We start from the raw sequence: 87414 nt of genomic DNA on the forward strand, positions 1-87414 counted from the left end.
TGTTCAGTTTTCAAAGAGCATTTGTTTCGCTCACCGCCCGAAGGCGACTTCTCCATCTTACCACATCGCCCATCGTGATGCAAGAGGTTTTTTTCACCATTTCGCTTCACTCAGTAGCGACAAGATCTAATATAACAAATTAGCCTTTATAAAGTCAACCGTTTCTTTCACTTTTTTTAAAGCGTTTTTTCAATCGAATTGACTTCTCAATAGCAGAATTTAAATATACATAAAAACAAACGAGCCGTCAACTAAAAATCGAATAGTACATTCCTTTTTATTTCACACTATACGTGTAACGGCTGACGCCCCCGCATAGCTGTCTTCACACAGAACGCAATGACAAAAGGTGGTGCGAAAATGACTCCGAAACCAACAAGTGTAGAACACACCCACGAGCACTACAATGAATTATCCACGGTCGAATCACAGCGCAACGAAATTCTCCAGGAGGAATTTCCGGAAGGTCCGTACGGTGCTTCCACCAATGAAGCGCGCCTCGGAAAAGCAACTGGCTGGGAACCTGGACAGCATTCGACGACCACCCGCTTTACTTATGAAACAAGAGAGATGCATCAAGATTTGCCTCGTCAGGACCCATCGGCTCATCCCATCCACGACGATCCGAACGAAAAAGAATAAACGCCTCGCTCCAGCCAAACGACATGGACGCCCCTCTATCACAAAGCAACTAAACAAGCCCCTCTTTTCCATAAAAGAAAGAGGGGCTTCACCTTTTCGGCAGGCAATCTTATTCCTCGCCAACGACATGCGTTGTCAACGTTCCAATTCCTTCAATAGTAACCGAGATTTCGTCTCCGACTTTCAGTTCGCCTACTCCAGAAGGGGTTCCGGTCAAAATAACATCTCCCGGACGAAGAGTCATGACAGCCGATACCGCCTCCACCAGTTGAGGGATGGTAAAAATCAGCTGCTCTGTGCTGGCATCCTGGCGCACTTCGCCGTTCACCCGGGTTACGATACGCAAGTTTGAATAATCAAGCTTGGCGGCAATCGCAGGTCCGAGCGGGCAAAACGTATCAAAGCCTTTGGCGCGCGTCCATTGCCCGTCGCTCCATTGCAAATCGCGGGCAGTCACATCAATGGCGCACGTAAAACCGAGGATGTACTCATCCGCATCGGCAGCCTTCACCTTTTTTGCTTCCTTTTTGATGACAATGGCCAGTTCGCCTTCGTAATGCAGATTTTCGGTCAGCTTCGGATAAACAATCGGCTCGCCCGGACCCACGACAGCAGACGAAGGCTTCAGGAACATCAACGGCTCTTTTGGCAGATCGATCCCCATCTCTGCCGCGTGGTCGCGATAATTCAAGCCGATGCACACCACTTTGCTCGGATCGCACGGCGCTTTCAGGCTGATTTCGTCCAGCGGCAGCTCCAGTCCCGTCATGATCGGTTTGGCTGTTTGGATTTTATAAATATCCCCTTCGATCACCCGAACCTTCTGATCTTCTGCTACCATCCACCCATGCTTGATTTTGCCGTTTCGCTCATAGCGGATAATCATGACTCTTCTCCCCCGTCACGCATTTTTCTCTATCGGCTAAAACAAATCCGTCGTCGTTTCTTTCGGCTTGGTTGTGATTTCTTCGATGACAGTGCCTGCTACTGCCTTTTCCACTAGAGCGTCCACATCCAGCACTTCTTCAAATTTGGCAGCCAGATACGGTTTCGGTCTGGTTACCGGATTTTTCGGGGTAAACACCGTGCAGCAGTCTTCATACGGCAAAATGGACAGCTCATACGTATCGATTTTACGCGAGAGATCGGTAATGTCGACCTTGTCCATCCCGATGAGCGGACGAAGCATGGGAATGGAAATCACCTTGTTGATCGTGTCCATGCTCTCCAATGTTTGCGAAGCTACCTGTCCGAGACTTTCGCCTGTCGCCAGAGCCTTTGCTTTCGTGTTTTCCGCCACACGCTCGGAAATGCGCATCATGAAGCGGCGCATGATCGTGATCAAATAATCTTCCGGACACTTTTCGCGGATCGCGGTTTGAATCTCGGTAAAAGGAACAACGTGCAGCTTGACGGTTCCGCCCCACTTGGTCAGTTTTTGGGCCAAGTCACGCACCTTTTGCAAAGCGCGCTCGCTGGTGAACGGATAGCTGTGGAAGTGGATCGCTTCCAGCGTAACTCCGCGCTTCAGCATCATCCAGCCAGCTACAGGGCTGTCGATTCCCCCCGACAAAAGCAGCAGCACTTTTCCGCTCACGCCTACTGGCAAGCCGCCTGGCCCCGGAATCGTTTCACAGCTTAAATACGTACCTTCTGCGCGAATTTCCACATTGACGATCGTTTCAGGCTCGTGCACATCTACCTTGATCGCAGGCAGCGCCCGCAAAATGTGGGTACCGACGATTCGGTTCACTTCCATGGAAGGAATCGGGTAGCGCTTGTCCGCACGACGGGTGACCACGCGGAACGTACGCGGTTCCGGCTGCAATTGACGGACCATTTCCAGCGCTTTTTCCTTGATCGTCTCGATATCCGGGTCCACTTGAACGGTCGGACTAAAGGAAGAGATGCCGAAAACGCGCTTCAACCGTTCCATGACCGCATAAGCATCCTCGCCATGCAGCTCGACATACATGCGCCCGTAGTTGCGTCTCACCTTTACTTTGAAAAAGGAGCGCAGCACGCTTTTCACACTTCTGACCAGCGCTTCTTCAAACTGGTCGCGGTTTTTGCCTTTAAGAGCAAGCTCGCCGTAGCGAATCAAAATAACATCGTAGTTCATGATAATCTCCTTTGAATGGGTTCTCTTCTCTTATTTTCTGCGATCCGGGACCGTTTGCGGCTTGATAAACGAGCGCAAGGTTTCTACGCACGCTTCCAGCGCGGTCAGGAACTGCTCGATCTCCTCACGCGTATTTTCCCTGCCCAGGCTGATGCGCAAAGATGACAGGGCACAATCCCGTTCAATCCCGACAGCCGTCAACACCCTGCTTGGCTCATTCGCTTTAGACGAGCAGGCTGACTTGGTCGAGACGAGAAAGCCTCTCTCTTCCAAAGCGTGCAGCAACACTTCCGCTTTTACTCCCGGTACGGACAAGTTCATAATGTGCGGAGCTGCCCCTTGCTGCGGCGTGTTGACGATACAGCCCTCGATTCGCTCAATGCCTTCGCGCAGCCGTTGGTTCAGGCTTTGCAGTCTCCCGGCTTCGTCCTTGCCCAGCTCCTCCAAAACCCGAATGGCTTTGGCCATGCCAGCGATCGCCGGAAGGTTTTCCGTTCCCGAGCGCACCCCAGCTTCTTGTCCGCCGCCCATCATCAACGGGTGGATAATCAATCCTTCGCGTTTATACAGGATGCCCACTCCCCGCGGGCCATAGAACTTGTGGGCGGACACACTCAACAGATCGATGCCGGAGTCGTGCAGAGACAGCGGCACTTTGCCGATCCCCTGGACGGCATCCACATGGAACAAAACCTTCGGATACTGCTTTAGCCACTGTCCGATTTCTTCCACGGGCTGAATCGTCCCCAGTTCATTGTTCACATGCATGACAGACACGAGAATCGTGTCCGGACGGAGCGCACGCTTTACATCCTCGACAGACACGCGCCCTTCGCGATCCACAGGCAGATAAGTCACGGCAAACCCGATCCCCTCCAGCTGCTTGCACACATCGTAGACAGCCGGATGCTCGACTTGTGTGGTAACAATATGCTTCCCTCTGTTCTGATATTGAAAGGCAATGCCCTTGATTGCCGTATTATTGCTTTCTGTGCCTCCGGAGGTAAAAATGATTTCCCCTTCTTTGCAGCCCAGGTACTGTGCGGCAACCTTCCGCGCCTGCTTGAGTACGTTTTCGGCTTCCACCCCTTTTTGATGCAAAGAGGACGGATTTCCATAATAGTTTTCCATCGCCCGTTTTACTGTCTCAATGACCCCTGGATGAGGCCGGGTTGTCGCACTGTTGTCTAAGTAAATCACCAGTCCACACCTTCCTGAGGGCGAGCTGCCCTAAGTCTACCCTTCATCATAACACGACTGTCCATGTGGAACATACTACTCGAGTGTACTTCCTGATTATTTTCCCCTGCTTTTTGCAGGCAACCAGTCGTTTTTAGCCAAGCCTGAGCAAGCGTTCACATTCTTTTCACAACTAAAGCGCTTACATCCAAATTTAAGCTATTTACAATGCGATAGCCTTTCGTTAGAATTGTCAATAAATTTAGAAAAAAGATACCTACACGGGAACAAGGAGAGAGCAGCGATGACAACACAAGCGATGCAAGAAAAAATCAACAAGATGGAAGCAGAACTGAAAAGATTGCAGGCTGAACTGGCCAAAATGAACAAAAGTACCCCTCAATACGACCAAAATGATGTCGCATATCTAAATGAGGTGTACAACGGGTGACTTTTCGCTTATTTTATTTGCGATAGCGTGGGTGCGGGCAAGACGATTTGGCCGCTTCCACGCTATTTTTATGTCTATAAGCACAATTTTCGGTTAATTTTTCATTTGGAAAAGGAGGAGTTTTCACCTTTGCTGGGAGAGGCGACCAATCGAGGGTAGATTTACCTGATGAAAGCAACGGTTTCCACTGCGTACAATCAAGATGAACCACTACACCACGCTACGGCATCGAGGAGGCTTTCATGTTCAAAACAACGCGCTGGAAACGTCTCGCCCTGCAAGCTACTCTGGTTGCTGGCTTGCTCCCTGCTACATCTGCCTTTGCCCAAACGATTCAGGTCGTCCCTGGAGACACACTCGGCAATATCGCGTACAAAAACCAGATCACGGTCGAACAGCTCAAACTGGCTAACCAGTTGCAATCGGACATGATCATGGTCGGACAAACGCTGTACATACCTCCGCGTTCCACCGTTTATACGGTCAAAGCAGGCGACGTCCTGTGGAAAATCGCCTACAACCACGGCGTAAGCATTCAAACTATTGTGAATACAAACAAACTGCAAACGACGGAAATTCTCATCGGGCAAAAGCTGCTGATCCCCAAGCAAGAGCCAGTCGCCGAGACACCTGCGCCTGCGCCCGCCCCCAAGCCTGAGCCGGACAAGCCTTGGGTAGAGAACACTCGCTATCAGGTTGCCAAAGGAGATACGCCTTGGACGATTTCGATTGCCCACGGCATCCCGTTTACCGAGTTTTTGCAAGCCAACAAGCTGAGCGAATCCGATTATTTGCAGATCGGCCAAATCGTAACTGTTCCTGTGCACCACATTCCAAAAACCGAGACAGCAGGAGCCAAGTACGGTGAGTATCTGGACTGGTTTGAAGCGGCCCAGTATTTGTTCCCGATCAACGCGACTGCAAAAGTGACCGATTTTGCCACGGGCAAAAGCTTCATGGTCAAACGCACGATCGGCGCTTCCCATTCTGACACGGAACCGTTGACTTCAGCGGACAGTGCTACCATCAAAAGCATTTGGGGCGGCAATTTTTCCTGGAGCATCCGGCCTGTCATCGTGGAAGTCGATGGTCGACGTCTGGCCGCCTCCATGTCCTCCATGCCGCACAGCATCGAGTATATAACGGACAATGCTTTTGACGGGCATTTTGATATTCACTTCCCTGGCAGCCTGCGCCACAAAGACAACCTGATTGACCCCGACCACCAAGCCGCGATTCGGATTGCGGCAGGAAAATAGGCAACTGACAGGCGAAAAGCCGTTCCATCGTCATGACTGGAACGGCTTTTTCCTGTTTGCTTATTTATAAGGAATAGGCCCGCTGTACACACCTTGGAACACTTCTGTGGCTGGCCCTGTCATGTAGACGCGATTGTCTTCTTCCCGCCAATCGATAAACAGGTCTCCTCCTGCCAAATGCACGGTAACCGCTCTGTCGACCTTGCCAGCGAGCGCCGCTGCGACGGCCGCTGCACAAGCTCCGGTTCCGCACGCGAGGGTCACGCCAGATCCCCGCTCCCAGACGCGGAACAAGATCTCTTCCCGATTCAATATTTGGATAAATTCAACGTTGGTGCGTTCCGGGAACCATTCGTGGAACTCGATCTTCGGTCCGTACGTGCGCACATCTTCGTCGCGCACTTCGTCCATGAAAATAATCGCGTGCGGATTGCCCATGGATACAGCCGTCATCGTAAACACAGCCCCGTCCACTTCCAGCACCTCTTCGTGCGCCTGCTCTTCCGGTATGCCTGTCATCGGAATCGCCGAGCGTTCAAAACGCGGCTCTCCCATATCAATCGTAACTTGCTCCACTTTGCCGTCAGCCCCGACAGAGACAACCGGCTTCATCATCCCGCCCCATGTTTCTACCGTAAACGTGGTTTGCGCAGTCAAGCCGTGATCGTACACGTATTTGCTCACACAGCGCAGGCCGTTGCCGCAGTTTTTTGCCTCGCTTCCGTCGTTGTTGAATACGCGCATGCGAAAATCAGCGCGCTCTGACGGAAGAATCAAAATCAGGCCGTCTCCGCCAATGCCGAAGTTGCGATCGCTTACCCGTCTTGCCAGTTCGGGAAGATCCACTCCCGCCAACGTTTCCTCGAAACAGTTGACGTACACATAGTCGTTGCCCAAGCCATGCAATTTGGTAAATTTCATCTGCCACTCCCCGTTTTCTCTGTAATTTCTGACTCTCTTTATATATGGACTTATCTTAACACAACAACTTCCGTTTGGGGGAAGTGGTATACTACCAGTAATCAAGAGCAACCGCTAACTGTCGAGGTGACATTTGATCCAATGAACAACGAAACATTACGCTATGTGCTCGGCACGAAAAACGAAGCAAAGCGGCTGGCCGTACAAAAAGCCACGGGCATCGACCCGATTTGTCTCTCCGTTCCTTCGGGAGTGCCTGCCCAGCCCATGAGCGAACAAGAAACGATTACCGGAGCCATCAATCGGGCAAAAGCGGCTCTCGCCCTTGCTCCGGAGGCGCAAATCGGGCTTGGTCTGGAAGGCGGCCTGATGTATGACGAAGCGTTTACCGGACAATGGTATTTGATCTCGGTGTGCGCAGCCTGGGACGGAAAGCAGCTGTTTTTGGGCAAAGGTCTGGCTTTTCCCATGCCCAAACAGGCGATTGAGCGCATTGTGGCAGAAAAGACGGAACTGAGCGTGATTATGGACGAGTGGGGCCAAACGAGCGGAAGCAACCATCGCGGCGGAGCTTACGCGCTTTTGACCAACGACCGCCTCAACCGCTCCGATGTTTTTTGCGAAGCCGTCATCGCTGCGATCACACCGTATCAATCCCGTTTTTACACAAACTGATCGAGGGCGACGTCAAAACAAAAAGCCTCTTCGGCTGTTGCAGCGCGAAGGAGGCTTTTTGCTTTTTGCGGTCTGCTGCTGGTTACTACCGGGCCGTGTAGTACGGGTAGATGACCAAAGCTCCCAAAATGGAGATCGCACCTACAATCATCGCCCACGCCCCCAGCGTTCTCGAATCGCGTCGATACGCCAAATAGCCAAGCACCATCCCGATTGGCGCCACGAGATACGGCATCAGGAACAGGGACAGGATCGATAGCCCCAGACCTGTCATGCCGATACCGCTGGCTCCGCTTTCCCGGCTATCTTCGTCATCGCTGATCTCACGCACAGAACGACGCGAAGGAATCGGCTCGGCGATTTCCGCCGCTGCCTCGATGTCGTCGTCTCTTCTCACGGTGACCGGCGCGCGGTCTTCCCTCGTCAGTACAACGCCATCCAATCGCTCCGAAAAGTCGTTCTCCACCCTGTCCTCTTCGCCGGAATAACGCTCTGTCAAAGAGTGAGGATCGTAGTGAATCCTTCGCCTTGAGCGTTCCTCATCTTCGTCGAAAGCGGCCTGGGTCCAGGTGTCTACTGCAAATTCCCTGTCGTGCTGATCTACCGTGTCGGAAAAGCCGGTATCTTCCTTCCGCTTCGCATTCATGCGTTCGTGTCGATCCAACATACCATGCTCAGCCCCTTTTTTGGTAAAGGATTTGTTAGTGAAGGAAGTAGCCTTATTGTCTGCCTGCGGTGTACAATTTAAACTGGAGGCGAGAGGATGAAACCAGAGAAGTTCCTAACCATTGGCATTGATATTGACGGAACGGTCACTTCACCCAGCAGTATTGTGCCGTTGATGAATGAAAGCTTTGGCAGAGATTTACGATATGAAGACTGTCTGGAGTACAATTTGGCCAACGTGTATCAGATTACAGACGAGGAGTTTGACAACTGGCTCGCCCAAAATGGTGAACGCCTGTACGACGAAGCGCCTGTTCACGGCATTGCCGATCAGGTGTTGCGCAACTGGTATCCGTTGCACAAGCTGATTTACATCAGCGCCAGGGAAGCGCACCATCACGATGTGACGCTGAACTGGTTTGCCCGTTATCAAATCCCTTACCATGAAGTGGATTTGGTCGGCTCCCACGACAAGCTTGCCGCTGCCCAAAAGTGGGGCGTGGATCTATTCCTGGAAGATCGGCTGGAAAATGCCCTGCAACTGTCGGAAGCCTTGCAAATTCCCGTGTTTTTGTTCGATACACCGTACAATCAGGCCCGCCTCCCTGAGCTTGTGCACCGCGTGACCTCCTGGGAGGAAGTCGACCACAAAATCAAGACATTGTCGCTTGGACAAGCCCGTGTCTAAGTGTATGCAGCAAAAAGACGTATCTCCTTGTCGGGATACGTCTTTTTGGACGTCCAAGCCTTACTTTGCCGATTTCTTCGGCTTGAACGTCAGACAACAGGTTTCAGACGAAGTGGTTGCTTGATCTTTATGGTCATTTTGACCATACTCACCCGCAAACTCTTCCTTCAGGTTGGCGTTCGCGTGGGCGTCGATCTCCACCATGATTTCGTCGGCGCTGCAAATATTGCCTTGCGCCCAATACTCACAGTTTGCTACGCTGCATTTTACTTGTGGCATTTGGATTCACCTCCTAGACGCTATCCTTCACCATTCGTCTAAGGGATATACTTGTGAAAAACAAACAACCACAAACGATACAGAAAAGAGGGGGAGCCATGCATACACCCCGCGTAGTCGTCATCACCGGAGCGTCTGGCGGTCTAGGTCAGGCGCTGACCCGCTTGCATCTGGAAAAAGGCGATCTGGTCATCGCAGCATCGCGTAAACCCGTAAATCATGAGTCGCTGTCCATTTCTTCCGCCAATCGGGAGCGATTGTTTTCCTATGCGCTCCACGTCGGAAACAACGAGGACGTCCGGCGCTTTGCAGCCTGGGTGCATGTGCGCTTCGGAGCGTGCGACCTTTTGTACAACAATGCGGGCGTCGCTGTGTTCGAGCCGCTCGTCGACATGACGATCGACGAACTGGAAGAGACGTTGCGAACGAACATTGCCGGCGTCATGTACACCACTCGCGCTTTTTTGCCGATGATGCTCGATCATCAGCAGGGACATATCGTCAACGTCGCCTCGCTCGCAGGTCAGGTCGCTACCGCCAAAGCATCCGTATACGCCGCGAGCAAAGCCGCCGTGATCCGGTTCAGCGAAGGCTTGCAGCATGAGCTTGCAGGAAGCGGCGTCCATGTGACCTGTGCCCTTCCCGGCCCGATCGATACGCCTTTTTTGGAAAAAGCGGACCGGACAGGAGCGTATCGCAGCAAAGTAGCCCGTTACTTGCTCTCTGCCGATGACACGGCCCGCCTGATTTACAAGGCGGTAGAGAAAAAGCGCTCGGAAGTAGCCATGCCTTTTCGCCTGAAGATGCTATCCGTGCTTTACAGCCTGCTGCCGCAGCGTTTGAAACAGCTAGTTTCCCCGCTCCTCAATCGCAAGTGACTGATTTTTGAGGTCCCGCAGCATTCCGAAGGCGAACAAGCCGCACACCACGCACATGACCGCCCCTGCCCCGAACAATCCTTGTACCCCGAGAAAAGGAATCAACACTCCCGAGACTGCCGCCCCAGCCGGCATTCCCGTTCCCGTAACCGTCCGGATGCTCGTCATCACTCTTCCCAGCAAAGCATCCGGGACCTGCCTTTGCAAATAACTTCTGTACATGATGTTGTAAGGAGAATAACTGAACCCTGCCAAAGCCATCGCGACCATCGCCACCTCCAGCCTGGAAAAGAAAGCGAGCGGCATTGTGGTCAGCCCCCACAAGACCATGATTCCCGCAAGCGTGCCCCCGAGCGGGAATTTCCACGTAATCGTCGAGAAGAACAACGACCCGAGCAGCGCTCCGATGGCAAGCGACGACCAGAGCATCCCCAGCGCAATCGAGCCACCCTCCAAGTTTTGATTGGCATAAAGCGGCAACGCCACCTCAATCGGCCCGTAAGACATATTGAACAAAAACGTGAAGAACACGAGAGCGACCATTTGCTTGTTTCCGAACAAGTAGCGGTAGCCTGTTTGCATATCGACCAACAGCGAGCGCAAAAACTTGCCCGCCTGCATGTTTTGCGGAACGCCGGGGTTTGCGCTTTTCGTCAGTTCTTTTGGCAGGCGCGAGAAACAGAGGGCGCAAACAAAAAAGCTGGCGGCATCAATCAGCAGTACGTAAGCTTCCCCAATCAATCCGATCAGCACCCCAGCCAGCGCCGGGCCGAACATGTAGATGATTTGCCACTGACTCTCCATGACGCCATTCGCTTTGACCAGATGATTTTTATCCGCCACCAGCCTCGGCAACAGCGTCTGGGCACCCGCTGTACTGAGCGGAGACAGCGTTCCGGCAATGACAATCAATATGTAAATCACGAAAAGCGGAACGTGGTCGACCTGCAGCAAAGCCACCAGAGCGATAAAAATCACCCCGCGGGCTATATTGTCCACCATAATCAACTTGCGGCGATCAAACCGATCCAGCAATACCCCCGCGACCAAACCCGCAAATACGGCTGGCAGCATGTACGCCAGGACAACTCCCCCCATCGCAGCGGGAGATCCGGTCTTGTTCATCACAAACCAGGTAAGCCCCATCCAGCCGAACTGGTCACCCAATCCCGATAAAAACATGCCGAGCCAATACCAGCGAAATCCGCGCTGTCTCCATAATTCTTTCATCCTGCATCTTCCTTTATCTCTGTTTCCATTCATTGTATACACAATTTCATACATTTTCAATATTTATGTTTATTAAATGATAAAGTAAGCAAAAACACAAAAAGCCCTCTGCCCATTCGGGAACGGGCAAAGGGGAAACTCATTCCGGATGAACCGACGATTCCTGCTCCTCCAGACGATGCAATTGTTTGCGGCTCCAGAGCCAAAAGACACCTGCTACAACACCGAACAAGCCAAGCCACACCGAAACAGCAGCGCTCCCGACCTGTTCTGCGCAAAAGCCGAGTACGAGACAGCTCGCTGAAAAGGCTCCCATCGTCGCCATTTCCCTGATCGAGAAAACACGGGCCAAAAAGGCAGGGTCCGCCAGCTTTTGCAGCTTGGTAACGGACAAAATCGAAGAACTGAACGACGCGAATGAACAAAACAGGATGGCGACAGCAAGCCCAAGCAACGGCTTGATATGAAACACCGCGACAATCGACAGTCCCATCGCGATCAGCGCCCAGCCCTGGAAACGAGATATGCCCTGTTCATTCAATCTCTCCGCCAGTCGGCCAGCGGCGATTCCGGCGATCACGCCGCCCAGCCCCAGCGGAATGTCGAGCAAACCGAATACGTACAGCCCTTCGCCCCGCTCCTGAAGCACGTAAAACATCAGCATGATGTAATAAGCGGCGCAGGCCCTCTCTGCCATCTGGTACAAAATAACCTGCCCGATTCTTCTGTTGCCGCCGATATAGCGGAAGCCTTCCTGTAGCCGAGCGAAAAAATGTGTGCCTGTCTTGTGGGCCACAGCTTCAGCGATCGGAGGAAGCCGCAGCAGAATAAACAGGGACAGCAAATAACAGGCGGCATCAAGCAAAAAGTTGTAGCGATAGGAAAAAAGATAAACGAGTACAGCGGCGATTCCCTGGCAAACAATAATCAAAAACGAAGTCGTCCCTTGCAAAAGCGAATTGGCTGCCAGCCGGTCCCGCTCTTCAACAGAGCTGACGATGGCTACCTGCATCGCAGGCTGAAAAAAGGCGCTGCAAATATTGACGAGAATCAACAGCAAAAAAGCGATCCACAAATAAGTCACAGACGTGATCAAGAAAAACAGACTGACAAGAATCCCCCTAAGCAGGTTGACGATCAGCATGACTCTGCGTTTGTCCCAGTTCTCCACCAGCGCTCCGGAAAACAGGCTTGTCAGTACATACGGCACCATCCGAAATACCGTGCCTGCGGCAAAGGACAAACCGGAACCGCTCAAATCGTGCAAAAGCCCTACAACCGCAATAAACGTAAACTCATTCCCTATAATATGAACAATATGGGCCGCATACAGACGGCGAAAAATCGGGTGCTGTAGCAAGGTCATCATCGCGCATCCTTTCCAAAAAGCTTACCCAGTCAACTTTCTCCCCATTGTAGCACTTGCCTGAAAATAGCGGCAAATTGTTCTTGTCAATGAGTCGGGCTTTAAGTTATTATACGTTCAAAATAAATTGAACGTTTTTATATTTCATTACGTTCATGATTATTAAAATGAGGCAGGTGCGCCATGAAACGTTTTTTAGTCATCGAAACTTTGGATCAACTGAAAGTCGTCAGCGATGCTTTGCGGATGGAAATCATCACCTTGCTTGTAAAGGAAGCGTATACGGGCAAGCAGCTCGCTACCTTGCTCTCCCTCTCTGCTTCCAAGGTGCACTATCATCTCAAGGAATTGGAAAGCCAGGGCTTTGTCCAGGTCGTCCGTACCGAAGAGAAAAACGGGATTGTGCAAAAATTTTACCGGGCGGTCGCCTACGATTTCAAAGTCAGTGAAGAACTGCTCCCTTCCCTCAGCGAAAACAGCATGCTGCTCCAGGAAGCGATGGTCAACCATTTGCGCTCAAGCCTCACCCGCCTGTACAACGCTCCCGACGAATCGTTCATGCAATTCGCGGACAAAAGCAAACGCGCCCCTGCCATCGCTTTCAACGCAGAAATAAAAGCTCCGCGTCACGAAATCCAGCAGTGGCTTGACAAATACCATGCCCTGATTGACGAGCTGGGCGATATGGAAGCACGCCACTTGCAGCGAATCGCCGCCGGAGAAGCGGAGGACACAGAGGAAAACTTTTATATCGTAACAGTCGGCTTTATGACAGACGAACGCATTTACGTATCGGAAGACGAATCTTTGCCGGATAACTACGAGCACTTGCCGAGCGACTACAAGCATATATCGAGCAAATTCGTGGTCAAAAAGAAGCAGGAGGCGAAACAGGATGACGACGATTCCAACTAATGCCTTGTGGAAAAATCGCTCGTTTCTTTTGCTCTGGTGTGCGACGATCTTGTCGGCCATGGCCGATGGCGCATTCTTTTTGCTGTTGTCCTGGTTTATCGTCGATCAGACGGGATCGGAAACGATGCTCGGAACCGCGCTTATTTGCATGTCGATTCCCCGCCTGCTGTTCATGCTTGCGGGGGGAGTGGCCGCAGATCGCTGGAATCGGAAGTGGATCATGTTCGCTTCGCTTTTGGCTCGCTGCATCATCCTGCTCGGTTTTGGGCTGGTTCTCCAAGGCGAGACGCTGGAATGGCTGTTCCTGCTCATCTACGGGATCGCCGCCCTTTTCGGCACTGTCGACGCTTTCTTCTGGCCAGCTCGCAGTTCGATCCTGCCCTCCCTTGTCTCTCGGGAACAACTCGCTCCTGCCAACAGCATGATGGAAATTTCCCAGCAAATCAGCATGGTCGGCGGTCCTGTCGTCTCCGCGCTGTTGATCCGCACCCACAACTATTCGCTCATGTTCGTCATATTGGCGCTCGCCTTTTTCACAGGGGCACTGGTTTTGCTCGCTTTGCGCCTGCATGCTTCCTCACGCGACGAGACTCGCGCAACCGCTTCGCCGTCTTCTGGCGCAGGATCGTATTTTCAGGATATATGGGGCGGGATTCGCTTTACATACGGGATTCCGATCCTGACTATGCTACTCGTCACCTCGCTCGTGATCAACATGATGTTTTCCGGGCCGATCAACATGGGGATACCGCTGCACGTCAAAGACCTCGGCTGGGATGGAAGCGCGTACAGCACACTTAGCACCTCGCTTGGCGTCGGCACGATCGTCGGAGGGATTTTGACCGGACTGTGCAAAGGCTTTCGCGGAAAATTTATTCTGCTCCCCTTTTTCCTCGGCGGCATGGGGGTCGCGATGAGCTCGCTCTTTTTCATGCAGCAGCTTTTGTTCGGATTGCTCCCGATGTTCTGCATCGGCATGATGCTCAGCATGACGAACATCCCGATCATCACTTACATCCAGACTATCGTCCCTTCTGCCATGCTCGGCCGCGTCATGTCGCTGCTCTCCCTGATGTCGCTTGGCTTCGGTCCGGTCAGCTACGCTCTCTGCTCGTTCCTTTTGGCCTCGAAAACGGCCACTTCCGGCGTTCTTCTGCTCGCTGGCGGAATCATTTTCAGCCTGTCATCGCTTTGCCTGCTTTTGTTCCGCACCTTCCGCAACATGGAGCAGCACCCTGACTGGCAGCGCTCCGCTGCGGGAGAAGCGATTCATTCCCATGCCTCGTCTACATAGGGGGAACGTTCGCGCTTAGTGGCTTAGTGGCATAGCGGCATGGCAGCATAGACCGTAAGATCATAACAGTGCAGTGCCAGCACCTGAAAAAATCACGCGCCCCTGGCAAGCAACTTCCATGCTTGTCAAGGACGCGTGTTTGGTCTTTACACGGTCTGCTCTTTTCCTACCGACACTTTGGGCAACTGCCGGAAGCCGAAGCCCATCCGGCTGATCTCGCCCGCTTCATCCCGGAAAAACCGGATGTACGAATCTGTCTCGCCCCGTTTGAACACGAAGCCGTCCTCTCCTACCGCCCGCAGCGGAAGCTTGCCCCCCATCGCTTTGAGCACCAAACCGTTTTCTTCGATCTCGACGGTTACGTTGGCCCCTTCCGAGGAACGATACTCCCCGACATACGTAGCCAGTCGCTCGACAGGCAGTTCGTAGTCTGCGTAAGGGAACGGAGGAGTTGCAGCAGGTTGGCCGCGATACTCGTTCAACAAGCCATGCATCAGGTCAGTGGCAGGCCCGCCGTCCACGTTCATGAGAATCGCCCCTGTCGTGTCGCTTTCCGGAATCGTAAAAATTTGCGCGCTGACCCCTTTGATCGCCCCGCCATGCTCGATGAGTGTACCGCCGTGGCCATCTTTGCCGATCATCAGCCCGTACCCGTAGCCTTGAAAAGGAGTGAGCGGAGCGTAAGGAGTTGTCATGTCCTTGACACTGTCCGCCGAAAGCAATCGCTTGTCGCCTACCAAACCACCCGTGCGGAACAACTCCGTGTAGCGCAACAAATCGCGAATGGTCGATTTCAAAAAGCCTCCCGAACGCATGGCCGGAGCGTCCCACCAAGCTGGCGAGCGAAACACCGCCCCGCCTTCCTCAGGACTTTTGCGGGTGAAAAGAGTTGCCACCTGCGCATCTGCTGGCAGCTCCTCGATGAGAAAAGCGCTGTTCGTCATGCCGGCAGGCTCCAGAATGTGCTCGCGGACAAATTGTTCGTACGCGATTCCGCTCACCCGCCCGACAATAATTCCGAGCAAGGCGTAGCTGTCGTTGGAGTAGCTGAAATGTTCGCCAGGAGCGCCGAGCAGCTCATATTCGAGCTTTGCCATGTAGGCAAGCAACTCGTCGTAAGTCTCGATCGCTTCCGCTTTGTCCAGGTCCCATTGCAACCCGGAGCTGAACGTGCGGTTGGCCGTGTCTTCGAGCATGCTGCTTTTCATCGCTCCCACGAGTGAATCCAATGGAGGAAAGCCTGCGGTGTGGGTCATCAGATGATGAATCGTCATCGCGCGAGTATAGTCTTCGTTCGGTGTGGACAGCTCAGGGATGTATTTGCGAACCGGATCGTGGACATGCAGCTTGCCTTGCTCCTGAAGCTGCATGATGGCAACGCAAGTAAACGATTTCGTGACAGAGCCGATGCCAAATACCGTGTCCGGCGTCAGCTCCAGCGCGTCTTCTGTATCGTCCGCAAGCCCGAAGCCGCGGAAGTAGTCCATCTGTCCTTGCTTGGCCAAACCAACTGCCGCACCTGTAATTTTTGCCTGGGAAAGCAACTTTTGCGCATACTCCTCAAACGATTCCACCCACACCGCCATCTTTACTTCTCCCCTTTTTCCCTTTTATTTAGAAAAATCGTGAAGCAAGCCTAGCTACGGCCGGAAATTTTGCGAACGCAGGACGTAGTTCCCGACCGCTCGCTTGTTCAGTGCATAGCCGATGCCAGGTCCTTCCGGTACCGCCAATTGCCCTGGAGCAATCAGTTCTACCCCGTTCTCCACGATGTCTTCTTCCCAGTAACGGCTCGATGCCGCTGTATCGCCCGGAATTGTGAAGTTCGGCAGAGTCGTAATGGCGATATTGTGAGCGCGGCCCACTCCGGACTCGATCATTCCCCCGCACCAGACCGGAATGCCGTGTGCCTGGCACAAATCGTGAATCCGCTTCGACTCGGTCAAACCGCCCACGCGACCGACTTTAATATTGATAATGCCGCAGCTGCCCAACTCGATTGCTTTTCGCGCATCTTCCACACTATGAATGCTCTCGTCCAGACAAATCGGCGTGGACAGCTCCCGCTGCAGCTTGGCATGGTCGATGATGTCATCATGAGCCAACGGCTGTTCGATCATCATCAGTCCGTAGTGATCCAGCTCCTTCATAATATCGACGTGCTCCATCGTGTAAGCGGAATTGGCGTCGGCCATCAGCGGCACATCGTCACCGAACTGCTTGCGGATCGCGCGAATCAGCTCCACATCGAAGCCCGGCTTGATCTTTACCTTGATTTTTTTGTAGCCTTCCGCCAAGTGCCGTTCCACTTTCGCCAACACTTGATCCACCGTCGGCTCAATTCCGATGCTGATGCCCACGTCGATCACCGCTTTGTCGCCGCCGAGCGCCCTGGCCAAAGAAATCCCTTTTTGCTTGCTGTACAAATCCCAAATCGCGCCTTCCAACGCTGATTTAGCCATGTAGTTGCGGCGAACGGGAGCGAACAGCCGATCTACGTCTTCCGGCGTCTCGATCGGGTTGGCAAACAGCTTGGGGATGAGAAAACGCTCCATCATGTGCCAGGCAGTCTCGGTTGTTTCTTCATTATAGTAAGGATCAGGCATCGCCACGCTTTCCGCGTAGCCAACCTCGCCCTCACCGTAGACGCTGACCAGAATCAACTCTTTGACAAGCGTATAGCCAAAGCTCGTTTCAAAACGGAAGCGAAGTGGAATATGGAGTTGCTGCAACTCAATGCGCTCGATTTTCAATGATCTTCATCCCTTCTGTTTCATATAGGTGGCATGCGACAAAATGACGGGGCTGTACCTGGCTGGGAACGGGACGAATCGTACGGCAAACTTCCGTGCTGTGCGGACAGCGGGTGTGAAAAGAGCATCCTGCCGGAACCCGCGAAGGACTGGGCACATCGCCCGTCAGTACAATCCTTTCTTTGCGACGAAACGGATTGGCTTTCGGCACAGCCGACATCAATGCCTGTGTATACGGATGAAGCGGGCCCGCAAACAAATCTTTCTTGTCGGCGATCTCCACAATTCGTCCGAGATACATGACGGCGATTCTGTCACTGATATGCCGAACGACTCCCAGGTCGTGGGAAATAAACAAGTAGCCAAGTCCAAGCCGTTCCTGCAAATCTTGCAGCAGATTGACAATTTGCGCCTGAATGGAGACATCCAAGGCCGACACAGGCTCATCGGCAACGACCAGCGAAGGCTGCACCGCCAAAGCCCGGGCAATGCCGATCCGTTGCCGTTGCCCGCCGCTGAACTCGTGCGGATAACGGGCAGCGAACTGCGGATTCAGCCCGACCAGTTGCAGCAGTTCCTTCACCTGCTCCCTGCGCTCGGCAGACGACATTTTCGGCTCCTTTACCCCCAGCGCTTCCTCCAAAGCCCCCTGCACGGTCATGCGCGGATTCAAGGAAGCGTACGGGTCCTGAAACACGATTTGCATTTTTTTGCGAAACGCGCGAAACCGACTCTCTGGCATGGCGGTTATTTCTTGATCCTCAAAATGAATCGTCCCGCCTGTTGGCTCAATCAAGCGCATGATGCTTCTGCCTGTCGTCGATTTGCCGCAGCCGCTTTCCCCGACCAGCCCCAGCGTCTCTCCTTTTTTCAACTGGAAGGAAACTCCATCGACTGCCTTGACCACTTCGCCGCTCTGACCGAACAGTCCTTTCTTGATCGGAAAATACGTCTTCAAATCGTTTACGGACAACAAAACTTCGCTCATACCGCCATCTCCTCTTTCGCGTACAGCCAGCAGCGGACGGCTTGCGTTCCTTTGCCTGACAGCGGCGGTTTTGCCAGATGACAGCGTTCTTCTGCCAAAGGACAGCGAAAGCGGAACGCACACCCTTGCGTCACTTCTCCGAGCAAAGGGACACTGCCTTCGATCGGGTCGAGACGTTTTTTCTCTGCTTCATCCAGGTCCGGGATACAGCGCAAAAGTCCGGCGGTATACGGATGAAGCGGCTGCGAGAACAGGCTGGCGACATCTGCTTCCTCCACAATCTCTCCGTAGTACATGACCAGGACGCGGTTCGCCATCTCCGCGACGACGCCGAGATCGTGTGTAATCAGGAGCAGTGACGTGTCGGCCTTTTCCTTCAAGTCGTTCATCAGCTCCAAAATTTGCGCCTGGATCGTCACGTCCAGAGCTGTCGTCGGTTCATCCGCGATCAGCAAATGCGGGTTGCAGGCCATCGCCATGGCAATCATCACCCGCTGCTTCATGCCCCCCGACAACTGGTGCGGATATTCCCGCATAATTTCCTCGGCACGCGGAACTCCGACCTTTTTCAGCATCTCGATTGCCTTGTTCTGCCGTTGTTTTTTCGGCAAATCGGTGTGCAACCGATACACTTCCTCCAATTGCCTGCCGATCGTGTGCACCGGATTGAGGGAAGTCATCGGCTCCTGAAAAATCATGGCGATCTCTTTGCCCCTGATCTCTCGCATCTCCTTTGGCCCAAGCTGGCCAAGCTCCCTGTTCCGAAAGCGGATGTTCCCTTTCATTTGCGCAGACGAGCTGGCCAACAGCCCCATGATCGCAAGCGAGGTGACGCTTTTTCCGCAGCCGGATTCTCCTACCAAGGCTACTGTCTCGCCCTTTTTGATCTGAAAAGAAATGCCTTGCAAGGCGGGCAGCACACCGTTTTCCGTGCGAAACTGCACCCGCAAGTCATCGACTTCCAAGAGAGAGTCTTTCATCTGTCCATCCTCCCTTACCTCGTTTTCGGGTCCAGAGCGTCGCGCAATCCATCCCCAAGCAGATTGAAGCCCAGAACCACCAGCATGATCGCCATTCCAGGGAAAATCGACATCCACCAAGCCTGACTCAAAAACGACTTGCCGACAAAAACCATCGCCCCCCATTCAGGCATCGGCGGCTGTGCGCCCAAACCGAGAAAGCTCAAGGCCGCAGCAGCCAAAATACTGACGCCAAACTGGATCGTCGACAACACGATGATCGGCGACATGATGTTCGGCAAAATGTGCTTCAAAAGAATTTGCCAATCCCGGATGCCCAAAGCGCGGACGGCTTCGATGTACTCTTTTTCCCGAATGGACAACACCGCGGAACGCACGACCCGCACGTAGGACGGGATGACCGCGATCACGACGGCAATCATCGCATTGGCCAATCCTGGCCCGAGCACGGCAATGACTGCGATCGCCAAAAGCAAGGCGGGAAGCGACATGAGAATATCCATCCCCTGCATGATAAACAAATCAAGACGCCTGTAATATCCGGCAATAATTCCGAGCGTGACCCCAATCGTGGTCGACAACACTACCGTTATCAACCCCATCAAAAGCGAGATGCGACCGCCATGCAACAAGCGGGAAAAAATGTCCCGGCCAAAATCGTCCGTTCCCAAGAGATGGGTAGAACTGGGAGCAGCCAGGCGTTGATCAAAGTTCATCTGTTCGACGGGATGCGGGGCGATCACGGGAGCGAGCAGCGAGCCGAGTGTAAAAACAAGCAGGATGATCGCTCCGGCCATAGCTGTTTTATTGCGCTGCAATCGCTTTCTGATCCCTGACCAGTAAGACATGTGACGACTGTTATTCACGATAATCCTGCTCCTCCCCTAATCGAAGTGGATGCGCGGATCAATCCGGCTGTAAATCAGATCCACGATCAAGTTGGTCAGTGCAAAAATCAGCGCCATGAAAAATACCATCCCTTGCACTGTCGGCATGTCTCGCTTGCTGATCGCTTCAATCGCCAGACTGCCGATGCCTTGCAAGGAAAATACCGTCTCCACGACTACAGCGCCTGCCATCAGCGAGCCAAATTGCAAGCCGATCATCGTCACGACCGGGATAATTGCATTGGGCAAGCCGTGGCTGAAAATGAGTGAAACGAGCGAAGCCCCTTTTGCTTCGGCTGTCCGCATGTAGTCCTGTTTGATCACTTCCAGCATGCTTGCCCGGGTCATTCGGGCGATCATCCCCGCTTCCGCCATGCCCAAAGTGATGGCTGGCAGCAGCAAGGAATGAACGCCCTCATAGCCGGAAATCGGAAACAGCGCGAGCTTGTAAGCAAAAATCCAGATCAGGAACAGGGCGATCCAGAAGCCTGGCGCGGAAATCCCGACCAGCGAGAGCAGGACGACGAATCTGTCCACCAGCGTATTTTGTTTCACAGCGGCAATCGTCCCGAGTAAAATACCGAATATTGCGGCAATCAAAACACTGAAAATAGCAAGCTGCAACGTGATCGGGAAGCGCGTGACAATCTGCTCCCACACACTCTCTCCCGTAAAGAGAGACGTACCCAGATCCCCCGTCAAAAGTCTGCCCAGAAAGCCGACATACTGCTGCCATAGCGGCTGATCCAGTCCGAGCGCCGTGCGCATCTGGCTGATGGCTTCCGGCGTGGCAAACTGTCCCAATATTTGCGTCGCAGGATCGCCGGGAATCAGGTGCACCATGAGAAATATCAGGACAGATACGCCCAGGAGCGTGCCCAATAGAGAAATCAGCCTTTTCACCACATAGCGGCGCATACCATCACCCCTGTTTCTCTATTTATCGAGAGTGACATCATTCAAAATGAAGTATTGCGTGTAGGAATTGAGCCCAAAGCCTTTGATGCCTCTCGTTGCCGTCACGACTTCGTTCACCCAGAGCGGCACCCATGGCGAATCGTTCAGCAAAATTTCCTGTGCCTGTTCGTAAATGCGAATGCGTTCCTCTTCGCTGGAAGCTTCCCGCCCTTTGTTCAGCAGATCGTCCAGCTCGGGCCGCGTATAGTGCATGCGGCTTTCGGCGTTGCTCTTTTCAAAAATGAGAAACAGAATGTCGGCATCGTACCAGCCGTAGTACATCAGTGCCATATCGTACGACTTTTTGCTGATTCGGTCTTTGATTGTCGTCATTTCCTGAACGGTAATTTTGAGATCGATTCCCGCTTCTCTCAGCTGGCTTTGGAGAATTTGCGCGGCTCTGGTAAACGCTGGCTGCTGTGACACCAAAATCTCCACCGACAACGGTTTGCCGTCCTTGTCCACGATGCCGTCGTTGTTGGTGTCCGTCCATCCGGCATCTGCCAGCAACTGCTTGGACTCCGCTACATTGCGGGTGTACATTTGCTTCGCCTTGTTCTCGATCGCCTCGCTGTAGCCGAAAATCGTCGGTGCCAACGGTCCGTATATCGGTTTGCCGAAACCGTTCAACGCTACTTGTACCAGCGGATCGCGGTCGACGGAGAGAGCTACCGCCTTGCGCAGGCGAACGTCACTGAACAGTGGATGCTTGTTGTTAAAAGCGATGTACTTGATGCCGATGTCCATCGTTTTCTGAATGTCGACGCCAGGCAATGACTGCAATTCAGCGACGGAGTTTGCCGGAACATCGTGCAGTACGTGAATCGTTCCTTTTTTGAACTCCATCATGCGCGTATCGTCGTCTTTCAAAAAGCGGAACAAAACGTTGTCGATATGAAGCGGGCCTTTGTTTGCGACGTACTCCGGCCCCCAGTTGTACTCGGGATTTTTCTTGAACAGAAGCGATGCGCCCCGCTCCCGCTTCTCAAACTGGATCGGCCCCGTTCCCGATGGCTTGTCGCCAAAACCGTCGCCCAGCTCTTTTGCCGCCTTCGTGTCTACAGGAGAAACCATTCCGCTAATGACGACGTTGATAAAAGGAGAAAATGGCTTGCTGAAATGAACTTTCAGCGTCTGCTCGTCTGTTGCCTCCACTTTTTCGATCGGCCCGACGATCCCTTTGACAGGGGAGATTTCCAGCATCCGGTCAAACGACTCCTTCACAGCGGCTGCCGTCACAGGATTGCCGGTGTGGAAGCGGATATTTTTGCGTATGGTGAACGTCCACGTTTTGCCGTCCGGCGAAATCTCGTATTTTTCCGCAAGGCCGGGGATGATTTTTCCCGAAGTGTCCCGGCTCAGCAGCGGTTCGTACAAAAGGCCGTTCTCGTTGCCGAGCCAGGTTGTTTTGTGCAGATCGAGCGTGTCCGGGTCAATCAGCGATGAGACAACGAGCGTGTTGCTCGTCTTGCCCGCCTCATCGGTTTTCGGCTGCGTCGTCTGGTTGGCTGTCTGCGATGAACAGCCTGCGATGACTGCCGTTGCCAGCAGTACGCTTAGTGGCCCTGTTTTCCACCAGCTTTTTTTCATACCCTCATCCCCTTTTTTCTCTCAGCGTCACATGTCGGTTTCCCCCACGAAGGGATAGATTTGGCGACTCGTGTTTTCGTAGTTTAGCAGCCGTTCTTTCACCTGCTCGCCATCGGCCTGTACCACACCGCTGACCAGTACGCTCAGCATGGAAAAGATCGCGGTCATTCCTTTCAGCGCGGTAGGAGCAGGTGCATGAACTTTCAAGACTTGATCGGCAATCGGCCCGACCGGAGAAAGCTCGTCGTCGGTAATCCCCAAAACGACAGCCCCTCTCTCCTTTGCCGCCTTGGTGAACAAAATCGTTTCACTGACATAGCGGGGAAAGGACAAGGTAATGACCAACCAGTCCGAATTGATCTGGGTCAGCAAATAGTTCGCATCGTCGACAGGTCCTCTGTACAGGTGCGCATTTCCTTTTACGACATTCAGTGAAAAAGCGAGCCAATTGGCAGGGGCATACGAGCTGCGGAAGCCGACGACGAGAATGTGCTTGGCGGCCATGATGCTTGCTACCGCCTGCTCCAGTTGTTCCTTTTTCAGTCCGCCGAGCGTTTGCCGAATGTAGGCGACGTCCTGCTCCATGTTGAAGGAGATCAGATCGTCCTGATCGCGCAAATCTTCCGCTGCTGCCCGCAGGCTGTCAATGGCATTTTCTTTTTGCACTTTATCCAGCAAGGAGCTGCGAATTTCTTGCTGCAACTCGCTATACCCGGAGTAACCGAGCGCGTAGGAGAGGCGAATGACTGTCGTTTCACTCGTGCCGCTCAGCGCCCCGACCACCTTTGCGGGTTTTTGGGCTACGACTTTTGTTTCGGCGAGAATGTATTTGGCGGCCAGCTTTTGCTGGTTTGTCAATTCCGGATAATGTTTGCGAATGCGCTCCTGTACGTTTTCCATCTTCTTCTACTTCCTTGTCAGTTGTGGTAGGGTCGGATCTGTGATCGGGTCTAGCGGATAAAGTGGGCGATTTGCCCGTTTGTATTGGAAAAACCGGAAGTTCAGCGTCGTCAGGCCGGGTGAATCAACCGTGATGACTTTGGCGCTGATCGGTTCAAAGGCGGCCCGGAAGTGCGTACTCGACTTGAGGGCAACGATCTTGTAGCGCGTGACATCAATGCCGTGCAGCTGAAAAATTTGTTCGTCGAGCACCTGCGATTTGACCGAGCAGACGAGCACATCGACACCGCCGATTTGCAAGCGGACAGATTTGCCGTAGTCGATACGCGCTCCTTGGCCCATCGGCGTCGTGGCGACAAACTTGCCATCGGTCAACGCTTTGACGTACGCGGTTACTTCAAGCGGCTCGCCGTGCAGATGGTCGGTTTTCCCGCCTAGGCTAATCTCCAGCGTGGCCCCGACTCCCGCTGCAAATGCTTGTTGCACCACTTCTGGATCGTACATGTAGCCGAAGCAGGCGTTGGTCAACTGCGCGTCGAGCATGGCCCGCAACAGATGCGTCCCGTCGCCGGGAGTTCCTCCGCCCGGGTTGTCCGATGTCTCGTTGATGACAATCAGCATTCCTTCTGTAGCGAGTGCTTGCGCGATTCCTTCCGCAGGAGTCGGCATGATCAGCTCGAAGTCATCCCTGTGTCGCCAAACGAGCTTCGCTACATCCTCGCTCACTTTGCGGGCAAGCTCGCTGTCGTTGTTCGTGACCGTCAAAACCGCCACTCCCAGCTCCGGAATGTCCGTGTACGGGAAACCGTGAAAAAAGGCGCAGTCGATCACGTTCTCTTCCTTTTCCCAAGCCCAGCATGCCTCGTTGATTTCGTTCGCCGGAAAATGGTGGGTAGCAGAGGTAGGGATCAAAAGCGGCAACCGGGTGAGATGCATCGTCGGCTTCCACTCGCCTGCGACCATTTTGCTGGCGACGTCAATCGCCTCCAGGCCGCGCTCATAGCAGTCAACGTGCGGATACAGGTGAACGCCGAGCAGCGCGTCCGCCTCCTCGACCATCTTCGGAGTCATGTTGGCATGCAAGTCGAGCGTCACGACCAGCGGAATGTCGTAGCCGACCACGCCGCGAACGGCCGCGAGCAGATCGCCTTCCAGATCGTCGACGCCTTCTGCAACGCCCGCTCCGTGAAGCGCGAGACAGATCGCATCCGCATCCTTCGCCAGCCGCAGCCCTTCCAGCAGCTCGTTTTTCATCCGCTCGTACGTCTCATGCGTGATCGTGCCAGCCGGATAGGCGAACGTGGAGAAAGTCGGCAAAAGTTCAATCCCCAGCTCCTCCGCCCGGTCGACCATTCCGCCGAGGAAGTTTCGGACTTTGCGGTTGCGTGAAAGGATGACCTCTCCGTGATCCCACTCCCAGCTTTGAAACAGGTCTAGCGTAGAAGGAACGTTGGAAAATGTGTTCGTTTCGTGCACGACGCCACCAATTGCCACTTTCAATCCGATCTCCTCCTCAGTCATTTTCCATTTTGAAGTTTAAACTTTAAATTTAGAATTTTTTGAAGTTATTCCTTTTCGCAAATTATATCGGCAAAAAAATCACGAATCAATGATTAATTCATGAAATTTTGTCAAGCTGGATTGTACTCGTTGAACTGCAAAACAAACGCCAAAAGACCCTCCTGCAAAAAGGAGAGCCTTTTGTCTGCACCGATTGAATTACGATGTTTTCCACTTGGCCAATTCAGACGGGAACTTGTCATTCAGCACTTTGATGTATGTCCCTTTCATGCCGAGCGAGCGGGATTCGAGCACGCCAGCGCTGGCCAGCTTGCGCAGCGCGTTGACGATGACAGAGCGCGTAAGCCCCGCCTGATCCGCCAGCTGGCTTGCTACGAGCAAGCCTTCGCGCGCGTCGAGCTGCTCCATGATTTTCTCGATGGCAATCTGTTCACTGTAGGAAAGGGAGGACAATGCAATTTTGGCAAACGTTTTGTCCCGCACTTCATTTTCAATCTGCTCCGTGCGCTGACGGACAATTTTCATCCCGATAACCGTGGCGCCGATCTCGCCCAAAATCAAATCTTCTGTCTCGAACTCGCCGTAAGCGCGGAGCAACACGAGTGTGCCCAGTCGGCTTCCGCCCGCGTTAATCGGGACGATCGTCGTCATCATTTGCGGGAACAAGCTGCCCAGCTCTTTTGGCACAAAGCTGTACGGGCTTTGAATCGACTCGTTCGCCAACGTTTGCGTCACTTCCAGCAGCTTCTGGTGTACTCCGCTTTGCAGGTGGGTCTGCCCTTCTTCATTCAGGGAAATTTCCTGATTCATTCCGCTGCCGAGAATCGAGCCGTCAGCCGTAATGATGTACACATTGGCCGAGATGACTTCGGACAAAAGCTTGGCGAGGTCTTGAAAGCCGACACCGCTGCCTCCCATTGTTTTTTGCAGCATGACATTGATTTTTCTCGTTTTTTCCAACAAATTCATAATAATATCCTCCTTGGATTTCTTCATGCTCACAGTATTGTCAGAAAAATCCAGCCCCATACATGCAAATCAAAAAATTAGAAAGACACCTCATGCAATCGGTTTTTCGCCCGAAAAATGGGTGTTTGCCTGAACACGTTTGCCCCTGTCGGCGACTATTCTATATAGGGAACAAACATCACGTCACGGATTACGGGAGGATTTCAAATGGGGCTGTTTAACGGAGGCTTTAACGGGTTGTCTTTGATTCTTGTGTTGTTCGTCCTGTTGACGATCGTCGGCGCAGACGACTAATTTGCTCGCTTTTTCGCCCATACAAAAAGGCTGCCTGGTTTTCTCCCAGACAGCCTTCTTTTCTTTTTCGCACTCGCTTGGCTCTTAACTCTTAGCGCAGCTGTTTTTTGATCAGTTGCTCGATCGCATCCGCAATCACGTGTGTCGGTCTGTTCAAATCTTCGTCATGCAGTCGGAAGCGCACGTAGCGCTCGTCGAGGTTAAACGCTTCTTCAAAAGCGCCCAGGAAGCCGCGCGCACGCTTGTCTAGCTCCAGCAACACTTCCAGCTCTCCCTCGCGCAAGTAGAAGATTGCCTCCAACTCTTCCAGACGGCTGCGATACGGCCCGGTCGGACGAAACTCGAACTCTTGCACAAACGGATACGATTTGCCCAGATGGCGATTGTACTCGCAATCTACTTTGTACAGTTGGAAGCCAAGGGAAGAAACAGCATCCAGCACTTTTGTCATCAACGGATGCGGACGCACTTCGATGAAATCGGAATCGCCAGGATCAATCGCATTTTTGATATCCAGTCCGGTTCGCAAATAAACAGGCTGGCGCCCCATTGTCAGCGGGGTTTCATAAGGAAGCGGGAAAGCAAAAGGAAGGACTTTGCTCTCTTTTGGCTGCAGGTACACGCGCTCGGTCAAACGGTATTTGACCAGGGTGCATTCTTCTTTCACCTTGTTGTCGTTCACTTCTCGTTCATAGTGGGTAACAACGTACATGTAGATTTCGTCGATTTCCTGTGCTACATCTCCTCCTGTAAGATGCACCTCGCCTTTTACGAGATCCCCGGGAACGAGCGACTCCTCCTCCAAACGGGTATCTACTTTCGCAGCTCCAATTCCAACACTCGCCAGCAACTTCTTGAACATGGACATGTACTCGCCTCTCCTTTGCGTTGACCCCAGACCTTGATCGATCTGCCTTCAGGTATCTATGTAGAAATATACGAGGGAAGAAAAAGAAAGTTTCGCGCAACCTTTTGCCAAACATCATCCGATATGACCTCTGCCGTGACGAAGACTTGCAGCGTCCGCGCGATGAAGACCGTCTTGATTCGCACTTCGACCATCGTGCGATCCGACAGGACGTACTCCCTGCGGCGCAGCATCTCATGCAGAACCTGGTGAACTTCTGCGACCTGCTCCGCTTTTTTGCCTTTGAGCGAAGCGAAGTCTTTTTCCACCATATCGACGACTTGTACGACAATCGTGGCATGCAAAGGCTGCTTCTGATCAGCCGTCAGCACAAAAGCGCGAACCTCCTCGATCACCTGATCCTGGTTTTTGCGGTAGACGCGCTGGTTTTGCTTCAGCTCCTGGTTTTCTTCGTACAGCTTTTTGTTTTGCAGCTCCAGGCTTTTGCGCACCAGCATCATTTGTTCCATCTCGCGCCCGTACACGAACAAAATCACGGTGCCGCCCAAAAGACAGCCGATGAGCAGAAGCGCGAGGTAGCGTTTCCAGAAGATGACCATCATGAGCGCACCTGCACGAGCCAGTGCACGCAAATCGTTCCGATATGAGCGCCCAAAAAAGCCACGACGATCATGACAAGCTGCTTGAATACGGGCGAGAAGTTGCCCATCAATATTTTTTCAATTTGCAAAAAGGAGTCGAAGGTGCCGCCCAAAGCGCCGACCAGCCCCCATATTTTCAGTTGGTCTGCCAGTTGTACCATCGAAAACAACGGAGGCTTTTCTGTCAAAAACGCACCCAATCCTCCGCACAAGGCTCCTCCCACGACAATGCCATAGGCTACAAAAAACGTCAAAATGACTTGTGCCATGCTGATCCCCCATCCTCCCGACTGCATGACGTATGCTTATCCCTACGCGGCTTGTCTGGTTTTTATGATCGAAAAGCCTTCCCGCCCCTGTCATCTGTTCTCTTGCCACGGCATGCCCTCTGCCAAACGCCAAAAAAAGAAGGCATGCTTATGTCGGCAGCATGCCACTGGTACTCATGGCTTGTTCCTGCCCCATCTGCGCAGACGTTTTTGGATGCGCGGGGAGTTCATCACCATAAGATCCATAAACAAATTGACCATATTCGGATTGCTCAACACTTGTTTGAACACTTCCGGATTTTCTTTGAACCATTGCTCATTGGCCTTGATCCATGCTTTGAAGCCTTGATTGGAGCGGTAGTGATTGTTCAGGCGGCGAACTGGCCGATATGCGCTCATCTCAATCTATCCCTTCGTCAAAGAATATGGAGAGGAGAAAGATGATCACGATAATCCAGATCACCACTTCAAAGCCATCTTGGTTAAAAAAACCAAAACCTTTCATGCGAGATCCCCCCTTCACACTAGCTCGAACCATTGCACCTGGCATACCGCCCATGGCACCTTTTCTCTATAGGTATATGTATCGGGATGAATGTTGGATTGGACACCCGCCTGCCTCGCGTGCACATTTGTACGCTCGCCCATTTTTGTTGCATAGAGACAAACCTTTTCCACTCATACTAGAAAGGATGTTGAACAACTAGAGGAGGCGATTATGACAGCCTCACAGGGAGCACTCTGGCGCAACAAGCCTTATTTGATCTTGCTGCTGCTCGTTTTTTTCATGCACATGGCTTCGTATTTGGTCATCCCGGTGTTTCCGATTTTTTTGCAAAAGGTGCGGCTCTTACATCTGGCTCAGGTGGGCTTCATTCTCGGGGCAGGCAGCATCGCCTATCAAATCGGCAGCCTGATCGGGGGGCCGATGTCGGATCGGTGGGGTAGACGGGCGATCATCGCTTTGGGAGCCTTGCTTCAGGGCAGTGCCATGCTCGGCTACCATTACAGTGCGAATTACGGGTTTTTCCTGTTGTTTTCGACGGTGAACGGGCTGGGGCTCGGACTGTTGGCCCCCACGATCAAAGCGATGATTGCCGATGAAGTGGCGGAAGCGCAGCGGACGACAGCCTTTTCCTGGCGGGGCATTCTCGCCCACAGCGGGATTATCGTAGCAGGTCTGGTGATTACGTGGATGACGGCGATTCATCAGCAGCCGTTTATCGTCTCCGCCATCGTTTTTGGCCTGCTCGCTGCTTTGACGTTCTTTTCCTTGCCGGATGACCGCTGTGTCGGCCCTGACTGTCGTCGCACGCCGATCTCGGAATATCGGCATATTTTGAAGCACCGCAGCTTCCTGCTGTTCTCGGGAATTACCTTGCTGATGTGGGCGCTGTACGCGCAGTTCACCATGATCCTGCCTTTGCGCGGCGAGCATGTACTGCATTCCGCAACGCTCATCGGCCTTGTCTGGACGATCAACTCGCTCTGTGTCGTTTTGCTGCAAGGCTTTATCTCACGCTTTATTCTGCAGCGGATCAACCCGTATATCGCACTCGCCATCGGAACGACCTTGCTCGGGGCCGGACTGACCGCGATGGGCTGGGCCAATCACTTTGCCACGCTCAGTGCCGCGGCCGTCCTGTTTATCCTCGGCGAAATGCTGTTCATGCCCGTCCAGGATTCGCTCGTTACCCATTTTGCCAAAGAAGAGTGGCTGGGAGCGTACTTCGGCTTCTCCAACTTTGTCTCCGGGGTAGGAACTGCAATCGGGACAAGTCTTGGCGGCGCCATGGTCGAAAAACTCGGCGGAGTGGCGAGCCGAAGTCCGTGGATAGCTTACGGCATCGTCACCTTGTTTCTGGCGGCGCTGCTCGGGTTGTTTGCCGTCTATGCCATCCCGCGCTACAAAAATCCGGCGCAGACCAACGAGTCCAGCACGAAAAGAAAGGAAGGTGCGACGTAAAATGACTCAGTCAAAAAATCAGCAGCAGCAGCAAAACGGGCAAGATGCGGAACGCAATCGTCAGCCCAAATCAGTGCAAAACGATGCCCCTGGCTACGGAGACAAAAAGCTGGAAGGGCCGAATCGCCCTTCTACTTGAGAGCTTCCCGCTTTGTTTCTGCACGAAAAAGCCATTTCCCCGATGCAGAGGAAATGGCTTTTTTCATGAAATCGGATGTAACCGCTTGCGTCAACAAAACAGTCATGACCGTTTTGCTTGGCTCGTCACCGTCTCGTTCAACTGATGGGCACAAGCTTGTACGGCAGGGAGCACTCCGCGAGCTTTTGCAAAAAGCTTTGGCTTGCCTGTTCGTCAGGGGCAATCAGCTGCAAATAGCGTGTGAAGTAAAACACGATTCGGTCTTCGTCGCCTTCCTTCAGGCGGTAATGCGATAGCTGGGCGATGTCTGTCAGTTCGTAAAAATACGCGTAGCGCTCGGGAGTCATCGGCGCTTGAAAAGAACGGCTGACGACGATTCCGTTGCTGAGATGTTCCTTGCTGTTCTCTCTCGTCGCCCCGAGGAAGCGCAAAGTTTCCCCCGCCCGCTTCGCTCCCAGCTTTTCTGCCAGCATGCTGTCGTTGTACTCCACTTCCAAATCGGTCAGTCGGTCGCGGACGGACTCCAGCATGGACATCAGCACTTTGCGGACAGCGAGATTTTCCGTTGCGAACTGGTTGTCAAAAACATTAAATTCGTAAGACGTCGCCTGACCTTGGCGCTTCGTATACAAAATAATTGCGTTCAAAAGCGCCACCTCCCCTCGTTATCTCGGCAAAATCGCTTCAAAGGTCGCCCGATCCAGCTTGCGCACGATCGCGAACAAGAGACGCTTGGCCGCTTCGTAGTCTTCCCGATCGATGATCGAAGCATGGCTGTGAATGTAGCGGGAAGGGATTCCGATGACGGCGGACGGCACTCCTTTTCCGTGATGCTGCACGACCCCTGCGTCTGTATAACCTTTGGCAATGTAAATCTGGTACGGGATGTTTTCCTGCTCGCATGTGGAAATCAACAGTTCCCGCAAGCCGAGCGGCATCATGTACATCGGATCGTAAATCCGCATCAGCAGGCCGCCGCCCAGTTTTCCGCCTTCGTCTTTCACGCCGGGAATATCGGTCGCCGGGCTGGCATCCAATGCGAGGAACAAATCCGGCTCGATAACGGCTGCTGCGGTTTTCGCTCCGCGCCCGCCAGACAGCTCTTCCTGAACAGTTGCTCCCACATACACCACGTTCGGATGTCCGGGGCGCTCATGCAGTTCTTTTGCCAGCTCAACAGCCAAGCTGCACCCGTAGCGATTGTCCCACGCTTTCGCCATGACGCGGCGCGGGTTGGTCATGACCTGGAGCGGGCAAACCGGAACGATCTGCTGACCCGGACGCACGCCTGCCTGCTCGGCTTCTTCCCGCGTATCGACTCCGATATCGATGTACATATTGCGAATGTCCATCGGGCGATTGCGCTGATCTTCACTGAGCACGTGCGGAGGAATCGAGCTGATTACGCCTTCCACCGCGCCTTTTTCCGTTATGATTTGAACGCGCTGGGCGAGCAGGACTTGTCCCCACCAGCCTCCCAACGTCTGAAACGAAATAAAGCCTTTTTCCGAAATGCGCGTCACCATGAACCCTACTTCATCCATATGTCCGGCCACCATGATTTTCGGACCGTTTTCATCCCCGCGCATCACGCCGAGCATACTGCCGAGGTTATCGTATACGAACTCGTTTGTATATGTACCCAAGTATTCCCGCATGATATCGCGAACCGGACCTTCGAAGCCGGGTGCTCCCGGCGCTTGGGTCAGCCGTTTCCACAGCTCCAGTTGAAAGTCGTTTTCCATTGTGGTCAAGCCTCCTGTCATCCCTTGTCGGATGTTTGTCTATCTCTCCTATTATCCGTGAGGCTGATTTTGGATGCAACCGTTCACAAGCAGGAATGTGCCGCCTTCTGTCCGAATGAAGTAAAAATACGAATTGGATAGGGGGAAAAAAGAAATGGCGATCACGTTGCGAAGATTGACGGAAACGAGCGAAATTGAGCAGTTGGAAGCGATGGAAGGGAAAATATGGGACCCTGCTTCTGCCATTCCGTACCACATGACGCTGACCATGCACAAATTTGGCGGACTGTTTCTCGGGGCGTTTGACGGAGACGAAATGATCGGGTTTTTATACAGCTTCCCAGGCTACACCAACGGGGAGACGCATCTCTGTTCGCACATGCTGGGCTTTTTGCCCGAATACCGCAAGCAGGGACTTGGCGTGCAGATGAAGTGGCTGCAAAAGGACGAAGCAAAAGCGATGGGCCATTCCAAGATTACCTGGACGTACGATCCGCTGGAAACAGTGAATGGCGTGCTGAACATCGTCAAGCTCGGCGGGATCGTCCGCACGTACTTGCCCAATTGCTACGGCGACCTCGATGACGACTTCAACCGCGGCTTGCCGACCGACCGTTTTCTCGTGGAATGGTTCATCGACAGCGGACGGGTAGAAGCCCGCCAAGCAAACGGAGCACCGCGACTGTCTTATGACGGCGCTCCAAATATTTTGCACTATGAGATCACGGATGGCATCCCGACCCCTGTTGCTCTGGCGACCGATCGGGAAGAGTCTGTCCTGCTCTTGCCCGTCCCTGCCTTCTTCCAGCAGGTGAAGCAGGCAGACATGAGTGTAGCCGCTCTTTGGCGCAAGCAAACCGGCGAGTTGCTCACGACGTATTTTGCCAAAGGATACATGGTGACGGATATCGTCCGCGATGAGACAATCGTCCGCTACGTGCTTACGAAAAAGCCGCTCGCAGACATTCTCGCCTGACGCACAGGCATCCCCCTTTGACGCCCGCGGTTCCCTTCGCTCTCTTTTGGGCGAGAGAGCAGGTGTTGTGGTAAAATGGGGGATGCCTCACCCTACACCATAACTAAGGACGAAAACGAAATGAATCGATCACAGTACGATTTTGATGTCATCATTATCGGCGGCGGGCCTTCCGGGCTGATGTCCGCTGTTGCGGCTTCGAGTCAGGGAGCGCGTGTCTGCCTGGTAGAAAAAGGCGGGAAGCTCGGGCGCAAGCTGATCATTTCTGGCGGCGGCCGCTGCAATGTCACCAACGCCAAGGAACAGGACGAGCTGATCAAGCAAATGCCAGGCAATGGCCGTTTTATGTATAGCGCTCTGACGCAATTCGGCAATCGGGAAATCATGCAATTTTTCGAGGGCTTGGGAGTCGCCCTGAAGGAAGAAGATCGCGGGCGAATGTTTCCTGTGACGGACAAGGCGGTTACTGTAGCGCAGGCGCTCATTGACCTTTTAAAGCGGCAAAATGTCACCATCCGGCTGAACTCTCCCGTCCAGGAAGTGCTCTATGAAAACGGCAGAACGACTGGCATCTTGCTGCAAACGGGCGAAAAGCTCTCAGCCCCTTGCGTCATTATCGCGGTAGGCGGCTGCTCGGTTCCTCAGACAGGCTCGACGGGAGACGGATACGCCTGGGCCAAGGCTGCCGGACATACGGTGACGGACTTGTATCCTACAGAAGTGCCGCTGACCGCAAACGATTCGTTCATTCGCGACAAAACGCTTCAAGGACTGTCTCTGCGCGATGTGACGATGACGTTGTACGCCCCGAACGGCAAAAAGATCAACACGCAGGAAGGCGACATGATTTTTACCCATTTCGGGCTGTCTGGACCAGCCTCACTGCGGATGGGACACTATGTTTCTACCAGCCAACACAAATTCGGCGCGATCCCGCTGTCGCTCACGCTCGATCTGATGCCAGCGAAAAGCAAAGACGAGATCAACGCGGAAAGCTGGCAGCTTTTGGAGGAGCAACCGAAAAAAGCGGTCAAAAACGTGCTGAAAGGCTACTTGCCTGAACGGATTATCCCCTTGCTGCTGTCGCTTTCCGGCATCTCGGAAGACACGACGTACAGCCATATGAAAAAACAAGATTGGGCAAGCTTTGCCGGCATCATCAAAGCATTTCCACTGACAATCACAGGTACGCTTTCCTTAGAAGAAGCTTTCATTACGGGCGGCGGAGTCAGCGTCAAGGAAATCGACCCGCGGACGATGCGTTCGAAGCTGATGGATGGCTTGTACTTCGCTGGGGAAGTCATGGATGTTCACGCCCATACCGGAGGCTACAACATTACTATCGCCTTTTCATCGGGACATTCCGCAGGTACGCACAGTGCGGAAGAAGCTTTGGAATTTTTTTGCGAGAATAACGTTTAGGGGAAGACAAATCGGGGAAACTAGCAAGCAGGTACTCTTTTTTGCGAAAGAGTGATCAGCACCTTACTCCCCCCTAGTTGTAAGGTGCTGGTTATCAGACCTTTACTCCCTTTATCTTCCCTAGATGGAGCATCGCCCTCGTGAGCGATGCTTCTTTTTTTTGCACAAAAAAACACCTGTCGCGTACGGAGGGGACTGACCCCCGTCCGTAGGACAGGGATCAAAACACCTTAGCTATTTAAGCAGCCAGTTGCCGAAATTGAATCGGTGACTGGTTGTTTAGTTTCGTTTGAATGCGAATTGAGTTATAGTAATGAATGTAGCTTTGGATAATCTGCACAACGATGGCCGTCGTCGTACAGATAAAATTATCGAGATAGAACGTTTCAGACTTTAGTGTGGAATGAAACGACTCGATGGGGGCATTATCAGCGGGCGTACCCTTACGGGACATGCTCATGGTAATGCCTTTTCCCTTAACTGCTGCTTGATACGCCTGAGACGTATACACGCTGCCCTGATCGCTATGTAGCATCATTCCAGGTTGGTCTGGCAGTTGATATAGCGTATCGAGGACAAGCGATGTGTCTTGTTTGTCAGAAATACTGTATGCCACAATCTCACCATTGTACAAGTCCATGATGCTCGATAAATATAAAAGTTTACTTCCGTAAGGTAAATAAGTAATGTCGGTCACTAATTTCTGCATGGGGGTACTTGCTTGAAATTGTCGCAGCAGGAGATGATCTGCTACATAAGAAGGTTGTCCTGTTGTCTTTCGTTTCTTCATCCTCACTCGGCATTGTAGTTGTTCACGCTGCATGATACGTTGTATTCGTTTATGATTAATTGACATCTCAGCTCGCATCAGTGCTGTAATCTTTCTGTACCCATAACGGAACTTATGTTGAATACAGAGTTGCCGAATCTTTTCCACAACTAAATCCTCGTTTCTTTTCGCGTATGCAGCTTTCCAACGGTAGTAGGTAGAACGAGGGATACCAAGCCACGCGCAAGCTTGGCTCACGCTTACTTGCCCACGAATGGACTCCATCCAAGGAACGATTACTTCTGGTGACACCTCCTTTCCCACTCCTCTAACTTTTTTAGAACGTCCAGTTGTTGTTTAAGAAAACGATTCTCTGCTTTGACTTGTTCCAGTTCAGAATCGTACATCGGCCCTTTTCCATAACTATATTGCTTTCCTACAGGCTGTTGGAGACGATGAATGTCTCCGCTCTGATACCAGCGCATCCACTGTTGAATTTGGGTCTTATTTTTAATATTTAGTTCCTGCATGATCTGCTTTTTGGTGACACCTGCAAGACGCATTTCAATTGCTTTCATTTTAATTTCTACGGGATAACTAACTCTAGTTGCCAACGCAAAAACACCTCCAAGGTTGTCCCCATATCTTACGACATGGTCAGGTTCTCTTGAAGGTGTTTTGATTTGTCTCACATTACGGGGTCAGTCCCGAGCGCATTCCGCCTGCGATCAGGTGTTTTTTATGGAAAATGCTAGGTTAGGCTGCCATCCGGAACAAGTAGGCAAAGCCTGCTAAAACAAAGGCCAGGCCGAGCAAAAAGAATGTGTTCGCCCTTTGCTTCACCCGCTTTTCATTGCCCCGGAAATAGTGGTTCATCCGACTTTGCCATCTTTTCGTTCGGGGCTGAAGCATGACAAGCACCCCTGCGGCCATCAGGAAAAAGGGAAGGAGCTTCATCGGTGGCTCACCCCTTTTTCTTTCTGCGCAAAAGCCAGCGATTGTCTTCCTCGGCTGGAGCGCCTTCGATGACAAGACGCGCTTCCTCCGCCAGTTGGTATGCTTCCGCGAAAGCGAGCTGTCGGAATGATTGCTCCGCTTTTGTCAGCAGTTCGTTGACATGCCTGTTTTGGCGGCGGTAGCGGTTGGTGTACTGGATAGCTCCTTCCGCCAGCTGGCAAGTCGAAATAATTTGCTCCGCCATTCGCTCTGTCTCTACGACCAGCTCGTGCGCATCCTGAACCAAAATCGCCACTTCCTCCAAATCGTAACGATACTGCTCCATGATCATCTTGATCCGGCCCAAAGTTTGCACGACTTCTTCAAACATGTACTTCAAATGATCGGGAATGCCAGGCAGGTAGCTTCGCTTGATTTGCTGGCGTACACGAACTAATGTACTCGAAATCCGCTCCAGCTCGTCGAGAGCATCGTCCTCTGTCTCGATCAGCAAATAAGCTTGCTCCTGGACTTCCTCTTCATAGACTGGCTGCGGCTCAGCCTGGGTTTTCGGGATCACCAGCTCGTACTCCGTCTCTTCCTCGACGTCACGGCTCGGCTTGGTCGGCGGAGCATGAACCGAAGTCGCTTTTTCCGAGTTGGCAGGCTTCTTGAGTGCTTGCAGCAGCACAGCCCGTTCCGCTTCGCTCAACTGGTCGCGTGTTGCAGTTGCAATCATCGGCGCCGCTTCCGCAAAAGTCTCGTCAGCTTGCTCCTGATCGTACACTGCCGCTTTTGGCGCTTCATGCACGAACTCTTTTGGCTCTGGCTTGTGGATCACAGGCGCATGCTCGTCTTTGCTCGCCTGATTCCATACTTGTGCAGCCTGCTCGATGATCGCTGCCACTTCTGCATCGCTGACTTCGCGTTCTTTGTCAGTCGCAGGGGCATGCTCTCTTCCGGCTGCTTCTTCCTCGCTCTCGCTCCACTCATCTGCAAGCGGCTGCTCCAGAACCTGTGCGGAAGCGGAAGCCGCAGCAGCCTCGTGCTTGGCCATTACTCCTTCTTCAATTCCTTGATAAGTAGCGTCCAGCAACACATCGAAAGCTTTGGAGTGAGTCAAGACCATCTCCAAATTGCCTTCTTCCAGTGCGCTTTTCGCGGACGAAAGCAATTGCTTTGCCTGCAGCAGCGCCTTATCCAGCGCGTCCTGCTTCAAGTCAAAGCCGTCGCGAGTCGCTTGGCTGATTCCGTCCTCCAGCTGCTTGAACTCCTCCGGCATCGCCTTTTTCACGCGATGCACCAACGTCGGGAGTTGCTCCATCGTCTGCCCTACGCGTTCCAGCAGCTGCTGTGCCTTGATCGTCGTATCGTAGGCAGCGATATCGTCGCCTGCCGCCCGCGCCGTTTTCACCAGGCTTCGCATCGTCTCGACCTCATCCAGCGATGCTTTCAGCTCGTGAAACGACAGGCCGTATTCCAAACGCAAATCGGACAAGCGGCGCTCCATCTGCTCCACTTGCTTGCCGATTTCCGGGATGACAACTTTGTTCTCCTGTTTGGTAATCGCGACTTTTGAGGTGTCTTCCTTCAGCTCGTTCAGTTCATCCTCGATCTGGTTCAGCGTCTCGCGCGCTTCATCGAGCATGCCGAGCGCCAGCGAAAACCGGAAGCGGTCGCACGCTTCTTCCGCATCGAGAATCATCATCTCCACATCGGGGATGCGGATGCGCAGCAAGTTTTCCTTTTTGTCTGCCAGGTGGTGATAGCGCACCTCTGTCATTCCGCTGGAGCGGCGCAGCGGCTTTTCCACTTCGATGACATTGATTTTCTCTATCAGCTCATCCTTCCAATCTTCTACGTCGTCGACTAATTTAAAGATCGCGCGGCGACGAATCATGGCGTAGACCAGTCCGATTGACAAAGCCGCAAAGACAGCTCCGATCGCGTAAATCCACCACGGGATGCCGCCAAGTCCGTCTTTTTCCTCCGTCTGTTCCTGTGCTTTCGCATCGGTTGCACCCGCAGGAGCGGCAGCCTGCTTGTCCGAGATGCGGCTCAGTTCCCGGTTTACTTCCCCGATCAAAGTCTGAATGCCGTTCAAATACTGCTTCTGATTGCGGAATGGTTCGTAGTACGACGTCATTTTTTCATGCAGCATTTCCATCGATGCGCCTTTGGCCTGCAAGGCTGGCCCTGCATACATCCCGAGCTGTTCGGTGTTGTAGTCCAGGACGACCATCATGGCGTCATCAGCCAAATTGTAATTGTCAAACAGCTTCTGCGCGTACATGTCAGGGGATTCTGCTTCCGGTGCTGTGCTTTCCACTACGACAACTTTGTAGCTGCCAGGCAGATTTTGCATCGACTTCGCAAAGTTCGCCTTCTCTTCTTTTTTCAAGTAGTTGTCGGCGTCCTGCACAACTTCCTCTTTTTTGTCAGGAAAAGGCGTGGCGTAAGCCGGATTCGTATATAGCAACATGCCTGCCAGACAGAGCAGGAACAGTTTTCGTTTCACTTGTCAAACATCCCCTTAAAAAGTAAATTCATGGGAGAGGGCGCACCTTATGCCGGCAGCAAAATCCCATGCAAAAAACGCATGATGGAATCTTGCAGCCACCTGGCGAACTCCTCGGAAAACGGCTCCAGGTCATAAACCTGCCGAACCATCTGCGGTTGTAAAAACGGATATATCATCTGGCTGCTTACGGCCAGCACTATACGATCAATGGATACGGGCAAAAAATCACCCGCTGCGACTCCGCCTTCCAGCACCCTCGAAAGGCCGTGCTTCCAGCGGCTCATGTAAAGTGTCATCACTTCACGGGCAAGCATCGACTCGACACTCAGTTCCCGATGAATCAGCCTCGTGATCGGCGCGTGTTCCATCTGAAAACGCAAATACAGCTGAATCACCTGTTCAAGTCGTTGAATGGCAGAGACGTGCTCCTGCATCGTTTCCTGCTCCTCCAATAAACGAAACAGCGTCTCGAAGTAGGAAGCGATCAAGGTCTCCAGCACTCCCTGCTTGCCCTGGAAGTGATAAGAAATCAACGCGGAATTTACTTGTGCCTCGGCAGCGATTTGTCTAACGGATGTCCCTTTGTAGCCATACGTGTCAAACAGTTTGGCGGCTGCGGACAAAATACGCATTTTCGTCTGATCCATCGCTGAATTTCATCCCCTTTACACCCCGGCTGTGGCAAAACCGGAAAGCGACCATAGCCAAAAGAGTAGCGGTCGCAGTAGACACTCGATTTTCAACGGACATCTTTTCTATTGTACGGATGATTCGACGCAAAAAGATAGACCTGTTGTAAGTTCGACAAAGTTTTCCACTATTCCTCCTAGGAATAAAGACCGTCTGCGAAAAAAGCGGGGAACAATCCGGCCCGGCTCCTCGCAAACAATAAAGACGGACAACAACCCGAAAGCGTTACTTCTCCGATTGGAAAATTGCACCGTGTACCAGACGGGGGCAACAGGCTTTATTCAGACAGTCAAAGCAGCCGCAAACACCTCGCTTTTGCAGACGTGCGGGCATTTCTGGAAAAAGCTGCCTCACGACTCACAGAAAAAAAGACGCTCCCTTGCCCGCAGACATGGAAGGTGAGCGTCTCTTTCTTCTGCTGCTTATTTGCCGCCTTCTGCCGCAGTTGGCACCGGCTTGGCCCGACCGTAATTTTGCAAATACGTTTCTACCTGGGAGTGCTCTTTTACCCGCTGGTCGTTCAAATCGTATGCGGAGCGAATCGACATCGTCATGTTGGTAGGCAGCATCGTCTTCTTGTTGTAGTAAATCGTGTACTCCGCTTCCACATCCATCTGATCGACCATCGCCTTCACGTCCTGCGCCTGTGCTTGTTTCGCCTGAATCGAGACACCAGCCCCAGGCGCAGCCGCTCTCGCCCAGTTTCCGTCTGACAGCTGCATCGCCAGCTTGACCCTTGGCTTGTGGGAGGCGAAAGGGCCCGCTGCGGACTGAATCCGCGAGCCAGCCCCGGCTTGTTCCTGCATTTGCGCAGCCAGCCATTCTTTCAATTTGAGCGAATCCAGCGTCACACCGATTGCTTCGAGATCGTCCTGCGGATTTTCATCGGGCAGCTGGCGGACGCTTTTTTTCAGCTCGTCCATTTGCTGAAAGCAAAATGGCGGACTCCAGTTGTTCATCTCCTGCCGCAAAGCAACTCCTTCGCCCGGGACAGGCTTCCATTTTTCTTCCTGGCCTTGTTTGGCGTACAGCTCGCTTCCTTCGGAGAGCAACGACAAAGTCTCCACTCGCTGCTGTTCTGGAACGGAAAACTTCACGTTCATATACACCGCTTCCCCGTCTTTTCGCCCGGAGAAGTTCACCATGTTGGCATTGGCGCTGTTCGCTGTCAAAAGCTTTGTCCTTCCGTAAAACGCGTACGAGTTCTGCGCCGCAAACTGATCGCGCACCTGTTCAAAAGCTGAATGGGGGTCTTGCTTGACGCCCATTTGATTACAGCCTGTCAAAGCGGTGCACGCGATGGTCAAAAGGCACATGGTCCAATACTTGCGCATCTGGTTCCTCCCTCGGCTACCCCGGATTATGCCACTTCCAGGTGGTTGCAGGGTAATTGTCCCTTTTATCGTTTCCGGGGAGGAATAGGCTTATTCTGCTTGTTTCGCCAATGCCAGGAATCCGTCAGGCTACAGGTGATAGTACAAGACCCCGTCTTGTTCGCGCACCTCGATCTGATGCAAGATCATCAGCAAATCGATATGCCCGAGCGTCTCGGAAAGCGTCAGCGGCAGCTCTTTTTCATAAATAGCCGGAAACAGCAGCGTCGTCAGTTCATACGCTGTCAATTCCTTGTCAGCAAGCAGGCTGCGCAATGTGTCGGTCCGGCTCCAGTTTTTTTGCAGGCGAGAGGAAATCAGCTCGCGGTGGTTCCGGACGATCTCGCCATGACCCGCCAGCACCTGCTCGATCTCCATGTCCGCGCACATCTGCAAAGCCGTCCGGTACTGAACGAGTGTCAGCGGACGCGCACCCGAACGATCCCGCGGTGGCTCAATAAAGGCATTGGACGAAATATGTCCGATAATGTGATCTCCGCCGATCATCGTGCGATCCCGCTCCCGGTACAAGGACAGATGGCTCTGGCTGTGCCCCGGCGTGTAGAGAACCTGCCATTCCGGAAGATGCGGCACTTGTTGTTCATGCTTGAGCTTCAAGTCAATCTGGCTTGGCTCGGAAAAAGTCGTCATCAATTTGTGGAACTTCTCGATGATAATCAGCTTGTCGCTTGGCACGCCGCTTTTTTTGTACAGCTGCAAAAAGAACTGATCGTGAAAATCCATGAACTCCGCATCCAGCTCGACGTACGGCGCTGCCTGCGGATGCGCCAGTGTCAACGCCCCTGACTTTTGCCTCACTTTTTCCAATTGGCCGCAATGGTCAACGTGATGATGGGTCAGCACGATCTGCTCAATCTCTTCCACAGAGACGCCAGCCGCTTGCAGCCCTTCTGTGAGCGCCTGCCATGCCTCGTCTGTCTTCGGCCCCACATCGATCAAGGTCAGCTTCTCGCCTTTTACCAGATAGACGTTGACCGCTCCGACATTGAAGGGAGTCGGGATTTCCAGACAGTAAATATCCGGCGTGATTTGTGTCGCCTTGGTGTGCCATTCACGCATGTCCATTGCCAATTCCTCCATCTACCTCTCAAGTTTGTCCGATTTTTTTCCGAAAAAGAGAAAAGAGCCATTTATTTGGCTCTAGGCGAGAACAACTTGGTTTCGACCAGAATTTTTCGCTTCGTACAACGCGATATCTGCTTGATGGAATAAGGCTTCGACGCTCAGATTCACATCCAGCTCCCGGTTCCATTTGGCCAGACCGCACGAGATGGTCACGCGCGGAGAAGTTTCCTGCTCCACACATTCCCTGATGCGCTCGGCAACAGAGTGGGCGGTCGCTTTGTCAACGCGCGGCAGGTAAACCGCAAGCTCCTCCCCGCCCCAACGCGCAGCGATATCGCTGTCTCTGATGCTGTGGCGAATGAGGTCGGACACCTGGATCAGCACTTCGTCGCCTACCTGGTGACCAAACGTATCGTTAACCGTCTTAAAATAGTCGATATCAATCAAAATCAACGAGCCGTAGCTGTCTTTTTCAAGCGAAGCCCTGACTCGCTCATTCAAATACCGCCTGGTGAAAAGTCCCGTCAAGTTGTCGGTAATGACCATCCGTTCCATCTCATTGTGCAAAACGGCATTGGTCATGGCAAGACTTGCGTGTTGGCCAAAAATTTCGAGCAGCTTGTAGTCGTCAAAACTAAAAAAATGATAGCGGGAATCTGCGACTAAAAGCACTCCGCTAATCTCACCCTCAACGACGAGCGGAACTCCCATGAGCGAGCAGCAGGAAAACAGCGAAAATGGCAGCGGACCTGTCCCTGGCTGAGCCAAAAGCAGCGTTTGCTTGCTCTGCATGATTTGCTGAAACGGCTTTTCCAATGCGTTGACGACTGTGCCGTTAAAGGCGGGAACAGATGAAGAGAGGACGTCGAATTTGTCTTCCCCTGGCTGTTTGCGGAGAATCGCACAAAACTCCGCATCAAAGGTCGCCTGCATCATTTCTGTGACAAAATCTAGAATTTCCTTTAAATCAAGACTTTTATTAAGCTGTCGCGCCATTTCATTAATGAGACGCAGTTCACGAATGAGATTGCGCGATTGCTGATACAGTTGGGCGTTCTCGAACGCAGTGCCCGCTGTATCTGCCAAAATGGAAATGTAGTCCTTCTCGTGCTGGCTCAACGAAATCGGCTGTTCCGAAGTCACCTGCAAAACGCCGTAGATGCCTTGCTTGCCGAGGAGCGGAGCGGCAATGACAGTCACCCGCTGATCGCCTTCTCCCACTTCTTCCGCGATCAAGCGCCCTTCCAGGTACGCTTTTGTGCTGGTGGACGGCTCCACTTCCTGGAATGACAGCTGCTTGACGGGCGTAGTGGCATTCGGCTCTACCGTCAGGAACAGCTCGACGGAGAAATACGGGTACAAGCTGGGAATGCTGGTGACGATTTCGTGCAAAACGTCATTGACATCAATCGACGCCTGGATTTTGGACATGAGCTGGTACAACAAATCTTTTTTGCTGGCTTCACGGCGCAAATCGTCGGACATGATCGCCCGCCAGAGAGCGCAGCTCGACTTTTCCGCCACCTCCTGCAAAAAGGCGATATCCCGCACATCGTAGACGCAATCCTTTTCCTCGGGCGGCAGGTGCATAAACAGCGCATAGAGCGGGATGTCATTGAGGCTCACCGGAACGACGATTACCCGGTGATCGTCGAGAACCGAAGACGTCACAGGCGTATTGCCTACCCGCGAGACCAGCTGGTGGATGTGAGCCTGCCCGGGTTCAGCTTCTTGCGTGGTGACGATCTCCTGGGGAATCAGCACCCCGTCCTCGGACAGCTTCACTGCCGAGCAATGACCCTTGGAAATGATGTGACTGATTTGTCTCGTCAAGCTGCCGAGCAAATCCCGCGCGGTGTCATGCAGGGTCAAATCCGTGACAATCTGGCCGGTGGCGTGCTGGATGTACGCATCGTATCCCATGCGGATGAGCGGCTCCAGTCCGCGCATGTAAGCACGCAGATCGAAATCGATCTCTCGCTGTGGAATGAGCATGCCAATGACAGCCCGCACGCTCCCGTCCAGCTCCTTCAGCGGAAAAGCTCCGCAGACCAGCGTGTTCTCTCTCTTCGTCTTGACGACAATCTCTTTCGTGCTCAACGCTTCCGATACATAATCGCAGACTTCTTGTGTCTGCATGTAATGGCGTGCAGCGTCGGACAGAGAGCTTCCAGATTGACTATCATGCATGTCCATGAAGTTGATTATGCGGCCCCCGGAATCTGTCAAGAAAAGGATGCCTGGGCGCTTTTCCGGCCAAGATTGTAAGATAAAATGGGCCGTGTAGGAAAAGACCGTCTCTAACTTCCCCAACATTTTACTTGACACGAGAAACTCCCTCTCTCAGCATTTTCTCAAGCTTCCAAATGGTCAGTATCATTTACCTGGAGCACTTCCCACCTGCGATCGACGTAGCGGAAAACGGATATCCCGGTGTTGTCGATCCGCGTGATGCCAGTTCCTTGCTCCCCTGCTGTTACGTAATGCAAAAAGCTGTTGATCAGGCCGCCATGAGAAACCACGACAATCGCTTCATTCGGATGCTTCGCTGCCAGCTCGCTGAGAGCAGCAACCGCGCGCCGCTGCATGTCTTCGAAAGTTTCAATTCCACACGAAGCCTCATCCTGACTCTCAAAACGCTCGCGGATTTCCTCGTAAGTGAGCCCCTCCCATTGTCCGTAGCAACGCTCCCGCAAAGTCGGATGCGCCCCGACGGAAAACGAGAAGTTTTCCGCTATTTTTGCTGCCGTGTCACGTGCCCGGCTTAAATCACTGGAATAAACTGCGTGAATCGTCTCGCTTCGGAACCTTCCGGCTACCAGCTCGGCCTGCCGCATGCCCAGCTCGTTCAAAGCGATGTCGCTGTGTCCTTGAATACGCCGAATCTGATTCCACTTTGTCTCTCCATGACGAACGAGGTACATGATGGTTTCCAAAACGCAATAGCCCCTTTTCTGTGGAAACCGCCCTGCATCGCCTGCCAAGCACAAAACAGAGCGGGGTTATTTTCAAAACATGCAGATGACCCGTTGCGGTCATTGGAACAGTCGAAACTGTCTTTTTCAATTGTAGGATGGATAGTACTACTTATTATATAAGATGGTTGTTCACAATTCTAGTTTCATCCGTTAACATTTGGTACAAAATTCCTATGTTTCTTGCTTTTTCGCAAATGCGCTCTCTTTTTTCTCGTTTCCAGATGAAACGATTCCACTCTTCCTCTCGTCAGAGGTTGTAAAGCAAATGATATTAACATCGTGGGGGGAATTTTCATGAAGCCTTGGATAATTCGATCCAGCTCATTCGTATTGACAGCAAGCCTGCTGCTGCCCGCAGCACAAGCATATGCCCAAACACCTGCAGCCGCTACAGGCAAAATAGTCGCTGCCAATCCAGCTGACAGCACTCTGCTGGCGGCGGCAAGCAAAGTAAAGCTGTCCAAAGAAGCGGCGCTTACTCTTGCCGCAAAAGTGGTTCCGACCAGCGGACTCACACTGACAAACGTGTCGTTTCGCTCCTCTGACAGCTGGCGCGCCTTCCCGGAGTGGTCGTTCAGCTGGACAAAAAAGGACTCGAAAAATGAGCAAACGCTTCTGTCGTACAGCGTCAGCATCCATGCCAACACTGGCGAGTTGACCTCTTACTCCTATTACGATCAAAGCAGCAGCAACCTGCCTTACGCCAAAAGAGTGTCCTATGAAGATGCCCGCACTGCCGCCGAGCAGTTTTTGAAAAAGCACAATCCGGGCAAAGCTGCCGAAACTCGCCTCTATCTGCGCGAGACGCCGAAGCAAAAAACGCCGCTCAATGCCGATGCTTCCTATACATTCCGCTTTGTCCGCGTAGTGGATGATGTACTGTTCCCGGATAACGGAGCAGACATCACAGTAAACGGCTCAGGGGTCGTCAATCAATTTTCCTTGTCGTGGAACGAGGTGAAATTCGAAAAGCCTGACCAGGCGATTTCTTTGGAGGAAGCGGAAAAGCTTTTCCAGGAACAGGCAGACCCGCAGCTTGCTTACCTTTTGCCCTGGAATCGTTCCGGTTCTGAAAAAAACAGCGTCTCACTCGCTTATAACAATCCGTTTGCTTTCTACATCGACGCCAAAAGCGGCAAAGCCTTGAACACTTCATCCCTCACTCCCCGCAGCGAGTTGAAGGAGCCTGTCGCCGTCAGCAGCAAACCGCTCTCTCCGCGACGCTCCGGCGGGGTACTGAGCCAGGACGAAGCGGTCAAGTGGGCGGAAAAGACGTTTGACCTCGCCAATTACGAGCTTCGTTCCGCCAACTACAACGAAAGAGATTACCAGGCCAACCGCGCGATCTGGAATCTTGAATACGCCCAAAAAGGCAAGGAAGGCGACGGCTACGTATTTGTCTCATTCGACGCCGTAACAGGAGACATTTATTCGTACAGCAAAGATCGGCCTGTGCGAAAAGACGGGGAAAAATCCGGAAAGACTGCCGATGCGAAAAAGCTGACGGAGGCGGCGATGGAAACCGTGCGCAAGTGGACGCCGACTTCAGCACACCAGTTGTTTTTGCTTGATCGTGGCCAGAGTGAAGCAGAAGTAGAACCGTATAACTCCGACCGCTTCCGCATCTCGTTTGAACGCTACATCGACGGTGTCGCCGCAGCCAGCGGTTCTGCCTACCTTACGTACGACTCGGAAACAGGCGAACTTTTGTCCTACAACGCTGATTTCGGCGGCGAAACTTATCCGACGAAAGTACCAAAGCACTTGTCTGCGGCAGAAGCTGTCCAGTCTTGGTGGAAAGAATCGGAGGCAGAAGCGGTTTATGCCCTTGAACCGCTCAGCGAGGAAGACAACAAGAAAGTGCAGAATCAGCCGTCCTACATTCCGAAACGAACTGCGAAGCTTGTCTATCGCGTGACTGCAACGCCGTTCGAGCAGCCTTACTACCTCGATGCGACGTCAGGCGAGTGGCACTCGACTGCATCTGGAAAAGCGATCAACCTGCATCGCCAGGCACCGCTTGATCTCAAAGATCATCCCGCTGAAAAGGAACTGCTTTTGATGTACGAATACGACGCCCTCTCTCTGGAAGATGGCAAAATTTTGCCGCAAAAACCGATCACTCGCGGCGAAATGATCGAGATGCTGATGATCAGCCTGAACCAGGGCCAGCAATACCCGGTGTACTCCGCCGAAAGAAAGGCGACTTACAGCGACGTGGCAAACGGCTCCCGCTTCTTCTCCGCTGTCGAAGGTGCTGTAGACCGCGGCCTTTTGGACAAAAACGCGTCTGCACTGAATCCTGATCAAGCGATTACGCGCGATGAATTGGCCGACATGATCGTTCGGGCGCTTGGCTACAACAAGCTGACCGACTACCCTGGCATGTTCCAGTCGTCGTTCACGGATATCGCAAACGCCAAGCACCGTGCTTCGATTATTATCGCGACGGCCATGGGCATCGTGCCTGCGGAAAAGACGACGTTTGCGCCACAAGCAGCCGTATCGCGTGCGGATGCGGCCATTACGTTCACGCGCTTTTTGGAAAAACGCGGAACCCCGGAGTCTCTGTCAGCTGCCCTCCGCGACTAATAAGACTTTTGCGCCATCGCTCTTATAGGATGGCGCATGTCTTTTCACTTGACTTCCCCACACCTCGCCTAGTATGATTAAGTGTATGTGTACAGGGTAGCATTGATTGTAGGTAAAAACGGAAGGATACACCTTCTTAGTTCCCTCCCTTTACAGACTGCGGCTGAATATCTGTGAGGAGCACGATGCGGAAACGCTACCGTCCGAAGTTCGTGTAGATAAAGTAGGAACTAACCTGCCGGAAGTAAACACCTACGAATCCAATTTAAAGGAGACTGAATACATGTCACGTTACACAGGACCTCGTCACAAACTGGCTCGTCGTCTGGGCATCTCCCTCGACGGTACAGGAAAAGACATCAAGCGCAACTTCCCTCCGGGCCAACACGGTCACAACAACCGTCGTAAACTGTCCGAGTACGGAATCCAGTTGCAAGAAAAGCAAAAACTGCGCCACATGTTTGGCCTTAACGAAAAACAATTCCGCCGCACTTTCGACCAAGCTAGCAAAATGGCTGGCGTAGTCGGTGAAAACTTCATGAAATTGCTGGAATCCCGCCTGGACAACCTGGTATACCGCATGGGCTTCGCTCCAACTCGCCCTGCTGCTCGTCAGCTGGTAAACCATGGCCACTTCCTGGTAAACGGCAAAAAAGTGAACATCCCATCTTACCGTGTTCAACCGGGTGATGTGATTTCCATCCGTGAAAAGTCCCGTGGTCTGCAACTGATCAAGGACTCTTTGGAAGCTCGCAACTTCCTGCCAAACTACGTAACATTCAACGATGCTGCTGCTGAAGGTACTTACACTCGTCTCCCAGACCGTGAAGAAATGCCTTCCGAAATCAACGAAGTTCTGATCGTTGAGTTCTACAGCCGTTAATCGTCTGGACATAAAAAGAGCAGTGCCGCCCGTCGGCCTGCTCTTTTTTCTATGATCAGCCCTCTTTCGCTCCTCGTCCATCCGTTGCAAAAGATCACCCCGGATAGTAGATGACCATGCTCACGCGAACCAGCTCCGCTCCCTCGTTGCATAGCTGTGCGGCCTGTCTGCCTTGAAGCGAAGCGAATCGCCAGCCCGCAACGTATACGTCTCTCCTTTGATCTCGACTGCCAGCTCCCCGGAAAAAACCGTCAAAAACTCTTCCGTTCCCTCCTGATGAGCACCGGAGCCTAACGAGCCTCCCCCTTCGATTTCAACAGCCCCTCTTTCAATCTGCCCGATCATCGTCTTGCTGACGCCGCTCAACTCCGCAAGTTTCTCCAGAGAAACGAGCGCGGCTTTCACATCACCATGGCTGTGCTCCTGGTGGCAAACTCGATCCTGCTTCTCGTATAAACCTAAACCGCGTTCGGCCATAAACAGGCAAAACGCAACACTTTTTGACAGATTCAGACGATGCACGGAACTTCTCTGTAGACGCTATCATCGCTTCTACCCTCATGGTTCCTCGTATGGTATAATTAGGGGGTATGCTAGGGGGTCGTAGACTATGTCGAATAACCACACATCTTCCTCTGAACCGTCGAAAAAAAAGCGACGCCGTAGCCGTGGCAGAATAATATGGATCATCGTACAGATGGTGTTTCTGCTTGGGCTTATGGGGGCAGCTGTCGCCGGAGGAATCGTGACAGGTTATGTTGCCGCACTCGTGAAAGACGAGCCAGTGCGCAGCAAGGAGGAACTGGAGGACAAAATTTTCACCAATTATCTGACTGGATTCGCCTACTACAACGACGGCTCTCTCATCGGCCAATTGCGGGCTGAAGAAGGCGATCGGCGCTTGGTGAAAAAGGCAGACGTTTCTCCTTATTTGATCAATGCCATCATCGCAACAGAAGACAAAACCTACTACCAACATTCCGGCGTTTCCCTTCAATCCACAATGCGTGGAGCGATCCAGGAATTCACCAACCAACCTGTCGTGACAGGCGGTAGTACGATTACGCAGCAGCTCGTAAAAAATACGATCCTCTCCGCTGAAGTGAGCCACACCCGAAAAGCGCGGGAAATCTTCAGTGCCATCCGGATCGAGCGCATGTTTTCCAAAGATCAGATTTTGGAAGCCTACATGAACGAAATTTACTTCGGGAAAAACGCCAACGGCTCCAACGTCTACGGTGTACAGGCTGCCGCCAAAGGGATTTTTGGCAAAGATGTGAAGGAACTGAATCTCAGCGAAGGCTCTTACCTCGCTGGCATGATTCAAAATCCTGGCGCGTACTCTCCATTTCGCGCCGAAAGCTATCAGCGCGGCAAGGAGCGCCAGAAAATGGTGCTGGACCGCATGATGGAAAATGGCTACATTACCCAGGCCCAGTACGATGGTGCGCTCAAGGCCGACCTGAAAGCGCAGCTGGCCAAGCCTGCTCAGCAAGCGTACCGCGAAGTTCCGTTCCTGATGATGGAGATCGAGGATCGGGCCGCCCGTCAGCTGGTCGATGCTGATCTCGCGGAAAAAGGGCGCGACAAGTCCACCATCGGACGCAACGAATACCGTCAACTGGTCGAGGACAAGCGCCGCGACATTTTGCGCAAAGGCTACAAGGTCCACACCACGATTGACAAAAATGTCTACAACATTATGCAAGCTGTTGCGACCGATCCGAAAAACTTCGGAAAAAACCGCACCTACACGATTCGCCGCTCCAACGGCAAGACGGAGAAAATCGAGAACGCGCTGGAAGAAGTCGGAGCCATGCTCATCCATAATAAAACGGGCGCGATTCTCGGGATGATCGGCGGACGCGATTTTAAAGTGGAGCAGACAAACCACGCGACTGTGCCGCGCCAGCCTGGTTCGGCGATGAAGCCGCTGGCAGCCTACGCTCCTGCCTTTGAACTGGGGCTTTTGCAGCCAGCTTCGCCAATCGATGACGCACCCGTGCTGCTCGCAGACGGCCAAAACGGCTCTCACCTGCCGAAAAACTGGAACAACAAATGGCAAGGAATCATGAGTGCACGTGAAGCGCTGCGGATGTCCTGGAATATTCCCGCGATCAAGACGTACTTGAAGGTCGGGATTCCTACCGCACTCGAATACGTCAAAAAAATGGGGATCACCACGCTGGTCGATGCAGACAACCACGCTGCAACAGGCGTAATCGGCGGACTTACATACGGGACGACGGCGGAGGAAATGACCAATGCCTACGCGACGTTCGCTAACCACGGCTCCTTTGTGGATGCATACCTCATCGACAGAATCGAAGACAGTCAGGGCAAGGTAGTCTATCGTCACGAGGCTCAGCCTGTTCAAGTCTACAGCGAGCAAACCGCTTACCTGATCACAGACATGATGCGTTCGGTCGTAAACGCCGGAACAGGTACCCACATTCGCAAATTTGTACCGCGCAAAGTCGATGTGGCAGGCAAAACCGGGACAACCAACAACAGCAACGACCTCTGGTTCGTCGGCTACACGCCGGAGTTGTCCATGGGTGTCTGGGTCGGATTTGACGAGCCGTACCCGATGCCGGATGCGGACAAATACGTGCCAATGGTTGTCTGGGGCAAAGTCATGAAAGAAATCATGGACAAGCACCCGAACTTGTCTCCCCCTGACGCAACCTTTAAAAAGCCGGCAGGGATTGTCAGCGCAACAGTCGATTCCAAATCCGGATTGCTGCCAAGCGAGCTGTCCAAGCAGGCAGGACATGTGATTACCGACTTGTTCAATCGCCGCTTCGTTCCGACGAAGGTGGACGATTCTCACCAAAAAGCTAGATTGATTACGTACAACGGGGAACGTTATCTGGCGAAGGAAGGCACTCCGGACGATTTTGTCACCGAAGGCATTTTCTACCGCTCGCCTGATCCGCTTCCTTCCAAGGAACAGATTCAAGCCAAAAACAGCAAAGTGGCAAGTCAGCCGCCTGACTGGGAGCAGCGTCTCCCGGACAAGGAAGACCCGCGCACAGAGGTTGGCGGAGCGCCGTCAGCGCCAAGCGGAGTGACCGCAAGCGGCTCTGGCAAACAGATTTCGCTCTCCTGGCAGTCTGGCAAGGAAGCCGATCTCGTCGGATACCGCATCTACCGCGCCGATCCGCAAAACGGCTTTGTCAAAGTCGCAACAGTGAAAGATCCGGCCGAACTGACCTTCGCCGATTCGGCATCAGGCAGCGGTGATCTGGGCTACTATGTCACAGCAGTCGATATCGCCGGAAACGAGTCCTCCCCTTCTGCTATCGCTTCTGTCGGCTCGTCCTCCCATACGTGGGAGCTGCCGGGCACAGACACGGGAACGCCGCAGCCGGGTGACACGACGACTCCACCGACGGATAACGGCAGCGGCAATAACAGCGGCAACAATCAAACGAATCCAGGCGAGCAAGGGTCGGGAGACGACACAAACGGCAATTCGAATCCAAACCCGAATACGCCTTCCGCTTCACCTCCTTCCGCTCCGAAATCGCTGTCGCTCAAGGCAAGCGGCAACAACGTGAAGCTGTCCTGGAAAGGCAACAGTTCCACCGAGCAGGTCATTGCCTACAACGTGTATTTCAGCCCGGATGCGGCAAGCGGCTATTTGCTGCTCGACACCGTATCGGCAACGAGCTACACGCACGCAACAAACGTTCCGAACGGCAGTTACTACATCACCGCCGTCAACAGTTACGGAGAATCGCCACATTCAAACAACGTAACGGCAACCACCACAGAATAGACTAGGAAGAAGAATCAGCAGAGATGGTCGCAATCGCCATCTCTCTTTTTCTACAAGCAAAGGGGGGGAACTGATGGAACACGTCAAACGCTATCATTCTGCGAGCATGATCGTGAACGGAAAAGAGCTTCTCATCGAGGGACCGGTTACAGGGAGGCATTTGGCTGACCTGCGCTTTGATGAAGGGCTAAAGGCATTCCGCATCCCGGAGCAGCAACACGAAGCTCTGATCGAAATTGCCGATCTGCCGGAAGGACGCATTATTTTGGCGCGGGAAGGCGACCTCGTTCTCGGCTATGTCACCTTCCTCCATCCCGATCCGCTGGAGCGCTGGTCCATGGCCAAGCTGCCCGACCTGCTTGAGCTTGGCGCCATCGAGATCAGTGACAAAGTTCGCGCGGGCGGCGTAGCCAAGAAGCTCCTTGAAGTATCTTTTGCGGACGATGCGATGGAAGACTACGTGATTATCACGACCGAGTACTACTGGCATTGGGATCTGAAAGGTACAGGGCTTGATGTCTGGCAGTACAGAAAGGTCATGGAAAAAGTAATGGGCAGCGTCGGACTTACCTGGATGGCGACAGACGATCCGGAAATATGCTCTCATCCCGCCAACTGTCTGATGGCCAAAATCGGAAAACGAGTTCCTGCTGAAACGGTTGTCGCTTTTGATGCCATGCGTTTTCAGAATCGCTTTCTTTATTAGTCTGGACATCTTTTTCAAAGGATGCAAGGAGGCCATCACTCATGCGCGTAGAAGATATCATGCGAAAAAACGTCGTTACCACCCAACCAGCTACCACGATCGGAGAAGCCCTCTTGCTGCTTCGAGCCAACCGAATCAGGCACTTGCCTGTTCTGGATGACGATAAGCTGGTGGGCATCGTCTCGGACCGCGATCTGCGCGATGCCCTCCCCTCCCGCTTGCTTACCCACGACGATGACGATACCGTGCTGCACAAGCCTGTTGCCGATATCATGCAAAAACAGGTCATCACTGCTCACCCGCTTGATTTCATCGAAGATGCCGCCCTCCAGATTTATGAGCACAAGATCGGTTCCTTGCCGATTGTGGAAGGAAACCGCCTCGTCGGGATGATTACGGAATCCGACCTGTTTTCCAGCCTGATCGAGCTGTTCGGGGTCAACAAGCCCAGCTCGCACATCGAAGTAGAAGTGGATGATCGCGTCGGGATGCTGGCTGAGGTCAGCCAGATTTTCCGCGAAGCACAAGTGAATGTCACCAGTGTCATCGTGTTTCCAGGAAAAAATCCCGGCAAAAAGAATCTGGTCTTCCGCGTCCAGACGATTGACCCGCGCGTCGTGACACAATTGCTGCTCCAAAGAGGATTTTCTGTCGTCGGACCGACGGATGGGGGGGTAATTTTGTGAGCCGGAACGCTCGTCTGATCTACTCCCCCGACTACACCAAGTATTACTTTAACGATGACCACCCTTTTAACCAACGCCGTCTGCTCCTCATGCACGATCTGATGAGCAGCTACGGCCTACTCGCTGAGTCAGACATCATTGCCCCGCGCATGGCAACCGACGAAGAGCTTGCTCTCGTTCATGACGCACGCTACATCCAGTTCGTCCGCGATCAGGGCCATAGCGAAAAAGAGCTGCCCCAGGCAGCGAGCTACGGTCTTGGCACGGAGGACGTCCCCTGTTTTCAGAACATGCACGAATCGGCTGCCCTCATTGTCGGAGGGACGTTGAACGCCGTCGATGCTGTCATGAAGGGACAAGCAGAACACGCCTTCAATCCTGCTGGCGGCCTGCATCACGCGTTTCGCGGGAGAGCCTCGGGCTTTTGCATTTACAACGATTGCTCCGTCGCCATCGCCTATTTGCGCAAACATTGGAACGCACGCGTCATGTACATCGACACCGACGCGCATCATGGAGATGGCGTACAATGGGCGTTTTACGATGACCCGAACGTCTTGACTGTCTCCATTCACGAGACGGGAAAATACTTGTTTCCGGGAACGGGGAATCTCTCGGAACGCGGGGATGGAAGCGGTTACGGATTTTCGGTCAATGTGCCGCTCGATGCGTTCACAGAAGACGACTCTTTTCTGGAAGTGTACGGCGAGCTAGTGTCCAAGCTGGCAAGAGGCTTCAAGCCGGACGTGATTTTGACCCAAAACGGCTGTGATGCCCATACGTTTGATCCGCTCACGCACCTTTCCTGCTCGATGCGCATTTATCAAGATATCCCAAGGCTCGCCCACCGCCTCGCTCACGAGCTGTGCGATGGCCGCTGGATCGCGGTCGGCGGCGGCGGCTACGACATTTGGCGAGTGGTGCCGCGGGCATGGACGCTTGTGTGGAGCGAGATGAGCGATCAGCCGCTGGAAGATGGCGACCTGCCTTCTGGCTGGCTCAAGCGCTGGCAGCCGCAGACAGACTTGCCGCTGCCAACCCGCCTGTTTGACGAACCGTTTCCCGCTATCCCCCGCCGGGCAGAGATTACGGAAAAAAACCGGATCACGCTGGAGCGCGCCATGATGTACGCGCCTACGGAAGCAAGCAAATAGCAGATGACATTTGCGAAAAAACATACGAAAAAGCGGGGAGATCGCGCACCGAAACGATGCTGATCTCCCCGCTTTTGTGTGATTTTATGATTGCTTCACCAGTTCTTCCAGCTCGGCTGGCGCAAAGCCTTTGACCGCTTTGTCGCCCACAACGGTTACCGGAACGCCCATGAAGCCAAAACGCTCGACATCCTCTTGGTAGGCGCGGCTGGTCATGACATCGCGCACTTCGAACGAAATCCCTTTTGCCGTCAGCCACTGCTTGACCATGTCGCAATCGACGCAGTTTTTCGTCGAGTAGACGATTACGCCTGGCTCCGACGAACTGGCATCGGACAGCAGCATGTTGCGGACAATCGCATACGAACGCTGCGAAGCAAGCTTGGTAAACTCGACGAAGTTGACATGCGCAGAGCCGTCTGCCTTATCGGACATCGATCGCACGACGACAAACGGCACGCCGTTCATCGCACACACTTGTCCGACTGCCGCTCCTTCCATCTCCGTGCAATGAGCCTGGAACTGCTCGTACAGCCATTGTACCTTTTCCCGGCTGGCGACAAACTGGTCACCGGACAAAATGCGGCCGCTCACTACCTGAACACCCGCTTCCAATCCTTTTCCAGCCTCGATCGCTTGTTGCATCAGCTCCTGGTCGGCTTGCCATGTCCATTGCTCCGTAAACGGAATTTGCCCCGGGGCAAAGCCGAGCGGCGTCACGTCGATATCATGCTGCAAGCAGTCTGTCGACACGACAATATCGCCAATGTTCAATTCCGGGTGAACGGCACCAGCTACGCCCGTAAAAATGACGCGCTCCACCTGAAACTGATCGAGCAAAATTTGCGTCGTGACCGCTGCATTCACCTTGCCGACACCTGACTTGCAAAGCACGACTTCTTTGCCTTCCATCTTCCCGCTATAGTAAGCCACTCCGGCTTTGACCGTCGTCGTGGCTTGTTGCATCGCTTCCAAATACAGCGCAATTTCTTCGTCCATTGCGCCGATAATTCCGTACCGCATCCACTTATCCTCCTCTTGCTGGCAATCTGTTGCGGGCGATGCGATCAAGCCTGCTGCGGCTTGGTGCTTTCCCGATACTCGATCCGGTGCGGCAACAGCACAACGTGCTCTTCCACGTTTTCGTTGTTCATGTACTTGGTCAGCAGGCGCATCGCGACCGCACCAATATCGTACATCGGCTGAACTACGGAAGTCAGGCGCGGGCGCACCATTTCCACGAGGCGAATGTTGTCGTGGCCGATGACCTCGATATCGCCCGGCACGTTCAGACCGGAATCCTGGATGGCATGGATCGCTCCAATCGCCATTTCATCGTTGGCAGCAAAAATCGCTGTCGGCGGCTCAGCCAGCGCGAGGAATGCCTTCGTTGTCGAAAGCCCTGACTCGTAAAAGTAGTTGCCTGTCGCAACCAGCTCCTCGTCCAGCTCGATCCCGTTGTCCTTCAACGCCTTTTTGTAGCCTTCGTAACGCATCAGGCCGTTGAGCGGATCGTTCGGCGGGCCTGAGATCATCGCAATCCGCTTGTGTCCGCGCGAAGCCAAAGCTTCCGTCGCATCGTAAGCGGCCTGGAAATGGTCGATGCTCACAGAAGGCAGCACGTTGTCCGCATCGCGGGTAGCCGCGAGAACGGTCGGCACCGAAGTGCTGGTCAGCGCCTGAAGGTGGTCTTCCTTAATTTCTGCCCCCAGGAACAGCAGCCCGTCCACTTGCTTTTCCAACAGCGTATTGATCAACTGCAATTCTTTTTCCATCCGCTGGTCAGAGTTGCAGAGGATGATGTTGTATTTGTACATCGTTGCAATGTCTTCGATTCCACGGGCCAATTCGGAAAAAAACAAACTGGAGATATCCGGGATGATGACACCGACGGTTGTTGTTTTTTTGCTGGCGAGACCGCGAGCAACGGCATTTGGTCGATACCCCAGACGTTCAATCGCAGCCAGTACCTTTTTTCGGGTCAAAGGCTTTACGTTGGGATTCCCGTTGACTACACGGGAGACAGTCGCCATCGAAACCCCCGCTTCTCTTGCCACGTCGTAGATTGTAACCGGCATCACACACCCTCACTTTCCCTATATTTTGGTTTTCATAGTTATTTTCATAAATATATGCACCTATGATACGACAAGCCGTATGCGGTTGCAATCGTTTTTACGGGCTTTGGCACCGCTATTTCATTAGTTTGTTCATCGTTTTCAAAAGCTCGTCAATTACTTCGCTATCCCCTTGCTGAATGCGCTCGATGACACAAGATTTCATATGTCCTTCCAGCAGCATTTTGCCCACGGCATTCAAGGCGGACTGCACAGCAGCGATCTGGTTGAGGATGTCGTCACAGTATACGTCTTTTTCCACCATTCCGCGGATTCCGCGAATTTGTCCCTCTACGCGGTTGAGCCGCGAGACAAGGTTGGACTTGATTTTATCAGGCCGCACGGTGGCGCGATCAGACGAGCAGCAGTGATCTTGATCATTCATCTGGCATAGCCTCCTTCGCCGTTATCAGCACTTAAATCCTAGCTTACTTGGTCGACCTCGGGTTCGTCAAATCAAAAGGTCCTCCCTGCGCGCAGGAAGGACCAGCAAACTCACATCAAACTGTTTCGTTATCCTCTGGTTGCTACCACTTCGCCTTTGTACAGGCCGGAAGCAAGCAATTCGTCCACAAATTCGTTGAACTGAGGAATGTTGAGCTGTTGCTTTGCATCGGACAGAGCAACATCCGGGTCCGGGTGAACTTCTACCATCACACCGTCGGAACCGATTGCGAATCCTGCTTTCGCGCAAGGCAGCAGCAGGTCGCGACGACCAGTAGAGTGGGTCACATCGACGAAGACAGGCAAGTGCGTTTCTTGTTTGAGCAACGGTACAGCAGAGATATCAAGGGTGTTGCGAGTCGCTTTTTCGTACGTGCGGATACCGCGCTCGCACAGCATGACTTGCGTGTTGCCCTCAGATACGATGTACTCGGCTGCGTAGATAAATTCTTCGATCGTTGCGGACAGGCCGCGCTTCAGCAGGATAGGCTTGTTTACACGGCCTGCTGCTTTCAGAAGCTCGAAGTTTTGCATGTTGCGCGCACCGATTTGGATGACATCGATGTATTTCGTCGCCATTTCCAGATCGGCTGGCGTGACGATTTCGCTGATCGTTACGAGGTTGAACTCGTCACCGATGCGCTTCAAGATTTGCAAGCCTTCTTCTCCGAGACCTTGGAAATCGTATGGGGAAGTGCGAGGCTTGTATGCGCCGCCGCGGATTGTTCTCAAGCCGCGTTTGGCATGGTTTTCCGCTACCGCTCTCACTTGCTCGTAGCTTTCTACGGAGCAAGGTCCTGCGATCAGGATCGGGCTTTTGCCGCCGAACTCGACGCCTTTTACTGTAATGACCGTGTCTTCCGCTTTCTTCTTGCGGCTGACCAACAGAACTTTTTTCTTGTCTTCGTTTTGCAAGTCCAAGGATACTTGGAAAATTTGCTTGAACAGATGGCGAACCGTGCTGTCGTTGAACGGGCCTTTGTTATTTTCCACGAGCAGGTTGAGCATTTGGCGCTCGCGCTCTGGATCAAAGCGGTTGCTGCCCAGCTTTTCTTTTTCTTTGCCGAGCTCTTGCACCAAAGTCGCCCGCTGGTTGATCAATTCCAAAATTTGCAGGTTGATTTCGTCTATCTGTTTGCGCATGGTCTCAATTTGATCGTGTGCCATTGTTTCTCTCCACTCTCCTCTTTTTATATAGGTCTGCTAGGTGGTTGCCGATAAATTAGGGTTATTATAATCGATTCAAACTCCCTTGTCAGCAGTTTAGCGCCAAAAAGCGCGAAAGTAAATTATTTATGTTTTTTTACCTTTGCAAATTCTTCGCCAAAAAAGGGATAATTCCTTGTTTCGACAGGATTCTTGATAGCTGTGGTCGAATCCATTGGATATATGTTCTAACGAAAGCCTTCATCTATTTCTACTGATCGACACGAAAACGAGGGAGTGACTTACCTTTGTCAGCCTATAACGAAACAGGCTCCCCTGAGCTGATTTTTTCACTAGATATTGGAACACGCAGTGTGGTCGGACTGATTGTGGAAACGACCGGAGATCAATTTCGCGTGCTCGACTGCGCCATTCGCGAGCACGATGAACGCTCCATGCTCGATGGGCAGATTCACGATGTGGTTGCCGTTGCCAAAGTGATCAAGCAAATCAAGGACGAATTGGAAGCAAAGCACGGGCAGCTGCATCAAGTAGCTGTGGCAGCAGCCGGCCGTTCGTTGCGCACCCGCCGCGTACGTGTGGATATGCCGCTGTCGAGACACGCCTTTATCACGCGGGAAGATGTGGTCGCACTGGAGTTTGCCGCCGTGCAGGAAGCCCAGGCAGACTTGGCAAAAGAACTGCGCGAGCTGGATGCGACCCGCTATTACTGTGTCGGCTACAGCGTCGTCAACTACTACCTGGACCAGGAACTGATCGGCAGCCTGATCGATCAGCGCGGAGACATAGCCAGCGCAGACGTGATTGCCACATTTTTGCCGCGGGTAGTCGTCGACTCGCTGATTGCCGCCTTGAAGCGGTGCGATCTGGAGATGCAGGCGCTCACGCTGGAGCCGATTGCGGCGATCAACGTACTCATCCCCGTAACTATGCGCAGACTCAACATCGCGCTCGTCGATATCGGCGCAGGCACATCTGACGTCGCCTTGACCGAAGAAGGTGCGATTACCGCCTACGGCATGGTGCCTGTAGCCGGAGACGAGATCACGGACGCGCTGATGAATGCCTTTTTGCTCGATTTTCCGATGGCAGAAGAGGTCAAACGTCTGCTCACCACCCATGAATCGGTGACGTTCACGGACATTCTCGGCATGGAACACACGATGAGCGCAGCGGAAGTAACCAGCGCCATTGAAGGAGACGTTTCCCAACTGGCAGAAAAAATCGCGACGAAAATCATGGAGCTGAACGGCAAGGCACCGCAAGCTGTCATGCTGATTGGCGGAGGCAGTCTGACGCCGGGCTTGACCGGAAAAGTCGCCCAGTTCCTGAACATGCCTGCCGCTCGCGTCGCTGTGCGTGGTGGCGATGCGATCAAGCAATTCGTGGGAGACAATCCGCTGCTTAGCGGGCCAGAATTTGTCACGCCAGTGGGAATCGCGGTAGCAGCACGCCGCCACCCGCTCCGCTACGTGACTGTTACCGTCAACGATGTGCCGCTGCGCATTTTTGACTTGCGGAAAATGTCCCTAGGAGATTCTTTGATCGCTGCCGGACTGGACATTCGCCGCCTTTACGGAAGACCGGGTCTGGCGATGAGCGTCACGGTAAACGGCCGGATGAAAATGATTCCTGGCGGTCACGGCACGCCTCCTGTCATCATGAATAACGGAGAAGCCGCCAGCCTTGATTCACCGATTGCCGATGGAGACACCATCACGGTTGTCGCGGGAAAAAACGGCGAGGACGCCCATGTTTTCGTGCGCGAGCTGCTCGATCAGCTGGACACGTTGGATATCGTCTGCAACGATCGCCCGCTGTCGCTGGGGCCAGTGATCCACGTCAACGGCACGCCTGCGCAGCTCGACGACTCGCTGGCCGATCGCGCGGAAGTAGAAATCCGCCTGCCCCGCACCGTTTCCGAAGTGCTGGCGGCAGCTGGTCTTTTGGCGCCTGATGAACAGCCAGTGCCATCCGGGCTGCACTTCAGCGTGAACGGGCAGTCTTACACACTCCCAGCGCACAACCCGATTCTGCTCTTAAACGGCAAAACCGCCACTTTCAGCGATGTCGTCCGCCAGGGAGACAAGCTTTCCTATCGCCTGGAGGAAATCGCACCGCCAGCCATCCGCGACGTCATCCCGCTGGAAGAATGGGTGCAAGAAACGATGACCGTCTCCTTCAACGGCGAGCGAGTGATGCTGCCCGTCGCACAGGTGACGATCACGTTGGACGGCAAAGTGGCATCCGCAGACGAGCTTGTGCCTGATGGGGCCGTCATTACGGTCAAATCTGCCCCATCCGCCCCTCCGGTATTCAGCGATGTGTTCCGGTTCGTCAACTTCTCTCTGGAGAAGCCGGACAATGAGAGCATCTCCGGCTTCGTCATGCTGGTAAACGGACAGCAAGCCAGCTTCCAGACCGAGCTGAAAAGCGGAGATAAACTGGAGCTGTTTTGGGAGTAAACACAAAAAAGAGCTGCGCTAAAAGCGACAGCTCTTTTTTCGTAACAAGCTTTTTCGATGAGGGGACTAGGCGCCGACTGCCTGCTTGATGGCATCCTTGGTAATTTTCCAGTGAGAAGTATGCCATTTCACTTCCCCGTTTTCCAGCAGGAAAATTTGCGGAGACTCGTGCTTGATCGCAAAACGCTCCGCTACTGCGTTCGATACCGGACGATCTTCGCGCACGAGAATCACGGCCGCTTCTACGGAATGATCCAGCAGATACGCCTGGAACTCTTCATAAGCGGATGTGCTGATCGGGCAAATCGTGCTATGCTTGAACAAAAGCTGCTTCCCTTTTTGCGCAACGAACTGATCCAGTTCCTCGATCGAGTGGAGTTGTTTTTGGGCCACCATTCATCTCTCCTTTTGTCGCTTCCTATGCGCCTTTCAGTATACCGAAATCTGGATGGCAAAGTCTACGCTTGCGGTGCACGGGGGCAAAAAGGGGCAGAAGCTGACGTCTCGACTGCGCCAACAAAAAGGAGCCGCCTGTTCCAGCGCCTCCTCTTTCGTGTTTATACCATGATTTTGGTCAATCGCTCCCGCAGTTCCAGCATCCATCTCTCATCGCCTAGGGACTGCGCCAACAAAAACAGATCCAGAAGCTCGTTGACCCTCTCGCCCAGCACTTCACGAACCGAAGAATCTGCCTTTTCGTTAGCAATCAATACCAATAAGTTGGATAACTCTGACATTTCTTCAAATTCGATCGCCTGGCGCTGCGGATGTTGGCCCAGTTCCTCCATGAGTGATTTCAAATCTTCTTTGATGACATCTACCACCTGGGAATGCGCGCAGCAATCGTCGACGCAAACGTGTACCGGGACGTTCATGATTTTGACCCGCTTTTTATACACGACATTGCGCAGCACGATCTCCATGTCATTCCCGCAGCGGCTGCATTTCTTTTGCACAAAGTTCACCCCTAACTCTATCTACATATGTATACCTCTCATACTATTCGAGGCTCCTCCCTTCAATCCTGCTAAAACGCAGGTGGTACATGGTGGATGCAGTGGCAAATATCGTCCATCCCTGGAGGACGTGTCAAAGCAAAAAGCGATGCCCGTTTGAGCATCGCTTTTCGTGTATGTGCCACTGTCTCGCCGCTTACGCGTAAATGGCGTTTACTTTTTCACAGTGCGGGCAAACCGCTACCTTGCCGGAATGCCCCGCCTCATCTTCCACCCGGTATCCTGTAATCTGCTCCGAGAAGCAAAACAGGCATTCCGTATTGAAATCCATATCGTACTGGGCTTTCCACACAATGGACTTGAAATCCTCGCCTACATTAATCGTAATGGGAACCAACTCGTGCTGAAGACTCGACAATGATCTTTGCATCGCCATAACATCCTTTCGTTTTTTGCAAAGTCTTTTCGTATCCTCTAGCTTTTCCTGATTTTCAGAATAATAAACATGCGCAGGCAAGCAGATGGCATGGAAAGAATCTTCGCAAAAATGGGCGGATGCCCGTATCGGGACTGTGCATAAACCCATATGTTATGGATGTAAGCACAAGAGGCTTAACACACAACAAGGAGGATGTTCATCCTATGAGTAGCATTTTCAATGGAGACCTCGATGATTTCACCTTAGTGTTGATTCTTTTTATCCTGTTGGTCATCATCGGCTGCGGCTGCGATTGACATAGCCATATTGGCGCAGGACCCTGCATATACATGAAGAACCGAATCCTGTAAACGCGTTTCCTCCGCACGCTACCCTGGTATGGGTAGCTTTTTTCTATGCGATTTGTGTACAATACATACTGATATGATATGGAAAGCGAGGGATCCCCTTCCTATGAAAGATCCACGTATTGAGCAATTAGCTGACGTCCTCGTCAACTACTCCACCAAAGTACAAAAAGGTGAAAACGTTTTAATCTACTCCATCGGCGATGTGACTGACTTGACGAAAGCCGTAATTGCCAAAGTTTACGCAGCGGGAGGCAATCCTTACGTTCAACTGATTGACCAAAGCATTCAGCGCGAACTGCTTCTCGGTGTCAACGAAGACCAGCTCGGCATCATGCGTGAAGCTGACGTCTCCTTTATGAAGCAAATGGATTGCTACATCGGTATCCGTGGCGGCGACAACATCAGCGAGCTGGCTGACGTGCCGGGCGACAAAATGCAAATGTACTCCAAGCTGTTCGCCCGCCCTGTGCTGGACGTGCGCGTGCCTGAAACCAGATGGGTTGTGCTTCGCTACCCGAACGCTTCCATGGCTCAACTGGCCAACATGAGTACAGCCGCTTTTGAAGATTTCTACTTCCAAGTGTGCACGCTCGACTACGGCAAAATGGACAAGGCGATGGACAGCCTCGTCGAGCTGATGGAAAAAACCGACAAGGTGCGCATCACAGGGCCTGGCACCGACCTGTCCTTCTCGATCAAAGGCATCCCTGCCATCAAATGCGCCGGAGAAGCCAACATCCCGGACGGGGAAGTATTTACAGCCCCAGTGCGCGATTCCGTCAACGGCACGATCTCGTACAACACGCCATCCCCATACCAAGGCTTCACTTATGACAACATCAAGCTGACCTTCAAGGATGGCAAAATTATCGAAGCGACTGCCAACGACACGACGAAAATCAACGAAGTGTTCGACACAGACGAAGGCGCCCGCTACGTCGGCGAATTTGCGATCGGGGTCAATCCTTACATCCAAAATCCGATGAAAGACATTTTGTTCGATGAGAAAATCGACGGCAGCTTCCACTTCACGCCTGGACAAGCCTATGACGATGCGTTCAACGGCAACAAGTCGTCCATCCACTGGGATCTCGTCATGATTCAACGCCCTGAGTGGGGCGGAGGGGAAATCTGGTTTGACGACCGCCTGATCCGCAAAGACGGACGTTTTGTCGTGCCAGAGCTGGAGTGCCTCAACCCGGAAAACCTGAAGTAAACAAAAAGAAGGCTTCGCCACTTTATTGCGGCGAAGCCTTCTTGCATGCGTGTTCAACCCAATTGGTCAAATCCCTGCTCAGATGGAAGCAGACAATGCTGGTTGTTTGGCTAGCGAGGGCATTTTGTGCTCCAAAAAGGAAATCGTCGACTCCAGATGATGGATCGTATATTCCCAGCAAAAGCGCTGATATTCGTCAAAATGCAGCTCCAGCTTCTTGAATGAGGCTCGGCTTTGTTGAAGCATTTGGCGCTGAAGGTTCAAACAGCTCTCCAGCATGTCCTTTTGCTCCTCGGGGGAACGGCTCTTGCCAAAGAAAATTTTCACCAGCATGTCAGAGCGCAGCACAGGAGGCAAAATCGGCGTCTGGATTTCTTGACGGAACGTGTCCTTGCCCTGCTCTGTAATCTGATACAAAATTTTGTTCGGCTTTCCAGACTGGATGACCTCTTGCTTGGTGACCAGTCCTTCCTCTTCCAGCTTGCGCAGTGCGGGGTAGATCGCGCCAAAGCTGGCATCGTAGAAAAAGCCGATGCTGTTGGAAAACGCCTGCTTGATATCGTACCCACTCATTTCTCCATAGCTCAAAAAGCCGAGTATGATCGTTTTAACATCCATCTCTTCGCATCCTCCATTATCTTTCTTTTTCTCTCTCTAGCGACAAAGCAGACAATTGCCTTTTTTCAGACAGAAGTGAATATCCATCTGCTAAGCCTTTATGTTCAAAATATTCTCTAACTACATGTATTATAATTCGATTCTAATAATTATACCAATGCTATTTCTTTATTATATCAATCAAAAATAATGATATAACAAACACCGCGCTCAAATTGGGCGTCCCTTCCCTTTCGCCCCTCCATAAGATGATATATACCTAACTGCTGTAGGGGGAGAGATTGGTGAAAAGTAAAAAATGGTCCCAATATACGCGAGTAAAGTACCCTGTGAGCAGCAGCAGTCTGCACCCGTTCAATTTTTTTGTCCCTATTGTAGAGCGCGTACAGGAGGGAGTCGTTTCCATCGTCACGGAAGACGCTCCCCTAGCTAAAGACGTCGATTCTCTGATTCGCAGTCTCATCGACCAGGATGATAATACTTCGTCACCGCCTACCGAGCGCAGTTTCGGCTCCGGTTTTATCTTCCACCCGAGAGGCTATATTTTGACCAGCGAGCACGTCATCGGCAAATCGAAAAACATTTTTGTCAAGCTGTACAACGGCAAAGTATTTGAAGCCAAACGCATCATTGCCGATCGAGTCAGGGACTATGCTGTTATCAAAATCGACGCGGACTGCAAGCTTTATCCTTTGGCACTCGGAAACTCTTCACACACCAAGGTTGGTGAATGGGTCATCAGTGTCGGTTCCCCGCTTGCTTCCAAAGGAACAAAAACCAAGCTTCTTTCAGACTCTGACACGTTGTTCCCTCTGCCCAACATCCCCGGTCTGTCTCTTGCGGGCGAGATGGAGAGCGAACTGCACAGGCCGCTCGATCGCCTTGGCGTACGTGACCATATCCCCCATTTGGCGAAATACTTCCCGCCCCGGTTTCGGATTGACCTCGATCAGCCAGACGCTCCCGTCTACAGCGACACCGATATCCAGCCCGAACTCCATCATTCGTCCAAAGTAATCCTCCAGCGTCTTCGCCACCTCATGGGCAAGCGAGTGACACTCCTTCGTGATCAGCTGTGCTTGTCTCTTGCCGAATCGCTGCTCGATCAACCCTTCAAAGGAAACAGCGCGCCCTCCGCCGTGCAAATTGGAGGTAGAGCTGCCAGCCTCCCCGATCCGTACTCCGGAGCCAGTCACCCTCCACTCCCCTGCCTGATCCTTTTGGATGAGCACGCGCACATCTGCCACATGATTCGGAATCAATCCGAGATCGATCCCTTGCTGCACGAGAAAATTGCCATCTGCAATCTGCTGCTCGACTACCCAGCGGCCAACCCAGTTCTCCACGGCACTGACGCTGTCCAGCTTGGCAGTGTGCGTCTGATATTGCTTGTCGCGCCCGGAGAGGCTAAATTCTTTGCCCTTGGCCGATATCCGCAAAATGCTTTTCCCCCCGGAGCCGTTCCCCGGTTTGACGTACACGAGTGGATATTTGCTCAGCATGGTTGCAACTCGCTTTTTTTCGTACAAGTGTGTTTCCGGAATCCAGTGCATCACCCGCCTGTCCTTGGCCAAAAGCTGGGTGACCCGCCACTTTTTGCTGAACGGGCTGTTGGCAAAGAAAAGCAGGTCGCTGTTTCGCAGCCGAATGTACTCGGGGACACGCCGCCGATAGCGGTCGATGACGACCTGCGGCCACGGAAACCATCTGCTGCTCCAGCCGCCGCCTGCTTTGGGAAGAAAGCCTTTGATCTTTTTTTCCTTCATGTTTACGTCCTGATGCGAAAACAGGTAAATTTCCGCCCCCAGCTTCTGCCCTGCCAGCACCAGCTTGCGCAAGTAGTCCGGCTCGCCAAAGCGCTGCCCCTGGCGCCAGGTCAAAATCCCGATCACCGGTTTTGGAAGCATCCTAACACCCTCTTCTTCTCGTATCGTTCGCCACAGTCTATGTGCATGTGCCTGCCTGTGAAACGATTTTTGCCGGAAACGGGCTTGGCTCGTGCGGACAATCCTATTTCCAGCATAACCCCGCCCCGGTATGGCAAACATAGATAAGCACATGCCAAACACTTCGTTACTTACTTTTTTCAAGTTTATCTGCTACAATAAGCGTTAACATAACCATGCTGTATAGAGGTGACACCAACATGAGTCAAGAATTTGCTGGCGAGCACATGTGTCCCAAGTACGAATGCGCCATCAATGTCCTCGGCAAGCGCTGGACAGGTTTGATCATCCACGTTTTGCTTCGCGGCGCTGTTCGCTTCAAAGATATTCGCGAGATGGTTCCGCACATGAGCGACAAAATGCTTTCGGAGCGACTGAAGGAACTGGAGGAGCTGGGAATTTTGGAACGAAAAGTGTACCCGGAAATTCCTGTGCGCATCGAGTATGAATTGACAGAAAAAGGAAGAGATCTGCGTCCGGTCATTGAATCCATTCACGAATGGGGACAAAAATGGATGTAGCGCAGCCCCACTTGTCCAATCAGGATAAGCGGGGTTTTTTTGTGCGCAAAAAATCCAAGTTTTCCAATCTGTCCAGGCATACAAAGCGCTGTTTTGCTGTAGACTCTAGCAACCTCAGTTGATGGGAGGAAATCCGATGCGAACGGCTGTCTACATGCGCGTCAGCACCGAAGACCAGGCACGTGAAGGATTTTCAATCCCGGCCCAGCGGGAAAAACTGTTGGCTTACGTCCACTCACAAGGGTGGGAGGTTGCCGCCATCTACGCGGAAGAAGGCGTGAGCGCCAAAGATACGAACCGCCCTGAACTGAAACGGATGCTGAAAGATATCCGCGAAGGGAAGACCGATGTCGTCCTCGTCTATCGTCTCGATCGCCTCACCCGCTCTGTGCTGGATCTGTACCGGCTTCTCCAGGAGTTTGAAAAGTATGACGTGCGCTTCAAAAGCTGCACAGAGGTGTACGATACGACTACCGCCATCGGCCGACTGTTCATTACGCTGGTGGCGGCGCTCGCCCAGTGGGAGCGGGAAAATTTGGCGGAGCGAGTCAAGCTCGGCATGGAGCAGATGGCGAAGGAACGAAAACGGCCAGGCGGCCCCCCGCCTTTTGGCTACGAGCTGGTGGACGGGGCGTTGACCATTCAGCATGCGGAGGCGGCTGGCGTCCGCGAAATGTTTGAGCGCTATGAGAAAGGCGAGTCGCCGCGGCAGATTGCGGAGTGGGCAAATCGCCAAGGACTTCGCGGGAAAAACGGCGCGAGCTGGGGGGCAAGTTCTGTCCTGCGCCTGCTGAAAAATCCGGTGTATCACGGGGCGCTGCGCTGGAATTACACCGACGGGCTTCAGCGCCAAAACTCGCCTGATCAATGGATCGTGGAAGAGGCCGCCCATCCGGCGATTATCGACAAAGACCTTTTCATGCGCATTCAGCAAAAAATGGCTGCGCGCAGCTCGCTCCACCCGCGTGTCCTTGGCTCCACCTTTTGCTTTTCCGGTTTGCTCTACTGCTCCCTGTGCCACTCCCCCATGCGCGGCAAGACAGCCAACACCAAGAGCGCGGGAAAACGTTACGTCCATCGTTATTATGTATGCAAAAACAAGCAGGCTGGCCGCTGCGACGCCCCCGCCATCCGGGAAGACCGTCTGGAGCAGGCCATCCTCTCCGAGCTGATGAGCTATTCGCACGAAGCGCGTGCTGCTTTGGAAGAAGTCCGGGCCTCGCTTTCTTCTGTGGTCCCTTTTGCAGATGCAGAAGCGCGAGAACAGAGGCGAGCGCTCAAATTGCGGCGCTGGGAAGCAGCTTACGAGGAAGGACTGCTCACCCTCGAAGCATTTCGGCTGAAAATCGCTGCCCTCGCCAAAGAAGCTGACGCTCTGTTCCCTGATCCACCTCCGTCTTTTGCCAGAGCTGCCTTCCCGCCCTACAGTCAGCTGACCAATTGGCCGCTCCTCTGGTCACATGCCAGCGATGAAGAGCGCCGCATGCTCATGACGGCACTCGTCAAACGCGTGGAAGCAGCCGAAGCTCCCGGCAGGAACGCACACGGCCGGACGATTCATCTGCAGCAACTGGTCTTTTTGTAGTTTTTGTCGCTATGTACACAGGCGGTTCCCCGCTTGGGTTGGAAAACTCTGTAACGGCCGGAATTATCAGCGCCAAAAACCGTCGCCTCCAGGTGGCAAAACGAATGTATGAAGAGATTTTCCAAACCGATGCCGCCATCAACCCCGGCAACAGTGGTGGGCCACTTATCAATCTGAATGGCGAGGTCGTGGGGCTGAACGCCTTTATCATCCAGTCCAGCCAATGCCTGGGCTTTGCCATCGGGATTGACGCACTGAAAACGCAGCTTGAGCAGTATGTTTTCAAATAAGCGGAGAAGCAGATATTGGGAAAATAAAAAAACCCCGTCTACGATGACGGGGATTGCTTCTCAAATGCGATCAGGTACACATTCTCGCCTTCTGAATTGAGTTGTTCCTCTGCCTGTTTCAACTGTTGCAGCTGCACGGCCGTCAGCTGCGCAATAGGCAGTTCGCTTAAACGATTTTGCTCCATGCGCCATTCCTCCGTTGGTATCAGACTCATGCGTTAGTCTGTCCACCTGAACGGGTATGTATTTACGCCGTCAAATCGAAAGCTTTGGCAATCGCCGAACACGAGCGCTTGCAGAATACGATTGGCAGCTCACGATCCTTCGCCTGGTTTTTCACGGTTTTCGCGAGGTTGTGATTGACGAAGTCGGTCAAAACGAGAATCATATGAATGCCCGCAGGAATTTTCACGCCTGTTTGGGAGCTTTTGCGCCCCGTTACGTGATGAATATCTTTAAACCCTTGTCCGTGCAGCAAATCTACGATATTACCAAGGCGATCTCCGCCAATGACTAAAATGGATGACATAATGTTTTCCTCCTTAAAATGGGTGAGTGTCGATGTATGTTCTGGTTCTCTGTTTTCTAATTGATAATGAATATCACTATTATTGATAAATATTATCATTCCCAATTAGCTTTGACAATACTCTCCATGATAACTTTTTTGTAAAAATCCAAAACTAAACGTATCCACCTCAGTCGTGGCGTGGCTTGAGGCGATGTGCTCCCGGCAAAACGTGCCATTTATTAACAGAAAACGCCGAAAATCTACATATGTATTGCCCGGTTCATTTTTCCAACTGTATAATGAACAAATAGATCGTGAATGAGGAGGTGGCGGAGGGTGCAAGAAATTACACAGCTGCACGCCATTTTTGATCGCACCAGAGGTTACATCAATCGTTTCATGGGCATCATCCAGCCGATTATCGACGCTGCACAGGACGAGCACACCCGCTTGTACTACCATCACATTTTGGAAGAAGAAGAACAGCGCATGGGACGTCTCCAGGAACTGGTTCCTTACCTGGAAAACGTATCCGGAAAAGAATCGCTTGCCCAACTGAGCGACCGCGAGCTTTCTCAGTTGCTGTCGGATGTGAACCTGGAGCGGTTTGGCCTGCACAATTTCCGCGAGCATCTGGAGCTTTCCCTGTACGAGTTTCAAGATGACGAAACCCGCACGACATTGGACGGCATGCGCGAAAAAACTCACGCCGACTACTTGCAAGTAAAAGAAATCATGGCTTCGCTCAGCGGACGGTTCTCTGACGGGTCCCATCCTGACCTGACCGACCACGATGAAGGCCACGATATTCATCAGGTGGATCACCTGAAAGCTTCTGCAACGGCTGCTCACGGTGTTGCTTCCGTCATCAAACACGCGGCTCCTGCCAAGACTGCCGCTCCTGACAAAAAGGGGCTTACTGTTGGAAGTTTGAAAGGACATTAAGGAAACACCGATCTTATATGACCTGGAGGTTACGCTATGGACAAGCTTCGCAAATACCCAGACTCTCCATTAACCAATGAAGAATGGAGCCAACTGGACGCTACTGTAGTCGACATGGCCCGCCGTCAACTCGTGGGACGTCGCTTTATCGATATTTACGGTCCGCTCGGTGAAGGTATCCAGACGATCACCAATGACGTATACGATGAATCGCGCTTCGGCGGTCTGTCCTTGCGCGGCGAATCGCTGGAAATGACACAGCCAAGCCGCCGCGTAAGCATGACAATCCCGATTCTTTACAAAGATTTCATGCTTTACTGGCGCGATGTCGCGCAAGCTCGCACACTGGGCATGCCGCTTGACATGAGTGCCGCTGCCAACGCCGCTGCTGGCGGTGCGCTGATGGAAGACGACCTGATCTTCAACGGAGCGGCTGAGTTTGATCTGCCTGGTCTGATGAATGTAAAAGGCCGCCTCACGCACCTGAAGAGCGACTGGATGGAATCCGGCAATGCGTTCGCTGACATCGTGGAAGCGCGCAACAAGCTCTTGAAAATGGGTCACAGCGGTCCTTATGCGCTGGTCGTGTCCCCCGAGCTGTACTCCCTCCTGCACCGCGTACACAAAGGCACCAACGTGCTGGAGATCGAGCATGTGCGCAACCTGGTGACAGACGGCGTATACCAATCGCCTACGATCAAGGGACGCTCCGGCGTGCTGGTGGCTACAGGCCGCCACAACCTCGATCTGGCGATTGCCGAAGACTTCGACTCCGCTTTCCTCGGAGACGAGCAAATGAACAGCCTGTTCCGTGTATACGAGTGCGTAGTGCTGCGCATCAAGCGCCCTAGCGCCATCTGCACATTGGAAGAAACAGAAGAATAAACAGCCTCGGATGGCGCAAACAAACCATCCCGGCCAACACGAAAAACGTATCCATTCGATCTGATCGCTTGGATACGTTTTTTTATGGCTTTTTCTCCATATTTTTCTATTTCCCTCTTGCTTTTTCCAGATCTTAGATTAAAATAAGAACAAACGTTCCTTTTTTTAGTTATGGAACGCAAAATCGGCGGGAGAGGTGTTAGCCAGTATGATTCAGTCACTGCACAACATTGACTTTTTTCAAGAACAAATCGGTTCCGGCGTTCCGATTGTCATGCTTCACGGTTTTTCGCTCGATCATCACGTCATGAAAGGCTGCATGGAGCCTGTTTTTGCTGAGCGCGAAGGTTTTCGCCGACTCTATATCGACCTGCCCGGTATGGGAAAGACGAAAAATTACGACAGCGTGCAAAATACGGACGACATGCTAGAGGCTGTTCTGCACTGGATTGATCGTGAACTGCCAGGCGAACCGTTCCTCCTCGCTGCTGAGTCGTACGGAGGTTATTTGGCGCGTGGAGTCATCGAAAAGCGCAGAGAGCAAGTCAAAGGCGCCCTGTTCATCTGCCCGAGTGTTTTCCCCAAAATGAGCCAGCGCACGCTGCCAGACAAGGTCATTTTGGTAGAAGAGCAAAGCCTGTGGGACAAGCTGACAGAGTCGGAGCGCGCCGAGTTCGAAGCCATGGCTGTGGTCGCCACAGAAGAGACATGGGACCGCTACAAAACAGAGATTATAAGCGGGTACAGCATCGCGGACTTCCCCTTTTTAGAACGACTGAAAACATCGTACGGCTTCTCTTTCCCGCTTGATACGCAGCCTTTTCCCCATCCTGGATTGTTCGTCGTAGGCAAGCAGGATCATGTCGTCGGCTACCAGGACGCATGGAGCTTGCTTCCTCACTATCCGCGCAGTTCTTTTGCCGCGCTCGATTGCGCTGGACACAATCTGCAAATCGAACAGCCCAAGCTGTTCACAGAGCTTGTCCATGAGTGGCTGAACCGGGTCGAAAGAGAGCTTTCTTTGTCCTAACAATAAAAAAGACAATCAGCTTTTCAGCAGCATGATTGTCTTTTTGCATCCTTTTGCTTTTCACTTACACGCCCCGGACGCTATTGCGTCACGAGACTTTTGCTGTACTCTGTAAACGCTTTGCCGAGTCTTGCGATGGCGAGCTGCGTATCTTCGCGGTTCAACAGCGTGTAGTTCAAGCGCATCGTGTTGTGCTGCGGCTCGGCGGCGTAAAACGGCTTGCCTGGCACGAATGCCACGCCTTCTTGTACAGAGCGGGCCAACAGCTTCTCTGCGTCCACATCGGCTGGCAAGTTGACCCACAGGAACATGCCTCCGCGCGGCTTTTCCCACTGCACGCCATCCCAGCTTTGTGCGAGCAAAAGCTCGTTCATCCATTCCATGCGCTCTTTGTAGGAAGCGCGGATTTTTTCGATGTGGCTTTCCAGATCGAAGCGGGAGAGCAACTCGTGCAGCGCGATCTGGTCAATGGTGCTGGACTGGAGGTCGACGGCTTGCTTCGCTTTTACCATCATCGAAATGACGCGCTGGTCGCCGATTGCCCATCCGGTGCGCAGACCAGGAGCAACGATCTTGGAAAACGTGCTTGTATAGACGACACAGGAATTGGTCGGATGTTCGTCGAGCGAGAAAATCGAGCGGTACGAAGCTTCGCCGTCAAACTGGATTTCGCCGTACGGATCGTCCTCCAGAATGAGAATGTTGTTTGCCTTGCACTGGGCGAGCAAGCCCTGGCGGCGTTCGAGGCTCCATACTTTTCCCGTAGGATTCGCAAAAGTCGGAATGACGTAGACCATTTTCGGACGATACTGCGCGATCTTTTTCGCCAGATCCTCCAGGTCCATCCCTTCCGAATCACCTTCCACCGGAATGGCGCGAATCCCCCGGAACTGGAACAATTGGACTGCAGCCAGATACGTTGGATTTTCTACCAGCACGACGTCGCCTTCATCCAAATAGACTCGACACAGTAAGTCGACGGCCTGCTGGGAGCCGGTGGTCAACAGCATATTGTCCAAGCCTACGTTCATATGTTTTTGCTTCATTCGTGAGGCTACCCACTCCCGAAGCGGGATATATCCGTCTGTCAAACCGTATTGCAACGATTTCGCGCCCAGATCGAATGCCCGATTAAACGCTTCGCGCATTTCCTGGATGGGAAAAGAATCCTCGGCTGGCAGGCCACCTGCGAGCGAGAGCACTTGATTGCCTTGGGTCAGCTTCAAGATTTCCCGGACAGCCGAGGAGGATAATGCATCTACTGATTTCGAAAATGTGTACTCCATGTTCCGTTCCCCCTTGATTTTGCTTATTCTTGTTTTATCACTGTCGATAGGCAAAGTCCAATCCCCGCTGGCTATGAGCGGATAGGTTTTGGCTATGTCGAGCGATTGTTCAATCGACTGCTTCCTCGGCTAAGGTGATCAGGATGCCGCTAACTGCTGCCTAGTGTGCCGTGCCGTTGCAGGCTGTTTTCCCATGTAAAAAAGCCACTGCCCGCTTTTCGCGCAGGCAATGACCCTACTTTTCGATGCACCAGTCCGCTGTGCGAAAATCTGTGTACACCCCTTTTGTCTCGGTCGAGCAGGAATAGCTTTTGTGGTGAGTGAGATCGAGCAGCGTCAATCTGACGCCGTGCTTCGCCCCGGTATCAATGCCGATCCGGTCAGCTTCTGCCCAGATGTCTCCCGGCGCAACCCCCATGCGATAGGTGGGAGTGTGACCAAAGACGACGATCCACTCGTAGCGAGACGGGCTGTTCCAAAACTCCTCGCGAATGGAAAGCAGATCGACCTGCTGCTGGGCAGCGAGCGCGATTCCCGGGCGAATGCCCGCATGGACGAACAAGTATGGCCCGTACTCGATGTACAATGGCAATCCGGCGACAAAGGCAACGGCTTGCTTGATCGACTCTGGCTGCTCTCCTGCCGCATGCTGGTCGAGAAACCATTGCTCCAGATTGCCCCGCACAGCTGCCGCCCCTTCTTGCAGCAGCCCTTGCACAAAAGAGAGCGTCTCCCACGTCTCCGGGCTTTTGTCGATATAGTCGCCGAGCAGAAACAGCCGATCGACTTTCGGATCGTACTGGGCCAGCTCCAGAAGCTGCTTTGCCCCTGCACCGTGCCCGTGAATGTCTGAAATGGCAAGGATACGTGACATGACTTCGCTCACCTTTCGTCCAGATGAGGAAACAAGTAAGCGGCTGATGGCTTCAGGCAGACGTATCCCCGTTCCGTATTTTCCAGTCGCTCCGCGTGAAAAAAGGCCAAAGTCTGCCCTCCGCCGATTTCACCGAGGATGCGCCAGCGGTTGCCTTCGTATGTGCTGTGCACGACGCGAACTGGAAAACTGTTTGCCTCCGGCTGCTGCGCCCACTCTGCTTCTTCGGGACGAAACAAAAGGTCAATCTGCTCGCCGTCTGCAAGCGCCGACTGGACATGAGCGCGATCCCCGCTTCCTTTTGCGGCGGGTATTGTACCCTCGACGAGCGCTTCTCCGATGAGCGCGATGTCGCGGCCAGCTGCCTTGCGCAACGTGCCCGTCAGCTGATTGCCGGCCCCCAGCAAAGACGCGGCAGAGCGTGTCGCTGGCTGCTCGTAGCAATCTTGCGGCGCTCCCATCTGATCGATCGCTCCCGCTCTCATGATGACCAGCCGATCTGCCATGGCAAACGCTTCATCCGGATCGTGTGTCACATGAAAGACGGTTGTTCCCAGACGGCGGAACAAGTAAGCCATTTCCGTGCGCATGCGGATGCGCAGCCGCATGTCGAGATTGGATAGCGGCTCATCCAGCAAAAGCAAATCCGGCTCTGTGGCAAGCGCGCGAGCAATCGCCACACGCTGCTGTTGGCCTCCTGAAAGCTGCGGCGGCAGGCGTTGCTCCAGTCCTTCGAGACGCAGCAAGCTGACAAGCTCGGCAATCTTGGCCTTTATGTAATCCGCTTTCGCTTTTTTGCGCTGCAATCCATAAGCGATGTTCTCGTAGACCGTCATGTGCGGCCACAGGGCGTAGTCTTGAAACACCATGTTGATATTGCGCTTTTCCGGGGGCACCAGTCGCGTAGGCGAAGCGACCTGCGCACCTCGCAGTTGCACTTCTCCCGCATCTGGCTGCGTCAGCCCGGCAATGACTTGCAACAAAGTCGACTTCCCGCAGCCGGATGGCCCCAGGACGCTGATGATTTCTCCCTTTTGGACGGACAAATCAATTCCGCGCAGGGCAGCATAGTTGCCAAACGATTTGTGTACTCCGCGAACTTCCAATATCGGATTCAAGCATGATCTCTCCCAGCTTTCCATTTTTTCGGCTGAAACAACAGCTCGACAATGACGATGATCAGGACGACCAAACCGCCGCCCATCAAGGTCGAAGCCGCCGCGTAAGCGAATTTCAGATCTTCAAACGCCTTGTTAATAAAGACGGGCAAGGTCATAAAATCAGGCGGGAACAAAATCGAAGTCGCCGCCAAATCAAACACACTGCTGCCAAAAGCGGACAAGCCTGCTGCGACGAGCGCCCCGCGGATCAACGGCAGCAAAATCCACCTCACGCGCTGGACGAAGCTTGCTCCCTGCATTTGCGCAGCTGCCAGCAGCTGCCCCGGCACTTTTGCCATCGCGCCGACAATGACCCGCGTAATGATCGGGATGGCACCTGCCACACTTGCCAGCGCGAGAATCCACGGCGTTCCGTACAGCAACAAGCCGATCGGTTCGAGCCAACGCTGATTCCAGACAAAAATATAGCCAATGCCGAGAACAACGCCAGGTACAGCCAGCGAGACCAGCGAGATAACGTCGACAGCCCTGCGGTATTTGAACGGCGAATACGTCAGCACGTAGGCGACGAAAAATCCGACGATCAGTCCGATAATGCCTGCGGTAGCGGCGATGCCAAGCGAATGCAGCAAGCCGTCCAGCAAGGCTTCTCCATTGGCAAACAGCTCTTCGTAATGACGCAGAGTCAATCCTTGCAAGCCCTGATCCATGCTCGATGTATCCGAGATGGACATGAGCAGGTTCGCCCCGAACGGAATGCCGATGACGACCAGCAAAAAGCTGATGCAGCCGATATTCAGCCACAGGCTGCCCCGCTTTGTTGTCTTGCGCTCCTGTCTGGTCGCCCGGGAGGACAGTACATCAAACCGCGCCTTGCGCATCACATAAAACTGAATGCTCATCGCAGCGACAATCAGCAGCACGAGGTAAAACGACAGCACTCCCGCCATGTCAAAGCGGATGGGCGACGTGTACAGAGCCGAATAAATCGAATACGGCAGCGTCGGAAAACGGAAGACAGCAGCGATCGATGCCGGCAAGCCGAAGTCGCCGATCGTATCCATGAACACGAGCAGCGCCCCGGAACAAATCGCAGGCAGCAATAACGGCAGCTCCACCGTGCGCCAGACCGTCCAGAGCGAGCCGCCGCACAATCTGGCTGCCTCTCCCAATCGGTCCACCTTCCATTCCAGCGCACTCGCAATCGCCAAGTAAGCGAGCGGGAATTTGCTGAGCGACATCACCACAACCAGACCTTCTGGCGAAAAGACGAGACTTGTGATCCAGGTCCAGCCCAGCCAGGCGTTCGCCAGACCATCTGCCGCAGCAAACATCACCCAGCCTTGCGCCAAAATGAACGATGGCGTAATCAGCAACACCCAGACCGCCAGATCGAGCAGCCTTGCCGTTTGAAACGACCAGCGCGAACGGACGATAGCCAGTGCGCAGCCGAGCGCTGTCGCAAATACCGTCGTTCCTACGCCAAGGTATAAGGAATTTTTCAAGGAAGCCAGCCAGAGCGGCCGGGTGAACACGTCCAGCAGCAGCGATAAATCCCCGATGTTCCACTGCCCGAAAAACACACCGGGCAACAACACTTGAATGATGACAGCAGCAAGCGGCAATAAAATCAGGAAAAAGAGAATGGCCAGCACGAGCCAGCCCATTCGGTTTCCATATGTCCCTAGCAATCTCATCGCTTTACTTTACCGCTTTGTCGGCAAACCATTGCTTGATTTCCGCTTCATGCTCGGAAGCCCACTCTGGATCGGCGACGACCAGCTTGGCATTGGCAGCCCGGTCTTTTTTGGCAACGGCTCCTTTTGCGGACGGCTCGAAGTAGCTTTCTTCTCCCTGATCGATCAATTGCTGCTGGACCTTCGGATCGAGAATGAAGTCGATAAACGCTTTCGCTGCTTCCGCGTTTTTCGTATCCTTCTGAATCCCGGCTACGCGCACAGATGCAGGCGCTCCTTCTTCTGGCCAGATGATTTCAACAGGCTCTTTTTTGTTTTTCAGCGTGTAGGCATTGCTCTCTTGCAGGGCTGCCAGTTTGATCTCGCCCCCTGTCAAAGCTTTTGCCACATTCGGATTTTTCGGGTAGACGCGGGCGCCGTTTTGCAGCAGCTGATCGAAGTAAGCTTTGCCTTTGTCCATGCCCTCCTGCTGGAAAAACCAGGCGACAAACGGATAGGCTGGAGCAGCTACCGCCGGGTCCGCCATGCCGACCATATTTTGAAACTCCGGCTTGACCAGATCGTTCCACGATTTCGGAGCTTTGTCTGCCGGGAGTTGTTTCGTATTGGCAATGATGACACCCGCTGCATGTGCACCTGTCGGGTAGTACGTTTTGTTCGCTGGAACGAGCTTCGCCGCAAAGTCTGTCAAGCCCGCAGCGTTATTCGGCGTCCAGCCTTCGAGCAGTTGTCCGTCTTTGCCCAGCTTGTGAATCGACGGCATCGCGTCCATCCAGACGACATCCCAGTGCGGATTGCCTTTTTCCGCTTCGATCCGCGACATGATTTCTGCTCCGTTGCCAGAGACGAGTTTGACTTTGTAGCCTGTCTCTTTTTCAAACATCGGGCCGATGATCTCATCGAAGTCATTGAGATAGACGACGAGCGGCTCTCCCTTCGACTTGTCTTCTTTTGTTGGCGCGCTCCCGGTTGTTGTGGATGCTGCCGGCTGATTGCCCGCTTTGTCTGTACCTGATGCTGCCGGAGTGGTGGAGCCTTGTCCACATCCTGCAAAAAGCAAAGACGTTGAGACGAGCAGCGTCAATACGGACCATTTTGGCTTGCGATTTTTCTTGTTCATTCCGTTTCCCTCCCATTTCTTTTCCTACCGACAACTTTACGCGATTAGTGTGAGCGGAAAGTAAATGAGATGCTAAGCTTGTGTTAAATAACGTCTATGTTTATTGATGGAACGATAGAGAGTATCTATACTGGTGGCGGAGGGATCGACTCGATGAATATTCAGCAATTGCGCGTATTTGCCGTTTCCGCTCAATGCAAGTCGCTGACCGAAGCCGCCGAAGCTTTGCATATCAAGCAGCCAACCGTCAGCTTTCACCTGAAAAAACTGGAGAGCGACCTCGGCGTGGAGCTGTATTACAAGCAGCCGCGGCACTTTCGCCTGACGGAAGCAGGAGCGGCCCTCTTGCCTTATGCCCGCAGAGTGTCCACTTTGCTCACAGAGGCCGGACAAGTCATGGAGGAGTTTCGCCACGGCGGCAGAGGAACGCTGAAAATCGGGGCGAGCTATACGCCTGCCACCTACTATCTTCCCCCTTATCTGGCTTCATTTCAGGCGGAGCATCCGCACGTCCTGCCGATTTTGACCGTAAAAAAAGCGCGGCCGCTCATGGAGCTGCTGCGCGATTTTGAGATCGATTTGGCGATTGTCTCGTTGTCCATGCAGCCCCAGGACGGTCTGCATGTCATTCCGCTGCTTGCCGACGAGCTGCGCCTCGTTCTCGCTCCGCAAAATCCGCTTGCCCAAAAAAACGTGATCGAGCTGACTGATTTGCAATCCGAGCCGTTTCTCATTCACGAAGCAGGCTCCACCTCACGCGAGCTTGCTGAACTTTGGGCCCAGGAAAACCAGCTGCGCTGGCAAGTGCGCATGGAGCTGGGGGCGATCGAGACGATCAAGGAAGCGACCAAACACAACATGGGCGTCAGTGTCCTGCCGTATCGCAGCGTCGTGCGCGAAAGCGAGACTGGTGAACTGATCGTTCGCGAACTGCCCGGCTACGTCAATCGCCGGCACATTTGCCTCGTCTATCGCCAGGACGACATCATGCCTTATCCGGTCCAGAGCTTCATCCGGTTTTTGCAGCATCAACGCCCGCACGCAAAAAGCCCCTCTCCGCTGTAAAAGGGAAAGGGGCGATTATGTAAATCAAATAGCTATTCTACGCGATGCGAACAACACGAGCCTTTTCTGCTTGCGGCAAGAAAGACAAGTCTACGTGTCCGCGTGCTTCATCCAGTCCGATGTCCTCTGCCAAAAGCAGCGCTTCTTCCTGGAAAGTCGGCGTACAGCTTCCTTCGTTCAGCTCACAGAGACGCTTCAAACGCTTCAAGCGATCCGCGCATTTCTCTGCACGCATGCATTCATTGGTCAGCTCACATACATTTACATGGCGCGCATCTGCGATCATGCTGATATCATCTACGTGCACAATCAGCCGCTTGCCTTCTTCTGTGACGAATCCGATCGAGCAAAAATGCGCACCTGACATTTCCAAACGAGTGAGAACCGCATTGGCAAAAATCTCTCCCGTGCGCAGTCGAACCTGAGCTGCTTCAATGGCTCCACCGATCTTCCGCTCGTTGGCGATCACCGTATACATGTCCGTGTAACCGTTAATCTGATAGCGCATAGTACCCTCCCGCTCTTGCTGAGATCAATTATCATTACCATCCTATAATGAAAATCATTATCTGTCAACGGTGAGAATGATTTTTATTCGCCTTGCCTGTCTTGGTTTCCAAAACGCATGGCCCTTACATTTTACCCAGAAAATCTCCTGCTATTCCCCTGATTCCCAAACAAAAACCGCACTTCCTCATGTAGGAAAGTGCGGTCCGTTCTCATCCTATTTGGTATTGGCAAACAGTCCTAATTTCTCAATGCGCTGTACCGCTTCGGCCAGACGTTCTTCACTCGACAACAGCGCGGCGCGAACGTATCCTTCCCCGGTAGGGCCGAAGCCGTCACCGGGAGCAACGACGACATGCGCTTTTTCCAAGAGCAAATCGGAAAACTCGATGGAAGTGAATCCGGCTGGAACCGGGAGCCAGGCAAAAAACGAGCCTTGGGACGGCGGCGCTTGCCAGCCGATGCGGTGCAGATTGGAGAACAAGGCGTTGCGTCTGCTTTCGTAGACAGCCACCAAATCCCGAACGCATTGCTGCGATTCGGTCATCGCGGTTACCGCGGCCATTTGCACAGCACCGAACAGGCTGACGAAATAATGATCCTGAATCAAATTGATCAGTCTCACCAGCTCGCGGTTGCCGACCATCGCCCCTACGCGCCAGCCAGCCATGTTGTACGTTTTGGACAAAGTGTAAAACTCGACACCGACCTCTTTTGCCCCTGGCACCTGCATGAAGCTGACCGGCTTTTTGCCGTCGTAGCTGATCGCGCCGTAGGCAAAGTCGTGGCAGACGACGATCTCATGCTTGCGGGCAAATTGAATCGTTTCCTCGTAAAATTCAAACGGCGCATTCACCGCTGTCGGGTTATTCGGATAGTTCAAAAACATCAGCTTGGCCCGATCCAAATCGGCTTGCGGAATTTTGCTGTAGTCCGGCAAAAACTGATTTTCTGCTGTCAGCGGCATCATCGACATCCGACCATTGACGACCGCCACACCCGACCAGTAATCCGGATAGCCCGGGTCCGGTACGAGCGCGACGTCGCCTGCGTTCATCAGCACCTGGCAAATTTCCACCAGTCCTGTTTTGCTGCCGAACAAAACCGCTACTTCTTCTTCCGGATCAAGGTCTACGTCAAATTGTTGTTTGTACCAGTGCGCAACAGCCTGCTTCAGTTCCAGTCGGCCGGAAAAAGGCGGGTACTTGTGGTGAAGCGGGTTGGCTGTATGTGCTTGCAGCGCTTCTACAATGTGGGGAGGAGTCGGCAAGTCCGGGTTTCCCTGCCCCAGGTTGATCACATCGTGCCCGTTGGCGATGACTTTATTTACTTTCGCTACCAGCGTCGCGAAAAATTGGGTTGGCAGCCGGTCAATCATGTCGGAAGGTTGGATACGCATTTCTCTTCAGTTCCTTTCTTTTCGCCCATACAGCAAAAACCCCCTTTTTCCGTACAGAAAAAGGGGGAGATCAGCTTGGTCACGTCCTTATCTGTCAGGAATACTCCTGCTGGAATTGGCACAGCATCTGCATCGCTACACGCGCAGATCCGCTGCCGGGCTTCATAGGGCCAGTCCCTCCGCCTCTCTTCATAAGTAAATCACACGGAATATACTGTTTTTAATCTTCTTCATACTACATTGCCTGCTCTCGGCGTGTCAAGATGCTTCCCCGCAGGCGCTCGCCTTTTTTCGCTACATCTTTTCTGCGGTTGGCACAGCCACCTTTTGACGGCGATTCAAAAACGTTGTGTGGAAGGCGAAAAACGCCACGGACAAGAGCGCAAGCCCTGCCATGATGTACAAAAGCCCTTGCGCCTGAAAGTGCTGGAAAATGATCGCGCCGAGCAACGGTCCGAGCATCCGCCCTGCCGAGCCTGTTCCCGCGATCAGCCCTTGAATAAAGCCTTCCCGTCCTGCTGGCGTAATTTGTGCGGCTACGGCAGGAACGGCTGGCCAGACGAGCATTTCGCCCAACGTCATGATAAACATCGCGGCGACGAAGCCCGCATAGGAGGTCGACTGCGACAAAATCAGCATCGACAAGGCAAAGACGTAGGAGCCGAGCAGCATTTGCGCTTTCAGCGTGCGGGCAAAGCGGCGAATGACCCAGGCGATCAGCGGTTGACCAAACAGGATCAAGCCGCCGTTCAACGTCCACAGCAAGCTGTACTGGCGCAAGGAGATGCCCAAAGATTGCATGTAGGTCGACAACACCGTCGTCCATTGCACGTACACAATCCAGCTGATCAGCAAGCCGCTGCACAAAAACAGCAAGGCTCCCCAAACCACTTTTCGCGTTGGCTGAAGCTCTCCTGCGCCATGTGCGCCAAGCTGTTCGTCAGCATCGGTCTTGCTCGTGTCCGACTCGCCCGCTGGCGAAGCAGGCAGCGGCCGATTCTCCGCCGCTTTCAGATGGCGCGGCAAAAAGATCACGAAGATGGCGAGAACGATCATTTGCGTGAGTGCGTTCCCGAAAAAGGTCCAGGAAAACGATACGCTCGCCAAAAGTCCGCCCAGCGCCGAGCCTGCCGCCACTCCCGCATTCAACGCGACGTAAATCATGTTGATTCCTTTGCGCCCGCCTTCCGGCCACAAAACGACCGCCAGCGCGTTCATGACAGGAGACAGCGTTCCGTAGAACAGCCCGTTTAACAGCAGCAGGATCGTATACACGGTAAAATCGTGCGTAAGTCCAAGACCGATTGTAATCAAAATAATGCCGACAGAGCCGATTATGATCGTCCGCATTCTTCCCCAGCGGTCAAACAGCATGCCACCCGTGATGCTTCCGATCAAAAACGCGCCCTGGTTCAATAACAGCAAAAAACCCGCTACAGGCAGCGGCTTCCCCAAGTAATCGTGAATGTAAATCGTGACGAGCGGCCATATACATGCCATACCCGTAGAAAAAATGATGGCAGCAACCGCCAGAAGACGAATGCTGCTCGGATAGGATTCCCATTTCTGTCTCATGATCTAGTTCTCTCCCCGACGAAAATCGCCGTTCTTCCCGCCTGATTTGCTCAACAGACAGGTCGGCCCGATGACCATGCCTTTGTCCATCGCCTTGCACATGTCGTACACCGTAAGAGCAGCAACGCTTACCGCTGTCAAAGCTTCCATCTCGACGCCTGTTTTTCCGGTCGTCCGCACGCTTGCTTCCAGGCCCAGCGTCGTCTCGTTTTCAAACGTGAAGCGAATATCAATCCCGGTCAAGGAAAGCGGATGACACATCGGAATGATGTCCCACGTCTTTTTCGCAGCCATGACTCCCGCTACTTGCGCGACTGCCAGCACATCCCCCTTCTCTACCCGCCCTTCGCGAATACGCTGAAGCGTCTCGGGCTTCATGACGATTTTGCTTTCCGCTACGGCCTCCCGTTTGGTGATGTCTTTTTCCGAAACATCCACCATACGCGCACGGTTTTGTTCATTAAAATGCGTCAGTTGATCACTCATGTTCCTGTTCGTCCTCCATTTGTACGATCCCGTAACCCGCTTGCAACTTTGCTTCTTCTACCTTACTCCCGCCGCTTGTGAAAAGCAATGGGAACACCGCGAGATTTGTCTTTGGCAAATCATGTCGCACCGCTTTCACTATCTTGCTGATTTATTGCCGAAAACGTACGGAATCGCGAAAACAAAGGTATACTGTGCGTACATTGGCAACTGTTAAGGAGGCGCAAACAAAATGAACAAAAATCAGCACATATACTGGGCAAAAGTAGAACATGGCGAGTGGAGTCTGCACATCGCAGCAACAGAGAAGGGACTTGCTTTCGTCGGCTCCAATCACCACCCCATTGACGAATTGGCACAATGGGCAGCGCGGCGCAAACCCCGATACGCTCTCGTCCAGGATGCGGCTCGGCTGGCTCCGTACGCCAAAGAGATCATCGAGTATTTGCAGGGAGAACGCCAGCAGTTTTCAGTCGCCCACGATCTGTCGGGCACTCCTTTTCAACAAGCGGTTTGGCAGGCGTTGCAGCAAATTCCGTACGGACAGACGGCCTCTTACTCCGACATTGCTGCCCATATCAACAACAGCGCGGCTGTCCGGGCAGTGGGCGCAGCGATTGGCGCCAATCCGTTGTTGTTGACAATTCCGTGCCATCGGGTGGTCGGAAAAGACGGGAAGCTTACAGGCTATCGCGGCGGCCTCCCCATGAAAACAGAGCTGCTCAAGCTGGAGAAAACGAGCGTGAAACGGAGCGCTGTCCATGTCTGACACGTTGGCGAATCGAATCGACGCGCAAAGCTGGGAGCAGATCGTTCATGAGTTGGATGCACAAGGCTACGCCACTCTCCCGTGCCTATTAAAGGAAGAAGAATGTCAGGAGTTGATCACAGGCTACTCCGCTGACTCGCTTTTTCGCAAAACAATCCAGATGGAGCGCTACCGCTTTGGCAGCGGCGAATATCGCTACTATCAGGCTCCGCTGCCGCCGCTCGTCCAACAGCTCAGGGCAAGCTTGTATCCCCGGCTGGCTCCAGTAGCCAATCATTGGGGGCAACTGCTCGGACATACGGCTGCTTTCCCTGCGGCTCTGACTGATTTTCTCGATCATTGTCACCAGCACGGACAGACCAGGCCGACGCCGCTGATTTTAAAATACGAAGCAGGCGGCTACAATTGTCTGCATCAGGATATGTACGGAGAGCTGTTTTTTCCGTTTCAGGTTGTGTTTGTCTTAAATCAGCAGGAAAAAGACTTTTCCGGCGGGGAATTTCTCCTGACAGAGCAACGGCCACGCGCGCAAAGCAGAGGTCATGTGATAACCTTGGAACAAGGGGCGGGATTGATTTTCCCCACCTCCTACCGCCCTGTAGCCGGGACACGCGGCTACTACAAAACGACGATGCGTCACGGAGTCAGCACGATCACGACAGGCACGCGGTACAGCCTGGGCATCATTTTCCACGACGCTACGTAAAAGAAGGGATTAGCTTGAAAAGCACGCTCTTTTACAAACAACCGAAGTCGCTCCTGAATAAAGGCAGCGGCTTTCTCGCAGATTACACGCATTCGCTCAACCCGTATACAGGCTGTTCGTTCGCCTGTTCTTACTGTTACGTGCGGCAAATGCCTGTCTCGCTGTTTCGCGGTTTGGACTGGGGCACGTGGGTCGACGTCAAAACCGAAGCAGCCACGCTGCTTGCCAAAGAGCTGAGCAAAGCAAAGGCAAAAGGCAAGGTCACGATTTTCATGTCGTCGAGCACAGACCCTTATCAGCCTGCGGAGTACCGGGAAAAAGTGACACGCTCGCTGTTGGAAGTCATGGCGGACAATCCACCCGACTTTTTGCTCGTTCAGACGCGCAGTCCGCTGGTCACACGCGATATCGATTTGCTCGTTCAACTCGGAGAGCGTGTACGGGTCAGCATGACGGTGGAAACCGACCGGGAGGATATGCGCAAGCTGTTTTCGCCGCAGGCCCCGCCGATTGCGGCTCGGCTGAAAGCGTTGGAGCGACTGGCTGCCGCTGGCGTCCCGACCCAGGCGACGATCGCTCCGGCCTTGCCGAGCACGGAAGCGTTTCCCGACTTGCTGCGGCCGCTGGTCACGCGCGTCTGTTTGGACGACTTTTATATGGGAGACGGCAGCGGCGGCAAACGGACGAGCAAAAACGGCATCCCCGCCCTGTTCAGCGAAGCGGGACTAGAGGAATGGGCGGGACCTTCCGCGTATCGGATCGTCTACGAGCGGCTGTTGCGTGTCTTCGCCCCTGACGAAGTCAAAATCAGCCAGGAGGGATTCGCCCCCTAGCCCTTTTAGCGTGCACCTTGCAGCCCTTCGCTCATTGGCATCTCTCTCCGATTGTGATATCGTCAAGCCATAGAGAACTGTCATTTACAAGCGGAAGTGAGGAATTGCCTTGACGATTACCGTATTGTTGTTTGCCGGACTGGCCGAACGCGCCAATGCCCGCGACATCCAATTGACTTTGCCAGAAAACGCTACTGTACACGATCTGCTGCAAGCAATCCGGGAAGAGTACCCTGTCCTCGCCCCGCTGCTCGGCAGCAGTTTTGTTTCCATTAATCACGAATACGCCCAGCCTGATCGCGTCATTTCCGCTCAGGATGAGATCGCTCTTTTGCCTCCAGTCAGCGGCGGTGAAGAAGTGCCCTTTTTTGCCGTTACCCGGGAAAAGCTCTCGGCGGACAAGCTGGTCAGCCTCGTGAGCAACCCGCACGCAGGCGCGATTCTCACCTTTGTCGGGACGGTGCGCGAATTTACGCACGGACAGCGCACGGTCTACCTGTCCTATGAAGCGTACGAGCCGATGGCAGTGGAAAAAATGAAGCAGGTCGCGGACGAGATCAAGGAACGCTGGCCTGGCGCGACCGTCGCGATGCATCATCGCATCGGAGACTTGGCTGTAGAGGAAATCGCAGTCGTCGTCGCCGTCGCTACTGCGCACCGCAACGAGTCTTTTGAAGCAGGGCGCTACGCCATCGAACGACTGAAGCAAATCGTTCCGATCTGGAAAAAAGAAATGTGGGAAGACGGCAGCGAATGGAAAGGCCACCAGCAAGGCCCGTGGAATCCGCTTGCCTCCGAGTACGGAAAGGAGGAGTAGTCGCTTTGGATACACGCTATTCCCGTCAAATCCTGTTTCATCCGATCGGACGCAGCGGGCAGGAGAAGCTCGGACAAAGCCGTGTGGCGATCGTCGGCATGGGGGCGCTTGGCACCGTGCTGTCGAATCATCTGGTTCGCGCCGGAGTAGGCTTTGTCCGCCTGATCGACCGCGACTTCGTGGAGCCGAGCAACTTGCAGCGGCAGATGCTCTACGACGAGACAGATGCCGCCGAGCATTTGCCAAAAGCGATTGCAGCCCACGCCAAGCTGTCGAACATCAATTCATCCGTCGTCATCGAACCGATTGTCGCCGATCTGTCCGCCTATAACGCCGAGGAATTGCTTTCTGACGTCGATCTGGTGCTGGATGCGACAGACAACTTCCAGGTGCGCTATCTGGTCAACGACGTCTGCGTCAAGCACGGCATTCCGTGGGTGTACGGCGGTGCTGTCAGTGCGACGGGCACGTTTACCACGATCCGTCCCGGCATCACGCCATGTTTGCGCTGTTTGTTCCCGGAAGCTCCCAACCCGGGCGAAATGCCCACTTGCGATACAGCGGGCGTCATCGGCCCGATCATTCATATCGTAGCTTCGTATCAAGCTACCGAAGCGTTCAAGCTGTTGGTCGGCGCAACAGACGACCTCAACTTGAATCTGGAGCATTTTGAAATCTGGCAAAACCGCCACCAGCAAATCAAAGTGGCGAATGCCCGCCGCAGCGATTGCCCAACCTGCGGCAAGCACGAGTACACCTTTTTGCAGCCCGAATCACAGGACGGACAGGCAGTCTCTCTCTGTGGCCGAGACACGGTGCAAATCTCGCCGGGAGCTGCTGTCTCGCTCGATTTGGACGCTCTCGCAGCACGGCTCGCTCCACTGGGCCGAATTGAGCAAAACAAATTCCTGCTCCGCTTCCACGTCGATGCATACACCCTCGTCGCCTTCCCGGACGGGCGCGTACTCGTGCAAGGAACGGATGAGGTCAGCGTAGCAAGATCGCTGCACGCCAAATACATCGGGGCGTAATGCCACGACAAAAAGACCTTGAGAATGTATGGCTGAAGTGCCCCCTGTCAAGTAG

86 protein-coding genes, 2 pseudogenes and 1 riboswitch are annotated in these 87414 nt (G+C 53.2%); of the genes and pseudogenes, 35 read left to right on the forward strand and 53 right to left on the reverse strand.

What is annotated here, in order from left to right:
• Positions 1-360 precede the first annotated feature (360 nt).
• A complete protein-coding gene (locus DEP07_RS16890; protein ID WP_122964059.1) occupies positions 361-642 on the forward strand; it encodes a hypothetical protein in 282 nt (93 codons plus the stop codon).
• Positions 643-751: 109 nt separating this feature from the next.
• On the opposite strand, the gene DEP07_RS16895 is transcribed toward DEP07_RS16890, so the two are convergent.
• Genes DEP07_RS16895 through DEP07_RS16905 form a run of 3 tightly spaced genes read right to left on the reverse strand, consistent with a single transcriptional unit; the run spans position 752 to position 3964 of the window.
• Positions 752-1528 (reverse strand): fumarylacetoacetate hydrolase family protein, encoded by a 777-nt coding sequence (locus tag DEP07_RS16895; protein ID WP_173598189.1) that lies wholly within the window; start codon positions 1526-1528, stop codon positions 752-754.
• Positions 1529-1564: 36 nt separating this feature from the next.
• The gene (gene thiI / locus DEP07_RS16900; protein ID WP_122964057.1) at positions 1565-2764 is read right to left on the reverse strand and encodes a tRNA uracil 4-sulfurtransferase ThiI; all 1200 of its coding nucleotides are present in this window, start codon (positions 2762-2764) and stop codon (positions 1565-1567) included.
• A 30-nt stretch (positions 2765-2794) separates the two neighbouring features.
• Complete coding sequence (locus DEP07_RS16905) at positions 2795-3964, reverse strand: cysteine desulfurase family protein (protein WP_173598190.1); 1170 nt, start codon at positions 3962-3964, stop codon at positions 2795-2797.
• 283 nt (positions 3965-4247) lie between these two features.
• Here DEP07_RS16905 and DEP07_RS16910 point away from each other — a divergent pair, with 283 nt between their 5' ends.
• Together DEP07_RS16910 and DEP07_RS16915 are read left to right on the forward strand one after the other, a co-directional pair.
• On the forward strand, positions 4248-4394 hold the full coding sequence (locus DEP07_RS16910; RefSeq protein ID WP_167470278.1) for a hypothetical protein: 147 nt from the start codon (positions 4248-4250) through the stop codon (positions 4392-4394).
• 242 nt (positions 4395-4636) lie between these two features.
• On the forward strand, positions 4637-5653 hold the full coding sequence (locus DEP07_RS16915; RefSeq protein WP_122964055.1) for a LysM peptidoglycan-binding domain-containing protein: 1017 nt from the start codon (positions 4637-4639) through the stop codon (positions 5651-5653).
• Positions 5654-5713: 60 nt separating this feature from the next.
• Here DEP07_RS16915 and dapF read toward each other — a convergent pair whose 3' ends face one another.
• The gene (dapF, locus tag DEP07_RS16920) at positions 5714-6574 is read right to left on the reverse strand and encodes a diaminopimelate epimerase (protein WP_122964054.1); all 861 of its coding nucleotides are present in this window, start codon (positions 6572-6574) and stop codon (positions 5714-5716) included.
• A gap of 141 nt (positions 6575-6715) precedes the next feature.
• On the opposite strand from dapF, the gene DEP07_RS16925 reads away from it, so the two are divergent.
• Positions 6716-7249 (forward strand): DUF84 family protein, encoded by a 534-nt coding sequence (locus DEP07_RS16925; protein WP_122964053.1) that lies wholly within the window; start codon positions 6716-6718, stop codon positions 7247-7249.
• Positions 7250-7334: 85 nt separating this feature from the next.
• Here DEP07_RS16925 and DEP07_RS16930 read toward each other — a convergent pair whose 3' ends face one another.
• Positions 7335-7916, reverse strand: a complete 582-nt coding sequence (locus DEP07_RS16930) for a DUF456 domain-containing protein (protein WP_122964052.1) — start codon at positions 7914-7916, stop codon at positions 7335-7337.
• A gap of 96 nt (positions 7917-8012) precedes the next feature.
• Between DEP07_RS16930 and DEP07_RS16935 the strand changes: the two genes are divergently transcribed.
• Positions 8013-8603, forward strand: a complete 591-nt coding sequence (locus DEP07_RS16935) for a hypothetical protein (RefSeq protein WP_122964051.1) — start codon at positions 8013-8015, stop codon at positions 8601-8603.
• A 60-nt stretch (positions 8604-8663) separates the two neighbouring features.
• Here the strand turns inward: DEP07_RS16935 and DEP07_RS16940 are convergent, their stop codons facing one another.
• Positions 8664-8882: a DUF1540 domain-containing protein gene (locus DEP07_RS16940; RefSeq protein ID WP_063228159.1), complete on the reverse strand. Its 219-nt coding sequence runs from the start codon at positions 8880-8882 to the stop codon at positions 8664-8666.
• Between the two features lie 98 nt (positions 8883-8980).
• Between DEP07_RS16940 and DEP07_RS16945 the strand changes: the two genes are divergently transcribed.
• On the forward strand, positions 8981-9760 hold the full coding sequence (locus tag DEP07_RS16945) for an SDR family NAD(P)-dependent oxidoreductase (RefSeq protein ID WP_122964050.1): 780 nt from the start codon (positions 8981-8983) through the stop codon (positions 9758-9760).
• Here DEP07_RS16945 and DEP07_RS16950 read toward each other — a convergent pair.
• Positions 9731-10990 carry an MFS transporter gene (locus DEP07_RS16950; protein ID WP_122964049.1) on the reverse strand — a complete coding sequence of 420 codons (1260 nt, stop codon included), beginning with the start codon at positions 10988-10990 and terminating at the stop codon, positions 9731-9733. The genes DEP07_RS16945 and DEP07_RS16950 overlap by 30 nt on opposite strands.
• Before the next feature lie 139 nt (positions 10991-11129).
• A complete protein-coding gene (locus DEP07_RS16955) occupies positions 11130-12356 on the reverse strand; it encodes an MFS transporter (RefSeq protein WP_122964048.1) in 1227 nt (408 codons plus the stop codon).
• A 183-nt stretch (positions 12357-12539) separates the two neighbouring features.
• Between DEP07_RS16955 and DEP07_RS16960 the strand changes: the two genes are divergently transcribed.
• Both DEP07_RS16960 and DEP07_RS16965 read left to right on the forward strand, forming a co-directional pair.
• Positions 12540-13271 carry an ArsR/SmtB family transcription factor gene (locus tag DEP07_RS16960; RefSeq protein ID WP_173599876.1) on the forward strand — a complete coding sequence of 244 codons (732 nt, stop codon included), beginning with the start codon at positions 12540-12542 and terminating at the stop codon, positions 13269-13271.
• On the forward strand, positions 13252-14565 hold the full coding sequence (locus DEP07_RS16965; protein ID WP_173598192.1) for an MFS transporter: 1314 nt from the start codon (positions 13252-13254) through the stop codon (positions 14563-14565). Before DEP07_RS16960 ends, DEP07_RS16965 begins: the two co-directional genes overlap by 20 nt.
• Before the next feature lie 146 nt (positions 14566-14711).
• Here the strand turns inward: DEP07_RS16965 and DEP07_RS16970 are convergent, their stop codons facing one another.
• The 10 genes from DEP07_RS16970 to codY form a co-directional block, all read right to left on the reverse strand.
• On the reverse strand, positions 14712-16151 hold the full coding sequence (locus tag DEP07_RS16970; RefSeq protein WP_217022307.1) for a serine hydrolase: 1440 nt from the start codon (positions 16149-16151) through the stop codon (positions 14712-14714).
• Between the two features lie 54 nt (positions 16152-16205).
• Positions 16206-17318 carry an o-succinylbenzoate synthase gene (gene menC, locus DEP07_RS16975; RefSeq protein WP_173598194.1) on the reverse strand — a complete coding sequence of 371 codons (1113 nt, stop codon included), beginning with the start codon at positions 17316-17318 and terminating at the stop codon, positions 16206-16208.
• Complete coding sequence (locus DEP07_RS16980; protein ID WP_173598195.1) at positions 17299-18306, reverse strand: ABC transporter ATP-binding protein; 1008 nt, start codon at positions 18304-18306, stop codon at positions 17299-17301. The genes menC and DEP07_RS16980 overlap by 20 nt, the downstream gene beginning before the upstream one ends.
• Positions 18303-19286, reverse strand: a complete 984-nt coding sequence (locus DEP07_RS16985) for an ABC transporter ATP-binding protein (RefSeq protein WP_287102780.1) — start codon at positions 19284-19286, stop codon at positions 18303-18305. The genes DEP07_RS16980 and DEP07_RS16985 overlap by 4 nt, the downstream gene beginning before the upstream one ends.
• A 14-nt stretch (positions 19287-19300) precedes the next feature.
• Positions 19301-20155, reverse strand: coding sequence for an ABC transporter permease (locus DEP07_RS16990; protein ID WP_122964041.1), 855 nt, complete (start codon positions 20153-20155; stop codon positions 19301-19303).
• A gap of 15 nt (positions 20156-20170) precedes the next feature.
• Positions 20171-21091, reverse strand: coding sequence for an ABC transporter permease (locus tag DEP07_RS16995; RefSeq protein ID WP_122964040.1), 921 nt, complete (start codon positions 21089-21091; stop codon positions 20171-20173).
• 18 nt (positions 21092-21109) lie between these two features.
• On the reverse strand, positions 21110-22720 hold the full coding sequence (locus DEP07_RS17000) for an ABC transporter substrate-binding protein (RefSeq protein ID WP_122964039.1): 1611 nt from the start codon (positions 22718-22720) through the stop codon (positions 21110-21112).
• Between the two features lie 27 nt (positions 22721-22747).
• Positions 22748-23620, reverse strand: a complete 873-nt coding sequence (locus DEP07_RS17005) for a MurR/RpiR family transcriptional regulator (RefSeq protein ID WP_122964038.1) — start codon at positions 23618-23620, stop codon at positions 22748-22750.
• A 6-nt stretch (positions 23621-23626) separates the two neighbouring features.
• Complete coding sequence (locus DEP07_RS17010) at positions 23627-25120, reverse strand: M81 family metallopeptidase (protein ID WP_287102782.1); 1494 nt, start codon at positions 25118-25120, stop codon at positions 23627-23629.
• A 219-nt stretch (positions 25121-25339) separates the two neighbouring features.
• Positions 25340-26110 (reverse strand): GTP-sensing pleiotropic transcriptional regulator CodY, encoded by a 771-nt coding sequence (gene codY, locus DEP07_RS17015; protein ID WP_122964036.1) that lies wholly within the window; start codon positions 26108-26110, stop codon positions 25340-25342.
• A gap of 207 nt (positions 26111-26317) precedes the next feature.
• Between codY and DEP07_RS17020 the strand changes: the two genes are divergently transcribed.
• Positions 26318-26404, forward strand: coding sequence for a YjcZ family sporulation protein (locus tag DEP07_RS17020; RefSeq protein ID WP_122964035.1), 87 nt, complete (start codon positions 26318-26320; stop codon positions 26402-26404).
• A 91-nt stretch (positions 26405-26495) separates the two neighbouring features.
• Here DEP07_RS17020 and DEP07_RS17025 read toward each other — a convergent pair whose 3' ends face one another.
• From DEP07_RS17025 to DEP07_RS17040, 4 genes are all read right to left on the reverse strand, one after another.
• Positions 26496-27272 (reverse strand): sporulation protein, encoded by a 777-nt coding sequence (locus DEP07_RS17025; RefSeq protein WP_122964034.1) that lies wholly within the window; start codon positions 27270-27272, stop codon positions 26496-26498.
• 56 nt (positions 27273-27328) lie between these two features.
• A complete protein-coding gene (locus DEP07_RS17030; RefSeq protein ID WP_280648761.1) occupies positions 27329-27874 on the reverse strand; it encodes a hypothetical protein in 546 nt (181 codons plus the stop codon).
• Positions 27871-28182: a YtrH family sporulation protein gene (locus DEP07_RS17035; protein WP_063228142.1), complete on the reverse strand. Its 312-nt coding sequence runs from the start codon at positions 28180-28182 to the stop codon at positions 27871-27873. Before DEP07_RS17035 ends, DEP07_RS17030 begins: the two co-directional genes overlap by 4 nt.
• 174 nt (positions 28183-28356) lie before the next feature.
• A complete protein-coding gene (locus tag DEP07_RS17040) occupies positions 28357-28581 on the reverse strand; it encodes a hypothetical protein (protein ID WP_063228141.1) in 225 nt (74 codons plus the stop codon).
• A 319-nt stretch (positions 28582-28900) separates the two neighbouring features.
• Between DEP07_RS17040 and DEP07_RS17045 the strand changes: the two genes are divergently transcribed.
• Both DEP07_RS17045 and DEP07_RS17050 read left to right on the forward strand, forming a co-directional pair.
• Complete coding sequence (locus DEP07_RS17045) at positions 28901-30148, forward strand: MFS transporter (protein WP_122964032.1); 1248 nt, start codon at positions 28901-28903, stop codon at positions 30146-30148.
• Between the two features lies 1 nt (position 30149).
• Complete coding sequence (locus tag DEP07_RS17050) at positions 30150-30287, forward strand: hypothetical protein (protein ID WP_167470277.1); 138 nt, start codon at positions 30150-30152, stop codon at positions 30285-30287.
• A 137-nt stretch (positions 30288-30424) separates the two neighbouring features.
• Here the strand turns inward: DEP07_RS17050 and DEP07_RS17055 are convergent, their stop codons facing one another.
• Together DEP07_RS17055 and DEP07_RS17060 are read right to left on the reverse strand one after the other, a co-directional pair.
• Entirely contained in the window at positions 30425-30934 is a 510-nt protein-coding gene (locus DEP07_RS17055) for a hypothetical protein (RefSeq protein WP_287102785.1), read from the reverse strand.
• Between the two features lie 18 nt (positions 30935-30952).
• Positions 30953-32032 carry a M42 family metallopeptidase gene (locus DEP07_RS17060; RefSeq protein WP_242774956.1) on the reverse strand — a complete coding sequence of 360 codons (1080 nt, stop codon included), beginning with the start codon at positions 32030-32032 and terminating at the stop codon, positions 30953-30955.
• A 154-nt stretch (positions 32033-32186) separates the two neighbouring features.
• On the opposite strand from DEP07_RS17060, the gene DEP07_RS17065 reads away from it, so the two are divergent.
• Both DEP07_RS17065 and DEP07_RS17070 read left to right on the forward strand, forming a co-directional pair.
• Positions 32187-33008, forward strand: coding sequence for a GNAT family N-acetyltransferase (locus DEP07_RS17065; protein WP_122964029.1), 822 nt, complete (start codon positions 32187-32189; stop codon positions 33006-33008).
• 120 nt (positions 33009-33128) lie between these two features.
• On the forward strand, positions 33129-34430 hold the full coding sequence (locus DEP07_RS17070) for an NAD(P)/FAD-dependent oxidoreductase (RefSeq protein WP_287102787.1): 1302 nt from the start codon (positions 33129-33131) through the stop codon (positions 34428-34430).
• 238 nt (positions 34431-34668) lie between these two features.
• Here the strand turns inward: DEP07_RS17070 and DEP07_RS17075 are convergent.
• From DEP07_RS17075 to DEP07_RS17110, 8 genes are all read right to left on the reverse strand, one after another.
• Positions 34669-35813, reverse strand: a protein-coding gene (locus DEP07_RS17075) for an IS3 family transposase (protein ID WP_122966905.1) whose coding sequence is annotated in 2 segments (ribosomal slippage) — positions 34669-35540 and positions 35540-35813 — 1146 coding nt in all. Because the reading frame shifts where the segments join, the coding sequence is not laid out codon by codon here.
• A gap of 142 nt (positions 35814-35955) precedes the next feature.
• The gene (locus tag DEP07_RS17080; RefSeq protein ID WP_173598214.1) at positions 35956-36156 is read right to left on the reverse strand and encodes a hypothetical protein; all 201 of its coding nucleotides are present in this window, start codon (positions 36154-36156) and stop codon (positions 35956-35958) included.
• A gap of 7 nt (positions 36157-36163) precedes the next feature.
• A complete protein-coding gene (locus DEP07_RS17085; protein WP_173599881.1) occupies positions 36164-38653 on the reverse strand; it encodes a septation ring formation regulator EzrA in 2490 nt (829 codons plus the stop codon).
• Positions 38654-38700: 47 nt separating this feature from the next.
• The gene (refZ, locus tag DEP07_RS17090; protein ID WP_063228134.1) at positions 38701-39303 is read right to left on the reverse strand and encodes a forespore capture DNA-binding protein RefZ; all 603 of its coding nucleotides are present in this window, start codon (positions 39301-39303) and stop codon (positions 38701-38703) included.
• A gap of 465 nt (positions 39304-39768) precedes the next feature.
• Complete coding sequence (locus DEP07_RS17095) at positions 39769-40680, reverse strand: DUF6612 family protein (RefSeq protein ID WP_287102789.1); 912 nt, start codon at positions 40678-40680, stop codon at positions 39769-39771.
• A gap of 129 nt (positions 40681-40809) precedes the next feature.
• Positions 40810-41805, reverse strand: a complete 996-nt coding sequence (locus DEP07_RS17100; protein ID WP_242774954.1) for an MBL fold metallo-hydrolase — start codon at positions 41803-41805, stop codon at positions 40810-40812.
• A 75-nt stretch (positions 41806-41880) separates the two neighbouring features.
• Positions 41881-44121, reverse strand: a complete 2241-nt coding sequence (locus DEP07_RS17105) for a sensor domain-containing diguanylate cyclase (protein ID WP_122964023.1) — start codon at positions 44119-44121, stop codon at positions 41881-41883.
• Positions 44122-44159: 38 nt separating this feature from the next.
• The gene (locus tag DEP07_RS17110) at positions 44160-44741 is read right to left on the reverse strand and encodes a histidine phosphatase family protein (RefSeq protein WP_122964022.1); all 582 of its coding nucleotides are present in this window, start codon (positions 44739-44741) and stop codon (positions 44160-44162) included.
• A 336-nt stretch (positions 44742-45077) separates the two neighbouring features.
• Here DEP07_RS17110 and DEP07_RS17115 point away from each other — a divergent pair, with 336 nt between their 5' ends.
• Positions 45078-47375 carry an S-layer homology domain-containing protein gene (locus DEP07_RS17115; RefSeq protein ID WP_281868199.1) on the forward strand — a complete coding sequence of 766 codons (2298 nt, stop codon included), beginning with the start codon at positions 45078-45080 and terminating at the stop codon, positions 47373-47375.
• 283 nt (positions 47376-47658) lie between these two features.
• Positions 47659-48258 carry a 30S ribosomal protein S4 gene (rpsD, locus tag DEP07_RS17120; RefSeq protein WP_063228128.1) on the forward strand — a complete coding sequence of 200 codons (600 nt, stop codon included), beginning with the start codon at positions 47659-47661 and terminating at the stop codon, positions 48256-48258.
• Positions 48259-48352: 94 nt separating this feature from the next.
• Here the strand turns inward: rpsD and DEP07_RS17125 are convergent.
• Positions 48353-48663: pseudogene (locus tag DEP07_RS17125) on the reverse strand (cupin domain-containing protein).
• 205 nt (positions 48664-48868) lie between these two features.
• Here DEP07_RS17125 and DEP07_RS17130 point away from each other — a divergent pair.
• The 4 genes from DEP07_RS17130 to DEP07_RS17145 all read left to right on the forward strand — a co-directional run bounded on the left by DEP07_RS17130 (position 48869) and on the right by DEP07_RS17145 (position 54588).
• On the forward strand, positions 48869-52042 hold the full coding sequence (locus DEP07_RS17130) for a penicillin-binding protein 1A (protein WP_173599882.1): 3174 nt from the start codon (positions 48869-48871) through the stop codon (positions 52040-52042).
• A 73-nt stretch (positions 52043-52115) separates the two neighbouring features.
• Entirely contained in the window at positions 52116-52748 is a 633-nt protein-coding gene (locus DEP07_RS17135; protein WP_063228124.1) for a hypothetical protein, read from the forward strand.
• Between the two features lie 41 nt (positions 52749-52789).
• A complete protein-coding gene (locus DEP07_RS17140; RefSeq protein ID WP_122964019.1) occupies positions 52790-53434 on the forward strand; it encodes a CBS and ACT domain-containing protein in 645 nt (214 codons plus the stop codon).
• Positions 53431-54588: an acetoin utilization protein AcuC gene (locus DEP07_RS17145; protein WP_287102790.1), complete on the forward strand. Its 1158-nt coding sequence runs from the start codon at positions 53431-53433 to the stop codon at positions 54586-54588. The genes DEP07_RS17140 and DEP07_RS17145 overlap by 4 nt, the downstream gene beginning before the upstream one ends.
• 84 nt (positions 54589-54672) lie before the next feature.
• On the opposite strand, the gene DEP07_RS17150 is transcribed toward DEP07_RS17145, so the two are convergent.
• From DEP07_RS17150 to DEP07_RS17165, 4 genes are all read right to left on the reverse strand, one after another.
• Complete coding sequence (locus tag DEP07_RS17150) at positions 54673-55611, reverse strand: 5'-methylthioadenosine/adenosylhomocysteine nucleosidase (RefSeq protein WP_217022312.1); 939 nt, start codon at positions 55609-55611, stop codon at positions 54673-54675.
• Positions 55612-55655: 44 nt separating this feature from the next.
• Positions 55656-56666 carry a catabolite control protein A gene (ccpA, locus tag DEP07_RS17155; RefSeq protein WP_122964016.1) on the reverse strand — a complete coding sequence of 337 codons (1011 nt, stop codon included), beginning with the start codon at positions 56664-56666 and terminating at the stop codon, positions 55656-55658.
• 115 nt (positions 56667-56781) lie between these two features.
• Positions 56782-57090, reverse strand: coding sequence for a metal-sensitive transcriptional regulator (locus tag DEP07_RS17160; protein WP_063228119.1), 309 nt, complete (start codon positions 57088-57090; stop codon positions 56782-56784).
• A gap of 128 nt (positions 57091-57218) precedes the next feature.
• The gene (locus DEP07_RS17165) at positions 57219-58316 is read right to left on the reverse strand and encodes a bifunctional 3-deoxy-7-phosphoheptulonate synthase/chorismate mutase (protein WP_122964015.1); all 1098 of its coding nucleotides are present in this window, start codon (positions 58314-58316) and stop codon (positions 57219-57221) included.
• 287 nt (positions 58317-58603) lie between these two features.
• Here DEP07_RS17165 and DEP07_RS17170 point away from each other — a divergent pair, with 287 nt between their 5' ends.
• Positions 58604-60781: a cell division protein FtsA gene (locus DEP07_RS17170; protein WP_287102791.1), complete on the forward strand. Its 2178-nt coding sequence runs from the start codon at positions 58604-58606 to the stop codon at positions 60779-60781.
• Between the two features lie 66 nt (positions 60782-60847).
• Here the strand turns inward: DEP07_RS17170 and ytxJ are convergent, their stop codons facing one another.
• The 3 genes from ytxJ to DEP07_RS17185 form a co-directional block, all read right to left on the reverse strand.
• Positions 60848-61174 (reverse strand): bacillithiol system redox-active protein YtxJ, encoded by a 327-nt coding sequence (gene ytxJ / locus DEP07_RS17175; RefSeq protein WP_167470276.1) that lies wholly within the window; start codon positions 61172-61174, stop codon positions 60848-60850.
• 164 nt (positions 61175-61338) lie between these two features.
• Positions 61339-61737: a hypothetical protein gene (locus tag DEP07_RS17180; protein WP_229049716.1), complete on the reverse strand. Its 399-nt coding sequence runs from the start codon at positions 61735-61737 to the stop codon at positions 61339-61341.
• Between the two features lie 196 nt (positions 61738-61933).
• Positions 61934-62167 (reverse strand): hypothetical protein, encoded by a 234-nt coding sequence (locus DEP07_RS17185; RefSeq protein ID WP_063228116.1) that lies wholly within the window; start codon positions 62165-62167, stop codon positions 61934-61936.
• A gap of 212 nt (positions 62168-62379) precedes the next feature.
• Here DEP07_RS17185 and DEP07_RS27755 point away from each other — a divergent pair, with 212 nt between their 5' ends.
• A complete protein-coding gene (locus tag DEP07_RS27755) occupies positions 62380-62472 on the forward strand; it encodes a YjcZ family sporulation protein (RefSeq protein ID WP_007783189.1) in 93 nt (30 codons plus the stop codon).
• Positions 62473-62629: 157 nt separating this feature from the next.
• Positions 62630-63742 carry an aminopeptidase gene (locus DEP07_RS17190; protein WP_173599886.1) on the forward strand — a complete coding sequence of 371 codons (1113 nt, stop codon included), beginning with the start codon at positions 62630-62632 and terminating at the stop codon, positions 63740-63742.
• Between the two features lie 78 nt (positions 63743-63820).
• Here DEP07_RS17190 and DEP07_RS17195 read toward each other — a convergent pair whose 3' ends face one another.
• Positions 63821-64360, reverse strand: a complete 540-nt coding sequence (locus DEP07_RS17195) for a PadR family transcriptional regulator (protein ID WP_122964010.1) — start codon at positions 64358-64360, stop codon at positions 63821-63823.
• A gap of 329 nt (positions 64361-64689) precedes the next feature.
• Between DEP07_RS17195 and DEP07_RS17200 the strand changes: the two are divergent.
• A pseudogene (locus DEP07_RS17200) lies at positions 64690-65070 on the forward strand (trypsin-like peptidase domain-containing protein); the annotation flags it as partial.
• A gap of 78 nt (positions 65071-65148) precedes the next feature.
• Here the strand turns inward: DEP07_RS17200 and DEP07_RS17205 are convergent.
• Positions 65149-66267 carry a YheC/YheD family endospore coat-associated protein gene (locus tag DEP07_RS17205; RefSeq protein ID WP_122964009.1) on the reverse strand — a complete coding sequence of 373 codons (1119 nt, stop codon included), beginning with the start codon at positions 66265-66267 and terminating at the stop codon, positions 65149-65151.
• A 239-nt stretch (positions 66268-66506) separates the two neighbouring features.
• Between DEP07_RS17205 and DEP07_RS17210 the strand changes: the two genes are divergently transcribed.
• The 3 genes from DEP07_RS17210 (at position 66507) to DEP07_RS17220 (ending at position 68702) form a co-directional block, all read left to right on the forward strand.
• The gene (locus tag DEP07_RS17210) at positions 66507-66827 is read left to right on the forward strand and encodes a winged helix-turn-helix transcriptional regulator (protein WP_005828119.1); all 321 of its coding nucleotides are present in this window, start codon (positions 66507-66509) and stop codon (positions 66825-66827) included.
• 136 nt (positions 66828-66963) lie between these two features.
• Entirely contained in the window at positions 66964-68412 is a 1449-nt protein-coding gene (locus tag DEP07_RS17215; RefSeq protein WP_287102794.1) for a recombinase family protein, read from the forward strand.
• Positions 68413-68423: 11 nt separating this feature from the next.
• Positions 68424-68702: a S1C family serine protease gene (locus DEP07_RS17220; RefSeq protein ID WP_122964007.1), complete on the forward strand. Its 279-nt coding sequence runs from the start codon at positions 68424-68426 to the stop codon at positions 68700-68702.
• A 38-nt stretch (positions 68703-68740) separates the two neighbouring features.
• Here DEP07_RS17220 and DEP07_RS17225 read toward each other — a convergent pair whose 3' ends face one another.
• Positions 68741-68917, reverse strand: coding sequence for a hypothetical protein (locus DEP07_RS17225; protein ID WP_157128119.1), 177 nt, complete (start codon positions 68915-68917; stop codon positions 68741-68743).
• A gap of 32 nt (positions 68918-68949) precedes the next feature.
• On the reverse strand, positions 68950-69231 hold the full coding sequence (locus DEP07_RS17230) for a DUF2325 domain-containing protein (RefSeq protein WP_005828113.1): 282 nt from the start codon (positions 69229-69231) through the stop codon (positions 68950-68952).
• Positions 69232-69549: 318 nt separating this feature from the next.
• On the opposite strand from DEP07_RS17230, the gene DEP07_RS17235 reads away from it, so the two are divergent.
• From DEP07_RS17235 to DEP07_RS17245, 3 genes are all read left to right on the forward strand, one after another.
• Complete coding sequence (locus DEP07_RS17235; protein WP_173596901.1) at positions 69550-70158, forward strand: IMEF encapsulin system ferritin-like cargo protein; 609 nt, start codon at positions 69550-69552, stop codon at positions 70156-70158.
• 36 nt (positions 70159-70194) lie between these two features.
• A complete protein-coding gene (locus DEP07_RS17240) occupies positions 70195-71043 on the forward strand; it encodes a family 1 encapsulin nanocompartment shell protein (protein WP_063228109.1) in 849 nt (282 codons plus the stop codon).
• Between the two features lie 208 nt (positions 71044-71251).
• Positions 71252-72073, forward strand: coding sequence for an alpha/beta fold hydrolase (locus DEP07_RS17245; RefSeq protein ID WP_122964005.1), 822 nt, complete (start codon positions 71252-71254; stop codon positions 72071-72073).
• Between the two features lie 80 nt (positions 72074-72153).
• Here the strand turns inward: DEP07_RS17245 and DEP07_RS17250 are convergent, their stop codons facing one another.
• The 5 genes from DEP07_RS17250 to DEP07_RS17270 form a co-directional block, all read right to left on the reverse strand.
• Complete coding sequence (locus DEP07_RS17250; protein ID WP_122964004.1) at positions 72154-73359, reverse strand: aminotransferase-like domain-containing protein; 1206 nt, start codon at positions 73357-73359, stop codon at positions 72154-72156.
• Positions 73360-73594: 235 nt separating this feature from the next.
• The gene (locus DEP07_RS17255; RefSeq protein WP_122964003.1) at positions 73595-74233 is read right to left on the reverse strand and encodes a metallophosphoesterase; all 639 of its coding nucleotides are present in this window, start codon (positions 74231-74233) and stop codon (positions 73595-73597) included.
• Positions 74234-74241: 8 nt separating this feature from the next.
• Complete coding sequence (locus DEP07_RS17260) at positions 74242-75351, reverse strand: ABC transporter ATP-binding protein (protein WP_173596899.1); 1110 nt, start codon at positions 75349-75351, stop codon at positions 74242-74244.
• On the reverse strand, positions 75348-77051 hold the full coding sequence (locus tag DEP07_RS17265) for an ABC transporter permease (protein WP_122964001.1): 1704 nt from the start codon (positions 77049-77051) through the stop codon (positions 75348-75350). The genes DEP07_RS17260 and DEP07_RS17265 overlap by 4 nt, the downstream gene beginning before the upstream one ends.
• Positions 77052-77055: 4 nt before the next feature.
• A complete protein-coding gene (locus DEP07_RS17270; RefSeq protein WP_173596897.1) occupies positions 77056-78171 on the reverse strand; it encodes an extracellular solute-binding protein in 1116 nt (371 codons plus the stop codon).
• Between the two features lie 153 nt (positions 78172-78324).
• Between DEP07_RS17270 and DEP07_RS17275 the strand changes: the two genes are divergently transcribed.
• Entirely contained in the window at positions 78325-79236 is a 912-nt protein-coding gene (locus DEP07_RS17275; protein WP_254223353.1) for a LysR family transcriptional regulator, read from the forward strand.
• Between the two features lie 37 nt (positions 79237-79273).
• Here the strand turns inward: DEP07_RS17275 and DEP07_RS17280 are convergent, their stop codons facing one another.
• The 4 genes from DEP07_RS17280 to moaC form a co-directional block, all read right to left on the reverse strand.
• Positions 79274-79744, reverse strand: a complete 471-nt coding sequence (locus DEP07_RS17280) for a hypothetical protein (protein WP_122963998.1) — start codon at positions 79742-79744, stop codon at positions 79274-79276.
• A 216-nt stretch (positions 79745-79960) separates the two neighbouring features.
• A complete protein-coding gene (locus DEP07_RS17285) occupies positions 79961-81142 on the reverse strand; it encodes a pyridoxal phosphate-dependent aminotransferase (protein WP_122963997.1) in 1182 nt (393 codons plus the stop codon).
• Between the two features lie 84 nt (positions 81143-81226).
• A riboswitch (SAM riboswitch) is annotated at positions 81227-81340 on the reverse strand.
• A gap of 96 nt (positions 81341-81436) precedes the next feature.
• Positions 81437-82717 carry an MDR family MFS transporter gene (locus DEP07_RS17290; protein ID WP_122963996.1) on the reverse strand — a complete coding sequence of 427 codons (1281 nt, stop codon included), beginning with the start codon at positions 82715-82717 and terminating at the stop codon, positions 81437-81439.
• A 3-nt stretch (positions 82718-82720) separates the two neighbouring features.
• On the reverse strand, positions 82721-83203 hold the full coding sequence (gene moaC, locus DEP07_RS17295) for a cyclic pyranopterin monophosphate synthase MoaC (protein WP_063228098.1): 483 nt from the start codon (positions 83201-83203) through the stop codon (positions 82721-82723).
• A gap of 232 nt (positions 83204-83435) precedes the next feature.
• Between moaC and DEP07_RS17300 the strand changes: the two genes are divergently transcribed.
• The 5 genes from DEP07_RS17300 (at position 83436) to DEP07_RS17320 (ending at position 87359) form a co-directional block, all read left to right on the forward strand.
• A complete protein-coding gene (locus tag DEP07_RS17300) occupies positions 83436-83972 on the forward strand; it encodes a methylated-DNA--[protein]-cysteine S-methyltransferase (protein WP_122963995.1) in 537 nt (178 codons plus the stop codon).
• A complete protein-coding gene (locus tag DEP07_RS17305) occupies positions 83965-84678 on the forward strand; it encodes a 2OG-Fe(II) oxygenase (RefSeq protein ID WP_122963994.1) in 714 nt (237 codons plus the stop codon). Before DEP07_RS17300 ends, DEP07_RS17305 begins: the two co-directional genes overlap by 8 nt.
• A 14-nt stretch (positions 84679-84692) precedes the next feature.
• Complete coding sequence (locus tag DEP07_RS17310) at positions 84693-85511, forward strand: SPL family radical SAM protein (protein ID WP_122963993.1); 819 nt, start codon at positions 84693-84695, stop codon at positions 85509-85511.
• A gap of 109 nt (positions 85512-85620) precedes the next feature.
• Positions 85621-86328, forward strand: coding sequence for a molybdenum cofactor biosynthesis protein (locus DEP07_RS17315; protein WP_173596893.1), 708 nt, complete (start codon positions 85621-85623; stop codon positions 86326-86328).
• 5 nt (positions 86329-86333) lie between these two features.
• Positions 86334-87359 carry a ThiF family adenylyltransferase gene (locus DEP07_RS17320; protein WP_122963991.1) on the forward strand — a complete coding sequence of 342 codons (1026 nt, stop codon included), beginning with the start codon at positions 86334-86336 and terminating at the stop codon, positions 87357-87359.
• The last annotated feature ends 55 nt before the right edge of the window (positions 87360-87414 follow it).

The sequence above is a fragment of the Brevibacillus sp. genome, assembly GCF_003521185.1.
Lineage (GTDB): Bacteria > Bacillota > Bacilli > Brevibacillales > Brevibacillaceae > Brevibacillus > Brevibacillus parabrevis.

Coding starts and splice junctions, on each gene's coding strand:
- DEP07_RS17250 (WP_122964004.1), bottom strand. CDS start 73,359: ATGGAGTACACATTTTCGAAATCAGTAGATGCATTATCCTCCTCGGCT.
- DEP07_RS17100 (WP_242774954.1), bottom strand. CDS start 41,805: ATGGACATGCGTGAATGGCACACCAAGGCGACACAAATCACGCCGGAT.
- refZ (WP_063228134.1), bottom strand. CDS start 39,303: ATGGATCAGACGAAAATGCGTATTTTGTCCGCAGCCGCCAAACTGTTT.
- DEP07_RS17265 (WP_122964001.1), bottom strand. CDS start 77,051: ATGAGATTGCTAGGGACATATGGAAACCGAATGGGCTGGCTCGTGCTG.
- DEP07_RS17245 (WP_122964005.1), top strand. CDS start 71,252: ATGATTCAGTCACTGCACAACATTGACTTTTTTCAAGAACAAATCGGT.
- DEP07_RS17190 (WP_173599886.1), top strand. CDS start 62,630: ATGAAAGATCCACGTATTGAGCAATTAGCTGACGTCCTCGTCAACTAC.
- DEP07_RS17280 (WP_122963998.1), bottom strand. CDS start 79,744: ATGCGCTATCAGATTAACGGTTACACGGACATGTATACGGTGATCGCC.
- DEP07_RS16980 (WP_173598195.1), bottom strand. CDS start 18,306: ATGAGCGAAGTTTTGTTGTCCGTAAACGATTTGAAGACGTATTTTCCG.
- DEP07_RS17020 (WP_122964035.1), top strand. CDS start 26,318: ATGGGGCTGTTTAACGGAGGCTTTAACGGGTTGTCTTTGATTCTTGTG.
- DEP07_RS17220 (WP_122964007.1), top strand. CDS start 68,424: ATGTACACAGGCGGTTCCCCGCTTGGGTTGGAAAACTCTGTAACGGCC.
- ccpA (WP_122964016.1), bottom strand. CDS start 56,666: ATGCCGGTTACAATCTACGACGTGGCAAGAGAAGCGGGGGTTTCGATG.
- DEP07_RS17255 (WP_122964003.1), bottom strand. CDS start 74,233: ATGTCACGTATCCTTGCCATTTCAGACATTCACGGGCACGGTGCAGGG.
- DEP07_RS16950 (WP_122964049.1), bottom strand. CDS start 10,990: ATGAAAGAATTATGGAGACAGCGCGGATTTCGCTGGTATTGGCTCGGC.
- DEP07_RS16970 (WP_217022307.1), bottom strand. CDS start 16,151: ATGGCGGTGTGGGTGGAATCGTTTGAGGAGTATGCGCAAAAGTTGCTT.
- DEP07_RS17160 (WP_063228119.1), bottom strand. CDS start 57,090: ATGAATGATCAAGATCACTGCTGCTCGTCTGATCGCGCCACCGTGCGG.
- thiI (WP_122964057.1), bottom strand. CDS start 2,764: ATGAACTACGATGTTATTTTGATTCGCTACGGCGAGCTTGCTCTTAAA.
- DEP07_RS17305 (WP_122963994.1), top strand. CDS start 83,965: ATGTCTGACACGTTGGCGAATCGAATCGACGCGCAAAGCTGGGAGCAG.
- DEP07_RS17045 (WP_122964032.1), top strand. CDS start 28,901: ATGACAGCCTCACAGGGAGCACTCTGGCGCAACAAGCCTTATTTGATC.
- DEP07_RS17240 (WP_063228109.1), top strand. CDS start 70,195: ATGGACAAGCTTCGCAAATACCCAGACTCTCCATTAACCAATGAAGAA.
- DEP07_RS17070 (WP_287102787.1), top strand. CDS start 33,129: ATGAATCGATCACAGTACGATTTTGATGTCATCATTATCGGCGGCGGG.
- DEP07_RS17165 (WP_122964015.1), bottom strand. CDS start 58,316: ATGGCACACGATCAAATTGAGACCATGCGCAAACAGATAGACGAAATC.
- DEP07_RS17205 (WP_122964009.1), bottom strand. CDS start 66,267: ATGCTTCCAAAACCGGTGATCGGGATTTTGACCTGGCGCCAGGGGCAG.
- DEP07_RS16890 (WP_122964059.1), top strand. CDS start 361: ATGACTCCGAAACCAACAAGTGTAGAACACACCCACGAGCACTACAAT.
- DEP07_RS17035 (WP_063228142.1), bottom strand. CDS start 28,182: ATGGCACAAGTCATTTTGACGTTTTTTGTAGCCTATGGCATTGTCGTG.
- DEP07_RS17275 (WP_254223353.1), top strand. CDS start 78,325: ATGAATATTCAGCAATTGCGCGTATTTGCCGTTTCCGCTCAATGCAAG.
- DEP07_RS17150 (WP_217022312.1), bottom strand. CDS start 55,611: ATGCGGTACGGAATTATCGGCGCAATGGACGAAGAAATTGCGCTGTAT.
- DEP07_RS17040 (WP_063228141.1), bottom strand. CDS start 28,581: ATGAGCGCATATCGGCCAGTTCGCCGCCTGAACAATCACTACCGCTCC.
- DEP07_RS17080 (WP_173598214.1), bottom strand. CDS start 36,156: ATGAAGCTCCTTCCCTTTTTCCTGATGGCCGCAGGGGTGCTTGTCATG.
- DEP07_RS16985 (WP_287102780.1), bottom strand. CDS start 19,286: ATGAAAGACTCTCTCTTGGAAGTCGATGACTTGCGGGTGCAGTTTCGC.
- DEP07_RS16925 (WP_122964053.1), top strand. CDS start 6,716: ATGAACAACGAAACATTACGCTATGTGCTCGGCACGAAAAACGAAGCA.
- DEP07_RS17285 (WP_122963997.1), bottom strand. CDS start 81,142: ATGCGTATCCAACCTTCCGACATGATTGACCGGCTGCCAACCCAATTT.
- DEP07_RS16960 (WP_173599876.1), top strand. CDS start 12,540: ATGAAACGTTTTTTAGTCATCGAAACTTTGGATCAACTGAAAGTCGTC.
- DEP07_RS17130 (WP_173599882.1), top strand. CDS start 48,869: ATGTCGAATAACCACACATCTTCCTCTGAACCGTCGAAAAAAAAGCGA.
- DEP07_RS16940 (WP_063228159.1), bottom strand. CDS start 8,882: ATGCCACAAGTAAAATGCAGCGTAGCAAACTGTGAGTATTGGGCGCAA.
- DEP07_RS17185 (WP_063228116.1), bottom strand. CDS start 62,167: ATGCAAAGATCATTGTCGAGTCTTCAGCACGAGTTGGTTCCCATTACG.
- DEP07_RS16910 (WP_167470278.1), top strand. CDS start 4,248: ATGACAACACAAGCGATGCAAGAAAAAATCAACAAGATGGAAGCAGAA.
- DEP07_RS17210 (WP_005828119.1), top strand. CDS start 66,507: ATGAGTCAAGAATTTGCTGGCGAGCACATGTGTCCCAAGTACGAATGC.
- DEP07_RS16945 (WP_122964050.1), top strand. CDS start 8,981: ATGCATACACCCCGCGTAGTCGTCATCACCGGAGCGTCTGGCGGTCTA.
- DEP07_RS27755 (WP_007783189.1), top strand. CDS start 62,380: ATGAGTAGCATTTTCAATGGAGACCTCGATGATTTCACCTTAGTGTTG.
- DEP07_RS17135 (WP_063228124.1), top strand. CDS start 52,116: ATGGAACACGTCAAACGCTATCATTCTGCGAGCATGATCGTGAACGGA.
- dapF (WP_122964054.1), bottom strand. CDS start 6,574: ATGAAATTTACCAAATTGCATGGCTTGGGCAACGACTATGTGTACGTC.
- DEP07_RS17005 (WP_122964038.1), bottom strand. CDS start 23,620: ATGGAAAACGTACAGGAGCGCATTCGCAAACATTATCCGGAATTGACA.
- DEP07_RS17050 (WP_167470277.1), top strand. CDS start 30,150: ATGACTCAGTCAAAAAATCAGCAGCAGCAGCAAAACGGGCAAGATGCG.
- DEP07_RS17270 (WP_173596897.1), bottom strand. CDS start 78,171: ATGAACAAGAAAAATCGCAAGCCAAAATGGTCCGTATTGACGCTGCTC.
- DEP07_RS17095 (WP_287102789.1), bottom strand. CDS start 40,680: ATGCGCAAGTATTGGACCATGTGCCTTTTGACCATCGCGTGCACCGCT.
- DEP07_RS17300 (WP_122963995.1), top strand. CDS start 83,436: ATGAACAAAAATCAGCACATATACTGGGCAAAAGTAGAACATGGCGAG.
- DEP07_RS17290 (WP_122963996.1), bottom strand. CDS start 82,717: ATGAGACAGAAATGGGAATCCTATCCGAGCAGCATTCGTCTTCTGGCG.
- DEP07_RS17065 (WP_122964029.1), top strand. CDS start 32,187: ATGGCGATCACGTTGCGAAGATTGACGGAAACGAGCGAAATTGAGCAG.
- DEP07_RS16995 (WP_122964040.1), bottom strand. CDS start 21,091: ATGCGCCGCTATGTGGTGAAAAGGCTGATTTCTCTATTGGGCACGCTC.
- DEP07_RS17225 (WP_157128119.1), bottom strand. CDS start 68,917: ATGAGTCTGATACCAACGGAGGAATGGCGCATGGAGCAAAATCGTTTA.
- rpsD (WP_063228128.1), top strand. CDS start 47,659: ATGTCACGTTACACAGGACCTCGTCACAAACTGGCTCGTCGTCTGGGC.
- DEP07_RS16965 (WP_173598192.1), top strand. CDS start 13,252: ATGACGACGATTCCAACTAATGCCTTGTGGAAAAATCGCTCGTTTCTT.
- DEP07_RS17230 (WP_005828113.1), bottom strand. CDS start 69,231: ATGTCATCCATTTTAGTCATTGGCGGAGATCGCCTTGGTAATATCGTA.
- moaC (WP_063228098.1), bottom strand. CDS start 83,203: ATGAGTGATCAACTGACGCATTTTAATGAACAAAACCGTGCGCGTATG.
- DEP07_RS16935 (WP_122964051.1), top strand. CDS start 8,013: ATGAAACCAGAGAAGTTCCTAACCATTGGCATTGATATTGACGGAACG.
- DEP07_RS17060 (WP_242774956.1), bottom strand. CDS start 32,032: ATGGAAAACGACTTTCAACTGGAGCTGTGGAAACGGCTGACCCAAGCG.
- DEP07_RS17115 (WP_281868199.1), top strand. CDS start 45,078: ATGAAGCCTTGGATAATTCGATCCAGCTCATTCGTATTGACAGCAAGC.
- DEP07_RS16915 (WP_122964055.1), top strand. CDS start 4,637: ATGTTCAAAACAACGCGCTGGAAACGTCTCGCCCTGCAAGCTACTCTG.
- DEP07_RS17195 (WP_122964010.1), bottom strand. CDS start 64,360: ATGGATGTTAAAACGATCATACTCGGCTTTTTGAGCTATGGAGAAATG.
- DEP07_RS17000 (WP_122964039.1), bottom strand. CDS start 22,720: ATGAAAAAAAGCTGGTGGAAAACAGGGCCACTAAGCGTACTGCTGGCA.
- DEP07_RS17025 (WP_122964034.1), bottom strand. CDS start 27,272: ATGTCCATGTTCAAGAAGTTGCTGGCGAGTGTTGGAATTGGAGCTGCG.
- DEP07_RS16930 (WP_122964052.1), bottom strand. CDS start 7,916: ATGTTGGATCGACACGAACGCATGAATGCGAAGCGGAAGGAAGATACC.
- DEP07_RS17215 (WP_287102794.1), top strand. CDS start 66,964: ATGCGAACGGCTGTCTACATGCGCGTCAGCACCGAAGACCAGGCACGT.
- codY (WP_122964036.1), bottom strand. CDS start 26,110: ATGAATTTGTTGGAAAAAACGAGAAAAATCAATGTCATGCTGCAAAAA.
- DEP07_RS16955 (WP_122964048.1), bottom strand. CDS start 12,356: ATGACCTTGCTACAGCACCCGATTTTTCGCCGTCTGTATGCGGCCCAT.
- DEP07_RS17105 (WP_122964023.1), bottom strand. CDS start 44,121: ATGTTGGGGAAGTTAGAGACGGTCTTTTCCTACACGGCCCATTTTATC.
- DEP07_RS16895 (WP_173598189.1), bottom strand. CDS start 1,528: ATGATTATCCGCTATGAGCGAAACGGCAAAATCAAGCATGGGTGGATG.
- DEP07_RS17140 (WP_122964019.1), top strand. CDS start 52,790: ATGCGCGTAGAAGATATCATGCGAAAAAACGTCGTTACCACCCAACCA.
- DEP07_RS17030 (WP_280648761.1), bottom strand. CDS start 27,874: ATGATGGTCATCTTCTGGAAACGCTACCTCGCGCTTCTGCTCATCGGC.